This is a genomic window from Deinococcus sp. QL22 (genome assembly GCF_023370075.1).
In the GTDB taxonomy this organism is placed as follows: Bacteria; Deinococcota; Deinococci; order Deinococcales; family Deinococcaceae; genus Deinococcus.
The window spans coordinates 57,672-171,819 of the sequence record NZ_CP097149.1 but is presented as its reverse complement, the minus strand read 5'-3'; the positions used below and the strand labels follow the sequence as shown (position 1 = coordinate 171,819).

General features: G+C 63.1%; 104 protein-coding genes, 1 tRNA gene and 1 other RNA gene (1 of these 106 running past the window's edge). 44 read left to right on the top strand and 62 right to left on the bottom strand.

The features are described from left to right. The first annotated feature begins 44 nt into the window (after window positions 1–44). The 3 genes from M1R55_RS00805 (at window position 45) to M1R55_RS00795 (ending at window position 4,881) form a co-directional block, all read left to right on the top strand. Window positions 45–998 carry a hypothetical protein gene (locus M1R55_RS00805; RefSeq protein WP_249392862.1) on the top strand — a complete coding sequence of 318 codons (954 nt, stop codon included), beginning with the start codon at window positions 45–47 and terminating at the stop codon, window positions 996–998. 177 nt (window positions 999–1,175) lie between these two features. After that, window positions 1,176–2,684 (top strand): bifunctional UDP-sugar hydrolase/5'-nucleotidase, encoded by a 1,509-nt coding sequence (locus M1R55_RS00800; RefSeq protein ID WP_249392861.1) that lies wholly within the window; start codon window positions 1,176–1,178, stop codon window positions 2,682–2,684. A 709-nt stretch (window positions 2,685–3,393) separates the two neighbouring features. Further along, complete coding sequence (locus tag M1R55_RS00795) at window positions 3,394–4,881, top strand: penicillin-binding protein 2 (protein WP_249392860.1); 1,488 nt, start codon at window positions 3,394–3,396, stop codon at window positions 4,879–4,881. Between the two features lie 290 nt (window positions 4,882–5,171). Here the strand turns inward: M1R55_RS00795 and M1R55_RS00790 are convergent, their stop codons facing one another. Beyond that, window positions 5,172–8,252 carry a hypothetical protein gene (locus tag M1R55_RS00790; RefSeq protein ID WP_249392859.1) on the bottom strand — a complete coding sequence of 1,027 codons (3,081 nt, stop codon included), beginning with the start codon at window positions 8,250–8,252 and terminating at the stop codon, window positions 5,172–5,174. A gap of 384 nt (window positions 8,253–8,636) precedes the next feature. On the opposite strand from M1R55_RS00790, the gene M1R55_RS00785 reads away from it, so the two are divergent. Continuing rightward, on the top strand, window positions 8,637–8,807 hold the full coding sequence (locus M1R55_RS00785) for a hypothetical protein (protein ID WP_249392858.1): 171 nt from the start codon (window positions 8,637–8,639) through the stop codon (window positions 8,805–8,807). Window positions 8,808–8,884: 77 nt separating this feature from the next. On the opposite strand, the gene M1R55_RS00780 is transcribed toward M1R55_RS00785, so the two are convergent. Both M1R55_RS00780 and M1R55_RS00775 read right to left on the bottom strand, forming a co-directional pair. Further along, window positions 8,885–9,043: a hypothetical protein gene (locus tag M1R55_RS00780; protein WP_249392857.1), complete on the bottom strand. Its 159-nt coding sequence runs from the start codon at window positions 9,041–9,043 to the stop codon at window positions 8,885–8,887. A gap of 54 nt (window positions 9,044–9,097) precedes the next feature. Beyond that, on the bottom strand, window positions 9,098–9,550 hold the full coding sequence (locus M1R55_RS00775) for a hypothetical protein (protein WP_249392856.1): 453 nt from the start codon (window positions 9,548–9,550) through the stop codon (window positions 9,098–9,100). Between the two features lie 135 nt (window positions 9,551–9,685). Between M1R55_RS00775 and M1R55_RS00770 the strand changes: the two genes are divergently transcribed. Both M1R55_RS00770 and M1R55_RS00765 read left to right on the top strand, forming a co-directional pair. After that, the gene (locus M1R55_RS00770) at window positions 9,686–10,201 is read left to right on the top strand and encodes an ATP-binding protein (protein ID WP_249392855.1); all 516 of its coding nucleotides are present in this window, start codon (window positions 9,686–9,688) and stop codon (window positions 10,199–10,201) included. Between the two features lie 84 nt (window positions 10,202–10,285). Next, a complete protein-coding gene (locus M1R55_RS00765) occupies window positions 10,286–10,678 on the top strand; it encodes a response regulator (RefSeq protein ID WP_249392854.1) in 393 nt (130 codons plus the stop codon). Here the strand turns inward: M1R55_RS00765 and M1R55_RS00760 are convergent. Then, window positions 10,650–11,267: a phospholipase A2 gene (locus M1R55_RS00760; protein WP_249392853.1), complete on the bottom strand. Its 618-nt coding sequence runs from the start codon at window positions 11,265–11,267 to the stop codon at window positions 10,650–10,652. The genes M1R55_RS00765 and M1R55_RS00760 overlap by 29 nt on opposite strands. Window positions 11,268–11,461: 194 nt before the next feature. On the opposite strand from M1R55_RS00760, the gene M1R55_RS00755 reads away from it, so the two are divergent. Further along, entirely contained in the window at window positions 11,462–11,746 is a 285-nt protein-coding gene (locus tag M1R55_RS00755; RefSeq protein WP_249392852.1) for a hypothetical protein, read from the top strand. A 243-nt stretch (window positions 11,747–11,989) separates the two neighbouring features. On the opposite strand, the gene M1R55_RS00750 is transcribed toward M1R55_RS00755, so the two are convergent. Further along, entirely contained in the window at window positions 11,990–12,370 is a 381-nt protein-coding gene (locus M1R55_RS00750) for a hypothetical protein (RefSeq protein WP_249392851.1), read from the bottom strand. A 344-nt stretch (window positions 12,371–12,714) separates the two neighbouring features. Beyond that, complete coding sequence (locus M1R55_RS00745) at window positions 12,715–15,039, bottom strand: LuxR C-terminal-related transcriptional regulator (RefSeq protein WP_249392850.1); 2,325 nt, start codon at window positions 15,037–15,039, stop codon at window positions 12,715–12,717. 805 nt (window positions 15,040–15,844) lie between these two features. Between M1R55_RS00745 and M1R55_RS00740 the strand changes: the two genes are divergently transcribed. The 5 genes from M1R55_RS00740 to M1R55_RS00720 all read left to right on the top strand — a co-directional run bounded on the left by M1R55_RS00740 (window position 15,845) and on the right by M1R55_RS00720 (window position 21,355). After that, entirely contained in the window at window positions 15,845–16,831 is a 987-nt protein-coding gene (locus M1R55_RS00740) for a ScyD/ScyE family protein (protein WP_249392849.1), read from the top strand. Window positions 16,832–16,994: 163 nt separating this feature from the next. Continuing rightward, window positions 16,995–17,540, top strand: a complete 546-nt coding sequence (locus M1R55_RS00735; RefSeq protein WP_249392848.1) for a hypothetical protein — start codon at window positions 16,995–16,997, stop codon at window positions 17,538–17,540. Between the two features lie 288 nt (window positions 17,541–17,828). Further along, entirely contained in the window at window positions 17,829–18,077 is a 249-nt protein-coding gene (locus M1R55_RS00730) for a hypothetical protein (protein WP_249392847.1), read from the top strand. A 2-nt stretch (window positions 18,078–18,079) separates the two neighbouring features. Continuing rightward, on the top strand, window positions 18,080–18,223 hold the full coding sequence (locus M1R55_RS00725; protein WP_249392846.1) for a hypothetical protein: 144 nt from the start codon (window positions 18,080–18,082) through the stop codon (window positions 18,221–18,223). A 1,377-nt stretch (window positions 18,224–19,600) separates the two neighbouring features. Next, window positions 19,601–21,355, top strand: coding sequence for a glycoside hydrolase family 10 protein (locus M1R55_RS00720; protein WP_249392845.1), 1,755 nt, complete (start codon window positions 19,601–19,603; stop codon window positions 21,353–21,355). A 722-nt stretch (window positions 21,356–22,077) separates the two neighbouring features. Here M1R55_RS00720 and M1R55_RS00715 read toward each other — a convergent pair. Then, entirely contained in the window at window positions 22,078–22,581 is a 504-nt protein-coding gene (locus tag M1R55_RS00715) for a DUF1963 domain-containing protein (protein ID WP_249392844.1), read from the bottom strand. Between the two features lie 96 nt (window positions 22,582–22,677). After that, complete coding sequence (locus M1R55_RS00710) at window positions 22,678–23,871, bottom strand: esterase family protein (protein WP_249392843.1); 1,194 nt, start codon at window positions 23,869–23,871, stop codon at window positions 22,678–22,680. Between the two features lie 284 nt (window positions 23,872–24,155). Here M1R55_RS00710 and M1R55_RS00705 point away from each other — a divergent pair, with 284 nt between their 5' ends. Together M1R55_RS00705 and M1R55_RS00700 are read left to right on the top strand one after the other, a co-directional pair. Further along, window positions 24,156–25,406, top strand: a complete 1,251-nt coding sequence (locus M1R55_RS00705; protein WP_249392842.1) for a S41 family peptidase — start codon at window positions 24,156–24,158, stop codon at window positions 25,404–25,406. A gap of 86 nt (window positions 25,407–25,492) precedes the next feature. Continuing rightward, on the top strand, window positions 25,493–26,836 hold the full coding sequence (locus M1R55_RS00700) for a hypothetical protein (RefSeq protein WP_249392841.1): 1,344 nt from the start codon (window positions 25,493–25,495) through the stop codon (window positions 26,834–26,836). Window positions 26,837–26,970: 134 nt separating this feature from the next. Here the strand turns inward: M1R55_RS00700 and M1R55_RS00695 are convergent, their stop codons facing one another. Together M1R55_RS00695 and M1R55_RS00690 are read right to left on the bottom strand one after the other, a co-directional pair. Beyond that, entirely contained in the window at window positions 26,971–27,783 is an 813-nt protein-coding gene (locus M1R55_RS00695) for a hypothetical protein (RefSeq protein ID WP_249392840.1), read from the bottom strand. Between the two features lie 79 nt (window positions 27,784–27,862). Beyond that, entirely contained in the window at window positions 27,863–28,048 is a 186-nt protein-coding gene (locus tag M1R55_RS00690) for a hypothetical protein (RefSeq protein ID WP_249392839.1), read from the bottom strand. 228 nt (window positions 28,049–28,276) lie between these two features. Between M1R55_RS00690 and M1R55_RS00685 the strand changes: the two genes are divergently transcribed. Beyond that, a complete protein-coding gene (locus M1R55_RS00685; protein WP_249392838.1) occupies window positions 28,277–29,386 on the top strand; it encodes a DUF6624 domain-containing protein in 1,110 nt (369 codons plus the stop codon). A gap of 544 nt (window positions 29,387–29,930) precedes the next feature. Here M1R55_RS00685 and M1R55_RS00680 read toward each other — a convergent pair. Next, window positions 29,931–30,110: a hypothetical protein gene (locus M1R55_RS00680; RefSeq protein WP_249392837.1), complete on the bottom strand. Its 180-nt coding sequence runs from the start codon at window positions 30,108–30,110 to the stop codon at window positions 29,931–29,933. A 196-nt stretch (window positions 30,111–30,306) separates the two neighbouring features. After that, window positions 30,307–30,999, bottom strand: coding sequence for a metallophosphoesterase (locus M1R55_RS00675; protein ID WP_249392836.1), 693 nt, complete (start codon window positions 30,997–30,999; stop codon window positions 30,307–30,309). A gap of 586 nt (window positions 31,000–31,585) precedes the next feature. On the opposite strand from M1R55_RS00675, the gene M1R55_RS00670 reads away from it, so the two are divergent. The 8 genes from M1R55_RS00670 to M1R55_RS00635 all read left to right on the top strand — a co-directional run bounded on the left by M1R55_RS00670 (window position 31,586) and on the right by M1R55_RS00635 (window position 40,313). Then, complete coding sequence (locus M1R55_RS00670) at window positions 31,586–31,990, top strand: hypothetical protein (protein WP_249392835.1); 405 nt, start codon at window positions 31,586–31,588, stop codon at window positions 31,988–31,990. 138 nt (window positions 31,991–32,128) lie between these two features. Further along, window positions 32,129–32,353, top strand: coding sequence for a preprotein translocase subunit SecG (gene secG / locus M1R55_RS00665; RefSeq protein WP_249392834.1), 225 nt, complete (start codon window positions 32,129–32,131; stop codon window positions 32,351–32,353). A gap of 367 nt (window positions 32,354–32,720) precedes the next feature. Then, the gene (locus M1R55_RS00660) at window positions 32,721–34,478 is read left to right on the top strand and encodes an ABC transporter substrate-binding protein (protein WP_249392833.1); all 1,758 of its coding nucleotides are present in this window, start codon (window positions 32,721–32,723) and stop codon (window positions 34,476–34,478) included. 79 nt (window positions 34,479–34,557) lie between these two features. After that, entirely contained in the window at window positions 34,558–35,538 is a 981-nt protein-coding gene (locus M1R55_RS00655) for an ABC transporter permease (RefSeq protein WP_249392832.1), read from the top strand. A gap of 7 nt (window positions 35,539–35,545) precedes the next feature. After that, window positions 35,546–36,688, top strand: a complete 1,143-nt coding sequence (locus tag M1R55_RS00650; RefSeq protein ID WP_249392831.1) for an ABC transporter permease — start codon at window positions 35,546–35,548, stop codon at window positions 36,686–36,688. A 116-nt stretch (window positions 36,689–36,804) separates the two neighbouring features. Next, a complete protein-coding gene (locus tag M1R55_RS00645; RefSeq protein WP_249392830.1) occupies window positions 36,805–37,854 on the top strand; it encodes an ABC transporter ATP-binding protein in 1,050 nt (349 codons plus the stop codon). A gap of 44 nt (window positions 37,855–37,898) precedes the next feature. Next, on the top strand, window positions 37,899–38,882 hold the full coding sequence (locus tag M1R55_RS00640) for an ABC transporter ATP-binding protein (protein WP_157451230.1): 984 nt from the start codon (window positions 37,899–37,901) through the stop codon (window positions 38,880–38,882). Window positions 38,883–38,993: 111 nt separating this feature from the next. Beyond that, window positions 38,994–40,313, top strand: coding sequence for a hypothetical protein (locus M1R55_RS00635; protein ID WP_249392829.1), 1,320 nt, complete (start codon window positions 38,994–38,996; stop codon window positions 40,311–40,313). A 132-nt stretch (window positions 40,314–40,445) separates the two neighbouring features. On the opposite strand, the gene M1R55_RS00630 is transcribed toward M1R55_RS00635, so the two are convergent. Further along, window positions 40,446–40,916, bottom strand: a complete 471-nt coding sequence (locus tag M1R55_RS00630; protein ID WP_249392828.1) for a transposase — start codon at window positions 40,914–40,916, stop codon at window positions 40,446–40,448. Window positions 40,917–40,951: 35 nt separating this feature from the next. Then, window positions 40,952–41,473: a helix-turn-helix domain-containing protein gene (locus M1R55_RS00625; protein WP_249392827.1), complete on the bottom strand. Its 522-nt coding sequence runs from the start codon at window positions 41,471–41,473 to the stop codon at window positions 40,952–40,954. Window positions 41,474–41,658: 185 nt separating this feature from the next. Between M1R55_RS00625 and M1R55_RS00620 the strand changes: the two genes are divergently transcribed. Beyond that, complete coding sequence (locus tag M1R55_RS00620) at window positions 41,659–42,948, top strand: DUF4139 domain-containing protein (protein ID WP_249392826.1); 1,290 nt, start codon at window positions 41,659–41,661, stop codon at window positions 42,946–42,948. 139 nt (window positions 42,949–43,087) lie between these two features. Here the strand turns inward: M1R55_RS00620 and M1R55_RS00615 are convergent, their stop codons facing one another. From M1R55_RS00615 to ccsA, 11 genes are all read right to left on the bottom strand, one after another. After that, the gene (locus M1R55_RS00615) at window positions 43,088–43,765 is read right to left on the bottom strand and encodes a methylenetetrahydrofolate reductase (RefSeq protein WP_249394093.1); all 678 of its coding nucleotides are present in this window, start codon (window positions 43,763–43,765) and stop codon (window positions 43,088–43,090) included. 92 nt (window positions 43,766–43,857) lie between these two features. Beyond that, window positions 43,858–47,664 (bottom strand): methionine synthase, encoded by a 3,807-nt coding sequence (gene metH / locus M1R55_RS00610; RefSeq protein ID WP_249392825.1) that lies wholly within the window; start codon window positions 47,662–47,664, stop codon window positions 43,858–43,860. A gap of 330 nt (window positions 47,665–47,994) precedes the next feature. Then, window positions 47,995–48,477 carry a GNAT family N-acetyltransferase gene (locus M1R55_RS00605; protein ID WP_249392824.1) on the bottom strand — a complete coding sequence of 161 codons (483 nt, stop codon included), beginning with the start codon at window positions 48,475–48,477 and terminating at the stop codon, window positions 47,995–47,997. Then, window positions 48,474–49,070, bottom strand: a complete 597-nt coding sequence (locus M1R55_RS00600) for a ubiquinol-cytochrome c reductase iron-sulfur subunit (RefSeq protein ID WP_249392823.1) — start codon at window positions 49,068–49,070, stop codon at window positions 48,474–48,476. Before M1R55_RS00600 ends, M1R55_RS00605 begins: the two co-directional genes overlap by 4 nt. Next, on the bottom strand, window positions 49,067–50,113 hold the full coding sequence (locus M1R55_RS00595; protein WP_249392822.1) for a c-type cytochrome: 1,047 nt from the start codon (window positions 50,111–50,113) through the stop codon (window positions 49,067–49,069). The genes M1R55_RS00600 and M1R55_RS00595 overlap by 4 nt, the downstream gene beginning before the upstream one ends. Further along, window positions 50,110–50,652, bottom strand: a complete 543-nt coding sequence (locus M1R55_RS00590) for a cytochrome c-type biogenesis protein CcmH (protein ID WP_371827129.1) — start codon at window positions 50,650–50,652, stop codon at window positions 50,110–50,112. The genes M1R55_RS00595 and M1R55_RS00590 overlap by 4 nt, the downstream gene beginning before the upstream one ends. Further along, entirely contained in the window at window positions 50,649–51,221 is a 573-nt protein-coding gene (locus tag M1R55_RS00585) for a TlpA family protein disulfide reductase (protein WP_249392821.1), read from the bottom strand. Before M1R55_RS00585 ends, M1R55_RS00590 begins: the two co-directional genes overlap by 4 nt. Before the next feature lie 252 nt (window positions 51,222–51,473). Continuing rightward, complete coding sequence (locus M1R55_RS00580; protein ID WP_249392820.1) at window positions 51,474–53,471, bottom strand: heme lyase CcmF/NrfE family subunit; 1,998 nt, start codon at window positions 53,469–53,471, stop codon at window positions 51,474–51,476. A gap of 201 nt (window positions 53,472–53,672) precedes the next feature. Further along, window positions 53,673–54,149 (bottom strand): cytochrome c maturation protein CcmE, encoded by a 477-nt coding sequence (ccmE, locus tag M1R55_RS00575; protein WP_249392819.1) that lies wholly within the window; start codon window positions 54,147–54,149, stop codon window positions 53,673–53,675. Between the two features lie 2 nt (window positions 54,150–54,151). Continuing rightward, window positions 54,152–54,313 carry a hypothetical protein gene (locus tag M1R55_RS00570; protein ID WP_249392818.1) on the bottom strand — a complete coding sequence of 54 codons (162 nt, stop codon included), beginning with the start codon at window positions 54,311–54,313 and terminating at the stop codon, window positions 54,152–54,154. Then, complete coding sequence (ccsA, locus tag M1R55_RS00565; RefSeq protein ID WP_249394091.1) at window positions 54,306–55,046, bottom strand: cytochrome c biogenesis protein CcsA; 741 nt, start codon at window positions 55,044–55,046, stop codon at window positions 54,306–54,308. Before ccsA ends, M1R55_RS00570 begins: the two co-directional genes overlap by 8 nt. A gap of 346 nt (window positions 55,047–55,392) precedes the next feature. Between ccsA and M1R55_RS00560 the strand changes: the two genes are divergently transcribed. Then, entirely contained in the window at window positions 55,393–56,118 is a 726-nt protein-coding gene (locus M1R55_RS00560; protein WP_249392817.1) for a hypothetical protein, read from the top strand. Window positions 56,119–56,346: 228 nt separating this feature from the next. Then, on the top strand, window positions 56,347–57,477 hold the full coding sequence (locus tag M1R55_RS00555; protein WP_249392816.1) for a citrate/2-methylcitrate synthase: 1,131 nt from the start codon (window positions 56,347–56,349) through the stop codon (window positions 57,475–57,477). 117 nt (window positions 57,478–57,594) lie between these two features. On the opposite strand, the gene M1R55_RS00550 is transcribed toward M1R55_RS00555, so the two are convergent. The 4 genes from M1R55_RS00550 to M1R55_RS00535 all read right to left on the bottom strand — a co-directional run bounded on the left by M1R55_RS00550 (window position 57,595) and on the right by M1R55_RS00535 (window position 60,341). Continuing rightward, window positions 57,595–58,050, bottom strand: a complete 456-nt coding sequence (locus M1R55_RS00550) for a hypothetical protein (protein WP_249392815.1) — start codon at window positions 58,048–58,050, stop codon at window positions 57,595–57,597. Window positions 58,051–58,210: 160 nt separating this feature from the next. Next, on the bottom strand, window positions 58,211–59,203 hold the full coding sequence (locus M1R55_RS00545) for an MBL fold metallo-hydrolase (RefSeq protein ID WP_249392814.1): 993 nt from the start codon (window positions 59,201–59,203) through the stop codon (window positions 58,211–58,213). 34 nt (window positions 59,204–59,237) lie between these two features. Beyond that, complete coding sequence (locus M1R55_RS00540) at window positions 59,238–59,699, bottom strand: metallophosphoesterase family protein (protein WP_371827128.1); 462 nt, start codon at window positions 59,697–59,699, stop codon at window positions 59,238–59,240. 78 nt (window positions 59,700–59,777) lie between these two features. Then, window positions 59,778–60,341, bottom strand: a complete 564-nt coding sequence (locus tag M1R55_RS00535) for a hypothetical protein (RefSeq protein WP_249392813.1) — start codon at window positions 60,339–60,341, stop codon at window positions 59,778–59,780. A gap of 147 nt (window positions 60,342–60,488) precedes the next feature. On the opposite strand from M1R55_RS00535, the gene M1R55_RS00530 reads away from it, so the two are divergent. After that, complete coding sequence (locus M1R55_RS00530) at window positions 60,489–62,180, top strand: PQQ-binding-like beta-propeller repeat protein (protein ID WP_249392812.1); 1,692 nt, start codon at window positions 60,489–60,491, stop codon at window positions 62,178–62,180. 112 nt (window positions 62,181–62,292) lie between these two features. On the opposite strand, the gene M1R55_RS00525 is transcribed toward M1R55_RS00530, so the two are convergent. Next, a tRNA-Ala gene (locus tag M1R55_RS00525) sits at window positions 62,293–62,368 on the bottom strand. A 140-nt stretch (window positions 62,369–62,508) separates the two neighbouring features. Here M1R55_RS00525 and guaB point away from each other — a divergent pair. Both guaB and M1R55_RS00515 read left to right on the top strand, forming a co-directional pair. Next, a complete protein-coding gene (guaB, locus tag M1R55_RS00520; RefSeq protein ID WP_371827127.1) occupies window positions 62,509–64,035 on the top strand; it encodes an IMP dehydrogenase in 1,527 nt (508 codons plus the stop codon). Between the two features lie 79 nt (window positions 64,036–64,114). After that, window positions 64,115–64,774, top strand: coding sequence for a hemolysin III family protein (locus M1R55_RS00515; protein WP_249392811.1), 660 nt, complete (start codon window positions 64,115–64,117; stop codon window positions 64,772–64,774). Between the two features lie 120 nt (window positions 64,775–64,894). Here the strand turns inward: M1R55_RS00515 and M1R55_RS00510 are convergent, their stop codons facing one another. The 5 genes from M1R55_RS00510 to hslO all read right to left on the bottom strand — a co-directional run bounded on the left by M1R55_RS00510 (window position 64,895) and on the right by hslO (window position 69,697). Next, window positions 64,895–65,503 carry a site-2 protease family protein gene (locus M1R55_RS00510; protein WP_249392810.1) on the bottom strand — a complete coding sequence of 203 codons (609 nt, stop codon included), beginning with the start codon at window positions 65,501–65,503 and terminating at the stop codon, window positions 64,895–64,897. A gap of 66 nt (window positions 65,504–65,569) precedes the next feature. Beyond that, window positions 65,570–66,187, bottom strand: coding sequence for a hypothetical protein (locus M1R55_RS00505; protein WP_249392809.1), 618 nt, complete (start codon window positions 66,185–66,187; stop codon window positions 65,570–65,572). Next, window positions 66,184–67,329 carry a CCA tRNA nucleotidyltransferase gene (locus M1R55_RS00500; RefSeq protein ID WP_249392808.1) on the bottom strand — a complete coding sequence of 382 codons (1,146 nt, stop codon included), beginning with the start codon at window positions 67,327–67,329 and terminating at the stop codon, window positions 66,184–66,186. The genes M1R55_RS00505 and M1R55_RS00500 overlap by 4 nt, the downstream gene beginning before the upstream one ends. Window positions 67,330–67,337: 8 nt before the next feature. Continuing rightward, entirely contained in the window at window positions 67,338–68,618 is a 1,281-nt protein-coding gene (locus tag M1R55_RS00495) for a S1C family serine protease (RefSeq protein WP_249392807.1), read from the bottom strand. Between the two features lie 167 nt (window positions 68,619–68,785). Continuing rightward, a complete protein-coding gene (gene hslO, locus M1R55_RS00490; RefSeq protein ID WP_249392806.1) occupies window positions 68,786–69,697 on the bottom strand; it encodes an Hsp33 family molecular chaperone HslO in 912 nt (303 codons plus the stop codon). A gap of 312 nt (window positions 69,698–70,009) precedes the next feature. Here hslO and M1R55_RS00485 point away from each other — a divergent pair, with 312 nt between their 5' ends. Together M1R55_RS00485 and M1R55_RS00480 are read left to right on the top strand one after the other, a co-directional pair. Continuing rightward, entirely contained in the window at window positions 70,010–71,764 is a 1,755-nt protein-coding gene (locus tag M1R55_RS00485) for an ABC transporter substrate-binding protein (protein WP_249392805.1), read from the top strand. 389 nt (window positions 71,765–72,153) lie between these two features. After that, window positions 72,154–72,849: a response regulator transcription factor gene (locus M1R55_RS00480; RefSeq protein ID WP_136363922.1), complete on the top strand. Its 696-nt coding sequence runs from the start codon at window positions 72,154–72,156 to the stop codon at window positions 72,847–72,849. A gap of 68 nt (window positions 72,850–72,917) precedes the next feature. Here the strand turns inward: M1R55_RS00480 and M1R55_RS00475 are convergent, their stop codons facing one another. Continuing rightward, window positions 72,918–74,234 (bottom strand): lipid-A-disaccharide synthase-related protein, encoded by a 1,317-nt coding sequence (locus M1R55_RS00475; RefSeq protein WP_249392804.1) that lies wholly within the window; start codon window positions 74,232–74,234, stop codon window positions 72,918–72,920. Between the two features lie 71 nt (window positions 74,235–74,305). Between M1R55_RS00475 and M1R55_RS00470 the strand changes: the two genes are divergently transcribed. The 3 genes from M1R55_RS00470 to M1R55_RS00460 all read left to right on the top strand — a co-directional run bounded on the left by M1R55_RS00470 (window position 74,306) and on the right by M1R55_RS00460 (window position 76,072). Continuing rightward, entirely contained in the window at window positions 74,306–74,725 is a 420-nt protein-coding gene (locus M1R55_RS00470) for a hypothetical protein (protein WP_249392803.1), read from the top strand. A gap of 62 nt (window positions 74,726–74,787) precedes the next feature. Beyond that, complete coding sequence (locus M1R55_RS00465) at window positions 74,788–75,834, top strand: alpha/beta fold hydrolase (RefSeq protein WP_249392802.1); 1,047 nt, start codon at window positions 74,788–74,790, stop codon at window positions 75,832–75,834. 16 nt (window positions 75,835–75,850) lie between these two features. Beyond that, the gene (locus M1R55_RS00460; protein ID WP_249392801.1) at window positions 75,851–76,072 is read left to right on the top strand and encodes a hypothetical protein; all 222 of its coding nucleotides are present in this window, start codon (window positions 75,851–75,853) and stop codon (window positions 76,070–76,072) included. 240 nt (window positions 76,073–76,312) lie between these two features. Here M1R55_RS00460 and M1R55_RS31705 read toward each other — a convergent pair whose 3' ends face one another. The 4 genes from M1R55_RS31705 to hpt form a co-directional block, all read right to left on the bottom strand. Then, complete coding sequence (locus M1R55_RS31705; protein ID WP_256566004.1) at window positions 76,313–76,435, bottom strand: hypothetical protein; 123 nt, start codon at window positions 76,433–76,435, stop codon at window positions 76,313–76,315. A 384-nt stretch (window positions 76,436–76,819) separates the two neighbouring features. Beyond that, a complete protein-coding gene (gene leuS, locus M1R55_RS00455) occupies window positions 76,820–79,291 on the bottom strand; it encodes a leucine--tRNA ligase (protein ID WP_249392800.1) in 2,472 nt (823 codons plus the stop codon). Between the two features lie 229 nt (window positions 79,292–79,520). Then, a complete protein-coding gene (locus M1R55_RS00450) occupies window positions 79,521–79,982 on the bottom strand; it encodes a GNAT family N-acetyltransferase (protein WP_249392799.1) in 462 nt (153 codons plus the stop codon). A 21-nt stretch (window positions 79,983–80,003) separates the two neighbouring features. Next, window positions 80,004–80,531, bottom strand: a complete 528-nt coding sequence (gene hpt, locus M1R55_RS00445; protein ID WP_249392798.1) for a hypoxanthine phosphoribosyltransferase — start codon at window positions 80,529–80,531, stop codon at window positions 80,004–80,006. Between the two features lie 122 nt (window positions 80,532–80,653). Between hpt and trpC the strand changes: the two genes are divergently transcribed. After that, window positions 80,654–81,466 carry an indole-3-glycerol phosphate synthase TrpC gene (gene trpC, locus M1R55_RS00440; protein ID WP_249394088.1) on the top strand — a complete coding sequence of 271 codons (813 nt, stop codon included), beginning with the start codon at window positions 80,654–80,656 and terminating at the stop codon, window positions 81,464–81,466. Here trpC and M1R55_RS00435 read toward each other — a convergent pair. From M1R55_RS00435 to M1R55_RS00420, 4 genes are all read right to left on the bottom strand, one after another. Beyond that, entirely contained in the window at window positions 81,463–82,590 is a 1,128-nt protein-coding gene (locus M1R55_RS00435) for a hypothetical protein (RefSeq protein ID WP_249392797.1), read from the bottom strand. The two genes, trpC and M1R55_RS00435, sit on opposite strands and share 4 nt — an antisense overlap. Before the next feature lie 122 nt (window positions 82,591–82,712). Further along, the gene (locus M1R55_RS00430) at window positions 82,713–83,564 is read right to left on the bottom strand and encodes a carbohydrate ABC transporter permease (protein ID WP_249392796.1); all 852 of its coding nucleotides are present in this window, start codon (window positions 83,562–83,564) and stop codon (window positions 82,713–82,715) included. A gap of 14 nt (window positions 83,565–83,578) precedes the next feature. Further along, window positions 83,579–84,511, bottom strand: coding sequence for a carbohydrate ABC transporter permease (locus tag M1R55_RS00425; protein ID WP_249392795.1), 933 nt, complete (start codon window positions 84,509–84,511; stop codon window positions 83,579–83,581). 234 nt (window positions 84,512–84,745) lie between these two features. After that, on the bottom strand, window positions 84,746–86,005 hold the full coding sequence (locus M1R55_RS00420; RefSeq protein ID WP_249392794.1) for an ABC transporter substrate-binding protein: 1,260 nt from the start codon (window positions 86,003–86,005) through the stop codon (window positions 84,746–84,748). Between the two features lie 504 nt (window positions 86,006–86,509). On the opposite strand from M1R55_RS00420, the gene gatA reads away from it, so the two are divergent. After that, window positions 86,510–87,994, top strand: coding sequence for an Asp-tRNA(Asn)/Glu-tRNA(Gln) amidotransferase subunit GatA (gene gatA, locus M1R55_RS00415; protein WP_249392793.1), 1,485 nt, complete (start codon window positions 86,510–86,512; stop codon window positions 87,992–87,994). A 103-nt stretch (window positions 87,995–88,097) separates the two neighbouring features. On the opposite strand, the gene M1R55_RS00410 is transcribed toward gatA, so the two are convergent. Both M1R55_RS00410 and truB read right to left on the bottom strand, forming a co-directional pair. Continuing rightward, complete coding sequence (locus tag M1R55_RS00410; protein WP_249392792.1) at window positions 88,098–88,496, bottom strand: hypothetical protein; 399 nt, start codon at window positions 88,494–88,496, stop codon at window positions 88,098–88,100. Window position 88,497: 1 nt separating this feature from the next. Beyond that, entirely contained in the window at window positions 88,498–89,430 is a 933-nt protein-coding gene (truB, locus tag M1R55_RS00405) for a tRNA pseudouridine(55) synthase TruB (RefSeq protein ID WP_249392791.1), read from the bottom strand. A 248-nt stretch (window positions 89,431–89,678) separates the two neighbouring features. On the opposite strand from truB, the gene M1R55_RS00400 reads away from it, so the two are divergent. The 3 genes from M1R55_RS00400 to rnpB all read left to right on the top strand — a co-directional run bounded on the left by M1R55_RS00400 (window position 89,679) and on the right by rnpB (window position 91,357). Next, a complete protein-coding gene (locus tag M1R55_RS00400; RefSeq protein WP_249392790.1) occupies window positions 89,679–90,059 on the top strand; it encodes a hypothetical protein in 381 nt (126 codons plus the stop codon). Then, window positions 90,056–90,859: a pseudouridine synthase gene (locus M1R55_RS00395; RefSeq protein WP_249392789.1), complete on the top strand. Its 804-nt coding sequence runs from the start codon at window positions 90,056–90,058 to the stop codon at window positions 90,857–90,859. Before M1R55_RS00400 ends, M1R55_RS00395 begins: the two co-directional genes overlap by 4 nt. A 43-nt stretch (window positions 90,860–90,902) precedes the next feature. Next, window positions 90,903–91,357: RNase P RNA component class A (gene rnpB, locus M1R55_RS00390), an RNA gene on the top strand. 135 nt (window positions 91,358–91,492) lie between these two features. On the opposite strand, the gene M1R55_RS00385 is transcribed toward rnpB, so the two are convergent. The 6 genes from M1R55_RS00385 to mraZ form a co-directional block, all read right to left on the bottom strand. After that, a complete protein-coding gene (locus tag M1R55_RS00385) occupies window positions 91,493–93,007 on the bottom strand; it encodes an alpha-amylase family glycosyl hydrolase (RefSeq protein ID WP_249392788.1) in 1,515 nt (504 codons plus the stop codon). Window positions 93,008–93,123: 116 nt separating this feature from the next. Beyond that, window positions 93,124–93,792 (bottom strand): 3D domain-containing protein, encoded by a 669-nt coding sequence (locus tag M1R55_RS00380; RefSeq protein ID WP_249392787.1) that lies wholly within the window; start codon window positions 93,790–93,792, stop codon window positions 93,124–93,126. Between the two features lie 575 nt (window positions 93,793–94,367). Then, window positions 94,368–95,714 (bottom strand): penicillin-binding protein 2, encoded by a 1,347-nt coding sequence (locus M1R55_RS00375; protein WP_249392786.1) that lies wholly within the window; start codon window positions 95,712–95,714, stop codon window positions 94,368–94,370. After that, window positions 95,705–96,121 carry a hypothetical protein gene (locus tag M1R55_RS00370; RefSeq protein WP_249392785.1) on the bottom strand — a complete coding sequence of 139 codons (417 nt, stop codon included), beginning with the start codon at window positions 96,119–96,121 and terminating at the stop codon, window positions 95,705–95,707. The genes M1R55_RS00375 and M1R55_RS00370 overlap by 10 nt, the downstream gene beginning before the upstream one ends. After that, window positions 96,118–97,086 carry a 16S rRNA (cytosine(1402)-N(4))-methyltransferase RsmH gene (gene rsmH, locus M1R55_RS00365; protein ID WP_249392784.1) on the bottom strand — a complete coding sequence of 323 codons (969 nt, stop codon included), beginning with the start codon at window positions 97,084–97,086 and terminating at the stop codon, window positions 96,118–96,120. The genes M1R55_RS00370 and rsmH overlap by 4 nt, the downstream gene beginning before the upstream one ends. Before the next feature lie 54 nt (window positions 97,087–97,140). Next, on the bottom strand, window positions 97,141–97,569 hold the full coding sequence (gene mraZ / locus M1R55_RS00360) for a division/cell wall cluster transcriptional repressor MraZ (RefSeq protein WP_249392783.1): 429 nt from the start codon (window positions 97,567–97,569) through the stop codon (window positions 97,141–97,143). A 360-nt stretch (window positions 97,570–97,929) separates the two neighbouring features. Here mraZ and M1R55_RS00355 point away from each other — a divergent pair, with 360 nt between their 5' ends. Continuing rightward, window positions 97,930–98,238 carry a DUF423 domain-containing protein gene (locus M1R55_RS00355; RefSeq protein WP_371827126.1) on the top strand — a complete coding sequence of 103 codons (309 nt, stop codon included), beginning with the start codon at window positions 97,930–97,932 and terminating at the stop codon, window positions 98,236–98,238. A gap of 245 nt (window positions 98,239–98,483) precedes the next feature. On the opposite strand, the gene M1R55_RS00350 is transcribed toward M1R55_RS00355, so the two are convergent. From M1R55_RS00350 to M1R55_RS00320, 7 genes are all read right to left on the bottom strand, one after another. After that, a complete protein-coding gene (locus tag M1R55_RS00350; protein WP_249392782.1) occupies window positions 98,484–98,867 on the bottom strand; it encodes a hypothetical protein in 384 nt (127 codons plus the stop codon). Between the two features lie 135 nt (window positions 98,868–99,002). Continuing rightward, complete coding sequence (locus tag M1R55_RS00345) at window positions 99,003–102,335, bottom strand: chromosome segregation SMC family protein (protein ID WP_249392781.1); 3,333 nt, start codon at window positions 102,333–102,335, stop codon at window positions 99,003–99,005. Between the two features lie 116 nt (window positions 102,336–102,451). Next, entirely contained in the window at window positions 102,452–102,994 is a 543-nt protein-coding gene (locus M1R55_RS00340) for a GerMN domain-containing protein (RefSeq protein WP_249394244.1), read from the bottom strand. Between the two features lie 5 nt (window positions 102,995–102,999). Beyond that, on the bottom strand, window positions 103,000–104,391 hold the full coding sequence (locus tag M1R55_RS00335; RefSeq protein ID WP_249392780.1) for an N-acetylmuramoyl-L-alanine amidase: 1,392 nt from the start codon (window positions 104,389–104,391) through the stop codon (window positions 103,000–103,002). Further along, window positions 104,388–104,819: an SsrA-binding protein SmpB gene (gene smpB / locus M1R55_RS00330; protein ID WP_249392779.1), complete on the bottom strand. Its 432-nt coding sequence runs from the start codon at window positions 104,817–104,819 to the stop codon at window positions 104,388–104,390. The genes M1R55_RS00335 and smpB overlap by 4 nt, the downstream gene beginning before the upstream one ends. 204 nt (window positions 104,820–105,023) lie before the next feature. Next, window positions 105,024–105,752, bottom strand: coding sequence for an SDR family oxidoreductase (locus tag M1R55_RS00325; protein WP_249392778.1), 729 nt, complete (start codon window positions 105,750–105,752; stop codon window positions 105,024–105,026). Window positions 105,753–105,864: 112 nt separating this feature from the next. After that, window positions 105,865–106,335, bottom strand: coding sequence for a hypothetical protein (locus tag M1R55_RS00320; RefSeq protein ID WP_249392777.1), 471 nt, complete (start codon window positions 106,333–106,335; stop codon window positions 105,865–105,867). Between the two features lie 204 nt (window positions 106,336–106,539). Between M1R55_RS00320 and M1R55_RS00315 the strand changes: the two genes are divergently transcribed. Continuing rightward, window positions 106,540–107,250, top strand: coding sequence for a MazG family protein (locus M1R55_RS00315; protein ID WP_249392776.1), 711 nt, complete (start codon window positions 106,540–106,542; stop codon window positions 107,248–107,250). Further along, window positions 107,247–107,825: a CoA pyrophosphatase gene (locus tag M1R55_RS00310; protein ID WP_249392775.1), complete on the top strand. Its 579-nt coding sequence runs from the start codon at window positions 107,247–107,249 to the stop codon at window positions 107,823–107,825. The genes M1R55_RS00315 and M1R55_RS00310 overlap by 4 nt, the downstream gene beginning before the upstream one ends. A gap of 171 nt (window positions 107,826–107,996) precedes the next feature. Here the strand turns inward: M1R55_RS00310 and M1R55_RS00305 are convergent, their stop codons facing one another. Together M1R55_RS00305 and M1R55_RS00300 are read right to left on the bottom strand one after the other, a co-directional pair. Further along, a complete protein-coding gene (locus tag M1R55_RS00305; protein WP_249392774.1) occupies window positions 107,997–109,022 on the bottom strand; it encodes a DUF4384 domain-containing protein in 1,026 nt (341 codons plus the stop codon). Window positions 109,023–109,161: 139 nt separating this feature from the next. Continuing rightward, window positions 109,162–110,379 carry an ABC transporter permease gene (locus M1R55_RS00300; RefSeq protein WP_249392773.1) on the bottom strand — a complete coding sequence of 406 codons (1,218 nt, stop codon included), beginning with the start codon at window positions 110,377–110,379 and terminating at the stop codon, window positions 109,162–109,164. Between the two features lie 259 nt (window positions 110,380–110,638). Between M1R55_RS00300 and M1R55_RS00295 the strand changes: the two genes are divergently transcribed. Both M1R55_RS00295 and M1R55_RS00290 read left to right on the top strand, forming a co-directional pair. After that, entirely contained in the window at window positions 110,639–111,163 is a 525-nt protein-coding gene (locus M1R55_RS00295; RefSeq protein WP_249392772.1) for a hypothetical protein, read from the top strand. Window positions 111,164–111,208: 45 nt separating this feature from the next. Beyond that, window positions 111,209–111,679: an NUDIX hydrolase gene (locus M1R55_RS00290; protein ID WP_249392771.1), complete on the top strand. Its 471-nt coding sequence runs from the start codon at window positions 111,209–111,211 to the stop codon at window positions 111,677–111,679. A gap of 22 nt (window positions 111,680–111,701) precedes the next feature. Here the strand turns inward: M1R55_RS00290 and M1R55_RS00285 are convergent, their stop codons facing one another. Beyond that, window positions 111,702–114,148 carry the 3' portion of a phosphoenolpyruvate carboxylase gene (locus tag M1R55_RS00285; protein WP_249392770.1) on the bottom strand. The gene runs 79 nt beyond the window's last position, so the window shows 2,447 of its 2,526 coding nt (coding positions 80–2,526); the start codon falls outside the window, past its right edge; its stop codon occupies window positions 111,702–111,704.

Sequence of the window (114,148 nt, the reverse complement as noted above, 5' to 3'; positions counted from 1 at the left end):
AGTAGACGGGGGGCGTGTCTGTTGGCGGATCAAGGAGAGATGCGATGAAGAAGAACCGAGCTGCCCGCCGCGCCCTGAAGACCCCCCGCCAGTCCGTTGCCCCATCGGGTCAGCCCCGCCCACAGCCTGAGCTGAGCGCTGGCCGAACAGAGGATCACACCCTTGCCCTTGCCCTTCAAGGTGCGGCATTTGCCAGCACAATGACCGGCGGCCCGACGCTGCAGGCGTTGCAGAGCCTGCTGTGCTCTGGCCCTGAGGGCTCCCGCGACAACGCCAGGGTGGTGCTCGCCCTGGCTCAGCAGACCCTGCCCGGCACCTTTGATCTGCCGGGCCGCCTGCAGCGCGCGGCCCGTGAAGTGGAGTGCGCGGTGGCGCTGGCTCAACGGGCATCACCGAATGTCCTGGATTCCTGGGCGCTGGCCCTCGCCAAAAGAACGGTCGCGCGAGCGACGGCCCACCTGTTCAGTGACATTGACCTGCTGGTGCTGGCCCAGGGAGCGAAGCAGCCGGAGCCCGATCTGGTTCGGGTGCGTCAGGCGCTGCTGCTGCATGGCGACGTATTGCACGAGGTGAATGCCGCGACCCAGCGGGCCCTGGGTGAAGCACGACGGGCCTTCAGCCGCGTGGTCAGCAATGGGCCAGAGGGCACCTACGCGCTGCCGCACCCGGAAGTAGAGGAGCGGGATCGCCGCTTCTATCAGGTGCCTGACCTGAATCTGCGCCTGGGGCTCGTTCTGCTGGGGCAGCCTCAACCCATAAGCATGGATGAGGTTCACGATTGGTTCGTGCAGCATCGCCCTGGACTCCTGCACCACGGCATCAAGATGGCGTCGGCCATGGACGCCCTGGGGGAAGAGCCGATCACCTGTTGCTCCCGGGTGAACGACCTGCTGGCTGAGGCGCTTCGCACCGGCGGCGCCGTTCTGGTCTCCCGTTCGGTCCGGGTGCGGCGCAGCGCGGTCGCCGACCTGGCCGTGCGATTGGTTCAGCTCCGCTAGAGGGGAGCAGGGGCTTTACGCAGAGCGGCGTGACTGGCCCTCACCCTGACAGACCGGTCGGGGTGAGGGCCTGCCTGGACTCTGGCCTGAGGCTGGGGTTCAGTCGCGAAGGCGCTCGTCCTGGCCACAGGGCAAGTCTGCTCAGAACGTTCCAGTCTGTCAGATAGAATCGGCCGTGTGGCACGACTGACTTTTCTGCACAGCAACGACATTCATGGCCGTCTGGAAGGGCTGGCGCGGCTGACGACCCTGGCCCGCCGGGAACAGGCCCACGCGGAAGCCGAGGGGCGGACCGTCTTTCGCTGGGATGCTGGCGACGCCTTCGACCGCCGCTTCGAGGACTGTCGCCTGACCCGCGGCGAATCCCTGGCACCCGTCCTGACGGCGAGTGGCGTGACCCTACAGACCCTCGGCAACGACATTGGCCTCGGGTACGGGATGACGGCCGTGACCCGGATGGCCCGGCGGGCGGGGTACACCCTCCTCGCGGCCAATCTTCGCGACCAGGACGGCGCTGTGGTGGAGGGTCTTCGCGCCAGCGTGTTGCTAAACGGCCCGGATGGCCTGAGCATTGGTGTCTTCGGGCTGACCGATCCCTTCGGCGGTATCTACGGCGTGTACGGGCTGAACACGCCGGACGTGCATGACCTGGCGCGCCAGACAGTGACGGAACTTCGTGACGCGGGTGCTGGACTGGTGGTGCTGCTCTCTCACCTCGGTCTGGAGGCCGACCATGACCTGGCCGCGGCCGTCTCCGGCATCGATCTGATCATTGGCGGCCACTCGCATGACCTCCTGCCGGAAGGGGAGCGGGTGGGGAAGACACTCGTCGTCCAGGCCGGAGAGTTTGCGGAACATCTGGGCCGGGTGGATCTCGATGTGGGAGCAGCGGGAGCCATCCTCGCAGACCGGGTCACGGTTCTACCTGTTCCTGCCGATCTGGAACCAGATGCGGAGGTGATGGAGGCGCTGGCCGCCCTGGAGACCGAATTGCAGGGCATCCGAACGGAAGCCGTGGGGACGCTGGCGGCGTCCCTGCACCTGGATCACTGGGGAGAGTCGCCCATGGCCCATTTCGCCGCGCAGGTGCTCCGGGAGCGGGCCGGTGCGGAGGTGGGACTCATCAGCGGGGGGGCGCTGCACACGGGCCTCCAGGCCGGTGAGGTGCGCCGCGGCGCCGTCGCCAATGCCGTGCCGGCGACCATCAATCCCATGACCTCCCGGGTGACGGGCTGGCGACTCCGGATGGCCCTCGAACGTGGGCTCGATCCCGAGGTGGTGACGTACCTGCACCGCGGGCTGCGGGGTTCTCCCATCGGTGTTCCGGGACTGAGCGGCGTGCAGGTTACGGTCGACCCCGCAGGCAGGGTCGGAGAGCGGGTGCAGCGGGTCCAGGTGAACGGGGAGGCGCTAGATCTGGGGCGTGAGTACGTGGTCGCCCATACGGACCTGGAGCCGGCTCCATACGCCTTTTTGCACGGGGAAGGGGTGACCGAGATCGCCTCGGACTTCACAGTGCTGCTTGAGGACGTGGTTCGGCAGCACTTTCAGCACAGGACATCAGTGCACCCGGATCTGGAGCCGGTCTGGCTGGGCCTCAGGTCATTGCCTTTGCTGGGCACGCCGCAACTGGGGGGAGCTTCAGCTCTGGAGGGGAAGAACCTGCGGGGTCACGACCAGGTCTGAGCACACGATTCGTCGCGACAGTGCTGCTCTGAGTGTTGAGGGTGACCATGCGTCCAGAGCTCGGGTCTGCCAGAAGTTTGCGGTCGTCGATGGGCGTCTGGCCACTGTCACTTCCGGACAGGTGAGTCACCTTCGCCACCTCCGAACCGCGCGTCAGTCCGGCATTAACCCCCGGCACCCGAAGATGCCTCCACTCCACATCGACGCACTCGCCCAGGGGTTCATCCAGCAGGGCCCAAAGCAGCGCGAATGCCTGTTCCCGCCGCCGGCCGCCCTGGCCCGGTGGCAGCAGGGCTGGAACGGGGGCCAGGAGACCCGCCGTGGTGGCCGGGTCGAGGCTGACGTCCAGGCGCGCTCGACGGCGTCCCTCGAAGGTCAGCCTCAGTCTACCTGGCCGCCGGCCCCGCCGGAGTTCAAGGCTCTCCTGGTGTGCCTCCACCTCCAGCGAACGCTGAAGAAAAAGTCCCAGCTGGCGCTGGGGGGGTGGGCCCCTGGGTGAGGGGGCGCGGTCGCGGGTGGGCAGGGTGATCTGCCCCGTCCTTAAAGGGGGCTCAGTTGGCCTGCTGGAGCGTTGAACCGCGCTCAGGTGGAGGCGCCGCGGGAGGCCGCCCCCCGAGATGGAGCCTAGGCACGCTGCACGCCCTGCTCCCGACCCCCCTGAACCCCCGGTTCCGGGCGCGGAGAGCGGGGCGCGGTAGGCTGGGCCGATATGGAGATCAAGATCCACAAACGCACGCTGATAATGATGCTGTGCGGCCTGCTCGCCCTCGGCTGGCTGGTGATCGCCTACGCCGGCGTCATGAGCCCCCTCAACCCGCTTGAGGGGCGCCCTCCCGGCAACCGGCTGCCCCAGCCCAGCGGGCGCGGGCGCATCCTGGCCGCGGGCGGCGAGGTGCTGGCTCTGACCCGCACGCAGGGCGCCGGAACCTTCGCCATGACCGAGCAGCGGAGCTACCCTCACGGCCAGCTCGCCGGGCAGCTGCTCGGCATCATGGGCCAGTCCGAGGGCGTAGAAGGCCTGGAGCACGACTATGAGGCGTCGCTGGCGGCAGGCCAGGACTTGCAGCTGACCATCGACCTCGAGCTGCAGGCCGTCACCGAGGGCGAGCTGGCGCGCAAGGCGGCCGAGGAGAAGGCCGAGTACGCCGCAGCGATCGTCATGGAGACCCGAACCGGTCGGCTGCTGGCCGTGGCCAGCTGGCCGCCGTCGGATCCCGGCGACTGGAAGCAGACTTCCATCAGCGACCGGCGCAACCGGGCCTTCATCGACCGCTTCGAGCCGGGGTCGGTGATGAAGGCCATGACGGTCGCCGTCGCCCTTGACGACCGCGTGATCCAGCCGGGGCAGGTGCTCGATACCCCCATGAGCCGCTTCGTCGGCGCGCGCTGGGGCAGCACCATCCGCGACTCGGTCGCCCACGGCCCCAAGCTCACCATCCAGAACGTGCTGCGCTACTCGTCGAACATCGGGATCAGTCACATTGTCGAGCCGTACACCGACGAGACATTCCGCGCGCGCCTGGCGCAGTTCGGCGTCGGCGTGGCACCGGAGATCCCGGTGGTCACCGCCGGCAACGGCGTGCTGCGCCCCATCGAGCGCTGGGATACGCTGGTGCGCACCACCAACGGCTTCGGGCAGGGGATGTCCACCACCCTGCTGCAGATGGCGGTCGCCTACAACGTGCTCGGCAACGGCGGGGTCTACCTGCCGCCGCGCCTCTCGGCCGCCGACCCCGTGGGCCAGGGCCGGCGCGTCGTGCGGGCTGAGACCGCCAAGGCCGTGCGTGACATGTTGCGCATGACCATTGAGCTCGGCATCCCCCACCGCGCGCTGCTGTACGGGTACGACCTGGGCGGCAAGACCGGTACCGCCCAGGTCGCCACGGCCGGCGGCTACAGCAACGAACTCTTCGAGTCAACCTACGCCGGCTTCTATCCCAACTCCGACCCGGAGATCACGGTCGCGGTGATGGCCCACGGCGCCAAGGGTCAGTACCACGGCGCCGACCTCGCCGCGCCGGTCTACAAGAACATCGTCGCCAGCTACGTCTCGTCGCGCGCCATCCTGCCCGACGAGGCGCTGCTCGCCGAGCAGCGCCGCATCCAGCTCGACCGCAACCAGGGCAAGTACCGCGACGGCACGGTCGACTTCGTGCCGCCCCCGCCAGAGGAGGAGCCCGCCCTCGCCGCGCCCTGAGGCCTCGTTCTCAGCCAGCTCTGACCAATGGGTGGTTCCCCAGGCTTCAGCTCAGGTCTGGACATCTTGTACCCCATAGCCAAAGAGGGCGGTCATCAGGTCAGTAGGCACGAAGTCACCGGCCGCACTTCGCCAATGATCTGTTTCTCAGGATCTGTCAAAGTTCAATCGCGCGTCGCGTCCGGTCACGCGCTCACGCCGTTGCACCCGGGCGGGCGGTTCCGTCTGCTGCTCCGCGGCGAGGCGGGCGGCAGTCTCCAGGGGGCGCCGCCCTGTCAGGCGTGCCTGGGCTACACGTTCTGCTGGAGTTCCGTGGGGGCCGACCGCGCCGGTGCCACCACCAGCGCGGCCCCGGGATCGCCTTCTGATCCTTCTGCGCCCTCACTGGGTCCCGGGCGCGGCGCACGGACCGCCAGCAGCAGCAGGGCCAGGCCGGTGACCAGGATGGCCAGACCACTGGCGGCCCGCGGATTGCTGTACAAGCTGGCGTCGACCGTGACGGCTTTGACGCCGGCGGCGGCGCCGATGCCGACACCACAGTCCCACAGCGCCCGCGCGCCTCCGCGGCCCAGTCCGCCCCAGCGCCAGGCGCCCAGGGCCACCAGCACGCCCGTCGCCAGCGCGGCCAGGCTCCCCAGGGTGAGCAGCGGCGCGGTCATGAGTCCGCCCGGAACCCAGGCGGTCAGGCTCACGGTTGCGGTTGCCAGGCCAGCAGCGATGACCGGCGCGCGCAGAATGCGCAGCGGCATGCGCGGCAGTGAGCCCCGGCTGATGCGCGCTGTCCACAGGCGGCGGCCCGTGGGGGTATACAGCAGGCCCCAGATGCCCAGGGTGCTCCAGGTGGCCAGCGGCAGCCAGGACACAACGGTCTGGGTGTTGCCAGCGTCCATCAGCTGATCGGCGATCAGGCGCACAACGCCGCTGAAGGTCAGGATGCCGGCGGCGCTTAGCGAGAAGGCCGAAATGGTGGGTCCCCGGCGCAGGCCCATCCTGTGGGTGATCAGCGCCATGACGCTCAGCGCCACGGCCCCTGCTTCATCGCTCAGCGCGCCAGCGGACTGAACAGTGACCAACAGGCTCAGGGCCAGGACACTCCAGGACGCGCTCTGAACGAATGGGGCGAGCGCTTCTGGGGGCTGAATCTTGGCTGCGCCGTCTGCCAGGCTGTCCTGACCTGCTCCGGCCGTCTGGCGCGTGGCCAGTGGGGACGCTACGCTGCGGGAGGCCAGCAGGGCCAGCGCTGCGCCCGCGGCGCCCAGGAGCAGCAGACTCCATTGGGTGAGGTCCAGTCCGGGACCTGCCTTGAAAGCCGCTGTACTGGTCAGAGCGCTGCAGGCGATAGTGGCGAGAAACAGGCCGCCAATCAGGGGCTTCAGGGCCGCCAGGCGTGGTGTCCGCTGGACGGCCCAGAGGGCGGCGCCAGCGACCAGGCTGAGCAACGCTGCCTCCAGCAGTCCAGAGAGGGCCAGGAGGGCCATCGAGGCCCCCGTCACGTACGCGAGCGCGCTGGCTTCCTCCTTCCAGGCCCGCTGAGAGAGCCGCATGCCCAGGACCCAGAACCCGGCCAGAACCAGCAGAACCACCCCTTGCGGGGCTGCCGGGCCGCCGACGTAGGGAGAGACCAGAGCCGCCATGACGCTGACCGAGGCTAGAGCGATGCCGACCTGGGCCCAGCGGCGGTTGTGTGCGGCCAGACCCACGCTTGCCAGAGCGGCGCCCAGACCCGCGAAGCCCAGCAGCCGGGTGTTGGAGCCCAGCAGCGCCACCGCGGCCGCACTCAGAGCCGAAGTGGTTCCAGCTGTGGCGCCGCCGGCCAGAGAGCCGGCCAGGTAGGCCGCGTCCGCCTGGCCTTGCGCCGCGCTTTGGCGCTGCCTGATCCAGGCCCAGGCGGCCAGTGCGGCACCGACCAGGGCCAGAAGCAGCAGGGCCCCCGTGCTGCCCGGCGCGGCGCGCTGCAGGGCGGCGCCCAGAGTGGGTGCGGCAGTCAGGAACGGCGTGACCATACAGAGCGCGGCGGCTGTCCCCAGGGTGCGGTAAGGATGCGCGCCCATGGCCGCCAGCAGACTTGCTGCGGAAGTAGCTGTTGAGGGGGCAGGTGTGCTGGTTGCCTGACTCCGAGAAGGCAGCAGGTGAGCGCCGCGCAGCAGCGTCGCGGCCGTCCCGAGGGCCATCACCGTGCCGATCGCCCAGCCCCACGTTCCGCCGTGAGCGCTGACCAGGCTGCGTGCCGTGGTCTCGACGCTGCTCAGATCAGGCGCGTGCGAGAGGGCCGCCAGAAGGTGGCCCACGGGAATGGCCGCCGCCGCGAGAACCGTCAGCACCAGGCTGGCCTCGCGGGCCAGACCGGTCTCAGGGGAAAGCTTCTCTGGGGGGTGATCGGTGACGGTGGTGCTTGGGCCCCCCTGTTCCTCCCGCCCTGGAACCAGGCGCATGAGGTGCGGGATGGCCAGGGCCGGCATCAGGGCGGTCAGCCCCATGGCCAGGGCGCTCCACGGCCCCAGATCGTCGGTCAGCATCCAGGTCGAGATGGCCGCGCCCAGGGTCGCCAGCGCCGCGAGCAGGGGTTCGCCGGCGCGCACGCTGCGCCAGGCCATCGCGCCGGAGAGGGCCAGCAGACCCAGCAGCACCGTGGCCGCGCTGCCCTGGACGCCGGCGCCCTGCGGCAGGACCGGGCCCAGCACCTGGGACAGGGCACCGAGGCCCAGCGCGGCGGCGGCGTAGCCTAGGCCGCGCAGGGCGCCGGCCACCGGCTGCGGCACGCTGCGCGCGGTGATCCACAGCAGGGCCGCGAAGGCATAGACTGCGGCCAGCGCCGTCCATCCGGGCAGGCCCAGGGAGCGCAGGGTCCAGGCCAGTCCGGCAATGACCAGTCCGCCCCCGATGACGCTCATCCGCGCGCGGCTGTACTCGGGAGCGCTCAGGTTGATGGCAGGCCACCAGGCCGGGGGTGCGTGCGTCCGGGCCGGCGCTGCTGGCTGGTGTTGCTTTGCGGCCCCTGTGGGCTGGGGGAGTGTGGCTGCTGACGCACCGGCCTGCTTCACTGGTGTTCCAGTGAACTGCGGAAGTGGTGGGGCCAGCTTTGGTAGGGTTGGGGCGGGTGTTGCCAGCACGTCCGGCACCGTGAAGTGAGGTTGGGTGGGCGGCCTGGAGGCAGGCGCAGCCGCAGGGGAAACCGCCTGCAGGGATGCGGCCGGGAAAGACGGCGCGCCATCGGTTCTGGGCTTCTGGGCTGCGAGGACACCTGCCTCCAGGCGCCGTAAGGCTTCGTCAAGCTGCTTGGCTGCGCGTTCGGACTGCTTCTCAATCCTGTTCACCCGCGTCAGCAGCATGACCAGCAAGCCCACGATCACGAGCTCGAACAGTAAGGTCATGCGAGCAGCATAGAAGGTTGGGCTGGCACGCATGCCTGCAGCCCCGCCCTTCTGTGCAAGGGTGCGTTCAGACCGGGAGCGGCGGCGCAGTGCAGCGTGCGGAACCAGGGTTGAGGGGCCACGGCAGCGGTGACAGGGTCAGAGCCAGCCGGTCGCCCCAGCGCTTTTGGCCAGTGCAGGCCTGTGTGGCGGCGCTGGACCTCGAAATCCCTGTTCACACAAATCCTGTGGGACGGGGTGATTCTGCCTTCCCCGGGCGGGCGAGACTGATCCTATGAACCTGCTGGCCTCATGCCCCGGCTGATCGTGGGGCGAGGTCCCGTGTCCATCCCTGCACTGCCCCAGCTGAGCTGCATGCTCTGGCGGCATCCAGGCGCCTGGCCCATGATCGAGGCTGACCTGATCGCCGGCGAGTCCATCTGCGGCGCACTTGAGTCGGCCTGCATCACCGCACGCAAGGTGATCGGCGGGCGTCAACGCCCCCTGCCAGTACCCCTGTCGGAGAACTGGGAGGACGAACGCCATAGCGTTCGCCATCTCGCACACCTGCTCTGATACGCCGTTCCCGGGGCCGTCACTCCTGGGCCTGCAGCGGTGTTGCCTTCGCCGCATCCGGTAGACGACCGCGTGCATCAGCAGCGCGACGTCTCCGGGCTCAGTGCCTGCACCACCGTGGTCACCTGCTCGGGGGTCAGAGCGCCGACGAACGCTGCACCCTGCTGCGAGGTCAGTGGAGTGCCGTTCACGTGTAGAGCGATGTTGATCTGGATGCCACGGGTGATTCCTCCCAAAAAGCACAAGCCCCCGCCGACGAGGAACGGGGGCGCTGCGGGGGAGAGGACTCCCTAGGAATGACTGCCCTCTCCATCTGGCACCGAAGGCGGAACCGAGACGTGGGGATGGAAGGTTCCCGGGATCTGCGCAGCACAGATGGACAGGTACGTTCGAGCGGCTCTGGCGTCGACCGGGCCGATCGGCAAGGTCAGCAGGGTATGTGGCCGGACACCGCCCTCTGGGTTGATCTCGGGGTCGTCGCTCCCCATGGTGACATAGTCCCAGCGGAGAGAACTGTCGGAGTCAGAGCTGTGTCCCGCATCCCACACGGGGACGCCATACTGCTGGAGTTCTCCTGGTGGAACAGGAACTGCCACCGCCTGCGGGCTCATCACGTCCCAGAGCTCGAGATACCACTTCGTCTTCAGCCCGGATTCGTAGTGCACGATGGAGCCGAGGTAGGTGGTGACCTTGAGCCGCATGGAAGTGACCTCAGTGGGCGTCGGGAGCGGATGTTCCGTCATGGCGCATGATGCCACGCCTGCTTCACCCGGCGCAGAGCGGTTCCTTCAGGGTTGCCTGTGCGGGCGCAGATCCCCACTGTGTTCTCCTGAGACGGCAGGAGAACTGCTTCTCCAGGTGCTCGACGGCGTCGTCAGTTGATTGATGACCTGCTGGTGTTCTCCCGGCTGAATGCTCAGCCTGAGCCGCTGCGGCCGCTGTCCACAGAAGGGCCGTTGAATGAGGCGCTCCACCACCTGAGCGCGGCCATTGAAGCCGCCGGCGCCAGAGTCACCGTCGGTGGGTGCCCAATGGTGCTGGGCGACGCGCGTGAGCTGACGCAGCTGTTCCAGAACCTGATCGGGAACGCCGTGGAGTTCCGCCGGCCGGACCGCGTGCCGGAGATTCAGGTGGACGCCCAGGAGGAGGGGGCCGTCTGGCACTTCCAGGTGCGGGACAACGGCATCGGCATCTCCCCGGAGTACCAGGAGCAGGTGTTCGGGATGTTCCAGCGACTGCACACCCGCGACCAGTACGAGGGCACCGGGCTGGGACTGTCCATCGTCCGGAAGATCGTGCAGCGGCACGGCGGTGAGGTGTGGCTGGACTCCACTGCGGAGGTCGGCACGGCCGTGCACTTCACGCTTCTCAAGGCGGAGTCGCGCGGTGCTTGAGGTGCTGCTGGTCGAGGATTTCGAGGGGGACGTGCTGCTCGTACAGGAGGCCGTCGCGGATATAGAGCGGATATAGAGGTGTGCTTGCATGTCGTTCGGGATGGCGTGGACGCCCTCTCGTTCCTGAAGCGCGAGGGAAGCTTCGTCAACAGTTCGCCGCCCGACCTGGTGTTGATGGACGCGAACATGCCCCGTCAGAATGCCGTGGAGGTGCTTCAGGAGATTCGCCGCGACCCGGCGCTGAAGGCCTTGAACGTGGTGGTGTTCAGCAGTTCCGCGGTCCCGCAAGACGCCGAACTGAACCTCGCCGCAGGGGCCGATGCTTATGTGACCAAGCCTGTGGCCTTCGGCGCGTTCGTGCAGACGGTTCAGCACATCCTGCGCGACTGGGCCGGGTGGGTGCCCGAGGGGCCCTGCAAAAGTCCAGCCCCCTCGGCCGATCCTCGCCTCACGGGTAGTGGGCGGGAACGGCAGTGAGCGCCACTTTGCCCACCTTGCGCGCCTGGACATAGGCCGCGACTGCCGCGAGGTCACAGGCGTGCTGGTTGACGTTCAGGGCACTGTCGGTCAGGCATTGGAAGCGCAGATCCAGCAGCAGCCGCAGATCAATGGCCCGGCGCATCGCCTCATCCCGGCCCTGCCGGTACTGCGCCACGTTGCGGTACGAGAAATCGTGGTGACGACAGGCCTGGGCGTCAAAGGCCTTCTTGTAGGCCGCCGCCACCGGGAAGGAGCAGCCGTCGCTCGTCCAGTCTGGGCCGCGGTAGCTCTTGTAGACGTCCCGTTCGTAGGCTTCGTCGGTCATCAGCAGGGCGGTGTACATCGTCAGGTCGGCATGCGGCCACTTGGGTTTGTTGTCTGGGCCCTTGAGCACGGCATCTGCCACCTTGGAGATGGCCCGGTCGGCCTCCAACCACAGGGCCTCGGTCTGCTCCTTGTTCAGGGCTTTGAGCTGGGCGGGTGTCAGGCGTTCCAGTGCGTCCAGAGTGACGGTGGGGGCCGCCAGGGGGGACCCAGTCAAGGCGAGCGCAGTCAACAGGGGAGCCTTGAATACGGTGGGTCTCATGAGCTGGACCTCCACGGCTGGGTCGAGCCGGATTCGGATTGAGCGTGGTGCGGCGTGTGTGGACACTGGGAGGGATCACCCTGATGCCGGCACGTCTGGGCGAGGGCGTCCAGCAGGCCGAGCTGGCGCAACAGACCGAGAGGGAGAACCCGGTCCACCAGTGCTCCGCCGCGTGCGTCAACCAGACGAAAAAAATGCCTCTCTTCCCCCTCGGCCCGGCGTTCGGTGGCGGGCTGCCCCTACGGCGGGCCGAGATGTGTGCTTGCCGCGCTCAGGCGCAGGGCCACACGGGTTCACTCCGTCACGGTGTCTTCCGCTTGCAGCTGGAGAGCAGGACAGGCAGTCCGGATGTGGCCCAGCTGGGCGGGGCAGGCAGGCCCCAGGGGCAGCGCGTACTCAAGGGAGTCCGGCCTGATGAGCTGGTCGGCCCAGCCTTCTTTGAAGACCTGAAGCAAGGGGCGCTGAAGGGTGGTGATTGATGGACTGGACGTCATCACCTCCTGGGAGCTGCCGACCCCGATTTGGAGCGGTGGCGTGACTAAACCACCTGGACACGGGTCAACGAGGCGGAGACCGGGACTCCCGGCAGTTGATCCGTCAAGGCAGGTCGAGCCGATTGAACCGCACAGGCTGTGATGGGGATGGCGACGATGGTCAAGACGTCTCCTTTTAGACAGATCTCCGCTTCCAAGGAGTCCGGCTCACGTTACAGCGCACGCCTGTCACGGCGTGGCAATCAGTTCATTCCAGCGCATCAGGCCCGCGAATTCACCTGCCGTGAACGTATTGTCCGAGGCCTGCCAGCCGGCGAACGCCACAATGGTCGTGTGGTGCTCCGGGTGGTACCAGCGCGCGACCTTGGTGGTGCCATCCACCACTTGGGTGCGCATGGCGCTGTAGCCCGCTTCCTTCAACAGGCTGTCCAGCGTCTTCATCCGCTCCTGGCAACCCGCGAGCATCAGCCCGGTGCCGGACATGGCACTGAGTTGAGGGCTGAGCGAGGCGGGCGCATTGGTCTGTTGGGCCAGAACACTGACGGTTCCCAGCAAGGCCACGGTGAGGAGCGCAAGTGACTGCCGACGAACGGTGCGGAGTGTGAGCATGAGACTTCCTCCAGGGCAGGCCTGACCTGCCGTCGCGCCTCCTCGTCCGAAACTGGACGACGTGAAGCGCGCAGGGAGAGGGGTGAACGACACGCGAGACGGTGCGGGTGCGCGGTGATCTGCGTCTGGCCGCGGGTCAGCGCTGGGCTGATGCCTCTAGAGTGCGCGTTAGCGTAAAAAAGCGCATCGCCAGAAGTGCGAATAGGGCAAGCGAACCACCCTGACAAGACTACGTACGCCCCGGGTTCGGACGCGGGCAGCTGGGGCAGAACAGGAAGCTTTCAAGGCTGGCCAACCCAGGCTTTCCTTGCTCCACTCCTCAGGTTACCCACGGAACTTCAGCATCACCTCCGACCCGAGCTGTCCTCTCGTCCCTGCGACCCCTCCGCCGATTCATGCTCGATGGCCCAGCGGGTCAGTTCCACGCGGTTGTGCAGCCCCAGCTTGCCCAGCAGATTCCCAACGTGCTTGCTGGCGGTCCCCGGACTGATCCCCAGTAACCGCGCAATCCGGCGGTCCGGATGCCCTTGCGCCACCAGGGCCAGCACCTCCTGTTCACGGGGGGTCAGCTCAGAGTGCGTGGACGGTGAGAGCAGCACCTGGGCCAGTCGCTCAGCGAGCTCCATAATTTCCGGCAGTTGCAGATGGGTTCCAGTCGTCCACGCTTGTTGGTAAGCCTCTTGGCCCAGAGCTTCACGGGCGAGGGCCATATCCTGCCGCAGACGGCGATCCGGCACGCTCTGCGAGAGCTGCCACACCGGATCGTTGACGAAGGCGGTGAACTGCACCAGGGCCGTCCAGTCGCGCCGTTCTGCCGCGATCAGGGTCAGCCCCCAGCGCACGGTGCTTTCTGCACTTCCCCTCAAGCCGTGTTGGACAGCGTCGTGCAGGCAGGACAGCAGCAAGGCGCAGCCCTCCGCCTGCCGGTTGACATACAGCAGCAGGTGACCAATCACAGTCCTGGACTCATGCTCAAACACCTGGTTGCTCGCCTCCTGGAAATATCGGTAGGCCAGCTGAGCGTACTTCAGCGCCTCTGCGTGGCGGCCTAGCTCCAGCAAATCGAGGGACGCCCCCAGGTGGGCATTGGCCCGGAGCATCCGCTGCATGCGGGTCGGAGGTCCGGTGCCCACCCGTTCCTGAAGCTCCTGGAGCACCCGCTGTCCGATGTCCCAGGCCAGTTCCCCCCGGCCCGCGTCGCGGGCCACGCCTGCCAAATTGAGCTTGGCCCAGGCCATCCCTTCCACGTCATCCAGCTCACGGCACAGCGACAGAATCTCCTGCAGGCGCGTCTCCCGGGCCTCCACCTGACCCGTCCAGTTCATGGTATCCGCGCTCACTTCCAGGGCCCGGACCAGCGTGATCCGGTCCTCGGGTGCGGGCAGGGCCAGCACTTGATCGACCAGCGGCGCCTCCTGGACGGTCAGCCCAAAAGGCATCCACAGCCCACGAATAGCGCCGAGGTAGCGGTAAGCCAGATCGGATCGGCGCTGATCGATCGTCCAGACCAGGCCGGCCCGGATGTTGGGGTAATGCGGCAGATAAGCTTCCCGTCTGTCGATGCTGTCCATCTGCCAGCTGCGCTGATGATCCTCCAGCATGTTCAGGAAGTGTTGTGCATGCCGCTCCCGCCAGCGTGAGACCTGCGCGTGGCCTTCCAGTTGTTCCAGCGCCAGTTCCTTGAGCGGCTGCAGCATCTTCCAGAGGGTCTCAGGCGTGTCCAAGCGGCGCAGGAAACTCTGCTTCAGCAGCGATTCGGCCCGGTCGAGCACGTCCGGCTCTCCCCAGACGGCGGCCAGTGCCTGCGGGCTGAAAGGCCCCTCGAAGACCGCGCAGCACTCGAAGACCGCTCGGTCTGTGTCGTCTAGCAAGTCGTAGCTCCACTGCACGGCGGCCCGGAGGGAGCGCAGGCGTTCCGGACGATCCCGGAAGTCGGCTTTCAGCACCTCCAGGGGGCGTGCCAGCCGGGTGAGCAGGTCGCCCAGCGCGTAGCTGCGCATCCGCACGGCTGCGAGTTCCAGGGCCAGCGGAACCCCTTCCAACAGTTCGCACAGCCGCACGACCAGCCACGTGTTCTCATCGTTCAGCGCGAACGCGGGCGTTAGGGCCTGGACGCGCGCCACGAACAGCTGCACGGCGGCGCTGGACGCGGCGCCCTGGACACTGTGGGGCAGCGCGAGGGGCTCGACGGGGTACTCGACCTCATCATGCAGCTGGAGGATGGCCCGGCTGGTGACCACCAGGTGGAGCAGCGGCGCCCTGGCCAGCAGATCAGCCAACTCGGCTGCAGCGGGGAGGAGCTGCTCAAAGTTGTCGAGCAGCAGCAGGGTGCGCTGCCGGGCCGCAAACTCTTGGAGGCGCTGCGCGGCTGTTCCGGTGACGCCGCTTTCCGGCAGGGCGGCAGCGATGTGGCCCAGCACCCGCTCGGGGTCGCGCAGGGCACTGAGGTCGATGAACTGGACGTGGTCGAACAGGGCCGGCTTGGTCTGGTCCTGCAGTGCGTGGGATAGGTGAAGCATCAGGGCGGTCTTGCCGATGCCGCCGGGCCCGCGCAGGGTGAGGAGCCGCACGCCACGGTGCAGCAGGGCCAGCAAGTGACGGAGGTCGGGCTCGCGGCCATAGAGCGGGGCGAGCGCGGCCGTGGGCGGCAACCCCGGCAGGCGATCCATACACCAGTCTAAACCCAGGCCGCCGGGGAGTGAATCAAGACGATTCGTTATCTCAGGCTCTCCAGGTGCCCCGGGGCGGGGAGCGTCCCCTCCAGCATGCGCCCCGGACTCACCTCCCCGTAGACTGCCTGCAACTGCTCAAGCACGGTCTCGATGCGCGTGCAGGAGGCGCCCAGCACCTCAGGCAGTGAGAGCTCCGGCATGACATCTCAATCTAGCCCTGTTGAGGCCCCGTGCTGGTCATGGGGCAGGTGGACGGACGCTGCAGGTGCACCTGAGGCCCACGCCAAAGCCCCGGCGCCTGCGCACGCTAGGGGCGATTCAGCTCCATCCCGCCGGGGACCCATCACGCTCAGGCCGTGGTGCGAGGCGCCGTGAGCAGAGCGTCGAGGGTTCCACGCCAGGATCAGCGCGGCGGCGCTGTGCCACCCTCGGGCCGGATTACCTAATTCTACTACCACAGCCCTCTACCTAATTCTGATGATGTGCCGCAGGGGATCCTGAACGTAATGTGAGGCATTGGTCAATTCAGGGCTCAGCTGAACGCCAAGTTCCAAGATTCGTGCGCCCACCGTCCACTTCTCTGCCCTCGTTCCCGTGCAAGGAGGTCGGCCATAAGCCCAGATTCTCAACGCCGCGTAGAACCAGCTCCACCGCTCCCACCAGGAAGCAGCCACCGACCCCAGCCTTCGCCAGGACACAGCGCTCCGTCACCACCAGGGCATGCCTGCACCTACAAGGCGCGGATTCCTGACACCTTTGCTGCAGCCAAGACCTCTGTGCCCTGCGCACCGGGAGGGACACCATGCGAACAGCCCTGCTGACCGCCGTCACCCTCACCACCCTGCTTCTCGCGGCCTGCACTCAGGCCCCACCTCTGGCGGCCCCCACCGGGCCCGAGCGTCTGGTCACCGGCCTGCAAAATGCCCAGGGCAGCACCGTCGGTCCCGATGGTGCTCTCTACGTCACCGAACCTGCCGCCGGCCGGGTCGTGCGGATCGATCCCAAGACCGGCGCGGTCACCACCTTCGCCAGCGGTCTTCCCCTCCCGGTTATTGGCCTCGGCGGGGCGGTGGATGTCATCTTCCTGGACGGCACGGCGTACGTCCTGATGGGCCTGGTCGCCTCGGACGTGGGCGGCACCCACAAGGTGGGTCTCTACCGGATGGATAGCCCCACCACCTTCACTGTCGTCGCCGACTTGGGCGCGTTCACGCTGGCGAACCCACCGGACACCGAGTTCTTCGTGCCGACCGGCGTTCCGTATGCCCTAGAACTCCTCGGTGGGGCGTTCCTGGTCAGCGACGGGCACCACAACCGGGTGTACAGGGTCACCCGGGAAGGCCAGGTGTCGGTGTTCCGGGTCTTCGGCAATACTGTCCCGACCGGGATGGATGTGATGGGCAACACCGTGTACATGGCCGAGCCTGGAGCTATCCCGCACGAGCCACAGGTAGGCCGGGCCGTCTCCTTCGGAGCAGATTCTGCCCCGTCCACTGTGGTAGCCGCGGGGGCCCGGATGCTGCTGGATGTGGAGTTCGGCCAGGGCGGTACGCTGTTCGGACTCTCTCAGGGCGTCTGGAATGGGGTGGAAGTCGGCTCGCCTGCGCACCCGGAGACCGGCTCGCTAATGCGGGCCAAGGAGGACGGCACCTTCACGGCCATCGCTTTTCCGCTGGACCGCCCGACCTCCCTGGAGATCATCGGCAACACCGCGTACATCACCACCCTTGATGGAGAGGTCTGGACGGTCGGCAACATCGCCAATCCGCTCTCCAGCAGCGTGAAGTAACGCTGCACGCCCCCAGGTGGGCCAGTTCACGGCCGCGACTGGCTCACCTGAAGAGCTTCTGGAAGATCGGGGGGAGCCCTGCGCACGCGGCGAACCACATCACATGCTCGACGTCACCTGCTTCAACGGATGGCCTGCCACGCAGGTTCAGAGGAGATTCCCGATGAACACCCGCACCCTTGCTGCCGCCGTCACTCTGAGCGCCCTCACCGCCTGTGGAAGCACCCAGCTTGCGGATCAGCCCGTGCTGACCACCCAGAGCGTCCGTACCACCAGCCCCAACAACGTCCAGATCTCGGGGCGCGCGGTCTACGACGTGAGCGGGAGCATTTGCCCGGCCCCTCCCAGCGGCTATGCCGACTTCGTGAGCTACCCGGGGCTCGTGCTGAGCGGCAGCTTGCAAGGCTGCTGGTACACGAAGGTCGACTCCTCCAAGACGACACCGAGTGGCGTCTACCTGGAAACCGGCAGGGAGGTCTTCGTCGGCAGCCTGAATGGCGGACCGATCGGCGTGTTCGCGACGACCTACAAATTCGAGTCCAAGTTCTCCGGGAGCACGGAAATCTTTGGACGTTGCCAGCATCCCCTGGTGGCGGGCAGCGGAACCGGCGGTTTCGCGGGGGCCACCGGGCGCCTCGACTACAAGGACATCGTGGCTGACCCAAGCAACGTCTACTACATCTATAGGGGTCACATCAGTCTTCGGTGACATCGGCGGGCTCGCGGCCGCCCTGGCCGTCATCGGTGCTGCACGCACGCTGTAGCGCGGCACGAATTCGGGTCAGCGAGCAACTTCGTCATGAACGCCCACGGGACCGTGAGGGTTGGACGCAACAACCTCGAGACCAACGCTGACCGCTATCGGCGGCGCTGAGGCGCCGGGAGGGAGCCATCAGAGGAGGTCTGTATAAAGGGAAGCATCACTGCCGCCCTCACCGCCCGTGGACGCCCCGAGCTTGCGGCTCAGCCCCCTCGGCCGACCCTGGAGACTCAGGGGGTGACTGCCCGCACCACCATTTCCAGGACGCAGCCATTCAACTTAGGGAGCCCCTGCACCGGAGAACTCATCACCGGAACCACCACCGTCACCGGAGAGCGGTGGATCGTCACGGACGCCAGCGGGGGAACCCACGTTCACGAGAGACTCCTCTTTACCGGCACGTACCTGGGCGAAGCAGGCACGGTGTTCACCGACCGGCTGCGCGCCCGCATCGTCATCAACAGAACGGGGGCTCAGGCGCCGTGAACGTGACCGACCTCGGCACGGGCCATCTCACGGGAAGTGACGGCACCAAAATCCTGGACCGGGGCCGCTTTGCGTTGGTCATTGATGCCAACGGAGAGGTCAGGGTAGAGCGCGGCAGCGGCGGCGCCAGCTGTCAGAGAGGGTGAGGGGGCAACCACAGCCCGGCCCGCTGCACCGCCTTGACGGGGTGTGAATCCGACGCCAGGTGAGAGACATCAAGGCGGCCCAAGGGGTCGCCTTCTTCGTTGTCTGACGCTCCTGGCACAGCTCACAGGCGTGGGGGCGCCGAGAGCGCGGTGCAGCTCCGGCGTCGATGACCGGCTGGAGGTGCTGGGCGACCACCGGGCTTTGCAGAGGGTGGTCAAGCGGCTGCTGGGCAACGCTCTGAAGTTCGCCTGGACGCTTTCCGCTGGGTCTTCCTTGAGAACGCTGCGGCCATAGCGGGCTGGCCTGAAGGCTCTCGGGCAGCGTGCCAAAGATTGAACCTGACATCGTGGCCAGGCACGCGCGATGAAGGCAGAGTTGACACAGGGGGGGTCTGAGCCGGCACGCACGGTTCCTGAAGAGCAAGCAAGAGCGCGACGCTTGAGCGGGCCAATCTTGCTGTATCAGCACCTTCTCGGGCCAACGCGTGAGCATGTGGATGACCTGATTGTTGCAGCAGGGGTGCGTGGTGCGCAGAAGCTCAAGCCGGACGCGCTGCACTGCTGCCTGCTGCTCGTGCGGTCATCGGTGTGGAGAGCCAGTTGCACGGTGGAGACCGGGAGCGCCAACACGAGTGCAGCGAGTGGGCGTCCTGTGGGCTCGGGACAGCGCTTCAGGAACAGACCCTCTTGAGGGATGGCTTTCAGCCGCCTGCTCCATCAACACGGACTCTTCCAACTTGGCAGGCGCCCGTGACTTGGGGTGGCCCGGCGGCGTACCGGCGGACAGGCATCAGGGTGAAGAGGATTCGTCTCACTGGAGGTTCGGTGGCTGCTGCTCATGGGTTCATTGACCGTGGCGGCTGGGGAGGGTCTTCCGGGTGGCGTCGTCGCGGGCAGCGTTGCCACAGGCAAGGTGAGCGCAGGCAGCACGGGGGTGAAGCGGGTGGCCTGGGCGCTGCTGGGTCTGTGCCAGATGCACGGCCTTTCCAACAGGTGGCTCATTCTTGAGGGCTCAGTCATGACTCCCACCGGAAGCGAGCTGCCCCTGAGCGTCCAGACGCGTCCGGTCCCGCGTTGTGGCGTGCAGGCACCGTCTCCCGTTCACGAGTGGCAGGTCAACGTGCCGACCACGGAGACAGGCCAGTCCTCCTTCTGCAGGTGATGTCTCTGGGCTGGGACAGGCGGGAAGGAATGACCAGAACGGGCTATGACGTGCGGCGAAGCGGTGGGCCCCGGGCAGGCACAGGCGGCGCCGCTTGTGACAGGATGCCAGAGCCTATGCGCCGCCCTTCTGTTGCTCTGCTCGCGATCACGCTGTCTCTGACCCTGGTGGCGTGTCCAAGGTCTCCCGACCGCCAGGCCGTCGATCCACAATCCATGACCGAAAGCCCTGTCGACGCTGCGCTGAAGGTGGACGCCCCCCGGGAACCCGTTCAGAGGGCCGAGCAGACGCTCGAGACGCCACCAGAGGAACAGCCCACCCGGGTTCAGGTGTCTGAGCGGGCTCAGCCTGCAGCTCCGCTTGCCGAGGCGGCCAGGGAATCCCAGAATCAACCTGTCCTGACACCTGAGGCTAGCCCGGCCCAGCAGCCCACCCAGCCTGAACCTACGCCTCCCCCTCCGCGTGCGCAGGCGGCGGCTGCGCCTCCAGTCGAGCCCCGTCTTGAAGGGAAGCCTGACGTGCAGCAGGCGCCTGAACCTGAGATTCGCGTGACGCCTGCGCCTGTCCCGCCCCAGCCTCGTCCAGCGCCGCCCCAGGCGCCTGAACCCAGGCCCGTCAGTAAGCCGGTGCCCCGCCCGCAGCTGGAGATCAAGTCTGCGCCGGTCAGGCCCCTGGAGGCCAAGCCGGCCGTGGAACCCAAGACTTTGAAGCCGGCCGAAGCGGCACCTGCTGTTGCGCTCAAGCCGGCTCAGCCTGCGGCCATCCAGGAAGAGCCCCAGCCGGCTTCTCTTCCCAAGCCTGAACCCAGGCCTGAGCCTCCACCCGTTGTGGGGCCGCTTCAGTCGGATCCTGCCCTGCGGGGCCTGTGGGTGGACGCCTTTGGCCCCGGCTTCAAGACGCCTGGAGAAGTCGACCGCCTGATTCAGGACGCCCGGGCGATGAACATCAACACGCTGTTCGTGCAGGCCGTCAAGCGGGGAGACTGTTACTGCGACAACAGCCTGTTCCCCCGCACCGAAGATCCGGCGGTGCCGGCCGGCTTTGATCCGCTGGCGGATGTGCTGGCCAAAGCGGGCGCCCAGGGGATCCGGGTGCATGCCTGGGTGATTCCCACCGCCGTGGCCAACCGCGCGGTTCGCTATCCGGTGACCCATCCGCAGCACGTCGTGAACGCTCATGGTGAAGGCACCGAGCAGGACTGGTTGACGCGCAACGCTGCCGGGGCGGTGTGGGCCGGCAATGACCAGCAGCTTGATCTGGGCAACCCTGAGGCGCGTGCTTACGTGGTCGAGGGCGTCCGCAGCCTGACCGCGGCCTACGGCGTGGACGGAGTGCAGCTGGACCGGGTGCGTTACCCTGATCCCTCGGGCGCGGTACAGGACTGGGGCTACAACGCTGGCGCGGTCGCGGCCTACCAGGCGGAGACCGGGACCGCCGAGATGCCGGCGCCTGCGGACGCCCGCTGGATCACCTGGCGCCGGGAGCGTGTGAACGCTCTGGTCTCGGAAGTGGCTCAGGCGGTGCGGGGCGCGCGTGCCGGCGCGGTCATGAGTGTGGCGGCGATCACCTACGGTGCGGGTCCCGGGAGCCGCGACGCATTTACCCGGACGCGTACCTATTCGGAGGTGCTGCAGGACTGGCCGTCGTGGCTGGCCAGCGGTCAGGTCGACCTGGTCGTGATGATGAATTACAAGCGCGAGGCGCGTGCTGATCAGGCCCGTGATTTTGACACCTGGAACCGCTTTGCCGCTTCAGTGAAAGGGAGGGGTCAGGTGGCCGCGGGGACGGCGCTCTACCTGAACACCGCGGCGGAGAATCTGGCGCAGGCCAGGCGCGTGGTGGAGCTGGGGATGGACGGCTGGGTGGGGTACTCCTACCGCACGCCGGAACTGGGGGTCGAGGAGGGGCGCAAAGCTGGGGATCAGGCCTTCCGCGAGCTCAGCAGCCTCCTGGTGGGGGAGAAGCCGTAAAGGGTTCGCTGGAGGCAAGGCAACGTGGGAGAGCCAGATGGCTCCCCCACGTTGCCTTGCCGTTGGGTGCGGGTGACGCCTTGATCTTGTAGCTGAGGTTGAGCGAGCTGCGAGCGACGCCTTGAGTGAAGGGGGGTTAAAGCGGCGCTGCTGGCCAGGCTTCCCAGCGCAATCAGCACCACAGCGCCGATCATCAGAACCTTGTTCATTGGGTGCCTCTCAGGGGAGCGGGAGCGGCGGCTCTCACCGCCTGAGCGTGCCGCATGATGTCGAACGCGGGAGCGTCAGGACAGCTGTCGGGAGCGGAGATCTCGCTCTTGACTCACCCGTGGACGTCGCGGAACTCCCCCCGACCCAACTCATCTGGGTCATTCTTGCGCTCCAGCTGGGGAACCCAGATGGGTGACTTCGAGGTCGAGCAGAACCGTCAGAGGACAGGCCAGCCTAGGCGTTAGAGGCGCCCTGGGAACAGGCAACTGCGCTCAACCGTATCTTCGCCGCCATGCTCTTGGGGCTTGGAGGGAGTCTTCAGGAACAGGCGACCTTGCCGCCTGGAGGCACCTGCCTGTTCGCTCACTGCTGCTGCCCCACGGGCTGCGTTGGGTGCGTGGGCCTGGATCATGGGGCAGCCCGGCCAGCCTCCCTGCTGCCCGGTGCGGGGGGATCATTGCGGTCATCACCGAGCATTGAACCGTGCGGTCTGGAACGCGGTGCCCTGAAGGTCAAGGGGCAACTCCCAGGCGAAGAGCACCTGGTCTGGTGGTTGCGATGATCCATGACGCCAACTGGCTTTGCGCATCATCACGGCGCTGCAGACTTGGGCCTCTCGTTGGTGACCAAGTCCGGTGATAGGTCAGCTCCATGGACCTGGAGAAGAAATCCCAGAACACCGAGAGCAGTCCCTCTGTGGGCAGGCACTCGCTGGTGCGTTCTGGTTCCAGGCAGGCCAGCTGGATCTGGTAGAGGAACCGCAGGGGCATACCCTGAGGATCCGTTGGCCAGGGCCATTCAGGGAGCACGTGTGGATGACCACCGAATTTGCTTTCACCCAGGGCGAAGCTGTGCTCATCAGCGCGCTCCAGGGTCACTTCATACGCGGTATCAAGGCCCTGACGGATCAGCCGTTCTGCGTTGGTGTCACGAGGTAGACCCGCTTGCTGGAACACGGTACGGATCTCGTGGTGAACTTCGGCAAGTGTTCGGGGATCTCGGCTGATCAGTGTCATGAACTCCTCGGAAGAGGTGGGTCACGAAGAAGGCAAGAGGGACGGGAATTCCGAAAGAACCAGGATATCAGGACACCCTGTCAAGTCTCAGACCGCTCAGCGCCCCAGGATGAAGGCGACACCCGCCGGGAAAACTTCTGCCCACACCAACGCGTCGTGACCGCCCACCCGCACGTCGAGGCGCGTGGGATTCCCCGCGGTCCGGGTCATGACCGCATAGGTGCGCGCCGCCGCAAGAAAGGATGGCTCCAGGGTACCGCCCTCGACGAAGACGCGCGCTGCGGGATGCGGCGCGTTCTGCAGCCCCGCGTTGCTGGGGCTCATGGCCAGCACGCCGCGGAACACGTCCGGATGACGCGCGGCCATGCTGATCGCCCAGCTGCCCCCGTTGGAAAATCCGCTCACCACCCGATCCTGTGGCCTGGCCGAGAGGCCATACGCCCGTTCCACATGCGGCAGAACAGTGGTTAAGACGAATTGCTCGTGCGCAGCGAAGCGCTGCTCACCACCCTCCCACGCTTCGAGGTATTCCTGAGCGCGCTGGTCTACTGGAGGCCCGCCCGTGGCGGTGAGCGCTGCTTGGGACCTGGCACTGTCGATGCCGACCAGGACGACCCGGGGCGCTGCGCCACTCAGCATTGCGGGCTCCAGGGTCTGTGCCAGCCCCACCACGGCCTGTCCATCACCCAGATAGACGGCGGGAAGACGTTCAGCCTGGGTCCAGTTCGGCGGGGTATAGACGATGATCTCGCGTGAACCGATCAGGCTGCCTGAATCAAGGACCAACCGGTCGACCTTCCCGGCGAGCAGTCGGGTGCGGGCCACAGGTGCGGGTGCCTGGGGACCTCGCCAGGTGGTCTCCTGAGCCAGCGAGGCGCTGCTGTCGGTCAGCACGCCCATAGAAATCACGGCGCGGGTGAGGTCATTGACCTTCACAGTCACGGCCCAGACCTCAGTTCCGGGAAGAGGGGAGAGCGGGAGTTGCAGACCACAGCACAGCGTGACAGCGCGGGTGCCGATAGGGGGGTGGTACAGAATGGCGAGGCGGTTGTGGCCGGGCACCACCTGGAGCTGCCCGGGACTGGGCAAGGTGGTGCCCGGGGGAAGAGCGACCCGCAGACGGCAGCCATCGGTCAGGTAGGGGGCCGAATCACAGTCGACCGGCCAGGGGGTCACGGCGGAGAAGTCCGGCAGCAAGGGACGCGGTCCGCCTGCTCCACCCGCTGTGGCCGGGGAAAGCAGCGTCAGGGTCATCAGAACGGCGCTGAGGCCAGCGGAGGGAAAGCGCATCGCTGAGAGCATAGGACACCCGGGCCTGAAGCGTTGCTTCAAGCCGACGGAGTTCGGCTGGTGCTCCGCGGTCCACTGGTGCGTTGGATCTCAGGCCCGAACGCCAGGTTGAACGGAGTCGATTGGCTCCCTCACCGGGGGACACCTGAACTCGCCTGCCGATCTTTCGTTCAGGGACCATCCTGCACTGCCCAGCCTGGGACGGACCGAACAGGGCCAGCAGCGGCTGAAGCTGCATGATGTGCCGCAACCACATGGCCTGTGAACGCATAAGCTCAGGACACATGCGCCTTCGTCCCCTTTACCTCCTGGCCGCGTTCCTGCTGCTGGCTGCCAGCCAGGGCACCGCCGGCGGTGTCTCCGCACCTCGCGCTATTGATGCCTACGCCGTGTTCGACGCTGCCGCACACATCCTCAAGACCACCTACGCTGGCCCCCGCATGCTGGAAGTTGGTGCTCTCGTGGATCGCCAGCGCCAGGCTCTGGTCGTGGCGTGTTCCACAGCCGTCGTCTGCCCCGAGAAGCGAGGCCGCTCCGTGGTAGATGCCGTGATCAAGAACCTGGGCGACGGGCATTCGGGCGCCCATTGGAATGTTGCTGTGACCGCTGTTCAGGAGCCCGCAGATCGCCGCCTGACCGGACTGCGACTCTTCCCGCTGCTGCCCGGGGAGTTGCACGTAACGCACGTGCGCTCCAACAGCGCTGCCGAACGTGCGGGCATCCAGGCAGGTGACGCCCTTCTCGGCTTTGCTGGCCAGTCGGGTATGCAGACCCATGATCAGCTCCACACTCAGCTCCTCGCGCACGAGGAGCGCGGCGAGCCGTTCGAAGTTCGCCTCCGCAGCGCCGGACAGATCAAGACCGTGACGCTCCAAGGTGAGCTGAGCCCCGCTGTAACACTCCCTAGCCTGCGTTGGGCCGGCAAGGTCGCGGTCATCAGCCTGCCCTCTTTGCGGACCAGCACCGGCCTGGCGTTCGTGAGCCTGGTCAGCTTGGCAGGATCGCAGGGCGCTCAGGGGCTCGTGGTGGACTTGCGCTGGAATCCCGGCGGCTTCATGAGCGAGGCCTTGATCGCTTCTCAAGTGCTGGCAGGAGAGCAGGTCAGCCTGAAAACGGTGGACCGGTTCGGGACGGTGAGCTTCGACTGGAGGGTCTGGAAATCCCAGCAAGCCGTTTTCATCAGGGACATCGGCCTGGAGACCTGGAACAAGCCGGTCATAGTGCTGACCTCGGCTCAGACGGCGTCCGCTGGGGAGATGTTGGCCTACTGGGCGCAACGTTCCGGCGCGCAGGTGATGGGTGAGGCGACCATGGGTCTACTGAATACCGGGGTGGCGTGGACGGCCCTGCCTGGGGGCTCGACCCTGCAGGTCAGTGATAAGCGGATCACCCTGGACGGCCGCACCTGGCTGCCGGAGCGGGTCGAGCCGGATCAGGTGGTTGTCAACACACCGGGAGACTGGCGGGCCGGGAAGGACCGGGTCATGGAGCGGGCGGTGGCCTCCATTGCCCAGATGAACCTGGCCGTGCGTTAGGAATGACTGGTGCAACTGGCGGAGATGTGGGCGTAAGCCAGAACGGCTATAGGAACGTTCTCCCGGAATGTCTATGCTCCCAGAACGTGCGAAGCGGTGACCCCACCCTCTCTTTTCCTCTGCCTTCCTTCCTGGGGAGTCACGCTTCTGTCAGCGAGGCCCGTGAGGCCCTCAGGCGCTCCATTTCCCCGGACTGGCATGTGTGGTTCTGGGACGGCCACTCCCCACACTTCCAGGCTTACCGGGCAATCGAGCGGCGAGGCTGCCTCTACCACGCCACGGTAGACGTCCAGTTGCTGGGTCAGGCGGGTGGCCTCTGGACCGCTGAAGCTGGATCCCTGTACGAGCAACTGATGTACAGGCCAGCACCACCTCTGAGCGGGATTCGTCCTGAAGTCCTGAGGCTTGAGCAGCTTCTGACTTCGGGCCAGGGTTCCCACGCGCTCCTGCCCGTCCTCGGAGCGATCGAAGGGCCCCTCTCCGATGAAGAGGCCGCCTTTCTGGCTGTACGGCTGCCGGATGCCGCAGAGGACAGCGACCTTGCCCCTGTGGCCCAGGCGTTGATGGAAGCCATTCAGACGGCCGTGTCGTGGGCCGGGGTGGTTCTCGCGGACGTTCCGAACCATTCGAACAGCTGGATTCAGGGGTTGAAAGCGGCGGCCAGGCGTGCGCTGGGTCTGGACGGGAGCTGGCTTCGTGAGCGCCACCTGCCACAGGATTTTCCGGCGGCCCTGTGGCCCGAAGCGCGGCCGAAATGCACACCAGAAGAGGCAGCCGCGCTGGGGTGGCGCTTTGCTGGCGTGCACCACGCCTTGCTGTACGACCAGGGACCCAATGGGTGGTACGAGCGGTGGGAAAGCCTGGCCCACCCGAACGAGTCGGCCACCGTGCTGCTGGAGCAGGACACGCCGCGGCCCTGGCACTGGCAGGAACAGGACCTGGGCCTCGCCCCGTTCATGGAGGGGACCTGCGACGCCATTTTCCTGGTGCAGGATCCGGCCTTCTCAGACGGCGAACAGGATGAAGAGCAGGCCGGCCTGACCCACCTGGCGGACTTGTACGGGTGGAAAGGGGTCTTCGACGCGGTGATGTCTGTGCTGCGGGACGACGGGTGTGCGGAGAACTGGGCGACGGCAGCGGCGACACTCTGGCGCCTGCAGGACCGCTGGCCGGAGCGCCGCACCGGAAGTGACGACGTGTGGATCGGACACCTGTACCACGCGGTAGACCGTGCCCCAGCACTTGGCGTGAACCTGGAGGGAAGCGACTTCGAGAACCTGGCGTGGGGGATTACCGCCAAGCTCCGCGGCTTGCCCGACCTGTCGGAGTATGAGCCGCGGGAAGATCCACGGGTTCGGGCCGTGATGGAGGCTATCGCTCGCCAGGAACGTGAGGACGCTGAACGTCCTGGTCGGGAGCCGGCTCCCTGACGCCTGAAGGTTCACGTCTCTCCGGCGGCTCCTGATCTCATCACATTCTCGCGCTCCGGCGCCGGGTCAGGACGTTGATCGATTCATACGTCGACCCTCTGTCTTCGCTGCCGCGCACAGTGGAGCGTCTTGGCCTACTTGACGCGGAGGAACTGAACGTCCATGGGTTCGGGCTGAACCGGAATGGTCTGTCCGACAGGAGGCGCCTGATAAGCGTCTAGGGCCGGGAAATAGAACGCTCCGTACCGGCGGAGCGTCTGAGCTGTATACCATGGGGTACGCCCCTTCTCAACGTTCAGCAGCATCTGGAATCCCCCGCGGACCTGTCCGCCCTCGGGCCACACCTGACGATCTTCCTGGAAATGCAGCGAACTGACTCGCGCAGCCGAGGGGGTGAATTCGGCCATCAATAACGAGGAAGACCTCTGTGCATGCGACCCACACTGCATCACGAAGGCCAGTTCACGACGTCCGTTGAGATCCACGTCCCTGAGGGAATACACCTGCCGGATGCCACACATCGAGAAGTTCGAGGTCGGCTTCAGGGACCAGACCTCGCGCCCCGCTCCTTCTCCAAAGACCACGAGATACTGCATGCCTTCACGCTTGCCCAGATCCACGAGCGTCAGCTGCTCCGGGCGGGGGCTGCGCCACGGCGCGACCAGCGTGAACTGCACGTCACGCAGCTCCAGGGAGCTGAAGTGATCATGCTGTTGATCGTTCGTCAGGCCGTACCGCACGCTCATGCGCCGCGCGCCCTGATCCCAGGTGTGCAACCAGGTGATGAGGCGTCCGGCCCCGGCGCGTTCCGCTGGAGTCAAGTGGTGCAGTGGTGAGGCTGGACGCGGGTCATGCAGCACCATCGGCGCCGCCACAATCGATGACAGGGCGCTGGACAGCACCTGACCGAGGGTGCAAGCAACCGTCATCAGCCGGGGGGAAGCCATGCAGCATGGTACCTGTCCGCTGTCAGCAGCGCTTCCTCACGACGGCAATAGGTGAAAGCACCTTCTGCATGAGCGCGGCTCATTGGGAGGACCTGTTCCGGATGTCGGCGACGAACACTTGCATCAGCAGCGCGACGTCTCCGGTGTTCAGTGCTTGCACCGCCGCGGTCACCTGCTGAGAGGTCAGTGGAGTGCCGTTCGTGTGCGGGACAATCTTGATCTCGATATGCAAAGCGGGCCGCGAGCGATCAGGGGTGGTTATCACTGGTGGCTCCCCTCGTAGTCTGGCGGTGACGTGGGGAGGGTCGCGGTCGAGGAGCCCTGTTCACCCTGTCTACCTCCAGGCACTCGACCAGCCAGCACGTGAAATACTGCGCCCTACATGCGAGCCCTGTTCCTCTGCGCGCTCCTCGCCCCCTTGAGTTCAGCGGCGGCACAAAGCTCAGCGCCTCCCCTCCCTGACACCGCCCAGTGCTCTCTCCTGGTCGCCCCTGTGGCGCGGCCCCTGCCGCCGGCCCTGACGACCGCCGTCGACGCCACCCTCCGGGCTTACCGGACTCAGGGAGACCGCTTTTCCAAGCTCAGTGCGGGCGTCAGCGACCGCGTCTATCTGAGCGGCCTGAGAAGTGAAGTCAATACTTACGCAGCCCGGCTCCTGAGGCAGTACGGCTGGCCCGAACACCCAGGCATCCAGGCCTCGCTGGCCCTGCTGATCAGTGACCCGACATGGCAATGGTGCGCCGGGCAGGCGGCCCTGAGGGCCGCGGCCACCGCAGACACACGCCAGCAGGCGGCCCGCCTGATCGACCAGGGACTCCTCGGGCTCCAGGCCCCCTACCAGCGCTACGGAACGGTCTATACCGTCGCCGTCCGCACCGTCCGGGTGACCCAGATCGAGAGCGAATCCATCGTGAACGCCCGGCGCGCGGCCATCGGTCTGCCGCCTCTCGCCGAGAGCATCGGGCGCCTTCAGGCCACCCTGCCGCCCAGACCTCAGCCCAGTGGCCTCACACGCCCAGTGCTTCTTCGGCCGGTCTGTCAGGAGTTCACCTCGGCCGCTGCGCTCAACGCGCCCCTGAGCGCGGCCTCGATCACCCTCCTGGAGCACGAGGCGCACCGCCTTATGGAGCAGGATCAGGCTGCTCGACTGGGCCGGCCGGATGCCAGGAAAGGCATGGGTGAGGCCGACGCCGAGTCCATCGCCTGGCTGCAGCGGGTTCTGAACGAGTCCGGGTGGCCGAGCACGAACCGTACGGGCAGCCCCGAACTTGCGAACAACGTCTGGCTGCTCACCCAGCACGCCGACCGGAAGCCCTCGCTTCAGGCGTGTGTACTGGATCTGCTCGGTCAGCAGCGGAGCACCCTGCCCGAAGCGCGCCACTTCGCGTACCTGACCGACCGGGTGCTGACCGGAGCCGGTCAGCTTCAGGTGTACGGCACGCAGGCCAATTACGACGAGGTCAACAAGAGACTCGAGCCCAAGCCATTGGTGGATCCGGCGCGGGTCAATGAGCGCCGCGCACGGATGGGATTGGAGAGTCTGGAGGCGTACCTGGAAGGATTCAAGGAATTCATCCGGCAGGCGGCGCCTCCGCGCCCCTAAGGCCCTGGCGCACGACAGGGAGAGGATGAGCGCATCCAATTCAACTCAGACTACGTGATCAAGAGCCGCCTTGTTCACCGCTCCTACATCCACTCAGGCCGGAGAGGATGTGCTTCCTGGGACGCGTGCTTCCTGGTCGGCCGAGGTTGACCTGATGCCTGCAGGCGCAGAAGGGAAGCCGGGAAGCCGGGTCGGCAGCTGTTCCCAGAGAAGTGAGCTTCATACAGAACTGTAGAAGTTGCCCAATCGTACCTCCATGCGTTCTGGATGACGTTCAGTGCTCTGGCTGACGACTGGGTCATGGCGTGATTGTGCTCGGAGGAGGGCCGGGGCGACGAGGTGGCTCAGAGGCTGGCAATGCGGGCGGGGGGAGCTCAGACAGAAGCATCTCCAGGTCAAGGTCAGCGAGCTCTCCGCCGCACGCCTTGAGCAGGTCTTTGAGCTGTGCCAGCTGATTGGCGTCAACCAGCACCGTATGGACACCGCTGTAGAGGCGCGCACTGAAGCCCTGGATCTGGTAGGAGGTTCGGCTGCGCTTGTAGCCCTAAGCAGCGGACCTGACCTTGCGGCCATCTGGCGTGAGGTAGGTGCCCGGCTGCTTGCCGGGCTGGAGGGGGTGCACGTCGGTCATTCTGTAGCTCCGCTCGCCGTGCTGACCGCTCACGTAGTCAAGGACGGTAACCACGCTCAGGTCGAGGGCGGGCTGGACTGTTGGGGTGAGCATGTCGGTTCTCCTGGAGGCAGAGATGGTGGGGCCTGGATGCCCCGAGCGTGAGGGGCGGGGCCTCGGGCCGAGTATCAGATGGGAGCGTCAAGACGCCCTGTCGTGGCCGAGGTCTGCGTCGTTGTCGTCACCAGAGCTGAGCGCCCTCAGCAGTAGCGTTGTCACTCCCCAGGAGTACGGCCTGCTGGGGTTCACCTTATTGACCTGTGATGAGATACTCCGCTTCATCGTGGGGTTCAGGCCCAAAGGTGCGTACCCACTCGCTGGCGGCCTGCCAGTTGTACGTCACCCGGCGGAAGCTTGCCCCCCAGCGTCCTTGCTGCTCCTCAAGCAGCACCCACCGTGCCCGGGGGTCTCCATCAATCTGATTTCCAACGGCGCCAACATTAACGATCAGGGTGTCATCGAGCATGGTCAGCCCTTCGCGGTGGGTGTGGCCACACAGCACGACCTGGGCCTGCAACGGTTGAATCAGTTCGCGCAGGTCTTGAGCCGATCGGGCCAGGTATGGACCGTGCTGCCAGGACCACAACACATGGCCCGCAGGATTTCCGGGCGCGCCATGACAGAGATAGACCCGGCCACCGGCAACCGTGGCGGCCTGGGGAAGACCCATCAGATGTTCAAGAGCACCTGGGGACAGTTGAGCGCGAAGCCAGTGGTGGAGAACGTTGTCCATGTGGAGGTCTGGCTCGGCACTGCCCAGCACTTCAACAGCATCCAGACCCCGCTGTAAATCGTAGGCACGCTTTGGGTCCGCCTGTCCCGTGACCTGATCGCCAAGATTGAGGATCAGATCTGGTGATGCTGCTTGAAGGTCGCTCAGCACAGCTTCCAGAGCGAACGCATTGCCATGCACATCGCTGATTACGGCGATTCGGAGCGACATGTGGAGAGTCTACCGAGTGTCTTGATTCCCAGGGGCCGCGTATCAGGTCTGGGAGAACCCCCCAAGAGTCCTGTCGGGTCTTGAAGCCTGAACAGCGTGGTGGTCAAGGTGAGCCAACCCGAGGAGTTGAGGGCTCACTTGTCCTGTCACGAAGCCGTGTGCCGGAAGGCTTTGGATCGGTTGTGTGGGCTCTGTACCGTGCGTGGGAGAGTAGGGGCGCAGGATTGACGCGTGGGGCCTTTGGACTGGGTCTGAGGGGTGGGCAGTGTTCTCCCAGCGTGCACCTATATTAAGGTGCAGTTCATCACAGTGCGTGATTTCAGCCGCGGCAGGCGCTGTCGGAGGGTGGCTGTTGGCTTGGTGGTGATCGGGTGCCGTTGGTGATGTCTGTGGGTTGGGATGTGGTACATTTTGTGTGTAGTGCGGCTTCGCTGGATGTTCCCTTCTCACGTTGATCTCAAAATCGAACGGGAAACCGTGGGGGTTCGAGTCCCCCCTTCGGCACCAAGATGGCTGCAATGGCCCCCGCTTAACGTGGGGGTTTTTGCTTTTGCTTAGAATCTTCGTTGCCCCTGCTAAGGAGACTATGTTCAGAGAGAATAGATTGAAACTGCCCGTGCTGTTGCTGCCGCTTCTGGCGCTTTTTTCAATTCTGTCGGCGGCCACCGCCGTCCCTTGGCGAGACGCCCTGAAGCCCTACGAAGTCCGTGAGCACACCCTGTGCAGCGCCCTCAAAAAATACGGCGGCGGCGGTCAAGCATATCTGCCCTACCGAATCACCAAAACACCGTTTTATCTGGTCAAGCCGACCGTCGACAGCTCCTTTACTCTGGACGGATTCAGGCCTATAGGCGATACGTCGGATAAGGGGCAGGGGTTTTACAGCAACGAGCAAGGCAAAGAAGGCAAAACGACCCACATCATCCATTTCGACACCGTAGACCGCTATACCACCGATATTTGCATCATCGAACTGCCGCAGCCCAAATAAGCGCTCAAGTGATCCACGTAAGTCAAGGAAGTAGGGCCAAGTTGTTCCGTCAGAATCGGCGCAGACTTGCTGGTGTAAACTGAGGCTATACAGCAGCGGCGCAAGGTTGCCTGCGCCCCTACTCCTCCGAGGTAAATCATGATCCTGACTCTATTCATCGTTCTGTTCGCCCTCGTCTGTGTGAGCCTCGTCTTTTTCGTGCTGCTGCAAGTGCCCAAGCAGGCCGGACTCTCGGCCAGTATGGCAACCGGCGGTTCTCTGCTCGGTGGGCGCGGTGTAGAAGGCGGCCTGGTACGGATTACCAGCATTTTAGGCGGCTTTTTCATGCTGCTGGCCCTGCTGATCAGCTTCGTTTCGCGCTGAGTCAGACCAGACCGGCTTAAAGCCGAAAGAATCTAGCCAAGAGATGTCGTCGGCCTGCCTTCCTTTAGGGGAATCGGCAGGCCGCTGTCTGTTGCCCCGCGTGTATTAAGATGCATGTCTAAAAATAATGTGAATTTTGTGAGCGCAATTCTATGCGTTTGAAAATTCATACTCGCTACAGCCTAACAATTGTTTGGCCTGACGCTGAGCAGACCGACGAATGTCAGTCATCCGTAACCTAGATGCTTGACCTGCACTAAGCCTATTCATATATTGACGGCGCTGGAACAAATAGATCAACGCGAAATGCGCCCTTGGCAGATGCCAAAGGCCCCGTTCACGTTTCCAGAATTTCCGGAGGCACCCCATGAAAAAATTCCTGTTTGCTGCTCTTGCTTTAGCTGCTACCTCCGCTTCTGCGGCCCCATTTGTGTACCCGGCGGCGTGGACTGCCGAGCAGAACACCGCCAATAAGCGCGGCGGCGAACTGCGCCTCAGCATCCTGTCTGATTTCAAAGGCATTAACCCATTCACCTCGGTAGAAGCCGACAGCATCCCCGGTACGATGGACAATGGCACAGGCCTGTTTACCCAAGACCCCCGCAACGATGAATTCTTGCCCTACATGGCCGATGCCAAGCCTGTGGTCAGCAACGGCGGCAAGCGGTTCGTGGTCAAAATCCGTCAGGGTATGAAGTTTAGTGACGGTCAGGCTATTACTGCTGACGACTGGATCACTACCTGGAAAATTCATATCGACGACAAAGTAGGCAGCAATACCTACGACTCGTTCTTCTTGAACGGTAAGCCAATAAGTATTAAGAAGCTCGACAACTATACCTTGCAATTTGACTTTCCGCAGGTCAGTTCAGGCGCTTATGTTACGATGTCTTATACCCCTTGGCCTGACCACGTGTTCGGTAAGGCCTACCGTGATGGTGGCGCGGACGCCGTGAAAAAACTTTGGACGCTGGGCACGCCAGCCAGCCAGATCGTGTCGCCCGGAATGTGGGTGCTGGAAAGTTTCCGTGCTGGAGAGCGCAGCGTATTTGCTAAGAACCCGAATTGGGGTGACTGGAACAAAGATAGCCGGGGCAATGCCTTGCCTTATCTTGACAAGCTCTCCTACCGCGTTACAGGTGATGCAAACGCTACACTCGCGGCCTTCCTGGCTGGACAGATTGATATTGCTCCCATGCGGAACGCCGACGACTTGGCCCAGACCAAGCGTGCTATTGACGCAGGCAACCTGAAAGCTACCTTGCTGCCCAACGTCAGCCCGCAGGCCCAGAGCTCTTGGATCACCTTTAACTGGAACAAAGCCAGCAATCCCACCTTGCAAAAATTGTTCCGTGACGTGCGCTTCCGCCGCGCCATGAGCCATATTGCCAACCGCAAAGCGATGGTTGACTTGGCACTGGGCGGTTTGGGCGTTGAAACTTACTTCAGCGTCTACCCCATCTTTACCCAGCAAATCGCTGCTGGAGCAAGTGCGCCCAAGTACAGCTATAACCTCGCCCAGGCCAGCAAATTGCTTGCCCAGATCGGCTACACCAAGAAGAACGCGCAGGGCTTCCTCGTCGATAAGGCTGGGAAAGTGCTGGAATTCAACCTCAGCACGAACGCGGGCAACACCACCCGTGAGCAACTGGGCCGTATCTTTGCCGATGAAGCCAAGAAGGTCGGCGTCAAGGTCAACTTTACGCCCATCGACTTCAACAACCTCGTAGGCCAACTGACTGCCAAAGGTGAAGACCGGCCTTTCGATGCCATCTTGCTGGGTCTGAGCGGCGGCGACAACATTTGGTCATTCGGCGGCAACGTTACGCCCTGCGGTGCCAACCTGCACAGTTACAATAACCCCACCAACGGCAAGTGCCTGACCGCGCAGGAAAGCCTGATGACCAAGCTCTACTACCAGGGCGACGCCGAACTTGACGATGCCAAGCGCCGCGCCATCGGTGGGCAACTCATGAAGGCCGAAGGCGAACTGCAGCCTGTGATTTACCTCGTCGGCGGCAACTACCACGTGGCCTACAACGAGCGCATTGGCGGCGAGTACCCACGCGCCCTGATGAACGCGTACTACCTCCAGCGTGATCCGGCTCTGACCTTCATCAAGTAACCTCCCGCTCGCACGCATTCGGGGGGTGGCTCGCGCAAGCGAGCTGCCCCCCAATCGCGTGAACCATTCAGGAGCCAACATGATTCCATTTCTCCTGCGGCGGTTGGTTCAGTCCATCCCGACGCTCCTTCTCGCCAGCATCCTTATCTTCTTCGTGATTCAGCTGGCCCCCGGCGACTTCCTCACGCCCGCCAAGCTCAATCCCAACATCAGCGATGAGCAACTGGTGGCCCTAGAGCGCAACTTTGGCCTGGATCGTCCCGCCTGGCAGCAATACCTGTTCTGGATGGGCAATATGTTTCAGGGCGACTTTGGCCTGTCGTTTCAATATCAGCAACCTGTCCTCAATATCATCTGGCCGCGCATTCTCAACTCGCTGTACCTGGCCCTGATGAGCCTGATTCTGTTCTACTCCATCGCCATTCCGCTCGGCGTGTACGGCGCAGTACGCCAGAATTCCCCTGGCGACAATGCCGTCAACGTCGTGTTGTATTTCCTGCTGGGCTTCCCCAGCTTCTTTCTGGCCCTGATCGTCATCTACTTCATTTTGCAAGTCCGCAATGCCACTGGCCTCGATATTCCTATTGGCGGCATGACCAGCAACAACTTTGAAGAACTCTCTCCATTGGGGCAGATGATCGATATTTTGAAACATCTGATCATTCCGGCACTCGTCCTGGCAATCTCTGATGCGGCGGGCCTGACCCGTGTGATCCGGGGTCAGATGTTGGAAGTGATGCGCTCGGACTACGTGCGGACGGCGCGGGCCAAAGGCGTCAGCGAGCGCACGGCCATCTGGAAGCACACCTTCCGCAATGCTATTTTGCCCATCGTGGCGGGCATCGGCGGGTTGTTGCCAGCGCTCATCAGCGGCGTGGGTTTTCTGGAAGTGGTGTTTGCCTATCCGGGCATCACGCCCATGCTGCTTACGGCCATCGGCACGCAAGACCTGTACCTGATCGCCGGGTTTACCGTCATCACCACCGTCTTGCTGATCGTCGGCAACGTCATCAGCGATATTTTGCTGGCCGTCGTCGATCCCCGCGTCAAGGTCGCGTGAGGCTGCTATGACCACCACTGCTCCACAGCGTTCCATCAAGTCGGCCCAGCCCCGCAGCCAGTCTCAATTTGGGGTGGCCTGGTCGCAGTTTCGCAAGAATCGGCTCGCCAAAATCGGCGGCTTCATGCTGATCTTGCTGTATACGCTGGCCCTCTTTGCGCCCTTTATTGCGCCCGATGGCCTGTCCAGCTATTCCACCTCCAACATCACGCGCTTTCACCCGCCCACGCCCATTCAGTTCCGCGACCCCCAAACGGGCGGCCTGACCCGGCCATTCGTGTACCAGTACGGCCAACAGCTGAACATGGATACCTTCGTGAACGAGTACAAGCCCACCACCACGCGCTGCCCTGTTTATTTTGGCGTGCGCGGCGACGAATACCGCGTGCTGGGCCTGTTCCCCGGCAACCTGCACCTGTTCGGTACCGGCACCGAGAACCCTAACTGCAAGGTGTACCTGTTCGGCGGCGAGGCACTGGGCCGCGACCTGTTTACCCGCACCATCTACGCCTCGCAAATCTCGCTGACCATCGGCGTCGGCGCGGTGTTGATTTCCACGGTCATCGGCCTGCTCATGGGTGCGATGGCGGCCTTTTTCGGCGGCATCGCGGATACCCTGATCATGCGCCTCGTAGAAGTGTTGGCGGCCATTCCCAGTCTGTTCCTGCTCATTTTGCTGCGCTCGGTCTTTCCGCAGGACATCAACCCGATTTTTGCGCTGTATATGATCCTGGGCCTCTTGGCTTTCATCGGTTGGGGGGGGTTGGCGCGGGTGGTGCGCGGTCAGATGCTCAGCGTGCGCGAGCAGGATTTCGTGTCTGCGGCGCAGGCGCTCGGCGCGGGCAATGGCCGGATCATGTGGCGGCACATGCTGCCCACCATGACCACCTACATCATCGTCACGCTCAGCCTGTCTATTCCCGGTTACATCCTGCTGGAATCGGGCCTCAGCTTCCTCGGCATCGGCGCAGTAGAGCCGTATGTGTCGTGGGGCGGCCTGCTCAGTCAGGCGCAGGAGGGCGGCTTTGCCAGCATTACCCAGCGGCCCTGGGTGCTCATTCCGGGCTTTTTCATCGTGTTTACCGTCATGTGCTACCAACTCCTAGGCGACGGCCTGCGAGACGCCTTCGATCCCCGCAAGCGGCAGTAGGTTCAATTCCGTATGCGAAATCTTCCTTTTCGGCAGGGTTGGCCCTCGAAAATCATCGCTGCCATGCTTGACCCGGCATTGGGTTGTATGATGCACTTCATGTTTCAGGAGAAGAAATGACCCACCAGGGTGAAGTTCTGCTGGCCGTCAACGGCCTCAAGACGTACTTCAACACCGACGACGGCGTCGTCAAAAGTGTTGACGGCGTGACGTTCCACATCAACAAAGGCGAAACCCTCGCGGTGGTGGGCGAATCCGGCTCGGGCAAAAGCGTGACCAGCCTCAGCGTGATGCGCCTGATTCCCATGCCTCCCGGCAAAATCGTGGAAGGCGAGGTGTTGTTTACCGGCAAAGACGGCAAGCAAAAAAACCTCGTGACGCTGCCCGAAGCAGAAATGCGCAAAATTCGCGGCAACGACATTTCCATGATTTTTCAGGAACCCATGACCAGCCTGAACCCCGTGTACACGGTGGGCGACCAGATTGCCGAGGCGGTGATGCTGCACCAGAACAAGAACAAAAAAGACGCCATGGTGGTCGCCACCGACATGCTGCGCTTCGTGGGCATTCCGGCCCCCGAAAAGCGCGTCAACGAGTACCCGCACCAGTTGTCGGGCGGCATGCGTCAGCGCGTGATGATCGCCATGGCCCTGTCCTGCAAACCCGCGCTCCTGATTGCCGACGAGCCGACCACCGCGCTTGACGTGACCATTCAGGCCCAGATTCTGGACTTGATGCGCAAGCTGCAATCCGAAGTAGGCATGAGCATTCTGTTCATCACCCACAACCTCGGCGTGGTGGCCGAAATGGCCGACCGCGTGGTGGTCATGTACGGCGGGCGCGTGGTCGAAGAAGGCGACGTAATCGAGATCTTCAAGGCTCCGCGCCATCCGTACACGATGGGCCTGCTCAACTCTATTCCGCGTCCCGGCGAATACGTGCATGTGCCCGGCCAGCCGAAAGGCCGCCTGGAAGCCATTCCCGGCAACGTGCCTAACCCGCTGAACTTGCCGGTGGGCTGCGCCTTCGAGCCGCGCTGCAAGTTTGCCGTGCCGGACTGTAGCAAAGCCGTGCCGGCCCTAGAAGACACCGGAGGCGGCCACATGGCCCGCTGCATTCGCTGGCGCGAGTTCGATCAGGCGCAGCAGCACGAGGTGAGCGCATGACTTCCCCCACGTCTGTCCAGTCGGCCAGTGGCAGCCGCCGCAACATGCCCACCACCGGCGATACGCTGCTGGAAGTCAACAACCTAGAGAAGTACTTTCCCATTCGCGGCGGCCTGCTGTCCCGCGTGGTGGGCAACGTCAAGGCCGTCAACGACATCTCCTTCAAGATCGGACGCGGTGAAGTGGTGGGCTTGGTGGGCGAGTCGGGGTCGGGTAAAACCACCGCTGGCCGCGCTATTCTGCGCCTCATAGAGCCAACTGGCGGGCAAGTGCTGTTCAACGGCACCGACGTGACCAAGCTCAGCAAGGGCCAGATGCGCGATTACCGCCGCGAAATGCAGATCATTTTTCAGGATCCGTTTGCGTCGCTGAACCCGCGGATGACCGTGTCGGACATCATCGGTGAGGCCATGCAGATTCACAACCTGCACCCCGGCAAGGCCCGCGTAGACCGCATCGCGGAACTGCTGCAAAAAGTGGGCCTGCGCCCGGAGCATATGCGCCGCTATCCTCACGAGTTTTCCGGCGGTCAGCGTCAGCGCATCGGGATTGCGCGTGCGCTGGCCGTAGACCCAGCCTTTATCGTGGCCGACGAACCCGTATCGGCGCTGGACGTGTCCATTCAGGCGCAAGTCGTGAACCTGCTGCAAGACCTTCAGGAAGAACTGGGCCTCACAGTGCTGTTTATCGCGCACGATTTGGCTGTCGTGGAGTACATCTGCGACCGCATCATCGTGATGTACCTGGGCCGCATCATGGAAATCGCGCCCAGCCGCGAACTGAACAACAACCCCAAGCACCCCTATACCGAAGCCCTGCTGTCGGCTGCGCCCGTGCCTGATCCGACCATCAAGCGCCAGCGAATCATCTTGGAAGGCGACATTCCCAGCCCGATCAATCCGCCGAGTGGTTGCGTGTTCCGAACCCGCTGCCGTTACGCGATTGCCGAGTGCGCTAACGTGATTCCTGAACTGCGCGAAGTGGCCCCGAATCATTTCAAAGCCTGTATCCGCGACGATATTCTGTAAGTCTGCGTGGTCTGACTGCCGCCTCTTCGGGGGCGGTTTTTTCTGTTTTTGCCCAGCCCTGCACGGCTCATATCTTTGTTCCCAGTCAGGTCGATCGTGGCATGGTAGAGCGTGCGACTTTCAAAGACCTTCCGGCCAACGCAATTGAAACTGGGCTTTGTTACTCTGGTTATTGCTCTGGCCTCAGCAGCGCAGGCAACCACCTTGCGGCTGTATCCCAGCTTTGCCGAGGTGCAGGAACCCGTGAGCGCGGCCAGCACCAGCCTCAATGTCTCCCTCTCGCCAGCGGTGTGGGCAGGCATCATTCCGGGTACGTTCAACTTGCGCGGCCTGGCCTTCAGCAGCGTAGTGCAGGGCCAAGACTCCGCGTGGTTGACGCGCTGGGAAGGCAAAACCTTGACGCTCAGAACGGGGGAGAAGGCTGAACCCGTCACGCTGATTCGGGCCGCCGATCTGACTGTAAAAGACGGGGCCGGAGACTACCGCCGGGTTACGCTGGCGCAACTGAGCTTTCCTGAATTGCCGCCGCTGAATGCCGAAGCCGCCACGCCGACCCTGACTTTCGCCTTGCCGCAAGCGGGTGCGGGAACGCTGTCGTATCTGACCCGCGCCCTCAGTTGGTCGCCGCGCTACACGCTGAATATCGTTGGAACTGGGGCGGCAGCAAAAGCCGAATTGAGTGCGCTGGCCGACATTCGCAACGGCACTGATGGGGCAGTTCAGGCTCCGGCGGCTGAACTGTTTGCCGGAGATGTGCGGTTGTCGGTGCCGTTTGATATGAACGGTGTCGTGGGGAGAGCCGGTACGCTGACTAGGGGAGGAGGTACAGCAGATGCTTCTTTCCAGAACATCGTTTCTCAGGGGCAATTGGGTGGCCTCTACCGCTTTGCACTGACCCGGCCGCTTGCTTTGCCCGCCAAAAGCACAGTGACGCTGCCATTTCTGAAACCCGCTCTGACCCTGTTTCAGCCCTTCTCCCGCCTGAACACGGGGTTTCAGCCCACCGACAGCGAAGGCACGTTACAACGCGCCTATCGCCTGAAGGTCGGCGGACGCCTGCCTACTGGCGTGGTCAGCGTTCTGGAAGAAGACCGCCTGACGGGGCAGGCCAATATCAGCGAAATGGCGAAGGACACGGAATTTGTACTGGAATTGGGTGCGGATCCGGACGTGCGCTACAGCCGCAGCGTGGTTCTTCAGACCGTGCAGCGCGGCCTCCTGGGTGGGGGCAGCCGCACCTACCGCGTCACCTACACCCTGCGAAACGAGCAGGCCCAGCCCAGGCGGGCCGAAGTGCGTGAGGAAGTGTACGGCGCTCAGGTGGTGCTGGACGGCAAAACCGCAACGGGTTCGGCCACCGCCGTCCTTGTGTTCGACTTGCCTGCCGGGGGGAGCCTTTCCAAGTCGTATACCGTGGAATTGCCGCAGTAGGGGCAAGATGTTGTGGATGGTGAGTGAAAAAGGCGTGTTGCCCGCAGAATCTAGGCTTTCGGCAGACAAACAACCTCAACATCCAGTCCTAGGTGCCTGTTCACGTCACTTTAAGTACGCCGCATTTAACATCTAGATAAATCTTGCCCCAAGAATCTTCAACCCAGTCACGAGTGCGGCCCGAAGTTCAGTCACGGCGTTGTAACAACGACGCGGCATCAAGATGCCCTTCAGCTTCCGCCACACCTCCTCAATGAGGTTTAAAAAGGGCGCATAGGGTGGAAGGTATCGAAGGAACAGCCCCTGCTGTTCCCAAGACGCGCGTTGTTCCCTGAGTTTCGCGCCCTTGTGAAAGGGCGCATTGTCCAGGACGACGACCGTGAGCTGATCTGGGTCACAGCCGGAGGCCAAGGTGTTCAAATACGCGATGACCTGATCCCCGTTGCAGCTGCCTTCCAGTTCGCGAACTTCGAGCTGTTCTTCGCAGGCGTGCATGCTGTAGGTGCCGATGAGGTTGATCCGTCCCGACGATCCCCACCGAGTGGGGATCTCAAACTGTTGCCCGGAACCCCGCTTAAACCACGTCGCTCCCACCGATAACATCAGAGAAAGTCCGGTCTGATCGAGATATTTCAGGGTCAGCTTGCCGTCCAGTGCCCCCTTTTTAGGGTTTCCAAAGAAGCCTGATGCGGGGCAATGAGTTCAGGATCGAGCGTCTGAGCCGGTGAATACCGGGCGCGTTTCCAGCTATACCCCAGGCGTTGCAGGTGATTGGCCAATGCACGAGGTCGAATCCCCACCCCAAACTGCTGTGCGAGAGCCTCGCACAGCAGTGGAGCGTTCCAGAAGCGCTGCTCCTGCAGTTTCTCGTGGAGAAACTGCTCCATCTCGGGGGTCACTTTCGAAGGCTGTCCCGGTGGACACTCGTCGCTCAATCCTGGAATGCCGCGCTCTTCGAAACGGGTGAAGTCGTGGTGGATGGCCTGATGGTTCCGGCCAAAGTGCGCGGAGAGTTGGGGAATGCTCCAGCCCTGTCGATGCAGCCGGAGAATGCTGGCCCGCAGACGAACCTTCGGGTGGGTAGATGGACTGGTCTCCAGTTCTCGAAGCAGCGCATCAGCGGCTTCAGAAATGTCAATGCGGCGGGCAGGACGGGCCATGCTTAAGTCTACATGCTAAATGCGTTGTACTTAACTTGACTTCTGGCTGCACTGGGGGTAAGCCAACACGTAGATACTGATTTTTCGTGTGCTGGCTGCACTTCAAGACGTATCCCACATGAACCTGTCGCCCGTCTGACTGCCCCTCTCACATCTCATATTCGGGGCGGCGTAAGGATAAGCCCATGAAACCCAATTTACCCTACAGTCTGATGATGGCACTGGCTCTTCTCTCTGGCTCGGCTTCCGCCGCCGATCTCCGCATTTACCCCAGCTTCTCGGAAGTCCGCGAAACCGTGAAGGCTACTGGAACCACCCTCGGCGTGAATTTGCCACAGGAAGCGTGGAACAGCGTGATTCCCGGCTCGCTGGACTTGGACGGCGTGGCGTTTTCCAGCGCCGTGCAAAAGCAGGAGGCCAACTGGCTGACAAGCCTGGAAGGCAAACCCGTGTTTCTGCGCACAGGCGACAAGATAGAAACCGTGACCCTGATCCGCGCCCGCGACCTGCTGATCAAGGACGCGCAGGGCCGCTACCGCAACGTGCCTTACAGCGATCTCAGCTTCACCGACTTGCCCCCGCTGAACCCGCAGTCGCCCACGCAAACGCTGACCTACACGGTGCCCAGCGGCGCAACCGGAACGCTGAGCTACCTCACGCGGGCCGTCACCTGGTCGCCGCGCTTTACCCTGAAAGCCAGCAGTGCTGGGGCGCAACTCTCGGCATTGGCCGATATCCGCAACGGCACCGAGTTGCCTTACAACGTTCAGAACACTGAACTGTACGCCGGAGACGTGGAAGTGCAGGACGGCCAACCGATGCCAGCGCCGATGATGCGGGCTGCTGAAGTCTCGGCCACTTCAGCCGATTTTGCCGCCCCCAAAATCAACACGGTAGGCGAATTGCGCGGCCTGACCCGCTACGACCTGTCGGCCCCATTTACCCTGCCTGCCAGCAGCATGGTCACCCTGCCGTTCCTGACCCCCAAGTTGACCTCCTTCGAGCGCTTCGTGGGCCTGACGTTCTTCTTCAACACCCAGCCCAACAAGGGCACCATGAACCGTTTCTACCGTTTCAAGGCCGATGAACGCCTGCCCAGCGGCAGCCTGACTGTGCGCGAGGATGGCCGCATCGTGGGTCAGACCACCATCCCTGAAACGGGCAAGGGCGCAGACGTGGAATTTAGCCTCGGCAACGATCCAGACGTGCGCTACACCCGCAGCGTGGAAACGCAGAACCAGCAAAAAGACAGCAAAGGCAACGTGACCCGCACCACCTACCGCGTGACCTACGCCTTCGAGAGCAGTAAAGACCGCGTCATCCGTGCCGAGGTGACTGAACGCGCCGGGGGCCGCCGAATCATTATCGACAGCGCCCCAGCCGTGCAAAATCAGGGCGTGGCGAACCTGCGGGTAGATGTTCCTGCGAATGGCAAGGCCAGCAAGAGCTTTGTGCTCGTCATAGATAATTCTTGAGAGAAGGTGGATCGTAGCAAAAGAGAAATGCTTGATCATTTTTCCCACGCGCTGATCTAGAACCAAACAAAAAAGGCCGTCCTTTGCGACTGGCCCTTTTTGCTGTTTCCACAACCCACACCCTACGTCCCACAACCCTTTAAACTATTCCCTCCAGATATTCCCGTGCATCGGCCTTGACGGGCATAAAATACACGTGCTGGGCGCGTTCGCGGGCAAATTGCAGGGCAGCGGCGGCAAAAGTACGGTTCCAGTCCAGCGTGGCCTCGAAGCTGCGGGGGAACACGGCGTGGTTTCTGGCCCGCCAGTAGTTCAGGGTGTGCTCAGTGGTCACGGTGGTCGCGCCCCACCACACGTCCGCGCCTTCTGGCATCAGGTCGGCATAGGCGTCCATCAGGCGCAGGTCGAAAAAAGGCTGGGTAAAAAAGCCCACCGCGCCCGCGTCCAGCTTGCGCTCCAGGTAGTCGCGCTCGCGGGCAAAGCTCTGGCGGTAGGGGTCAAGGCCCGCGTACACCCGCACGTCCGGCAACTCGCGCCGAAAGCGGCGAATCACGTCCACAGCGTCCACGTCGTACACTTTGGCACTCATATCGGCGGGCGCGTCGCCGGTAATAATCAGCACTTCAGTGATACCGTGCGCGGCCAGTGTGTCCAGCATGGGCAACGGCTCAAGCGGGTTGATGTCCACCGCCCGAATATGCGGAATGGCCCGGTGGTGGGGCCGCGCCATTGCACAGCCCATCCACGAACGGGTGGAAAACCGGGGAAAATCGGGAATATTGATGGTGTCGATTCCCGGCAGGTGTGTGCGCACCATCTCCAATTCTGCCCGCAAGCCAGAGCGGGAACGGGGAACAAGTTCGATGGAGACGCGGGTTTGGGGTGCAGCTTGGGGCACAGAACTTTGGCTCACTGTGCGCCGCCTGCTGCTGGAATCGGTCTAAGGGTCGAAGGGTCTGAGGGACTAAGCACCGCCGCCGCCTTGTCTTCCGCCGTTCTTAGACTCTTAGACCCTTGACCCTTAGACGCCGTGCCCGCCGGATCATACGCCAAAATCGGCCCCAGCCAACGCTCGGCTTCCTCTACGGGCCAGCCTTTGCGCTGGGCATAGTCCTCAATCTGGTCACGTCCAATCCGGCCCACCGCAAAGTAGCGGGCGTCAGGATGTCCGAAATAAACGCCTGACACGGCAGCGGCGGGCCACATCGCGCAGGATTCCGTGAGTGTCAGGCCCACTTCTTCGGCGTTCAGGAGGGCAAACAGGGTACGTTTTTCGGTGTGGTCGGGCTGGGCGGGGTAGCCGGGGGCGGGGCGAATGCCGTTGTAGCGCTCGCGGATCAGATCCATGTTATCGAGTGCCTCGTCTGCCGCGTAGCCCCAGTACTCCATTCGCACGTCCCGGTGCAGTTTTTCGGCAAAGGCTTCGGCCAGGCGGTCTGCCAGAGCCTTCACCAGAATGGAATTGTAGTCGTCGTGCGCGGCCTCGAACGCCTTCGCCAATTCCCCGGCTCCGTGAATGGCAACGGCAAAGGCTCCGATGTGGTCGCCGTGCGGGGCAATGTAGTCGGCTAGAGCTGTGTTGGGCGTGGTCTGGTCGCGTTGCTGGCGCAGGGTGTGAAGCCGGGTCAGGTGGGCCAGGGGGGTTCGCCCAGCCGCCACCTCATGCGTGTGATGATCCAGAGAATCTGCGTGCTGCTCGGCTTCGATCAGAATATCGTCGCCGTCGCGTTCGGCAGGCCACAGCCCGATCACGCCCCGTGCTGTCAGCAGGCCTTCGTCTACCACGCGGCGCAGCAACGCCTGAGCATCGGCAAACAGGGAGCGGGCTTCCGTGCCGCGCAGGGGGTCGGTCAGGATGTTGGGGTAGATGCCCTTCATCTCCCAGGCGATAAAAAAGGGCGTCCAGTCGATGTAATCCAGCAGGCCGCTGATGGGCTGCTCGATGATCTGGCGTCCGGGTTGACGCGGCGCGGACGCCAGAATAGGGGAGAGCCGGGGCGCACGTTCGCGGGCCGTGTCTATAGGGATCAGGCGCACCTGACGGTCTCCGTGCCGCTCGCGCAGGGCGTCGTATTCGGCCCGGATGCGGTCTTGCACGGCCACCGGGTCGGCCAGCAGGTCGGCGGTCACGGTCACGGCGCGGCTGGCGTCCAGCACATGCACCACTGGCCCGCCGTAAGCGGGGTCGATTTTCACGGCGGTATGCGCACGGCTGGTGGTGGCTCCGCCGATCAGCAGCGGCTGAGTCATGCCCCGGCGCGTCATCTCGCGGGCCACCGTGACCATTTCGTCCAGGCTGGGCGTAATAAGTCCGCTGAGGCCGATCACATCAACCCCCAGCCGCACGGCCTCGTCCAGCACGCGCTCGGTGGGCACCATCACACCCAGATCGGTGACCTGATAGCCGTTGCAGGCCAGCACCACGCCCACAATATTCTTGCCGATATCGTGTACATCGCCCTTTACGGTGGCCAGCAGCACCTTGCCCTTGCCCCCCGCCTCCTGCTTCTCGGCTTCCATGTAGGGCGTCAGGTGGGCCACCGCCCGCTTCATCACGCGGGCCGATTTGACCACCTGCGGCAAGAACATTTTCCCGGCCCCGAACAGGTCGCCCACCACGTTCATGCCGTCCATCAGTGGCCCCTCGATCACGGCCAGCGGCGAACCCAGCAGTTGGTAGGCTTCCTCGGCGTCGTCCACCACGTAATCGGTGATGCCCGAAATCAGCGCGTGCGTCAGGCGTTCGGTCACGGGCAGTTCCCGCCACGCACTCACCGCCGTTGCCTCGCGCTTGATGTCCTTGTAGCTCTCGGCCAACGTCAGCAGGCGGTCTGTGGCGTCCGGACGGCGGGCCAGAATCACGTCCTCCACGGCCTCGCGCAACTCCGGTTCTATGTCGGCGTACACGGCCAGCATCCCCGCATTCACGATGCCCATGTCCAGCCCCGCACCAATCGCGTGGTACAGGAAGACGGCGTGCATGGCCTCGCGCACATGGTTGTTGCCCCGGAAGCTGAACGATACGTTGGAAATCCCGCCCGACACCAGCGCCCCCGGCAGGTTGGCCTTGATCCAGCGCGTGCCCTCGATAAAGTCCAGCGCGTAGCGGTCATGCTCCTCGATTCCGGTGGCGACCGTCAGCACGTTGGGGTCAAAAATAATGTCCTGCGGCGGAAATCCGGCCTGTTCGGTCAGCAATTTGTAGGCGCGAGAAGTGATCTCTATTCGGCGTTCCAGATTGTCGGCCTGTCCCTGCTCGTCGAAGGCCATGACCACCGCCGCCGCCCCGTAGCGCCGCAGCAACCGGGCGCGTTCCAAAAATGTTTCTTCGCCGTCCTTCAGGCTGATGGAATTCACGACGGGCTTGCCCTGCACGCGCTTCAGGCCCGCTTCCAGAATGTCCCATTTGCTGGAATCGAGCATCAGCGGCACACGGGAAATATCGGGTTCTCCGGCCAGCAGATTCAGAAACTTGACCATCGCGGCTTCGCCGTCCAACATGCCCTCGTCAAAGTTCACGTCCACGATCTGTGCGCCGTTGGTCACCTGCTGCCGCGCAATTTTCAGGCCCGCGTCGTAGTCTCCGGCCAAAATTGCTTTAGAAAAGCGGGGGCTGCCCGTGACATTGGTTCGCTCGCCCACGTTCACGAAATTGATTTCGGGCGTGATGGTCAGTGCTTCCAGCCCGCTGAGGCGCAGGAAAGGCGGCAGCCTCGGCGCAGTACGGGGCGCAATTCCGGCCACGGCGTCGGCAATGGCGCGGATATGTTCGGGCGTGGTGCCGCAGCAGCCACCCACGATGTTCACCAAGCCGTCACGGGCGAACTCGGCCAGCACATTGGCGGTGTGTTCGGGGGTTTCGTCGTACTCACCGAAGGCATTGGGCAGGCCCGCGTTGGGATGCACGCTGACGAGGGTTTCGGTGCTGGCGGCAATGGCCCGCAGGTGGGGGCGCAGCAGGTCGGCTCCCAGCGCACAGTTCAGACCCAAACTGAACAGGTTGGCGTGCGCCGTGCTGATGGCAAAGGCTTCGGGCGTCTGCCCACTCAGCGTGCGGCCCGACGCGTCGGTAATCGTGCCCGACAGCATCACGGGCAGGCGGCGGCCCACGCGCTCAAATACGGTTTCGCAGGCAAACAGCGCGGCTTTGGCGTTCAGCGTGTCAAACACGGTTTCAATCAGCAGCAGGTCGGCCCCGCCCACCATCAGGCCCTCTATGGCGTCGCCGTAAGCCTCGGCCAAACTGTCAAACGTCACGTTGCGGAATTCGGGGCGCTCCACATCCGGCGACAGGGTGGCGGTGCGGTTGGTCGGCCCCACCGCTCCAGCCACCCAGCGCGGGCGTCCATCCAGAGCCTCGAATTCGTCGGCCACCTCGCGGGCCAGGCGTGCGCCCGCCTCGTTCATGGCGCGGGCCAGGCGCTCGGTGCCGTAATCGGCCTGACTGATGGTGCTGGAATTGAAAGTATTGGTGGAGGCAATATCCGCGCCTGCCTCAAAATAGGCGCGGTGCACGCCCCGGATGATGTCGGGCCGGGTCAGTTGCAGCAGATCGAAATTGCCCCGGTACATCCGCAACGGGTCGGCGTCGGGCAGCCGGAAATCGGCCTCCGTGAGGTTGGCCCGCTGAAGCATGGTTCCCCACGCGCCGTCCAGGATCAAAATTCTTTGCTGCGCCTCTGTAAGTAGCGCCTGTGTGCGTTTGCTGCTTTGCATCCTCATCACCTCTGCACATCTCATGCGGGTCAGCTGTGTGTGGGCTGCCCGCGTCTACAACGTATGCGCCCTGCTCCAGCGCCGCCTGTGGGCCATCTGCTCGCCGCCGCGCCATCGTCGGCACCGTTGCGGCAAAGCCTCTTCTGTTGGGGCACCGAATGCCGTGATGAAGGCCGGTTGCCGCGCCATCACGGGGCAGAAAAAACCCTCCGGCGCTCTGTGGGATGGCCGTGCGGGAGGCACGACGCCCAGCAGTTTAGCGCGGCGGGGGCCAGGCAAAAGGGTGTCGGTCAGACAGGTTCAGGGGGAGCCCGGTTGTACCGATTCCCTTCACACGCCCAGGCTGTACAGAACCACATGGTAAGCGCCAACTTGCCGCTCCCCCACGTTCTGAAATCCGAATTGCTCGTACAGCGTCCGCAACTTGGCGCGGTCTGAAGCGGTATCCAGGCGGAGGAAAGGCACCCCCACTCGGCGCGTTTCTGCGACGGCTTCGGCCAACAGCAACCGCGCCAATCCGCCCCCCTGCGCAGCGGGATGCACGGCCAATTTGTGCAAATACAGGGCCGTACCGGGCGCGTCGTCAGGCCAGAACAATTCATCTTTGTCCAGCAGGACGTAGGTTCCTACCGCCTGACCATCCTGCCATGCCACGCGCCAGCCAGAATCGGGGTAATGCCGGACCAACCGTTCGGGGGTCAGTCTTTGCGGCGGCCACAGCGGTTGCCCGCGCTCAGCCAGGGCAGCGGCAGAGGCCATCAAGATTTCGGAGGCGGTTTGCACGTCGCCGCTGGTGATGGTCAGAGCGTTCATTCGCCCAATTTTGGCGCAGATTCTATTCCAGTGGCGTACAGGTCGTTGCCGCGCACTTCTAAGCGCACGCGGGGGAGCGGGCCGTTCGCTTTGCCAAACACGGCTTCTCCCGCCTGCAAAGGATCGAACACGCTGTAATGGCAGCGGCAGCCGAGTTGGGGGTGTTTCGCTTCAGGTGGCGGGCGGTAATTGAAGGCGAAGGCCAGCACTTCCGGGTCTCGCACCAGATTCACGGTGCAGCCCAAGTGGGTGCAAATGCGCGAATAGGCGGCGTAGTGTTGCTCGTCAGATGGCCCGCCGACACTCAGCCCTCCCTCGACACTGTGTGGCACGCGCAGCACGGTACAGGGGCGCCTGTCGTAAGTGAAGTTCACTTCGGCCCACTCCTGCTCCAATTCGGCCAGGATTGCCACCCGCTGCGGCGGGCCTGCCACGAATTGGGGTACGCCCGCCTCTCGCTTGCCCAGCAGCACGCGGGAACCGTACCAGCCCATATAGCCGAACGCGCCCACGGTTCCGGCCACGGGCAGTACCCACCACCGCTCCAGCAGGGCGCGGCGGGACAAAATGCGGCGGCCTTTCAGTCGGCTCACTCGCCCTCTTTTTGCCACTTTTCCATCAGGTTCAGCAGGCCGTTCAGTTCCGCTTCCGTCAGGTCAGGGTAGGCGGGCATGGCTCCGCGCCCCTGCACCGTCACCAGTTTCAGGGCTTCCCGCGTGAGGTTGGAGGCCCGCAGGCTGGGGCCGATGCCGCCGCCGCCCACCGCGCCGTGACAACTGGCGCAACTGGCCGCGTACACGCGCAGGGCCGGATCGCTCTCGTTCTGGCGGGCGCGAATGGCCGTAATCAGTTCGTCGGCGTCGCGGCCTTTGGGGTCGAGGGTGCGGTAGCTTTCCAGCGCCGTCAATGCCGCTTTGTCTTCTCCGTACCGCGCCAGCGCAAAGCCCAGGAGCAACTGAGATTCGGCCTCTCTGGGAGCCAACTGCGCCGCCGTGCGAATCAGGAGCGTGGCGCGTTCGGCGTCGGCGTCACTCACTTTTTGCCCGGTCTGGTCGCCGCGAGTCAGGAGCAAAATCCCCAGTCGCCGCAGGGCCTCGGGTTGGCGGGCGTCTTTCCTCAAGGCGTTCCCGTAGGCCGTCACTGCCTGATCGTATTGCGCGGAATCGAAGGCAGCTTTGCCCCACGCCACGTAATCGGCATTCTCTCCGGTGCGTTCGGCAGTGCGGCGCAGATCAGGCAGCTTCAGCACGGCCTGCACGTTCTCGGCTTCATCGCCGTTCAGTGCGGCCAGTTGCCAGCGCGGAACAAAGGTCAAGGCTCCGGCCACCGTGAGGAGCGCCACCGCGCCCACGCCGATGAGAGCCAGCTTGCCTGTGCGCTTGGGATTGCCCTGCACAGCGGGCGGCAGGGCGTCCAGCCCGCGCAGGGTCAGGGCGGCGCGGCGTTCCAGGTCAGGCCGTTTGGGGTCGTCTTCGTGCAACTCGGCCAATTCTGCATACAGCCTGTCCCGTTCTGCCAGCAAGCGGTTGCGCTCCAGGGCGTCGGGGTCGTCTGGGGTGGCCTGCCGCAACGGGGCCAGCACTAGCAGCAACGCCGCGCCCACGATCAGGGCCAGCAGCATCACACTCAGGATCATGATTTGCCCTCGTTTTGGTCTGTCCTGTTTTGATCTGGACTGCTCCGGCCTGTATCGCGCCGAACCTGTGCCAGAAAGGAATCAAAAGGTTCATCGGCGCTCTGCTCGGCCTGTGCAGCCGGAGCCACCGCACCCTGCCTCCGCCGCAGGAACAGCCACAGCACCGCGCCGCCGCCGCCCAGCGCTGCCAATGGTGCGCCCCACAGCAGCAAATTGGTGCCTTCTTTGGGCGGATCAAGCAACACAAAATCTCCGTACCGTGCCGAAAAGTAGGCGTACACGTCCCGCGCCGAACGCCCGGCCGCCACCTGTTCACGCACATCGCGCAGCATTTCGCGGCTGATGTCGTTGGTGCTTTCGGTGATGGGTACACCTGTGCAAATGGGGCAGCGTAAATTGGTGGCAATTTGCCGCGCCTGAGCTTCTTGCTGAGGCGTGAGTGGCGCGGCGGCGTAGGCAGCAGCACCCAGCGTAAAAGCCAGTGTCACTGCGAGCGCCCTTCCTGCATCCCGCAACCTCTGTCCCGCAGCCCGCGTCAAATTCCCTCCACCCCAATTTTTTCCAGTCCCACATTCAGCCGCTCGCGGGTCAGGCCGCCTCTGTCCATGTGCTGCACCACGCCCGCCGTATCGATGAACACCGTTTCGGGAATCCCGCTGACACCGTAATTGATGCCCGTTTTGATGCCGGGGTCTTGCAGATTGGGATAGGCCAGCGCGTACTCGCGGATAAAATCGCGGGCGCTTTTTTCGCTGGTTTCCTGAAACAGCACCCCGATTACCGCGAGGCCCGTGCCTGCCGTCTGGCGTGTACTGAGTTCCCGGAACAGCGGCGCTTCCTCGCGGCATGGAGCGCACCAAGAGGCCCAGAAATTCAGCACCACAGGCCGCCCCTTCAGAGAAGCGAGGCTGAGGCTGGAGCCGTCCAGCGTATCTAAAGTGAAGGTGGGCGCGGGTTTGCCCACCAGCGGGCCGCCGTCGGTGGCGTTGCGGGCAGGGCTGAGTAGGGCCACGCCCAACACGCCCACCAGCGAAGCCGCCAGCAGGGGCGGAACGAAGCGCCGCCAGGCGGGAGGGGTTGCGGATTTGGATGGAGGAGTGTGGGTCATTGGGTTCTCTTTGTTCTGCTCCCTCTCCCTTGGCTTGCAGAGCTCCGAAGGAGAGGGGGGAGGGCCGGGGACTCGTAGAGCTACGGAGTAGAAGGGGTGAGTGAGCGCCAGCGATTGCCGTTCCAAACAGGGTCTAAGGGTCTAAAAGTGACTCGTGAAACTTGGCGTTTGCTGATGCTGCACGGCTTTGGCTGTTGCCCTCGCCGTTCTTGGACCCTTAGACAATCTTTTCGCGCTGACCACTAACAATTCCTAATCCGTCGCGGGGACCAACCCTGCCGGCACGCGCCGCGCCTGCACCTGTCGGGGAGACACCAGCGTCAGGCCTGCGCCGAGGCATACGATCAGGGTTCCCCACCAGATCCACGACACCAGCGGGCTCTCTATCAGGCGCACGCTGACCCATTTGCCTGCCGGGTCTATGCTGGTCAGTACCAGGTAAGTATCGGTGATGGCCCCGTAGCGCACGGCGGGGGCGGGAAACAGCGTGCCCGGGACCTGACGGAAGGTATTCAGGCGGGCCTCGAAGGGGCGGCCATCGATCAGCACGCGGGCGATGGCGCTCGCTCCGTAGGGTTTTTGTTCTTCACGCAAGGACACCAGTTGCAATTGCTCGTGCAGGAGGGCCTTGGGGGCCGCGCCTGTATTGAGGGTGGCCTGAGCGTCGCCCCGGTACGCGCCACTGAAGGCCAGTCCCAGCGCCATGACCACTAGTCCGATATGTGCGGTGTAAGCCCCGTAACGGCGGGGTTGCTCGCGTACCAGAGCGGGGAAACCGCCGACTTGCCGGGCCTCGCGGCGTTGTTTCAGGGCGCGGCCCGTAAGAAGCGCCAGCCCCAGCAGGTTGTAGGCCGACAGCGCAATGGTTGCCAGTACACCCGCGCCGCGTATACCCAGCACGAAAGCCAAGGCTGCCGCGCCCACGCCCACGATCAGGAGGGGCCGCAGCGCCCGCCAGAAGGTCTGTCCATCGGCCCGGCGCCAGGGCAGCAGCGGCCCCACGCCCATCATCAGCATCAGGCCGAGGCCCAAAGGAATAGCGAATGCGTTGTAGAAGGCTGGCCCCACGCTGGCGTCCCGGCGGCCCTGCACCGCCTCTACCAATGTAGGGAACAGCGTGCCCACCAGCACCATCACGGCAAAGACCACGAACAGCCAGTTACCCGCCAGGAAGGCTCCCTCGCGGCTGAGGGCGGAAGGCGGGTCTCCATCGTCGCGCAGTTGAGGGGCACGCCACGCGGCCAGCCCGATTCCGGCAATCAGCAGGAAGGCCAGGAAGCCGAGGAACACTGGCCCCACCGGGCCGCCCGCGAAGGCGTGAACGCTCTGCACGATGCCGCTGCGGTTCAGGAACGTGCCCAGCACCGTACTCGCGTAGGCCAGCACGATCAGCCACACGTTCCAGGAGCGCATCAGCCCGCGCCGCTCCTGAATCTGAACGCTGTGCAGGAAGGCGGTGGTGAGCAGCCAGGGAATGAAGCTGGCATTTTCGACCGGATCCCAGGCCCAGTAACCGCCCCAGCCCAGCGTTTCGTAGCTCCACCAGCCGCCCGCCACAATCGCAGCAGTCAGGAAGACCCACGCCACCAGCGTCCAGCGCCGCGTCACCGTGACCCAGTGATCGCTGAGGCGGCCCGTGACGAGTGCGGCCACCGCGTAGGCAAACGGCACGCTCAGGCCCACGAAGCCCAGGTACAGCAAGACCGGATGCACGGCCATCATCCAGTGGTTTTGCAGCGCCGGATTGGGGCCGCGCCCATCGGCCAGCAATGAGGACACAGGCGTAAATGGAGAGGCCACCGACGCGCACACGCCCACAAAAAACAGCAGGCTGGCAAACATGGCCGCCAGTGCCCAGGGCCGCAAAGAATCGCGCCGCAAGGTCAGACTCAGGATAAAGGTGAAGCCTGCCAGCATCCACGCCCACAGCAGTACGCTGCCTTCCAACGCCCCCCACAAACTGGTTACTTTGACCCAGGTCGGAGAAGACCGCATAGAGTGTTCGGCCACATAGCGCACCGAGAAGTCATCGCGCAAGAGGGCCGTGAGCAGCACCATAATGGCCAATGACACCAGCGCGAACACGGCCCAGGTAGACCGCCGCGCCGCTTCGGTGGCCCGCGCATCGGCCCGGATACCGCCCAGTACCGCCAGCCACGTGCCCGCCAGCGTAAAGGCGAGTGCGGCCAGCAGCGCCAGTTGGCCCAGTGCCCCCAGCGCACTCGATTGAAAGGAGATCAAATTCAGCATCGGCAGTTGGCCCTCACGGTTGGGTTCTTATTCGGATTCCAATTCAAAACCCCATATTTGGGCTTTGAATCCGAGTAGAGCGACTAGGAAAAAATACGAGCTACGCGATATGGAAGAGTGGCTTGCTCATGCGAGTCCGTTCACGACGATGGAGCGCAAGCGGTGCAGTCCCAGTTGTGGCGGAATGGAACGGAGTCCGTATTATTCGGAGCGTTGCAGGAGGTCTTTAAGTTCGGCTTGCGTTTTGGGAACGTTGTATTCCTCGCTGTGCTTGACGACCAATTCACGCGCCTCGAAGGTGTTTCCGGTGAACTGGCCGCGCACCACCACGCCCTGATTTTCCTTGAACAGGTCGCTGACCGCGCCGGTGTAGGTCACGGGAAAGCTGGCCCCGCCGTCGCTGACATTGAATTTCAGATCCAGCGTTTGGGGGTTGTACTGCACGGCCTTCACCAGCCCGCCGATGCGGATCGGGCGGCCTTCCAGTTCGGCGCGTTGCTGCAAGTACTCGCTGGGCGTCACAAAATATTCCAGGCTTTTGCCCAGATTCCCAAAGGCGATAAAAGCCGTGAGGCCCACCAGTGCGGTTACGCCCAGCACCACAGGCAACGGGCTGCGCTTGCGGCGGCGGGCAGGCGGCAGCGGTGACGAGGGCGGGGGAGAGGAAGGCAGGCTCATGGTCAGCGCCTCTGGCCTGCGTTGCGGCTGGGTACGGCCTCGGCACTCAGCTCCGGCTCGTCTGTGCTGGCCCGCAACCGCAGCCACAGCCAGCCCAGATACGCGCCCAGCAGCACCAGCGTCACCACATACACCACGATCACGTACACCGAATACTTATCCATGTTGGGCGCTCCGTCCGGCAGCTTGCGTCGTCAGGCCGCTCACGTCACCTTGTAGATCGTTCATCAGTTCGCGTTCCTCGCGGGCTTCGTCGCGGGCCGCCAGAATCCCACGCACCCGCAGCAGGTAAAGGTACAGCAGCGTAAAAGCGACCGTAGCCACCAGCAAAACCCAGCCATACACCGGAGCCGCGTCAAAGCGCACCTTGCCCAGCAGCTTCAGCGTTTGTGTCTGGTGTACGCCGCGCCACCATTCCACCGCCATGTAGTTAATCGGGATGTAGAGCGTGCCCACGATGCCCACCACTGCCGACACGCGGGCGCGGCGTTCGGGGTCGTCGATCATGGCGCGAATGAGCAGATAACCGCCGTACACGACCAGACTCAGGGCGGTGGTGGTCAGGCGGGCGTCCCAGACCCAGTAGGTGCCCCACGTCGGCTTGGCCCACAGCATCCCGCCCACGATGGTCGCCACCGTAAACAGCACGCCCAGTTCTCCGCTTGCCATCGCCAGCCTGTCCCAGCGGCGCTGCCGAGTCATGAGGTACAGCAGCCCAAACAGGCCCGTGCCGCCGTAAGCGAGGTAGCTGACCCAGGCGGTGGGCACATGCACGAACATCAGGCGCACCAGCGAGCCCTGATTCACATCCAGCGGAGAAGCCAGGCCGAGGCCGAGGGCCACCAGCAGCAGCAGCAGCGTGACGGCCCCCAGCGGAGTTGTTATGCGGTCTTTCATCTTCATTCTGCCCCCATTCTGACCCGCGCCTGTGTGCATTACCGTGATGCCTGACCGGGCGGGCGACGTGTGCGGTGTGGCTTGCCAGCCGGTGTGTTTGCTCCTGCTACAGCATGCCGCCTGCGCCCCCTCAAACCAAGTGCGAGTGTCCCCCAGTGGGAACGGCTCTCACAGTTCGTGCCAGAAGGGAAATAAATAGCCTTCTGTGCAGTAAACTAAGCGCAGTGGTCGTGAAGAATTTTACGTTCTCCTGTCCGTCAGAACGACCAGACTTTTGCTGATTTCCAGTGACCGTCTGCGCATTCAATCCAGGCTCAACTTAAGTGTCATTTAACAAGGAATGCCTATGCCCAGCAACCGTTCTCCCTTTGCCCTGACCGCCGCTGCCCTGTTCTCCGCCGCCCTTTTGATGAATGCCTGTGCGCCTGCCCAGAGCAGCGGCCCCCTTCCTGACCGCGCCACCTTTGCGCCTGCCCCCGGTGAAATCTTTAAGGGTATAGACGACGTGGGCGATATGGGCCTGTGGATGATCACCAAAGACCTGAAAAACGCGACGTGGCTGGGTGAAAAGTACAAGGGCCGTACCCTGCGCGAACCCGTGAACGTGATCTTGATCGACAAATTTGCTGCCACACCCGAAGCAGCCACTGCCCGGATGCTGGACAGCATGAACAAGGCAGGCTACGGCCCCAAAAACGGCCACAGCACCGGATATTCTGGTTACCTGAATGGCCGCCTGTATGCCCAGTATCCTCAGGGCGACGGCGAAGCCTTCAGCGACGGTAACTGGTGGCAGAGCAACAATCACGGGCGCATGTTCGGCCCCGTCAAGACCAGTGGCGGCTACGTGTTCATCGGCGCGGTCAGTGGCGAAGACTTCCGCCTGTTTCCGAATCCGGGCCATCCCTTCAACAACTTCATGATCGCCCGCGAAGACTTTGCCGACAAACTGACCGCCAACACCGTCTTCAAGAAGAAGGGCTACATAGACTTCAAGGGCAAGATCGACACCGCCACCGAAACGACGGCGGATCATGACGGATGCGCGGTGATTCTGGTGGCCCGCGAGTAAGGTGGGTCAAGAGGCGAAGGGTCTAAGAACAGATTCCGATTTAAGCACTTGCCTTTCCTTAAACCCTTAGACAAGCATCTACAACTTCCACCGCCAACAAACAGGGCCAGTCCACCCCGGATTGGCCCCATTCTTTTGCTTCGTGTTGTCACCACAGCAGGAACGCTCAGGCTTTCTGACGGGCTTCTGAACCGCCCCTGCCCTGACCGGTGGTATGTTAGGCGCAACATGACAGATATCGCCAAGGGGCTGGAAGGCGTCCTCTTCACCGAGAGCAAGCTGACCTTTATCAACGGAACCGAGGGCATCCTCACCCATTTGGGCATTCCCATTCAGGAGTGGGCCGAAAACAGTACCTTCGAGGAACTGAGTTTTGCCTTGCTCCACGCCCGCTTGCCCAACGCGGCAGAGCTGGCGAAGTTTGACGCCGACTTGCGGGCCAACCGCGCCCTGCCCGAAAAACTGGTCGAAGAAATCGCCACTTTTCCCAAGCACGCCCACCCGATGCAGACGCTCCGCACGGCGGTCAGCTACCTCGCGCTGTTTGACCCGCAGGCCGAGGACACTACGCCGGAAGGCCGCTACGCCATCAGCTTGCGCCTGATTGCCCAGATGTCCACCATCATCGCCGCCAGCGCCCGCACCCGCGAGGGTCAGCCCATCGTCGCGCCGCGCATGGATCTGACGCACGCCGCCAACTTCCTTTACATGCTGACGGGCAAAGAGCCGACGCCCGAACAGGCCCGCTTGTTCGACATCGCGCTCGTGCTGCACGCTGATCACGGCATGAACGCCAGCACCTTTACGGCCATCGCCACGTCCTCTACCCTCAGCGATACCTACTCCTGCATCGTGTCGGCCATCGGCGCGCTGAAGGGGCCACTGCACGGCGGGGCCAACGAAGCCGTGATGGATATGCTGGACGAAGTGGGCACGCCCGACAAGGCCGCCGCCTACATCAATGGCAAGCTTGACCGCAAAGAGAAGATCATGGGCGTGGGCCACCGCGTCTACAAGTACTTCGATCCCCGTTCCCGCGTGCTGCGCGACTACGCCGAGCATGTGGCGAACAAAGAAGGCAAAAGCACCTACTACCAGATTCTCGAAACCATCGAGAAAACGGTCGTGGAGCGCATCGGGTCGAAGGGCATCTACCCCAACGTCGATTTTTACAGCGGCACCGTGTACAGCGATCTCGGCATCCGCAAGGAATACTTCACGCCCATTTTTGCGCTGGCCCGGATCAGCGGTTGGTGCGCCAGCGTGAACGAGTACACCAAAGACAACCGTTTGCTGCGCCCAGATGCGGTCTACACGGGCGCGACGGACGCGCATTACGTGAAACTGCAAGACCGGTAAGGACTGTCTAAGGGTTGAGGGTCTAAGCAGGGCAATACGACATAGAGCGGGGCCAGAGATTTTAAGTCTCTGGCCCGCTTCCCTCTGTTGCCACTTCCTACAAGCTACTTCCTGCTGTCAGGCGTTCATGCCCTTGCCCCCATGCAGTGTCCGTTCCACCACTTGCGTCACCTCGGCCTCAAAGCGGCGCAGGTGCTCGTTCAGGCGGTCTAGTTCGGCTTCCCCCAAGTCGGGCAGCCACAGCACGGCGCGGCCCAATACGGCAAAAGCCACCACCGGCGCGTCTACTGGCGAGTCTTCGTCGTCATCTTCAACGGGGTCCAGAATCAGCGCCCCATAATCCAGCCCCTGGTTCATCAGGTTCATGCCGATCAAAATGTCGGGCAGGCTTTCTTCTTCTATAAACAAGTCGAGGTCGAGGTGAAGCCGCACCAACACGCCGCCCCGGTGGTCGGTTTCGGTAAACAGCGCCACGCGGCTTTCTCCGTACTGTACCAGTGCGCCGTCTTCCATCGTCTCCACGGCCAGTCCAGTTGCCGTCAACGCGCTCACGATGCGCCCCAGTTCCGTCATGCGCGGAGTATAGAGCCGGAAAGGTCAGCCTTCTGAGGTTTGGGCGGGATTCGGGGGACGGGGGGAGAGAGCGCAGAGGCTTGCTCTCCCTCAGATCTTTAGACGAAGCCCCAGAGACGCCCTGCCCACTCACCCCAAACCACTTCCCACTAACGGTTTGTCACCCGTGATATACCCACCCCTCATCCTGCCAGGTGCGGGCCAGTTGCCCCAGCAGGCGCAGATGCTCGGCGTGGGCCAGCGTTTCTGCCAGTGCAAAACGGCGGCCACTGGTGTTCAGGTCGCGGTTAAACATTGCCAATGACAGGCCGTAGGCGGTACGGGGCTCAGCGGTGGCCTCGGCGCGAATAAAATCCAGCCGCTCGTGGTGGTGGGCGCGGAGTTGGCGGGCGCGGGCCTGCACGCCGTCCATCACCGGGCCGTGATGCCCCACCACGGCCAGCCGGGGATTCAGAGCCTCCAGCTTGCCCAGCGTTTGCAGGTAGTCGCCCAGCGGGTCGGGCCGCGTGTAGGCATACAGGCCGATGTTGGGGCTGATGCGCGGCAAAATGGCGTCTCCAGCGATCAGAATGGAATCGGTTTCGTTCCAGAGTCCCAGGTGCCCGTCGGCGTGTCCGGGCAGCCACAGCACTTCCCACTCCTGGCCCGCCAAGGTCACGTGCTGGCCTTCACGGAGGGGTTGCACACGGGCGGCAGGCTGAACGCGGGTGCGGCTCCGGCGACTGTCGGCCTCCAGCGTCGCCAGCAGTTCCGGCGGCAGGCCATGATCCTGCATATGCTTGATGTGCCCCGGTAGCCAGTCTTCCCACATGTGCCAGTACCGCTCGCCGCGCCCGATTTCCACGTCCAGCATGAACACGCCCGCCCCGCTGCGTTCCTCTACAACCCCCGCCAGGCCGTAATGGTCGGGGTGATGGTGCGTGATGATGACGCGCTCTATGTCCGGCCAGTGCAGCCCTAGTTCGCTCAGGCCGTCTTCTATGGCCTGCCGCGCTTCGGGCGTGTCCAGTGCCGTATCGATCATGGTAATGGGGCTCTGGCCGCCGCCTGTATCGATCAGCACCGTGACCGTCTTCATGGGATAGGGAATTGGCACCTGCAAGGCGTGCAAGGTGCCGATGATGGGGGTCAGCATGGGCGTGGCGGCAGTCATGGGGCGAGCGTAGCACCCGGCCCCGCCAGCGTCCCTAAACCTCCAGCGTGACAGGCTCTGCCGTGATCTGGCCGCCTCTGATGTGCAGCCACGCACAGGCCACCGGCAGCCGGAAGCGGCGCGGCCCCACCGACCCCGGATTTAGGTACAGCACGCCGCCCCGCTGCTCCAGCTTGGGCTGGTGCGTATGCCCGCTGATAACCACTTGTACGCCCGCCACTTCCGGCACAAGGTCAAACCCATTCAGGTCGTGCAAGAGGTAAACCCACACGCCGCCCAGTTCCAGCAGCAGAGTCTCGGGCAGCGCATTCAGCGGCGCAGCGCGGTCTACGTTGCCGCGTATGGCGTGTACTTCTCCCGGCGTGGCTTCCTGTAAAGCGGCCAGAATCTCTGGCTTCCCCACATCGCCCGCGTGCAGTACGACATCAGCCTGCTGTGCCAAGGCCAGCAGGCCGTGCGTATCCGAGACGACAAGTACATTCAGGCCAGCTCTCACATTTGTTCCCCCCGTATCTAAAGAAAAACTAAAAGCCGCGCTGCCCGGTGTGGGAGCGCGGCCTTCAGGAAAGTTGTCTCAGTTCAAGCGTTTCATGATGCTTTGCAGGCTGGCGCTGTCTTTCCAAGCCATACCCTTCTCGACGTAGGCACGTGCCCCGTCGTTGTCACCGCGCTGGAGGGCCAAGAAGGCAAGCTTGGCGGCGCTCAGCGAGGCGTAATCTTTCTCGGTTTCGTTCAGTTCGCCCAGTTTATCCCAAGCGTTGTAGGCGTTGATCCACCACTGGGTCTTGGTGTACAGCTGAGCCAGGTACGCGTTGTAGTCGCGGTTAGTGGCTTCGGTGGTGGCGGCCACGTAGGCGGAGTCCACAGCGGCCTTCCAGAGCGTGCGGTCGTAGAAGGATACGGGGTAGGCCACATCGGCCTGCACGGCATACTCCTGCGCCTTGCCGAACGCTTCGCTGGCGCTCATAGGAGCCATCGTGGGCGCGTCAGTCGTGGTCGTCTGGGTGGTGGTTTCCGTCGTGGTGCTGGTGTCGGTGGTCGTTTCCGTGGTGGTGGGGGTTTCCGTAGGAGTGGTGGTGTCCTGCGCTCCGGCAAGGCCAGCGAGCGCGAACGCGGTCAGCATGAGAATCTTCTTCATAACGAAACGCATCTTAAGGGCTACCCTAGCGGGCGTCCACCTCTTCCCGCCCAACCCGCCTTACCGTAAAGGCAATGTAAAGGAGCTTACCTTCAGATGAGAAATCTTCACTCAAAATTCACAACCCTGATGTTGACCAGCGGGTTAGTGTTCTTGACCCCAGGCCCGTCGGCCCAAACCACTGTGCCCCGCGTCACTCCTGCCCCCGCCACCTCCGCCGTGACTGCCCCCACCGCCGCGCCGCAAGTGGCCTGGTTCAAGGAACTGCGCGTGCTGTCGGGCGTCGCTGTCTCTGACACGGGCGATCTGGTCTTCGTTGGTTCCGATGCCCGAATTCACCGCACCGACGCACGCGGCGTAGAGAAATGGAACTATGCCACAGGCGACATAGGCCGCGCTCATCCCATCATTACCCCCCAGGGCAATGTCATCGCCGCGTCTTACGATGATTATTTGTACTCACTGGACACCGCCGGAAAACTGCTGTGGCGAGTCCGGCTGGACGGCGACCTGTTTGCCAGCCCCGCCCTGCGCCCCGATGGCAGCGTCATTGCGACGACGGCGGGCGGCAGCGTGTACGCCGTCAGCCCTGCCGGAAAGATTCTGTGGTCGCTCAAAATTGCCGCGCCCATTTTTAGCAGTCCGGCCATCGCGCCCGATGGCACCATCTACTTTGGCGGCCAGGACAACCGGATGCACGCCCTAACCCCTGATGGCAAGCTGAAGTGGGCTTTTGCCGCCGGGTCGTTGGTGTTTAGCAGCCCCGCTGTAGACGCGCAGGGCAACGTGTATTTCGGTTCCAGCGACCGCCGAATCTATGCAGTGGGGCCAGACGGAAAGGTGCGCTGGTCTAAGCCGACGGGCCTGTTCGTGAATGCCAGCCCGATTGTGACCAGCAGCAGTCTCGTGGTAGTTGGCAGCTACGACGGGAGCCTGTACGCCATCAATACCACCGGCGAAACCGAGTGGACATACAAGGCAGGCTCACCCATCGCCGCGCCCGCTGCCGAACTGAGTGATGGCACCATTGTCGTGGGAGACCTTGGCGGCACGCTGCACGCGGTGGGCAAGGCCGGGCAAGCCATCTGGACGCTGAAGACGGGCAAAAAAATGGACACGGGCGTGGCCGTCAGCGATCAGGGCATGTTGTATTTCGTGACCGAAGGCGGTGGCCTGAGCGCCCTTGCCAAGCAGCGCCCGCTGGCCGACGGCGCGTGGACGACCTTTCGCGGCTTGCCGACGGGCTGGGGTCGCGTCCTGACGCCAGCCGAAGCCCAGGCCCGCACGCAAGCCCGCCGCGCCGCTGCAACTGCAGTGTTGGCGACGTTGCCACCGGCGCCCAAACCACCGACCCCTACTCCGGTCACGCCGCCCCGTCCTACTCCGCCCACCACCCCCACGACGCCGACGACTCCAGCCACCCCGAAGCCCCCCGTTGTTGTTCCTCCGCCTGCGCCAGTGCTGACGCCCACGCAACTGGCCGGGGCAGCTGCTACAGGCGCACGCCTAGAGGCCGGGTTGGTGTACTTGCCTCTCACGCCCGCAGCCGGAGCCTTGGGCCTGACGGTGCGGGTGCTGACGCCGCGCACAGCCACGCTGGCCGCCAACGCCACCGACGTGGGCCAAGTCGTGCCTGTGCGGATGCTGAATAAGGTAGCCTATGTGCCGCTGTCGGCGCTGGCCAAGCTGCCCGGAACCCAAGTTGCGCTAACGCAAGCGCCCACGCCCGCTGTCACCTTTACCCGCCTGGGGCGCGTGACCGCCTTCCCGCTGAATCTGCCAAAAGTCACGCCGATCAAGCCTTTGCCGGAATATCCAGACGTGATCGTGCGGAAGTAGAGGGGCTGAGGGTTTAAGGAAGGGTAACCGCGTTGCTCACCCCTCTGCGCCCAAAATTTATCCAACAACAAAAAGCCCGCCTGTGATGGCGGGCTTTCTCTTTGATTCTCTCTGGTGGAGTCGAGGGGGATCGAACCCCTGACCTCGTCATTGCGAACGACGCGCTCTCCCAGCTGAGCTACGACCCCATAGTGCAGGCGACGGAAAATCTAGCATGAGGCTGTGGGGCGTGCAAGCTGCGCCGGACGGAGGCGAACGCACGCTTGCTGGCCCACTGGTGTGGACACCGTCACCGCACGCACGGGCACAGCGGAGTAAACTCCGGGCCATGAGTGCGCCAACGACGACCGCGACTGTCCCCAACTTGCCGGAAGAAATGCCGGAAAACGGGTCAGACCGATTTAATTACAAATTTGGACAAGAAGGCATCACCTTCGACGATGTGTTGTTGCAGCCCCGGCATTCTACCGTATTGCCGCACGAGGTCAACGTAGAGGCCCAATTGACCCGCCGCGTGCGCCTGAATATCCCGTTCGTGTCGGCGGCGATGGATACGGTGACCGAATTGGCGATGGCCGTGGCAATGGCCCGTGAAGGCGGCATCGGCGTGATCCACAAGAACATGACCATCGACGCGCAGGCCGAAATGGTTCGCAAGGTCAAACGCAGTGAAAGCGGCATGATCGTCGATCCCATCACGCTGCCGCCGCATGCCACTGTGGGCGACGCTGACCGCCTGATGGGCGAGTACCGCATCAGCGGCGTGCCGATTACCGACCCCAACGGCCTGCTGCTGGGCATCATCACCAACCGCGACATGCGTTTTATAGATGACCTGACCACGCCGATTGCCGACGTGATGACCCGCGAAAACCTGATCACGGTGCCGGTGGGAACCACGCTCGAGCAGGCGCACGAGATGTTCAAGCGCAACCGCATCGAGAAACTACTGGTGACCGATGAAGGCGGCATGTTGCGCGGCCTGATCACCGTCAAAGACCTGACCAAGCGCGTGAAGTACCCCCGCGCCGCCAAAGACCACTTGGGCCGCCTGCGCGTGGCCGCCGCTATTGGCGTCTCGGCCGACCTGATGGACAGGGCCGCCGCGCTGGTGCAGTCGGGCGTAGATGTGCTGGTGCTGGACAGTGCCCACGGCCACAGCCAGGGCATTCTGAACGCCCTGAGCCGCGTTAAAGAGCAGTTTGACGTGGACGTGATCGCGGGCAATATTGCCACCAGAGCCGGAGCCAAAGACCTGATCTTGGCCGGAGCAGACGCGATCAAAGTGGGCATCGGGCCGGGTTCGATCTGCACCACCCGGATCGTCACAGGCGTGGGCGTACCGCAGATCACCGCCATTTTTGAGGCCAGCAGTGTGGCCCTAGAAGCCGGAATCCCGGTGATCGCAGACGGCGGCATCAAACAGACGGGCGACGTGCCCAAAGCCATCGCCGCCGGAGCGAGCATTGTGATGATGGGCAGCATGTTGGCCGGAACCGACGAATCTCCGGGCGAAACAGTGCTGCGCGATGGCCGCCGCTACAAGAGCTACCGGGGCATGGGGTCGTTGGGCGCAATGGATCAGGGCAGCAGTGACCGCTATTTCCAGTCGGGCAGCCGCAAATTCGTTCCCGAGGGCATCGAGGGCATCGTGGCCTACCGGGGTACGGCCAGCGAGGTCATCTATCAGTTTGTGGGCGGCCTGAGAAGCAGCATGGGTTACTGCGGCGCACCCGATTTGCAGGCCATGCGCGACCATGCCCAATTTGTCCGCATTACCGGGGCAAGCCTCATCGAAAGCCACCCGCACGGCGTGACCATTACGCGGGAAGCGCCCAATTACGGCGGCAGGTAAGCTCTACAAGTGAGAAATCCCCTTTGTACCGTGTACCAGTGCCCACACGCTTTACCCCACCACCCCTTACCCTAGAGCCATGATCCGACTGTCTGCCCCCCGCGAGCCTGTGAACGCCATTACCCACTGGGCGGGGGCGGCGGCGGCCCTGATTGTGCTGGGGCCGTTGCTGTGGTGGGCGCACTCGCGCGGGCTGAGCCTGTGGCCTTTCGTGGTGTTTGGCGTCAGCACGGTGGCGCTGTACGCGGCGTCGGCTAGCTACCATTCCTTCCGCGCAGGCGAGCGTGGGCTGCTGTGGCTCCGCAAGCTTGATCACGCCGGAATCTTTTTGCTGATCGCTGGAAGCTATACCCCAGTCGCCTACTACGGGCTAGAAGGTGTGTGGCGCGAGGCCGTGCTGTGGGTCATCTGGGGCATTGCCATTGCCGGAATCACCCTGAAGCTTGTGACCATGCGCCTGCCCCGCTGGATCAGCACCCTGCTGTATGCAGGCATGGGCTGGACAGCGTTGGCCCTGATGCCGCAACTGGTACGTAACCTGCCCTCCGCCGCAATTTTCTGGCTGGCCGCAGGGGGCGTGCTGTATTCGGTGGGCGCAGTCGTGTACGGCACCAAACGCTGGCTGCCCGGCCCACGTGGGCGCATGTTCCCCAAGCACTGGGGCTTCCACGAGGTCTGGCATTTGTTTGTGTTGGGCGGCACAGCGGCACACGTAGCGATGATGTTCAGCCTGAGCTGAGGCCTATCGAGTTCAACAATTTGCATCCCCAGTTAAGCGCCGCCCCTGGTAACACATGGGGGCGGCGCTTGTTGCTAGAGCCTTAAGCATAGTTGTGCTGTTCAGCGTAAGCGCTTATGCCTAACCCACGATACCCAGCACCCAGCTTTGTACGGTGCGAATGATTCCGCTGATAGGCTCGCGGGCCAGAAAGATGAAACCCATCACCAACAAGAAGCTGAACGGCATGGCTTCAAATTGCGCGAGGCTGCGGCCCAGCGACGGCACCAGTGCGCCCAAAATGCGGCTGCCGTCCAGCAGGGGAATAGGAATCAGGTTGAAGACGGCCAAGACGACATTGATACCAAGTACAGTCAGCAAGACCTGAAAAGTCAAGTCGTTTTGGGGCAGTACCCGCAACAAGACAGCAGCTACGAAGGCAATGATCAGGTTGCTGATCGGGCCTGCTGCCGATACCCAAAGCGTGCCCCAGCGTCCCAGATTGGCTGGATTAATGGGCACAGGCTTGGCAAATCCGAAGCCTGCAACCAAGAGCAGCAGCGTGCCCAAGGGGTCGAGGTGCTTGCCCGGATTCAGCGTGACCCGCCCAAATCGGCGCGGCGTGGGGTCTCCCAATCTGTCGGCCACATAGGCATGGGCAAATTCGTGAATAGTCAGAGAGAGAACGAGGGCCACAGCGATAATGACGAACGCGGTGGGATTGGAGGTCAGCAGACTGAGAAGGCCCATAGATTCAGCATTCTACGGGGAAGGCGCACGGCGAACAGGGTTCATTCTCGCTAGCCTTAAGGCCTGTCATGGCAGCAGCGTAATAGTGCTTTGCAGGCCTGCCCACAGCGGCGAGGTGGCCCATTGCAACGTTCCCGTCAGAAACAGGGCCGTCCAGGCCAGTGCGGGCAGTAGCGTGCCGCGTACCAACCGTGGCAACTTGGAAAGACGGGCCGTGTGAGCCAGCATCCGGCCCATATCCAGCCCCGGCAATGGCAACAGATTAAACAGCGTGTGCAGGCACAGGCTGTAAGCGGCGCGGCCCAGTCCGGTGCCGATCAAGTCGGCAGTAGCGGGCAGGAGTTGTTGCTGGGCACGCTGGAGCGTCAGTAGCAGCAGGGCACAGGCAATCAGCGTCAGGGGGCCAATGAGCAGCACAGCGGCGGCATTCGGCCCGCGCAAGGCCAGCGGGGTGGGCCGGGGCAGGGCCACCCCGATCAGCAGGTGCAGCGCCAGCCGCCAGAGGTCTAGGTGAACGGCAGGCTCAGGCCAACCGAAGCCCGCCTGCACGCCGCTGCTGTCGCCCCAATGGGCCGCGAGTCGGGCCTGCGCCACGCCCTTCAGGATCATGCCTGCCAGCAGCGCGGCCACCTGCACCAGCAGCAGCAACGGTTCGGTGGTCAGCAGGGTCAGTGGGCCGATCATGAAGGGGGTCGGCTGTTCACATTTCGGCTGTCCAGATACTGTCTCAGTGCGGCCCTCTCACCTTCTGCCGACTGCACTTGGCCCGCAGCCCGCAACCCGGCAAGGTAGGTCAGCGCCGCGCCGATTTCTTTGCCTGCCGGAACTCCCAGCGCCACCACGTCGCGTCCAGTGAGTGGTGTGTAAGCGTCGGGGCGCAGCAAGTGACGCAGGATTCGTTCGGGGCTGCCTTCCGGAAACGGCGTGTCGGAGAGGGCGCGGGCCAGCAATGCGGCGGGTTTCTCGCCCAGATTCAGGCGGGCGGCGAGGTCGTCTGGATTCGGCGCGGGGTGCAGCAGGGCAGCGGCGTAGGTCTGGAAAGGCTGGCTCAGGTTCACGCCCCCATCTTGTAGGGTGTCCAACGCGTCCAGCAGCGGCAAACTGGGGGGCGGCAGGAGTTGGCCCGCCCCCCAAGTTTCCAACTTTCGGGCGGCGCGTCCGGGACGAGGTTCGGCCAGCAGCAACCGCAGTTCGGCCCACAGGCGCGGGGTCTGTTCAGCCATCTTCAGCGCGTCGGGCACTTGTGTCAGCAGATTCGGGTGGGCCGCCAAGTCCAGCCGCGCTGCCAGCCTTGCCGCCCGTATCAATCGGCTGGCATCCTCGTGAAAAGAGCCGGAATGCAGAGGCCTCAGCACTCGCCCCCGCACATCTGAGAGGCCGCCGACCTCGTCCAGCAGGCTTACGGTTCCATTTGGCTCCAGCACCAAGGCCAGCGCATTCAGTCCAAAATCGCGCCGCTGAAGATCGTCGGACAGGGTTCCGGGTTCAGGTACAGGATTGCCACCCACCACCGGGTACGTTTCGCGCCGGGTACGGATCAGGTCTACGGTTCGGTCATCTGGAAGGGTCACGGTGGCGTTGCCAAACGCCGGGTGAAAGGTGAAGGGTAAGCCTGTTGCCAGGGCGAGTGCCTGAATATCTGCGCCCTCTATTGCCAAATCCAGATCAGGTGAGGTGCTGGAGGGAATGCCCAGCAAGCCGTCCCGCACCGCGCCGCCCACCAATGCCACCCGCGCCCCCGCCGGAGCCAGCGCAGTCAGTTCGTTCAGCCACTCGCGGTCAGGGGCAGGCAGGCTATTCCAGACGGCCTTCGCCTCTACTTCCATACCCTTACTCACTGAAAAGCGGCGGCGTCCAGCGTCACCTTAACCTCACGGGTCTTGCCCGCATTCACCACCTTCAGCGTTACCGAGTCGCCCTGTTTCTTGTCTATCAGCGCGGCTTGCAGGTCTTCCAGCGCGTCTACGGGCAGGCCTTCCGCTGCCACGATCACGTCTCCGCCCAGCTGAATCGCGCCGCCCCGGAAAGCCTGAGTCTCGGTGCCGCCGCGCAGCCCGGCCAGATAAGCAGGCGTGCCCGGTGCGACCTCGCCCACCACCAGCCCCGATTCAGGCAGATTCAGCGTGCTTTTGCCCTCGCTGGAGAGCATACTCAGGCCCACCGCCACATTGCGTGCGCCGCCCGCCGTGCGCTGCTGCACCACCAGACCGGGCGTGACTCCAGTCAGTTTGGGTGCAAGCACCACGCCGCCGCCCGCTGCCTGAAGGCGGGGCAACAGGTTTTTGGCCGCGTTGATGGGAATGGCAAAGCCCACGCCCGCACTCTGAGACGCGCCGCTGGCCCCGCTGGGAGAATAGATCTGGGTATTGATGCCGATCACGCGCCCAGTGCTGTCCAGCAGAGGCCCGCCGCTGTTGCCGGGATTGATGGCCGCGTCGGTCTGGATGGCCTTTTGCGTAATGCCCTCGCCGCTGCCGCCGCTGGAGAAGCCAATCGGAATCTGGCGGGCGGTGCTGCTGACGATGCCCTCTGTGACGCTAAAATCCAGCCCGAACGGTGCACCCATCGCCACTGCTTTTTGGCCCACCTGCAACGTATCCGAGTTGCCCAGCGGAATCGGCCTGATCAGGCTGGCATCCAACCCTTCCGGGCGAATCAGGGCCAGATCGTATTGCGGGGCCAGCCCGATGACCCGCGCCAGCACAGTATCGGTGCGCCCCATCACCCGAATCCGGATTCTGTCGGCGGCTCCCGCGCCCGCCTCTCCCGCCACCACGTGGTAATTGGTCAGAATATCGCCCTGAGCGTTCACAAAAAAGCCGCTGCCGACGCCCCGCTGCACCTGCGTTTCCTCTGTGCCGCCGCCAAACATCCACCCAAAAGGATCGCTGCTGGCAATGTCCTGCTCGGTGCTGATGTAGACCAGTCCCGGCTCGAAGCGCCGCACGATGTCGATGGTATTCAGTTCGTTCTGCAACTTGGCGGCGGCTTCATTGGGCGCAGTGACCGCAGGAGGCGCACTTGCACCACCGACAGGCACCTGATCTTTGAGCAAGGTTGCGCCCAGGCCAAGTCCGGCGAATACCAATGCAATTCCAATTAAACGGGCCTTCATAGGGGGAATTGTAGGGGCGCGTTGGGAGCATGTGGGTTGCGTGGTATGGGAAGTGGGCTAAGGCCGACTTACAGGAGCGTGCCGCCCCGACGCTCGGGCTGAGAACCCAAGCGTTGGGACGGCACTGCTTCTATCTTTCGCTCTTGTCTTTTCCCTGCAACGTGGCTTTAAGCTTTGGCCCGCCCTGCCCCCGCTTCTAGCGCCGCAATTTCGTCGGGGCTGATCTGGTAATGCTCGCCGCACCAGTGGCACACGATTTCCTGACCGCCCGCGTCCATCATTTCCTGACGCTCCTCGGCAGTAAAGAATTTCAGGCTGTCGCTGGCCTTCTCGCGCGAGCAGCGGCACTGAAAGCGGGCCGATTGCGCTTCGGCGGCCAGCAGCAATTCCAGCCCTTCGGCGGCGCGGTGCATGGCTTCCATCAGGCTGCCCCGGCGCAGGTTGTCGGTGATCTGGCCCATAGCGCGGATATTGGCTTCCAGCTTGCCCAGCGTTTCATCGGTCACGCCCGGCATGGCCTGCACCAGCAGCCCGCCCGCGTGGGCCACCCGCCCACCTTCCTCGTACACGCCCAGCAGCACGGCGTTGGGAATCTGCTCCGAGACGCCCAGATACATGCTCACGTCTTCGGCAATTTCGCCGCTCACGAGGTCGACGCTGCCCGTATACGGCTCGCCGTTGTCCAGCAGGCGGGTCACGGCCAATTCACCCTTTGCGCCCACGATGCCGCTCACGTCCAGCTTGCCGTCGCTTTCACGCAGAGGCAAATCGGCGTCGGGCTGGCGCACATAGCCGCGCACGCTGCCGTCGGTGCTGCCTTCGGCCACGATCCAGCCCACCGGGCCGCCGCCCTCCAGGCGCAGGGTCACGCGACTGTCGGTCTTTTTGCCCAGCACCACCGCCAGCAGTGCAGAGGCCGCCAGCGTGCGTCCTAGCGCCGCCGTCGCTGTTTTGCTGAGGTCGTGGCGCACGCGGGCGTCTTCTACGATTTTGGTCGCTTCTATGCCCACAAAGCGCAGCGTGCCGCCCGCCGCCGTACCGCGCAACACATAGGAGTCAGAGGTTTGGCTGGATGTCATCAGGGAATCTTACATGAAGGCACTCAAGGCTGATGTGGGACGCCTTGCATTCGGTCAGGGTTGAAGTCGGGCGCTCAATAAAGACCAAATTCAATCGGCCTGAGTCAGCGTCAAGCAGTTGCCAGAGCGTCTTCTTGACTCTTTTTACATCCGGTCTAACGTGCTGGTGGGTCTGCCCAACCTTGTCTGATGAGGGCAGGTAAGAGTCTTGATCTTCCTCCCAACGCGCCCTCATCTACCCTCTCTAATCTGCCGATCTGGTGCTGTGCCCTCCCGTTTTTGGGGACAGCCACGTTCCGCTCAAGGAGAACCATGAACCCATCTCGCTCCCCCAAAAAAGTCCTCAGCGCCCTCGCGCTTGCTACCCTCGCCCTCACCCTGGCCGCCTGCAACAACCAGAGCAACAACGGCGCGGCCAGTACCCTCGTGGTGCAGGAATCCGCTGATATTCCCACGCTCGACCCCGGCACGACCTACGACACGGGCAGCGGTCAGGTCGTAGAAAACCTGTATGAGACGCTGCTGACCTACAAAGGCAACAGCCTGAGCGAGCTGGAGCCGCTGCTGGCCACCGAGTGGACGGAAGGCAACGAGGGCCGCGAGTACCGCTTCACCCTGCGAGAAGGCGTGAAATTCCACGCTGGCAACGACTTTAAGTGTGCCGACGCCGAATACACCTTCCGCCGCAACCTGGTCACCAATACCGCCGACAGCGGCAACTGGTTCCTGTCGGAAAGCCTGCTAGGTACGGGCGCCAACGCCAACGACGACAGCTCTATCACCTGGCAGCGCATCACCGACGCGGTCAAGTGCGACGGCGAAACGCTGGTGTTTACTTTGCCGAAAGCCGATCCTGCCTTCCTGTCCAAGCTGGCCTACACGGGCCAGAGCATCGTAGACAGCGCCCATGCCAAGGAAATTGGCGAGTGGGACGGCACCGAGGCCACTTGGAAGGCCGCAGTGGGCAAAGACCTGACGGGCAGTCCGCTTGCCCAGGATCCCAGCGGCACGGGCGCTTATCGTCTGCGAGAAAAGACCGCAAATGCGCTGACGGCTGCCGCTTTCGAGGAGTACTGGGGCGACAAGGCCAGCATCAAAAACGTGGTGATTCAGAAGGTGCCGGAGCAGGCGGCCCGCCTTCAGGCCTTCGAACGGGGCGACGCCGACCTGATCGAAACGGGTGGACGGCCCATCATCGAAAAGCAGTTGACGGGCAAAGAAGGCATTGCCATCTTGGACAACCTGCCCGATACGGGCGCGTTCGGCATCTCCATGAACCAGAATATGAAGGACGCCACCCGCATCGGCAGTGGCAAGCTGGACGGCAAAGGCATTCCTGCCGACTTTTTTAGCGACATAGACGTGCGCCGGGGTTTTGTGGCAGCCTTCAACGTGCCGCAGTTTATCGAGGAAGTGCAGGGCGGTAAGGGTGAGGCCCGCAACTTCCTCTTGCCCGACACTTTCCCCGGCTACGACAAGGGTCTGGAAGCACCCAAATTTGATCTGGAGGCCGCCCGCGCCGCCTTCCAGCGGGCATGGAACGGCCAGGTGTGGGAAAACGGCTTTACTCTGACTGCTACCTACCGCGCCGGAAGCGCGAGCGCCCAGACAGGCATGGAACTGATGAAGAAGAACATCGAGTCCCTGAATCCAAAATTCAAGATCAATATCAATGCCAAGGAGTGGTCTGAAATCATCAGCGACGGTGCGGCAGGCAAAGAACTGATGATCATTACGGGATGGGCACCCGATTACGCTGACCCTGACAACTTCGTGCATACCTTTTATAGCAGCGAAGGCTATTACCAGCCCCGCCTGAACTTTAAGGACGCGCAGCTTGATACCTGGATCAACGAGGCCCGCACGATCACCGACGCCGAACGCCGCAACACGCTGTACGCCGACATTGCTCGCCGCGCCGCCGATCAGGCGTATTACGTGCTTCTGCCCAGCAACCCCGGCATTCTGGCCTACCGCGACACCGTCAAGGGCATCAGCGCCGAAGCCTTTAATCCGATGGTCGCGTTCCGCACGGGCACGCTCTGGAAGGCGCTGAGCAAAGGCTGAAGCATTCGCTCTGAATTATTGGGCTGCCGTTCCTCTCCTGGGGCGGCAGTTTTTGTTGTGTGGGAGGACATCTAAGGGTCTAGGGTCGAAGTAGGGCAATCGTTGTGGCTCACTCCCCTCACCCTGCTGTTTCACAGCGCCCCTCTCTGCTCCGCAACTCTACGAGTCCCGCAAGGGCGAGGGCCAAAATCAAGAGCTGAAATCTGGGGCTTTTAACTCATCACCCTTGGGAGGAGGTTGCGAGGGGGTAAATGAGCGCCAGCGATTGCCCCTCTACCCCCAAATTCATCCATATTCTCTAGGCCCCTGCATTCATGGCTCGGGGCGCACAGTTCAGAACCCAGAGCTTCTGGCCCATCTTCCCCCACCGCGCCGCGTATTCTGCGCCTATGCTTGATGCAGACCCCCGCGAACCCGACACCGAGACGCCCCGCGCCATCACATTGCTGCTGGTCGACGATCATCCGGTGGTGCGGAAGGGCACACGCGAACTGCTGGAAACCGAAGCCGATCTGCGCGTGGTGGGCGAGGCCGACAGCGGCGAAGACGCCATCGTGAAGGCCCGCGCCCTGCGCCCAGACGTGATTTTGATGGACGTATCCATGCCCGGCATGAACGGCATCGAGGCCACCCGCGCCATCAAGGCCTTTTTGCCCGGTGTGGGCGTGCTGGTGCTGACCAGCTACGATGACGACGCCTACGTGTTTGCCCTGTTGGAAGCGGGCGCGGCGGGCTACCTGCTAAAAAATGCCAGCGAGGACGACCTGTTGGGCGCGGTGCGGGCGGTGGCGGCAGGCGAGAGCGCCCTGCATCCCAGCGTGGCCCGCAAGGTGCTGGAACGGTTCAGCGCCCAGACCACGCCCACGCCGCCCGAAGACGCCCTGAGTCCCCGTGAACTGGAGGTACTGCTGGTGGCCGCCACGGGCCGCACCAACAAAGAAATTGCCCGTGATCTGGACATCAGCCCGCGCACGGTGCAGGTTCACCTCGCCAACATTTTTTCTAAACTGGGCGTCGGCAGCCGCACCGAAGCGGTGTTGTTCGGCATCAAGCGGGGCTGGATCGATCCGAAGCAGATTGGGTAAGAAACTGTCAGGGGTGAGTGAGAAGGGCGGGGCGCTTCGGAATGGTGAAGGTGGATCGTGGGCTGTCTCTAGCCTCCACGCTTCATGCTCTGCATTCCCGCCGCCCGCCGCACTTCCTCGGCAATCATTCCCAGCGCCCCGGCTGGCCCGATTCGCGTCAGACCTGCCAGTGCAGCGCGGGCGCGGCGGGGGCCGTCTTGCATCAGGGCACGCACTTCGGCGGCGAGGGCGTCTGGGTTGGCGTCCACCACACTCAGCGCCTCGCCCAGCAAGCGTCCCTGCCTGCGGGCAAAACCTGCGGTGAACTGAGGGCCAGCCGTTGCGAAGGCCACCACCGGTTTGCCCAGTCCGGCCAGTTGTTCGTTGGCAGTGCCTGCCGTGCCAATCGCCACATCTGCGGCGTGCGCAATCGCTCCGAACGCGCCGCGCAGTAAGGGCACGCGCACGCCTTCGCCTCTGGCGTAAGCTTGCAATTCATTTTCGATCTGCAGTGTCCAGCCAGCGGGTAGGGTCACGGCGCCCCAGTCGTGCGGCCAGGCCACCAGCGCGGCCAGTTCGGGCAGGCGGGCGGCGGTCAGCAGCATGGGCGGGAGGCTCTGACGGTGATCCTGGCGCGAGCCGGGAACCAGGGCCAGCACAGGTCTGTTTTCCTTGTGTTCGTCTTGTGTCCACTGGCTCAGGTCGCGTTCGGGAGCCCCCAGCACATCCATTGCAAAACTGCCTGCCCAGCGTGCCGCCACGCCCCGCGCCGCGTAGTAGTCGGCTGTAGCTGCGTCCCGCACAAACACTGCCCGCGCCCTTGCGGCCAGCCTCAGCTCGTAGGGCATCGGCAAATTGGCCCCCAGCGCGTTCAGTTCCTGTATGGCCCCCCGCACACCCAAACCTTCCAGATACTGGGCGCTCAGCAGCGGCTGCACATGAATCAGCGGGATTCCGGCCCGCCGAGCCGCCAGTGTACCCACCATCAGGGCGTAGGCGTCGCCCACCACCACCACCACGCCCGCGCTGCGTGCCCCCTGCACAGCGTCTTGCCACTGCCCCACCGACTCTTGCACCAAGCCCGCCGCCACATCTGCCCGCAAGTTTCCCAGGCTGCCAAACGGAAAGCCGCCGCTGGGGAGTCTCAGCACCCGGCCTACTCGCACGGCTTCCGGCACGGCCCCGTAAGCTTTGCCCTCTCCCACCAACGGCGAGTAGCGCACAGGCAAGTGCAGCAACCTGGCCAGCCGCGCTCCGATCAGGTCTTCTGCTGTGCCGTTGGAAATCAGCAGGGCGGGGACAGCGTTCCAAACAGCTCTGTGGGCAGAGCCAGGAGCGGGGGAGAGGGGCAGGCCAGCAAGGGTCACGCCGCGCAGAATACTCGCCCCGGCTGAGCCTCCCTTCATTCGGGCGTGCAGGGTGTTGGGTGTACCGGCCAAACATGGTAGGAATACAGCCAGAGATATGAGTGACTCCTATGAACGACTTTGACGCCCTGCAGGCTGCCATTCGCCGCCATGCCGAGGCGCGGCAGGCCGAACAGCGGGCGTGCGAGGCCTTTATCAATGCGCTGTATCACGCCCTACGAACGGCCAGCGGGCCGGGGCTGCCGCTCAATAACGTCACGCTGGACTTTACATCCGACCCTGCCAACCGCCTGCGTCCGGCCCCGCCGGGGGGGTGGGTGGCCGCGTGGCTGCGCCTCGGCCTGTGTGAAGTGCTGGTGCGGGTGCGGCGCATAGAGGGCATGTTTCAGGGCGAATACGGCGCGGGGGGCAGGTTCCGGCTGGAACGCATTTCGGAAGACGATCTGATTGCGCTGGCCCGCCAAGTGCTGCGTGATGTGGCCGCCACCTATGCCAGCGACAGTTCGGGGAATCCGAGCCAACCCAATTGATGGGCGAGTATTAGCAACTTAAATTACATTCGCTCCGACTTCCTTGAACAGACCATAGGGTCATGACATCTGGCATGAGAATTCTGACCGCCGCGCTCCTGTTGAATTTCGGCACGGCGGCGCTTGCCCAGAGCAGTCCCCTTGCCGCTCCCAGCACGGTCTCTGCCAACGAAACAGTCCCGCAGCTTCAATATCAGACGACAGTCACGGTAAGTGCGGGCGCTCTAAGCGTCCCTACGGTCAGCACAGTGCGGCCTGCGTTAGGGGGGCAACGCTTCAGCTTCGAGCTTCCCGGCTTTGGCCCGGTCAACGTCTACGCCGACACACGCGGCGTGGGGCGGCCCCTGCTCCTGACCCATTCGGTCAATGCCGCTGCCAGCGCCTACGAGATGAAACCCGTCTGGGACGCCTACGCGGGCACGCGCCCGGTGTACGCCCTGGAGTGGCCCGGCTTCGGCAGCAGCGCCCGCCCCGACCTCCCCTACACCCGCGACCTGATGACCCGCGCCCTGCTGCTGTTGGTGGCCCGCATCGGCACGGATGTGGACGTGGTTTCGATGAGCCTCGGCAGCGAGTTTGCCGCCCGCGCCGCCCTGCAAGACGCCCGTATTCGCACGCTGGCCCTGCTGAGTCCCAGCGGATTCGGCACGCCACGCGGCAACACCCAGCAGGCCAATGCCGACGACGGCGGCCAACGCTTGTACGGCACGCTGAATACCTTCGGGACGCCGCTGTACGCCATTTTGCGAACCCGCCCCGTCATCGAACTGTTCCTGAATCCGTCGTTTCGCGGGCCGGTCAACGTGGGCCTGATCGAGTACGCTGTAGACACCAGCCGTCAGCCCGGAGCCAAATACGCGCCCCTGTATTTTATCAGCGGCCAACTGTTTACGCCCGATGCCTACACGGATTTATACAGCAAACTCAGCATTCCTGTGGTCGTCATGTCCGACCAGGACGCCTTCGTGAACTTTGCCCGTCTGCCCGAATTCGCGACCCTGCCAGGCAAAAGTGCGGTCAGGATTGCCGACACCGATGGCCTGCCCCACTGGGAAAAAATGCTGGATGTGAAAGTCACGCTAGACGCTTTTTGGCGGGCGAATCCCTGAATACCGGGGCCGTTTTATGCGACTCTGGGCTATGTCGGTTGCCGCACTCGGCTATTACCGCGACGACGTGTGCGTGCTGCTCTACCTGCGCTTTGCCGAAGAAGACATAGACCTGAGCGACGTGCTGGCGCTGGAGAAGGCGGGCCTGCTGGTCGGCGGCAGCATGTTCGAAATCAGCGACGTTGGGAGGCTGATTCTCGCTGCTTGGGATGCCAAGCCATTGCCTCAAGCACCTTGAAGTTTGATTTGAATGCTGAAAAACCCCCGGATTGGGGGGCTTGAGCCACACTATGTGGGCCTGATTTCGTGCTCTAACATTTATGTCAAACAGCGGGGATTATAAAACTTATCCAAGTACGTCGCCTAAACGTTGCGCGTTTCCAAGGGATCACCGACGCCGCTCCCTTCCCAGTGCAAGTACTTTCTTCGGTACTCGCTTCGCTCGGCCAATCACTAGATTAACTTTGCCGTGCTTAACTCAAACAGTCTCGGCGTCGAATTCTTCGCGGCTAATTCGGCTGCTCATGGCCGTGCAAGCCAGCAATATGCCGAAGACGGGTACGACGATCACGGCGTAAAGAATGGCAAGTACGTTAGACATAAACACTCCTGACACAAAGCACAACGAGAAAGAGGCTGAATGGAGAGAGGACTGGGTCTCCTAGGTACTTCACGGGAGACCTTGCGGGTAAATCGCCCTCTGTAACCTGAACTGCTGTCAGCATAGATATGAAGGACTGACAAAGGTCTTACGGTTGATGACCTAATGAAAGGCGCCGGGTCATCCATACGACTTAGGCAAAGGCTCGACAACTTCGGCTGGAATGAGATCTGGAGTGTGTCATGGCTCAACGACGTCCAGATGAGCTGACCAGGCGCTACCTAGATTCTGTCCAATGAAAAAACCCATTCAACAGCCTGAACTGGAGAATGGGAATGAGCCTGCCTTGAGAAAAGGACTTAATTGTCTACTTTGTCACTTCGTTTATTTCACCACGATATTGATGATTCGGCCCGGCACATACACTTCTTTGACCACAGTTTTTCCTTCCGTGTATTTCTGCACATCCGGCAAGGCCTGGGCAGCGGCCATCGCCTCGGCCTGCGTCGCCGTCTTGGAAATGGTGACCTCTCCGCGTACCTTCCCGCTGACCTGCACGCCTAAAGTCACGGTATCGCGGGTGGCGGCGGCTTCATCCACTTGCGGCCAAGTCTGGGTATGAATGCTGCCTGCATTGCCACGCGCGTGCCCCATTCTTTGTTGATACAGCTCTTCGGCCACATGGGGCACGACGGGGGCCAGCATCAGGTTCAGGATGTCCAGCGCCTCTGCGTAGGCAGGCGTGCCGCGTACCGGGCTGCGTTTGGCATCGGCCAGCGCGTCGGTCAGGATGTTCAGGGTCGCAAAAATGGTGTTGAAGTTCAGGCGCTCGAAGTCGTCGGTGACGCGCTTCAGGGCCGAGTGGGTGGCATAGCGCAGCTCGGCCTCGGTCATGGCTTTGGCTGGCCCACTGACCTCTTCATCAAAGTACAGGCGCCAGACCCGCGACAGCCAACGCGCTGGCCCCTGAATGCCAGTGGGATCCCACGGCCCGCCGTCTTCCCACGGAGCAATAGACAGCAGGTAGGCCCGCACGGTGTCGGCCCCGTACTCGCGCACCAGGTCGTCCGGGTCGACCACATTGCCCCGGCTCTTGCTCATCTTGTCGCCGTCCGGCCCCAGGATCATGCCCTGATTTCGCAACCACTTGAAGGGTTCGTTCTGCTCGGTCAGGCCCATATCGCGCATGGCTTTTGTCCAGAACCGGCTGTATAGCAGGTGCAAAATGGCGTGTTCGATGCCGCCCGTGTACAGGTCGACGGGCAGTTTGTTCGCTTCTGCCGGGTCAAACGGGTGAATGTCGTCACGGGGCGACAGGAAGCGGTACATATACCAGCTGGAATCCACAAAGGTATCCATCGTGTCGGTGTCGCGTTCGGCGGGGCCGCCACACACCGGGCAGGTGGTCTGCACCCACTCAAGGTTCAGCTTCAGCGGGCTCTGTCCAGTGGGCGTAAATTCCACGTCGTCGGGCAGTTTCACGGGCAACTGGTCAGCGGGTACGGGCTGAGCGCCGTGTTCCTCGCAGTACACGATGGGAATGGGCGTGCCCCAGTAGCGTTGGCGCGACACCAGCCAGTCGCGCAGGCGGAAGGTGGTTTTGGCTTTGGCGATGCCGTGCTCGTCCAGCTTGGCAATGATCTGGGCAATGCTGGCCTTGCCGCCGCGCAGGCCGTCAAACTCGCCGCTGTTCACGATCAGGCCTTCGCCGTTGTAGCTGGCATCCGGGTTCTCGCCCATGCCCTCGCCGCCTTCGGGCCGAATGACTTCCCGGATTTCCAGCCCAAATTTGTGGGCAAAGGCAAAGTCGCGCTCGTCGTGCGCGGGCACGGCCATGATGGAACCCGTGCCATACGTGACCAGCACGTAGTCGGCCACCCAGATCGGCACCTGATGGCCGCTGATGGGGTGCGTGGCGTAGCTTCCGGTAAAGACGCCTGTTTTCTCGCCGCTGTCCTGCTGGCGCTCCACGTCGGTTTTGCGCCCGGCGGCTTCCAAGTAGGCCCGCACCGTATCGGCCTGCTCGGGCGTGGTCAGTGCGGCCACTTTGCTGTGTTCGGGGGCCAGCACCAGAAAGGTCGCGCCCATCAGGGTATCGGGACGGGTCGTGAATACGGTTTCGGGGCCAGCAGGCGTATCGAAGATAATTTCTGCGCCCACGCTTTTGCCGATCCAGTTGGTCTGCATCAGGCGCACGCGCTCGGGCATATCGGTGTTGGCAAAGTCCAGTAATTCATCGGCGTAATCGGTAATTTTCAGGTACCACTGGCTCAGCTTACGGCGCTCTACTGCCGTGCCGCAGCGGTCACAGTGGCCGCCCACGACTTGTTCGTTTGCCAGTACGGTCTGGTCTTTGGGGCACCAATTGACCAGCCCGTCTTTTTTGTATGCCAGCCCACGCCGGAAGAATTCGGTGAAAAACCACTGGTTCCAGCGGTAATATTCCGGGTCACAGGTGGCAAAACTGCGGCTCCAGTCGATCATGGTGCCCATCCGCCCAAACTGCCCGATCATGTAGGCGATGTTTTCCCGCGTCCACTTGGCCGGGTTCACGTTGTTCTTGATGGCAGCGTTTTCGGCGGGCAGACCAAAGGCGTCAAAGCCCATCGGAAACAGCACGTTGTAGCCGCGCATCCGCATCCAGCGGGCGCGGGCATCGGGCGCGACGTTGGCGTACCAGTGCCCGATGTGCAAATTTCCGCTGGGGTACGGGAACATGGTCAGCGCGTAATATTTTATTTTGCTGGCATCTTCACGGAAGGTGTACAGGCCGTCGGCGGCCCACTGCTCCTGCCATTTGCCTTCTATGGCGTGCGGGTTATACCGCTCGGCGCGGGGTTCTTTAATGTCGGTCATGGGTAGGTTCTCCTGATGGGATGAGATGGACTATCCGCCACTACTGCGGGCAAAGAAAAGCCCCGGCCAACAACAGACCGGGGACACGCGCACAAGCCTCAGCTAGTCGCGCCGTCCCCGGCAGGTAAGTGCAGAGCGGATCATGGGGAATAGTGTAGCGGAATTGGTGGGGGCGGGGTTGGGGGTAAAGGGGACTGGTGAAACTTCGCCTTGGCTTTTGCCCTTCCCATCACCCACTCCTCACGTCCATTCTCTTAACCATCACCACCTCATCCATACCCGCTCCGTAGCCATCTGGCGTGCGCCTGACTTCTTGAAAGCCGTGGCGGGCGAAGAAGGGGGCGCTGTATTGGCTGGTGTCTATCCAACATTCCGTTGATCCTATGTCGTGCAGCGCGGAAAGGCGATGGCGTAGCAGCAGGGAACCTAGGCCAGAGCGGTGCAAGTCGCGCCGCACCATGCCCCACGCCAGCCCCGCCGGACGCTCTGGCCTGCCGGGGTCTTGCCACACGCCGCCGCAAGCCACCAATTCCCCGGCTTGTTCCACCACCCAGTACGCGCCGGGATTCAGCAAATACGCCTCGAAGTCCACCCGCTCGAAAGGCAGGAAGAGATCGGGCATGTTGGACTCAAAGAGCGCCAAGCAGGTGGCGGTGTCGGCGGGAGTAAAAGGGCGAATCGTGGGCGTCATATCGCTGCACCTACCCGGTGGTTAGTCCTGACTGGTAATAAACGGCAGATTCCTGTCGTACTGGCTGCGGTCTAGGCCGTATCCGTACACGAAGGCGTCGGGAATGGTGAAGCCCAGATATTCCACGGGCACTTCCACTTTGCGTCGGCTGGGTTTGCTCAGGAGGGCAGCCACCTTCAGACTGGCGGGGCCACGCCCCTGCAGGTAGTGCAGCAGGTAACTCATGGTAATGCCGGTGTCCACGATGTCTTCCACCAGAATCACGTCGCGGTCGCTGATCGGAAACTGCAAATCCTTGACCAGTTTGACTTCGCCGCTGCTCTGTTTTTCGTTGCCGTAGCTGCTGGCCTGCAAAAAATCGATGGTGCAGGGTACGCCAAGCGCCCGCACGAGGTCGGTATGAAACATGAATGCACCGTTGAGGACACAGATCAGGTGGGGGTCGCGTCCGGCGTAATCCTCCCGAATGCGCTGGGCAAGTTCGTGAATGCGGGCCTGAAGTTGATCCTGTGTGATTTGCACGGGGCCGTTGCCGGGGGCGAGGCTCATATGCCTCATAACCTAACACGGCGGGTGCTGACAGAGCGCTGAAAGGGCGCAACTCTGACTAGGACAGCCGCCGGATTTGCCCGGCCCCGGCTCCTATACTTCCGTATATGGTACTTCCGGCTATGGTGCAAGGCAGCGTAGATACGTCCAGAGAAAGCGTGAAGCTGGATTTCAGCGGGGTTCCGGGCGTGCTGGGGCGCATCGTGGCCGAACGGGTGGCCGACTATGCGGGCGCAGAGGCCAGCTTGGGCGCGGCCCGCCCCCGCCATCGCCGCTTTGAAACTGCACTCCGGGCTGATGGATTGTCACTGATTGCCGAGGTCAAACGCGCCAGTCCCAGTCAGGGAGCCATTGCCCCGCTTGACCCGGCAGAGGCAGCGTTGGCCTACCAAGCGGGCGGCGCGGCGGCCATCAGCGTCCTTACAGAGCCGCGCCACTTTGACGGCAACCCAGAAGCTCTGCATGCCGTTGTTGCTGCCATTGCGCTGCCTGTTCTCCGCAAAGATTTCGTGGTACATCCGGCCATGCTGCGCGAGGCCGCCGATTGGGGCGCGTCTGCCGCCCTGCTGATGGTCAGCGTGTTGGGGGGAGCGGTAGGCGAGTATTTGCAGATGGCGCACCACCTGGGGCTAGATGCCCTGGTCGAAGTCCACGATGAACGCGAGCTGGACATTGCCATGGGGGCCGGAGCCGAAATCATCGGCGTAAACAACCGTGACCTGACCACGCTGCACATCGATCTGGCCGTCAGCCCGCGCCTGATTGCCTGCGCCCGCGCCGCAGGATTCACGGGCCTGCTGGTGGCCGAAAGTGGCTACCGCACCCCGGCAGATTTAGTTGTGGTGCGCGGACTGGCCGATGCCGTGTTGGTGGGCAGCAGCCTCGCCGGAAGCGGAGACTTGGCCCAGGCGACGCGGGACTTGCTGAGCGTTTAGTTTGATCTCGCAAACAACCGCTGCTCGTACAGACAGGCTTTGAAGAAGGCATTCCAGGCATAGGGCCACGTCTGCCCGCTGCTGGCAAGGGCGGGGTTGTTGTGCCACGCGGGGCCGAGAAAATTGGCCCAGGCGTCGGTCAGGTAGGCCTGCGTCAAGGGACTGAGCGGGTCGGCGTAGGGGTCAGGTCTGATGGGCAGGCTCGCCAGCAGATAGCCCCGCAAGCGCGATGCACTCAGCAAAAAATGATCGTGGGGGGAGTTGAGGGCGGCTCTGGACTGCGCTTCGTCGGTAGGATAGGGGCCGTTCAGCGTCACGTTCAGCGAGCGCAACCTCTCGGATTGCCCAACCGCATCTTCCCAGCCCATCTGGGTCAGGCCCACCGTGCGCGACAGGCGGCCTGTGGCTCCGCTGCTACCGTAGGCTTCGGTGGCCCGCAGCGCCACAGTGTCGGTAAAGGTTCGAAGCCACCCCGACAGGCCGAGGCCGCTGCGTGCGCCTGCCTGCTCGTTGTCCAGAATGGCCGCCAGACCACCGGGCGTCAGGTGCAGGGCATTGGTTGCCCGCACGATGTTGGCGCGGTTGGCCCGCACGATTCGCGGCGCGATGGGCACCGGAGCTTGCCGTGCCAGTACCCGGTCACCGGGGCGGGTGCCCTCGGCCCAGTCCAAAAACGCCAGCCACCCCTGCACATTGTTCAGCGCTGCTTCGGGGCTGCCAAACACGCTACGGCGACTCAGGGCCGGATTCTGGTTGCGAATCTCGGTGTCTAGCAGGCGCATCACGGCGTTGGCCCGCGCACGGCCGAGAGTTCGGGAAGCTTGCAAATAGGTCTGGTAATGCAATTCGCTCAGCCTCAGGCGGCGGCGCTCGCTCACGCGCACATCGGTCAATGCCTGCTGAAAGCTGAGGGTGGTGAGAGCGTACTTCTGCACCACTTCTGGCGAGAGTGTGCCTACCCGCGCCGGGGGCAGGGGGGCCGCTTGCTGTGCTGGGCCGCCCAAGAAGTGCTGAGCATAAAAGGCCACTGTGGGACTGAACGCCAACAACACCAGAGCCAGCACCGCCGACACCCAGCGCCCCACATGCAGGCGCGGCACGGGGGGAACAGGCGGGGCGGTCATAGAGTCAGCCTAGCGGGAATGGGGGTGGGGGTAGGTACAGTTCTGAGCTGAACGGACGAAGCCACAAAAAAGCCGCCCCGAATTGGAAGCGGCTGCAAGAAAAGTAAGTTTGGAAAGGAGGTTTAGCCTTTGACGGCTCCGGCGGTGAGACCCGAAACGATATTGCGTTGGAACACGAGCACCAGAATAATCAGCGGCACAGTAACCACGATGCTGGCGGCCATGATCTGGCCCCAGGGCTGGTCGAACTGCGTGGCCCCGGAGTAGTTGGCGATGACCACAGGCACGGTGCGGCGAGTGCCCATGAACGTCAGCGCGAACAGGTATTCATTCCAGGCGTTGATGAACGCCAGCAGACCTGTGGTCACCAGGGCGGGCATCATGACCGGAAACAGCACCGAGAACAGTGTGCGGAGCGGTGAAGCGCCGTCTACGAGCGCAGCCTCTTCCAGTTCGCCGGGAATATCGCGCACAAAGCTGGTCAGCACCCACACCGTGAAGGGAATGGTGAAAATCAGGTAGCTGAAGACGAGGGCGATGGGGTTGTTGTACATATCGAAGGTGCGAATCAGGGTAAACAGCCCGCCGAGTACAGCAATTTGCGGAAAAACGCTGACCGCCAGAATGATGTACATGATCATAGACTTGCCCTTGAACCGGAAGCGGCCCAGAGCATAAGCGGCAAACGATCCGAACAAGAGACTGATGGCAACTGCGCCCACTGCGACAAGCAAGCTATAGCCGAGGCCGTTGATAAAGTTTTCGTTGGCAAAGACGTCGCGGTAGTTGTTGAGGGTAGAAGGCGCGGTGACGAATTGGAGCGGCTGCAAGAACAAGTCGCCAGATCTCCGGAAGCTTGTCAGGACGGCCCACAAGAAGGGCACCATCAGGTAGATGGTAATGACCGCGACCAAAATATAAAAACCGGTGCGCTGAAGGTAATACAGGGCGGGATTCTTGCGTTTCAGATTCATGATGATCAGCCCCCTTAATCGAACTTGACGCGGAAAGCCGTGACATACAGCACGACGATCACCATGATGATGAGGAAAATCGCCACAGAAACAGCGCTGCCCATCCCGAGGAGCGAGTTATCGATCAGTTGCAACCGGGCGTAACCGGTCATGGAGGTGGTGCCCGCATTCACCGGCCCCAACATCACGTACATCACATCGAACACGCGCAGGGCGTCGAGGCTACGGAACACCAACGCTACCAGTAGCGCAGGCCGCAACAAGGGTAGGGTCATGCGCCAAAACTGCGTCCACTTGGTCGCGCCGTCCATGTCGGCGGCTTCGTACATATCGGTGGGCAGGCTTTGCAGGCCAGCCAGAATCAGCAGGGCCATAAACGAAGTGGTCTTCCACACGTCCACCGCGATCAGCGCCCAAATTGCGCTGTCGGTATTGGCCAGCAGTGCTTGCCCGCCCAACAATCCGCGCCCGATCAGGCCAAAGGAATCGTTGTACATGTAGCCCCACATCTGGGCACTGACCACCGTAGGAATGGCCCACGGCACCAGCATGGCGGTTCTTAGGAAGGCGCGGCCCGGAAAAGCCGTGTTCACGACGAGGGCGATAATCATGCCAAAAACGGTCTCTAGGAAGACGGAAACCACCGTAAACAACATGGTGTTCTTGACCGCTTCCCACCATTTGGGGTCTTGCAAAAAGCCCAGTTGCACGCCTTCGGCAGTGGTGAACCAGAAATTACCGATGCCCAAAAAGGTGCGCTCATCTGGCGTGGTTAGGCTGGCCTCGAACAGCGAAAAGAAAATGGTGCGGTACAGCGGGTAGCCAGCCACAAGTGCAATGGCAATCAGCGTAGGAAGCAGCAGCCACAGGGCTTGTTGGGCGCGGGCCGCCTCGATGCCCCGGCGTCTGATGGGTGCGTCAAGTTTGGGTGTGGCATTGGTGGTCATGAAAGTCCCCCTGTTCCGCCCGGTGGGGCAGGATGGTGGCCGCAGTGGGTGCCGTGCGGCGGCGGTGCGAAGAATGGCGAAACTTGATCAGAGGCTGGAAAACTTACAGTGCATCTTCGCCCAATCCCGTGTCATGAGAAGTATTCGACAAAAATAAAGCTTTGATCTAAAAAAGGAGGACGCCCGGTGTGTGGACGTCCTCCCGGCACGCTCAGGAGAGAGCGTGGTTAAGGATTACCAGCCACGTCCCTTGATGCGGGCGAGGTCGGTGGAGAGTTTGGCAACGGCGGCCGTGCCCTTGCTCTTGCCGTTCAGTACGTCGCTGACGGCGGTGCTGAAGGCCTGCGACACTTGGTTGTACTTGCCTTTGGTGGGGCCGGAAGGACGGGCGACGGCACTGGTGAACACGCTGAGGAGGCTGCCGAAGAAGGGGTTTGCCTTCAGGACTGCAGGGTCTTTGTAGAGCGTCTGGATGGTGGGGTTGTAGGCACCTTCGACGGCGCGAATCTTCTGCTCGTCGGGGCCGGCGAGGTAGCGCACCAACGAAATCGCGGCGGCCTGGTTCTTGGAGTAGGTGCTGACGCCGAGCTGCCAGCCGCCGAGCGTGGCTGCGTTGCGTGCGCCGCCACTGGGCAGAGGGGCGACGCCGATCTTGCCCTTGACCTTGGAGTCGTCGCCTTGGCCGAGTGCCCAGGCGTAGGGCCAGTTGCGCATAAACGCGGCGTTGCCCGACTGGAAAATACCGCGTGCTTCTTCTTCGCCGTAGGTGGTGACGCCTGCGGGCGAGATGTTCTTGACCCAGCTGGCAGCGGCGTCGAGCGCAGCAGCAGCCTTGGCGTTGTTGATGGTGATGTTGCCCTTGTCGTCGACGATGGTGCCGCCGCCGAAGGAAACGACCCATTCCAGCGCGTCGCAGGTCAGGCCTTCATAGTTCTTGCCCTGCCACACGAAGCCTGCAAAGGACTTGTTGGCCTTCTGCTCGCCGGTCTGAATTTTCTTGGCCATCGTGGCCAGCTCAGCCCAAGTCTTGGGGGCAGTCTTGTAGCCGTATTTGGTCAGCAGGTCGGTGCGGTAGTACAACAGGCCAGCGTCGGTGAACCAGGGCAGGGCCACCAGTTTGCCGTTCACGGTGTTGGCCGCAACGATGCCTTTAAAGTGAGCGTTGACTTCGGCGGCGGGCACCTTGGTCTTCAGGTCAACGAAATGCTGAGACAGCAGGCCGGGCCAAACGACATCGAGCTGATACACGTCGATGTCGCTGCTTTTGGCGGCCAACTGCTGCTGGTACAGGCCGAGGCGGTCATTGGTGAGGTTGGGGCTTTCGAAGATTTTGACGGAGTTGCCCGTCTTTTTGGCCCAACGATCCGCGCCTGCTTTACACAGTTCGAGTTCCTGACCAACAGCGCCGCAGGCCAAGGTGACCGTGACCGCTGCGGCCTGAGAGTTCGCTGCGATGGCAGCAGTAAGACCGATGATGGCGATTGCTTTCTTCATGCATCCCCCTTGGTGGTTTTAAACTGCACCGGTGTGCAGCCCCGCCCCTTTTCGGAAGCGGTTCCACGAAAGTCTAAAAGTTGGTACGTGAAGGCTACACTGTGAAATCGGGCGTGTCAATGTTGTCTTAACAATTGGGGGGTTGAAAACAATCTCTATGAAGCTCGGCCACCTCTGACACGGCAGTCAGCAGACTCTACTGCAAACACATCGCTGTCTCAGATGTAACCGCTTACAACTAAAATGCCCGCCTCTTGAATCTTCTTAGCCGCCTTACAAAGCGGCCAAACGAGTTTACGAAACTAAAATTTCAGAAGCTTCCAGAAGGCTGCTCAGATGGGGCGCATACAGTTGAAACTGCTGTACGATGGGTAAATCGGGATGCTGCGGTGAAAGCGCTACTTTCGGGTGGGTAGGGGCCAGCGGTACGGGCGCAGAGGTGTCGGCAGGGCACTTATCTGGCCTTCCGCTCTCTTCCCGCACCTGCGCCGTTACACTGACGTGATGTCTGTTCCCGCGACCCCTTCTGTTACAAACACGCCCCAGCCTTCTGCCACCGACGTGGCGCGTGCCGTGTTGGCGCAGGAAACCACACCGCAAGCCCTGTTGTCCGAATCGTTGGCCCGAATCGAGGCAGCCCAGCACCTGAATGCTCTGATCAGCCTGAATGCGGGGGCCGAAGCACAGGCAGAGGCGGTGCACGCGCGGATACAGGCGGGCGAAGCTTTGCCTCTGGCGGGCGTGCCCATCATCGTGAAGGACAACATCAACGTGCGCGGCACCCGCACCACCTGTGGTAGCCGGATTTTGGCGAACTACACTAGTCCTTACGACGCCACCGTTGCCCGCCGCCTAGTGCAAGCGGGCGCGGTCATCGTGGGCAAGGCCAACATGGACGAGTTCGCGATGGGCAGTTCCACTGAATCCAGTGCCAGTGGCCCGACTCTGAATCCTTGGGATACGGCCCGCGTACCGGGCGGCAGCAGCGGCGGCAGCGCGGTGGCAGTGGCCGCCCACCTTACGCCCATCAGTTTGGGCAGCGATACAGGCGGCAGCGTGCGCCAACCCGCCGCATTCACAGGGGTCTATGGCCTGAAGCCCACCTACGGGCGCGTCAGCCGCTTTGGACTCGTGGCCTACGCCAGCAGCCTCGACCAGATCGGGCCGTTTGCCCGCAGCGCCGCCGACCTTGCCCTGATCATGAACGTGATCGCCGGACATGACCCACAGGACGCCACCAGCCTGCACGCGCCCCCGCAGTTTGCTGCCGGAACCCCCGACGACCTGCGCGGCCTGCGTGTGGGCGTCATCCGCGAGAGTTTGGAAGGCAATACGGCAGGCGTGGAGAGCACGCTGAGTGCCACGTTGGACGCCCTACGCGGGGCCGGGGCCAGCGTGCAGGAAGTCAGCGTCGCCAGCGTGCGGCACGCCATCGCCGCCTATTACCTGATCGCCATGCCGGAAGCCAGCAGCAACCTCGCCCGTTACGACGGCATGACCTACGGGAGCCGCGATACGCCCGGCGCAGATGTGAACACCAGCATGACCCTGACCCGCGAACACGGTTTTGGGCGGGAAGTGCAGCGCCGCATTCTGATCGGCACCTACGCCCTCAGCAGCGGCTACTACGACGCTTATTACTCCAAAGCCATGAAGGTACGTGGTCTGATCGCGCAGGATTTTGCCCGCGCCTTTGCCGACTTTGATGTGCTGGTCACGCCCACCAGCCCCTTCCCGGCCTTCCGGCACGGCGAGAAATCCAGCGATCCACTTGCCATGTACGCCGCCGATGTGGATACGGTCGCCATCAACTTGGCTGGACTGCCCGCCCTGAGCGTGCCCGCCGGGTTTGAAACTGTAGACGGCGTGCGCCTGCCCGTGGGCATTCAGTTCATCGCCCCCGCCCTGAAAGATGAATTGCTGCTGACGCTGGCCGGGGGGTTGGAGGGCGTGGGAGCCGTGCAGATGGAAGGGCCAGCGGGGTATTGAGGGGTTTTTGCACCCGGAAGAGGCGTAGCGATTCTCTTAAAATCTCAGCAGTGAGACGGATTCCATAACTATTAAAACAAGAGTCTTAAGTAAGTAGTTAACATTAGACGTTAACTACAGCAAAACGAATATTATCTCCTCTAAAATAAAGCTGATAATATTTAATATCTTCCAATTCCAGAACTTCAACGCCACTGTGACATAGAACAAGATATTGATCTCTTTCTGTGCCAAAAACGGCAACTCCATCAGATATAACCCGATTGGAAGTATTTTTGGGAAAGTTGATATTCATCTCATTTACATTGCTAATACTGAAATGCAGCCTACACCAACGATGGGTAATAGATTCTGGAAGGAGACGGCATTCTAGTATAAGTGACACGTGTGGATTTTCACTTCCGTCTTCGTAAGAAACATTTATTTGCATAAGAAGAGAATCACAACATCCGAAGAATGGTTGTAATTGCTCTCTAAAGTTTGTGTAATTGAGTTGTGTCATGTCATGCCCACGCCCGCACCACCTTCAACTCTGCCCCGTCTCCATCCACCACTGCCACCAATTCCCCATTCAGCGTGACCACTTGACGCCCCTGTGCCGTGTGCTGGGGGCGCTTGCCCTGGCGCAGTTCGCGGGCTAGGCGTTCGTCGGCCTCCAGGCGTGGAAAATCGAGGGCGTCCAGATCGGGGATGCTTTTTGCTTCTGCCAAGTGTTCCAAGTCGGCGGCGGCAGACAGGTCATAGCGGCCCACACGGGTGCGCACCAGTCCCGACAGGTGGGCAGGCGCGCCCAGCGCCGCGCCCACATCCCGCGCTAACGAGCGAAGGTAAGTGCCGCTGCCCACGCGGGCACGCAGCAGCAGGGTGGGAAACTCGCCCAACGGAGTCGGGAAGGGAAATGTTTTGCCCTGTGCGTCAGGAGCCCATCCCTGCGAAATAGGGGAGAAGCTGTGTGGCGCGGCCTCCATACTCTCGTAAATGCCCAGCAGTTCCAGCGAATGAATGACCACGTTCCGGGCAGGCAAGTCCAGAGTGCCCCCGGCCCGCGCCACCGCGTAGGCCCGCACGCCGCCCACCTGAATCGCGCTGTATTGCGGCGGAACCTGTGCCAGCGGCCCCACGAAGTCGGTCAGGATTGCCCGCACGCCGTCTTCGGTCAGGGGCGGCACATCGGCGGTGTCGTCAATCGGGCCTTCTGCGTCCAGCGTGCGCGTGCCTGCGCCGAGGCTGACCCACGCCAGATAGTCCTTGCTGTCGGCGTCCATAAACTGCACGACTTTGGTGCTGTCGTTCACGCACAGTACCAGCACGCCCGTTGCCAGCGGGTCAAGCGTTCCTGTATGGCCCACCCGTTTGGTGGCCAGCGCCCGCCGTGCCCGGCCCACCACGTCATGAGAAGTCAGGTTCAGCGGCTTGTCTACGGCAATCACGGGCATATGGGCCAGAGGCTATCAGGCCGGGGACAATTCGAAACATCTCGGCACGGAGGCTGTGAGGCCGTCCGCTTTGCTCAGGGAGACAGCATCTTGAATGCATTCTTAAATTCCTGCCTGTGCACAGAGCATAGATTCCTCGCCCACCACGCTTTTCCCCTATTCCACAACCTCCGGCCCACTTCCCAAGCGCCCCCCTTCTGTGCCCTACTGCGCTCCTTTGCCGCGCCGCCTCCCGTACACTGCCCGGTGTGTTGCGTGCTTCTTTCTGGTTGACGGCTGTGGTGTTTTTGCCCCTCGGCCTCCTGCTTTACTTTCTTCCGGCGACGCTAGCAGGCGCGGTGGGCGTGTCGCCGTTGTGGTTGGCCCGCGTGTGCGGCGGCATTTTGGCCGTGTGGGGCGTATTCCTGATAGCGTCGGGATCCACTTCCGGCCAGCCCAATGCCATAGCAGTGGGCGGCCTCGTGGGTGCAAACCTGCTCAGCGCCGCCACCCTTATTCCAGCGGTCATCCGGCAGGGAGAAACCATGCCCCCCGGCCTCCGCGCCATTTTGCTGGGCAGCGCGGGCGTGCTGATCCTGCTGGCCGTCACTGCCCTTCTTTCCTTTCCTTCCCGCAGGAGTCGCCTATGAATTCAAATGAGAACAATGCTGGCGGGAGCAACTCCGGCACCAACGCCGAACGCCTGCAAAAGCGTTTGGCGCGTGCTGGCGTAGCTTCCCGCCGCGCCGCTGAAGAACTGATTACAGCTGGCAGGGTCACCGTGAACGGCGAGGTCGCCACGCTGGGCCGCACCGTGACCCCTGTAGATGAAGTGCGCGTAGACGGCAGTTTGGTGGAAACCGCCACCACTGAACGCGTCACCTTTATTCTGCACAAACCGTCCGGGTACGTCACCACGGCCCACGATGAATTGGGGCGGCACACCGTGATGGAAGCCATGCCCAACGTTCCCGGCCTGCACCCGGTGGGGCGGCTGGATATGGACAGCGAGGGTCTGCTGCTCCTCACCACCGATGGCGATCTGACCCTCACGTTGACCCACCCGCGTTACGGCCACGAAAAAGCCTACCGCGCCTGGACAGACGGCGAATATCCGCCCACCCAGGAGGAGCTTGACGGCCTGATCGAAGGAGTGCTGCTCGAAGACGGGGTTGCCAAAGCCATAGACGCTACCCCGGCCCGCGTGGGCGCGTTTGTGACCATCGGTGACGGGCGCAAAAGGCAGGTACGCCGCATGTTGGACGCCATCGGCCACCCAGTCGTCCGCCTGATGCGCTACCGAATCGGCGGCCTGTGGCTGGGCGACCTCGAACCCGGCGAATACCGCGAACTCAGTGAGCGCGAACTGTACAACCTTCAGAACCCAGACCGCGTGCCGCCCCATGTGCGCGAGCGGGACGAACGCGAAACGATGGGGCGTTGGGGGTAAGGTTGGGCGCACCGCGCCTGCCCTTCCTGCTACACTCGGCCACGCGGGGGAATGCGCGGTCGCGCCCTGACCTTAAGAGGGAAACTTCTTGGGGAAGGGGTGAGGAAAGTCCGGGCACCGCAGGGCAGGATGCCAGCTAACGGCTGGTCGGCGAGCAGAGCGCCTGCATGAGCGCCCAGAGCGTGCAGGAAGCGGCGAAGCTGAAGGACAGTGCCACAGAAACCAGACCGCCAATATTCTGCCGAAAAGGCTAAGGTCAGGGCGAAGACCGAATATTGGTCAGGGTGAAACGGTGCGGTAAGAGCGCACCAGATTCTGCGGAGACGCAGGGTGCTGGTAAACCCCATCCGGTGCAAGACCCGACAGTACGCGAGGAGCGGCCCGTTCCATTGACCGTCAGGATGGTCGCACGAGGCGTCTGGCAACAGCCGTCCCAGAGAGATGACCGCTAAGTCCGCAAGGGCGACACAGAACCCGGCTTACAGTTCCCCCGCACCACTTCCGCCACCTCAGATGTTTGGGGTGGCGGAAAGGATTTTGTGCAGTTGATTGATGAAAGAAGAGCGATCCGTCAAGGCCTTCCACGTCCAGTCGTAGCGCTTCCAGCGGATACCGACTCCACGCTTCGGCTCCTCACTTCAGCGCAAACGCTGCTGCATCCCGCCCCGGCAGGCTCAGATGTAAAAAGCCGCCGCTGACACTCACTTTGGCATCCTGTCCTGCGAAGAGACTGCGTGTGGCTGCCAAGTTCCCGACCGTCAACCCAAGCGCCGAAAGACGAATGGAATAGGACTGGCGGGCTTTGCCGTTGTGCCATGCGGCCAGCACCGGCTCGCCGTTCAGTTCGCGGGTAAACAGCAGCAAATCACTTTCCAGTTTGGGCGGCAAGGGCAACAACTTTTGCGCCCCCCGGCTCAGTGACGGATTGGCCTTGCGTGCAGCGATGGCGGCGCGGGCCACCTCGTAGACGCTGCGTTCAGCAGGTGTCCAGTCGGCCTCAAAGCGCATATCGCGGCGGTTGTCGGGGTCGGTGCCGCCGCGCATGGCGATCTCGGTGCCCTGCCAGATCACGGGCACGCCGCGCAGAGTCATCAGCGCACGCAGGCCGTATTTGGTGCGGGCCTGCCCATCGTCTTCAAAGAGGGTGCCGTTGGCAAAGCGCGGCACGTCATGATTATCCAGAAACAGCGCCACTTCGCCGGGACGCTGGAGTTCTTCGGCCCGCGCCACCACGCCCGCCACCCGGTCAAGCCCCTGACCACTCATAATGGCGTCGCGCATGGCGGCCTGAAGGCTGAACAGGAACAGGCTGTCGAATCCGGCCCGCTGCCACTCGGACACCGTGCCTGTATCGGCGTCGTACCATTCGCCCAATGTCCAGGTTCCGGCGGCGCGGTCACGGGCCAGCAGCGCATTCAGAAAGGGCCGCTCCACGTGCTTGATCGCGTCGTATCGGAAGGCGTCCACTCCCCGCTTCCGCCAGAAATCAGCAGCGTCGAACAGAACTTTTTGAACCTCTGGACTGGACTGCTTCAGGTCGGGCAGACCCGCCAACGCGCAGTCCACGTCTTTGTTGGTTGTGGCGGCGCACTCCGCTTCCCCGTTAAACCACGCGGGCTGCTGCTTGACCACGTCTGCCGCGTACCCGTAATGGTTGATGACCTGATCGAGGATCACGCGCATTCCGGCCTTCTGGGTGCCACTGATCAGGGTGTCGAAATCGCCCAGGGTGCCGAAATGGGGGTCTACATCCTGAAAGTTGGCGGGCCAGTAGCCGTGATAGGCCGCCGTCTCGAAGGAATTGCTGGCCTGCTGGCGATAAATCGGCGTCATCCACAGTGCCGTTGCGCCCAGATTTTGAATGTACGGCAGTTTGGCCGTCAGTCCGGGCAGGTCGCCGCCATGCCACGCACGCGGATTGGCGCGGTCTACGCCAGCGTTGTTGGCTGTATTGCCATCGGCAAAGCGGTCAGGCATGACCTGATAGACGATCTGCCCTTCAAAACTGGACGGAGCCGCAGCAGTTTGGGCACTGGCAGCGGAACCCAGCAACGCCGACAGCAAAAGTGTTTGCCGGACAACGTGAGATGACAGACCCGCGACAGGTCGCCATTCTGAACCCTGCTTGTCTAAACACTGCTTGAGCATAGGCTATGGTACCGCCTGCGCTGGAAAGCCAGAACGTTAGTCCTCCAGTCATCAATGAACAGCCAACAAAATGACCTGCCCCAATCAGGACAGGCCAAATGAAATAGTGTTGAAGGTTAGCGAACAGCAGTGATTCGCAGGGTGCGTGCGCCGAACTGAATGGCTTCGCTGCGGGTGCCCATCCATATGTCGAGGCTGTTGGTCTTGCGGGCGGCCATCGTGTCTTCGACAACGAAAACCCGGCCCCGCAGCATGTTGTTGTAACGCCCGCTCATGTCTTCGAGCATGATTTTGCTGCCGTAAGGAAAGGAGCGCAGCAGGTCGCGGCTGAGGGCGACCACGCCGGGGCGGGTGCGGGTGCCGGTGGCGGTGATAAACGGCGTGCTGTCGGTCTGGCCCGCGAGGCTGTTGTAGGCGGTAGCCCGCACGATAGCGGTGCGGCCTGTGCGAACGGGGGCAGCCTGAGCAAGGGGCGCAGAAACGGCGCGGACAGGGGCGACAGCGCGTGCAACAGGCGTAGCAGGGCGGGCCGGGGTAGCGCGGGTCACCTGAGCCACAGCAGCGGCCCGGTTCTGAGCAGCCGTTGGTTGGGCAGCAGTGGGGGCCGCAGCCGGACGAGGAGCAACTGCCTGAGCCGGAGCAGTCGCAGCTGGAGCCACGACAGTCAGCACATCTTTGACGGCGTCGGCGGCCAACTCGGGCGCAGGCAGGGCGGGCACGGCGGCAGCTACGCCAAGGGTCAACAGGGCAAAAGTGTGGATGAAACGATTAAGCATTTTAAGCATGGATTCTCCTGCGGGCGGGCACGGGGCGCGTCCGTGGTGGTTCTCGGCTTTTGGGACAGTCAGAGTGAGGGGTGTTGTTGCTACTGATGTTCTGGCTCTCGTTTGGCAAGGAATCGCCAGAGAGGCAGTCCCGTCAAACAAGCTCTGAGCAGATTGGCCACACCACAGTGCGGGCCAACCCGCTCTTTTCATGTATGAGCCTAATGGGATGGAATGGCAGCCTTATGAGATTATGGGTTTTATAAGCTCATATTTATGGAAAAAATCTTGTGATATTTTTGACAGACTGATGTGTTAAGACCGATAGACACGCATATATAATTATGAGATATATTCTAATCTACTCATTTAGTTTCTCATGATGAAGTTGGATGAGGGTGCGCCCGAATCCCTATTTGGGTGTGAGAAGCTCGACATTTAGGTCAGAGTGCCTCTTATACCCCCTATTTAGGTGTAAATAAACTGTTCCGGCATGAGGTACGGAGTGACCCAACGTTCAGGTCACTCCGCTCTCTCACAGTTCACATATTTTATATTTGATGGGCCAGCCGAGTGCTGACTTGCTTACTCTTGCTTTATTGTTCCGGCTTCTTTTCGGGCACAGTGGGAGCCGCTGCCCACTCGGAGAGCGTGCCAGCCGCCAATTCGCGATAGATCGGCGCAGCCAACTGTGAGCCGTGATGGTCAATTTTTGCCCCGTGAACCACAACGGCCACCGTGACGCGGGGAGCGTCGGCAGGAAAGAATCCCGCAAATACACTGTCGTAGACACTGTTGGAGTACTTCCCGTCTACGACGACTTGAGCCGTACCCGTTTTGCCTCCCAGCGCATATCCCTTGATGCCCGCTGCATGGAAGATGCCGTCCTCGATCACGGCTTGTAGCAGGCCACGCATGGTCTTGGCGGTTTCCGGGCGCAGCACTTCACGCCGCTCGCCCGCGCCAGAGCCTTCGACCAATCGGGGCGACACGTACAGTCCATCGTTCGCCAGCACATTGAAGGCGGCGGCCAGTTGCAGGGTCGTGCTGCTCATACCCTGCCCGAAGGCGTTGGTGGCCCGCACCAGATCATCCCAGTTGCGCAGGGGTTGCAGGCGGCCTGTGGCCGTGGACACCACCGGAATAGACACATCCTGCCCAAAGCCGTACTGTCCCAAATAGTTGCGTAAATCGGCTGCTGGAAAATGCTCGACGATGTGGCTCATCCCTACGTTGCTGCTGTAGCGCAACACCTGTTTGGTGGTCAGCTGGGTAGGATGGTCTACCGCGTCACCGATGGTGCTGCCCCAGCGTCCGCCCACATAGCGGCGCATAGGCGTGTCATAAACAGTGCCGGGGGTGGTGTGGCCTTCGTTCAGCGCGGCCCCCACCACCAGGCCCTTAATGGTCGAACCCGGCTCGAAGACATCCAGAAACGGGCGGTTGCGGCGGGCATCGGGGCTAAAGGTGCGCCAATCGTTGGGGTTGAAGGCGGGGTAACTTGCCGCTGCCAGTACCCGGCCCGTGCGGGTTTCTATGACCACCACGGAACCGTATTCGGCCTGATGCTTCTTGACGCCTTTTGCCAGCGCGGCCTCGGCATTGGCCTGCGTGCGGGGATCAAGCGTGAGCTTCAGGGTTTCTCCGGCTTCCAGGGAACGGTTGTAGGCGGCTTCCAGGCCCTCCAGCCCTTCCGTGCTGCCCATCATGCCCACGACTTGCCCGGCTAGCGTTCCCTGCGGATACACCCGTTTGCCGCCCACGCTGCGGGCCAGCACCGACCCATCGGCAGCCACGATTGCCCCGCGAGACTGCACCACCGTGCGCCGGATGCCCTGTGGCAGCCCCCATTCCAGTTGGGCATAAGCCCACACCAACAGGGTGAACATGGCGAGCGCGAGCACCTGCATCACACGGGAGCGGTTGTGAATCTTTACTTCCACTGTGTTCTCACCTCCAAACGGGGCTGTAGGGCGGGGGCCGGACTGACGCTCGTATTACCGCTGGAATCGGGCGGCGATGAGGGCAGGTCGGCGGGTAAGGGCAGGAGGGGGATATCGGCGGAGACTTTGGGTTCTGCCTCTGCAAAGCGGCGCATGCCCTGTGTAAAGGCCCACTCGCGGATGCGTTGGGGCGTGGTCAACGCCTGCACCCGAATTTCCAGGTCGTCGCGCAGGGTCAGGAGTTCGGCCTCACGCTCTGCGGCGGCCCGGAGTTGCACCCTCACATCCTGAGTGGCGTAGCGCACGCCGACCAGCACCAGCGCCAGCAGCACATAAATCAGTACGTAGCGCATGGCGCGGCCCCGCCAGGTGGCGGCACTGGTGTCCATCGTCAGGCGGGCGATCACGCTTCACCTACAAAACTGGCCTTTTTCTCGGCGGCCCGGAGTTTGGCGCTGCGGGCACGCGGATTGCTGGCCTGCTCCGCTTCGTCGGCAACCACGGGGCGCTTGGTCAGGGGCGTCAGGCTGTGGTCGCCCAGCACAAACCGCTTCACGATCCGGTCTTCCAGCGAATGAAAGCTGATGACGGCCAACCGTCCGCCGGGAGCCAGCAACCCGGACGCCGCACTCAGGCCGTCGCGCAGGGCACCGAGTTCATCGTTGACGTGAATCCGCAACGCCTGAAAGGTTCGCCGCGCCGGATGAATGCCTTTGCTGAAGCCCGGATAGGCCCGCTTGATAATTTCGGCCAAACGCACGGTGCTTTCTATCGGAGCCTGCTCGCGGGCGTACACGATGCCGCGTGCGATCCGGCGCGACAACCGGTCTTCTCCGTATTCGTAGATGATCGAGGCCAATTCCGCCTCCTCGTAGCCGTTCACCACATCGTAGGCACTTTCCCCTGACTGGCTCATCCGCATGTCCAGCGGAGCGTCGGTGTGGTAGGAAAAGCCGCGCCCGCCATCGTCGAGTTGAAAGGAACTGACGCCGATATCCAGCAGCACGCCGTCTACCTGCGTGACGCCCGCATCTGCCAGCAGCGCCGCCATATCGCGGTAATTGCCTTCCAGCACGGTCAGGCCCGGCAGTCCAGCCTCTCTGGCCCGCTGGAGGGCAAAAGGGTCTTGGTCTATGCCGTACACCGCCGCGCCTGCCTCCAGCAGCAGCCGGGTGTGACCCGCGCCGCCCAGCGTGCCGTCTATGTACACCTTGCCGGGCGCAGGAGAAAGGGCTGCCACCACTTCAGCAGCCAGCACAGGCACATGCGAGAACACGCCTTCTAGGTCGTCTTGAAAGTCTTCAGGTTGGGAGAGGGCGGATTCGGTGGGGGCAGATTCGGGAAGCTCAGGGATCAGGTCAGGTTCAGTCATGGGGTACGTCAGGGGGGTTAGAACTCAAATCAAGCAGTGTCAAATCGAGCATTTTCACGCCACAAAGTTGGCGAGCAATTCGGGGTTGGGGGGATTGTCCTGCACGGCAATGATGGCGGCTTCCCAGCGGGCCGGATTCCAGAGTTCCAGTCTGCCGGGTGCGCCTGCCACGATCACGTCGTTTTCCAGGGCGGCAAAAGACCGCAGCGTTTGAGGCACGGACACGCGGCTTTGATTGTCCAGCCGGGCTTTGTTCGCGCCAGAGTAAAAAAAGCGCACGAACGAACGCGATCCGGCGTCGGTGAGGGGTAAGTTTTCCAGTTGTTCTTCGACACGCCGCCAACTCGCCAGCGGAAACACGTACAGGCAGCCTTCCATGCCGCGCGTCAGGATCATGCCGTCCTCAACGAAATCGCGGAACGTGGGCGGCAACACCACACGGCCTTTATCGTCGATTGTGTACGGATATTCTCCAAACGGCACGCAGACTCCTTCCTACACGGCTTCCCGGAGCTTGGGGCAACGGGGCCAAAACAGCGGATGAATGGTTGTGTGGGCAGTAAACAGGGGCAAACAGGGTGCGCTGAGGTCTTTTCCCACTCGCCGCCCTATCGAGCCTTGGCAAATAGAGGCCACAAAGCAACCAGAAACGTGCATGGAGTGCAATTTCAGGCTGATGCCGGGAGTGTAACAGGCATCTCCATGAATTTCCACAGATTCCCACCATTTCCCCCATTTTCCCACCCAAGCCCCCCCACTTTCCCACTCTGGCCCGAAAATGGGACACGCTGCCAGACTTTTTCCCGCTACTTTGGAACCATGTCAGCCCCACGCTCTCCACGTATGGACACTCCCACTGTCGGTTCTTCGCGCATAGACGCACTCTTGACTGGTTTGCTGCTGGCCGCACTGGGCGTGGCCCTCGGCGCGTTCGGCGCACACGCACTCAAGGCACGTTTAGACTCGGCCATGCTCGCCAACTTCGAAACAGGTGTGCGTTACCAGATGTACGCGGCCCTGGCCCTGATCGCGCTGGGGTCGCAGTCAGGTGACATTCAGTTGCGGCTCCGGCGTGCGCCCGCGCTGCTGCTGGCCGGAGCCGTTATCTTTAGTGGCACTGTGTACGTGCTGGCACTGACCGGACAGCGTTAGCTGGGGGCTATAACCCCGATTGGCGGAGCGTTGCTGATCGCGGGGTTTGTGGTGGCGGCCCTAGAAGCGGGGAGAGGCCCAGCGTAACTGCCGAGTGCTGGGTGGGAAAAGCGTGGCTGCTTTCTCTGACTGCCGCCGAGCTTGAATCCGGCGTGGGGATGGAGAGTAGAACTGACGCCCACAAGGACGCCAGTTCCAGTTTTCTAAATAAATTGCGCCGAAAGGCTCAGACCTGTTTCCTGCCGTTACGCCCGTAAAGCAGGCGGGTCGGGCAGCAAGTACGTGGCTTGGGGCTTCCAACGGCCCTGCGCCCTGTTACGCGGTATTGGTTGCTCGCCCTTGCCAAAATGAACCATCCGAAATCTCCAACGTTTGAAATGCAGTTCGCCCGCTTCGGCGTAGACCAGTTGCACATCCACATTCGCGGCGGCTGGGTCGGTGTCGGCGGCGGCCAGTACCACAAAGGTCTGCAAGGTTCGCACGCGGTAGGTCTGGCGCACCTGGCCCACCGGTTGTTTTTTCAGCGGCGTGCCCTGCTTGGGCAGCAGGCGCGACATTTCGTTGTACGCCCCGGCCTGCCAGAGCGTCAGGAATTCGGTGACGGCTTGCTGGGGGGTATGGGTCTTCATGACGCAGCATGGCACATGGCCGGGGCCGCCGCCCTACTGCAAGTGGCTTAATCCAATTGGGGGTGGGCCAATTGGGGTGGGTGCAGTCAGCCACATGACTTTGAAGCCGCCTCCTTGTTGCCTACAGCCAACATTTCAGCCCGCCCGTGCGTCCTCCGTCTGCTTGATGCTGAGTACCCGGCTCGCGCCACTCGCGTCGGTGGTCACGCCCCAGAGCGCCTGCGCCACTTCCATTGTTGCCTTCTGGTGGGTCACCAACAAAAACTGTGCGCCCCGTTCGGCAAACAGCTTCAGAAAGGCGGTGAAGCGGCGGATATTGGCCTCGTCCAGTGGCGCGTCTACCTCGTCCAGCACGGCCAAAGGCAGGCCCCCCATGTGGCCTTCTCCGCCTGCATGGTTCAGCGCGAACAGAAATCCCAGCCCCGCCATCGTGCGTTCTCCGGCGCTCAGCAGGGTCATGGAGCGGGTGCGCTTGCCCTTCGGCTGCACGGCCAAACGCAGGCCCACCAAGCGCCCGGCCTCGTTGCGTTCGGGTTCCAGTTCGCCTATACCGCCCAGCAACTCGGTGGAATACTCGCGGAAGGCGGTGTTTACACGGTCAAAAGCAGCTCGGGTGGCCGCGTTTTCCAGTTCTTCCAGTTCCGAGAGGTGGGCACGCAGTTCAGCGCTGGCAGTTTCGGCGTCGTGTAGTTCGGCCCGCAGGCGTTCCAGTTCCGCCGATTCGTCGGCATGGTCGGCCTCGGCGCGGGCGTTAATTGGCCCCAATCCGGTCAGTTCGGCGCGGGCGCGGGCCAGTTCTGCCGTCCACTCGCGGGGCGTGCCGGGGGGCGAGCAGCCATCGGGCAGGGGTTCGAGGCTGCCCTCGCGCCGCGCCATCAGTACACGCAGGTCGTCCAGACGGGTTCGCACCCGGTTCTGCTCGGCAATCAGGTTGGCATAGGCCAGGGCGGCAGCTTCACGGGCGGCCTCGGCGCGGGCCAATTCGCACTCATCCAGCGTGCCCAGCGCGGCTTCGCGGCGGCCCACCTCGGCAGCGGCGGCCAGCAGGTGCCCTTCCTGGGTGCGGGCGGCCTCGGCATTGGCGTGCAGGCGGGCGGCGAGGTCGGCAGCGCGGGAGGTGGCCGCGTGGTAGGCCCGCCAAGCGGCGTCCAGTTCGCGGGCCAGGGCGAGGGCTTCCAGAGCCTCGCGTTCGGCGGCCCGGCCCGTTTCGGCAGCATGCCGGGCGGCGTGTAGGTCGGCTTCCAGCGCGTTGGGGTCGGTGGTGGGAATCGGTGGGGGAGAGGTCGGCAGGCCCAGTGGCGGCGCTAAGCGGCCCATCAGTCGGTCTCGGTGGGTGGTCAGGCTGCGGATTTGCGCGTCCGACTCCGTCACGCGGCGTTCGGTTGCCCTTTCTTCCTGCACGGCGGCTTCACGGGCCTGCTGCAATTCGGCGTGCGGCGCGGCGCTGGCCTCCAGTCCGGTCTTGACCCGCCCCAGTTCGGCCTCCAGCTTGCCTCCCACCCGGTCGGCGTCCTCCAACTCTGCGTCCAGCTCCTGAAACCGTCTCTGATCGGTCAGCACGCCCGTGCCCGTATCGCGCAGGCGGCCCCCCGTAATCGCCCCGCCGGGTTCCACCACCTCGCCCTCCAACGTGACCAGGCGGGGGCGACTTTGGTGCGTGCGGGCAATTCTGTTGGCGTCACGCAGGGTGTCCACGATCAGGGTATCGGCCAGAATTGCCTCACCCACCAGTGGCGGATCGGTGGGGCACAGGTCGGCCAAGTTGCCCCGCACGCCCGCTTCCCGCAGCAGGGCGGCGTCCCGGCGCGGGCGGGCACGGATCAGATCCAGCGGCAAAAAGGTGGCCCGGCCCCCACTGCGCTTCAGTTCCTCGATGATCTCGCGGGCATCTTCGCCCCGGTTCACCACGATCTGCTCCAGCCGCCGCCCCAGCGCCGCGCCCAACGCCACCTCATATTCGGCGGGCACAGTCAGCAGGTCGGCCACCGATCCCACGATGCCGGGATGATCGAGCCGCAGGGCATTGCGTGCGCCCTCGCCGTAGCGGGCGTAGCTGTTCAGCGTGTGCTCCAGCCGCTCGCGCTCACGGCGCAGGGGCGCGACGCTGGCCTTCACGCGCCCCAGTTCGGCCTCCAGATGGCGGGCATGGTTCTGGGCTTCGGCCCGTGTTGCGGCCAACTGGGAAAAAGCAGTTTCGGCGTGCTGGCGGGCAAACGTCGCGGTGCTGAGGCGTTCTGATGCCGCTGCCAACGCTTCCTGTGCGGTTTCCAGATTCCCCTCGGCCCGTTCCAATTCGGCCCGCAAGGTTCCGGCACTCGCATCGGCGCGGGCGGCAGTTTCGGCGGCCTGAGCAGCGGCGGCGCGGGCGCGGGTCAGGTCGGTATCCAGTGTGCGGGCGCGGCGTTCGGCGGCTTCGGCCTCGGCGCGGGCGGTGGCGGCAACGGCGGTCAGGGCGGCCAGATCGGGGGCAGTTTCGGCGGGCGGGGTGCTGGGCAGGCTGGCGCGTTCGGCGGTCAGTCCATCGGCCTCGGTTTGAAGGTGGGCGCGGTAGCGTTCGGCCTGCGTGTGGGCGTCGCGGGCGGCCCGTAGTGCGTCCAGCGCCCCGGCAAAAGCGTCCCGGCAGGCGCGGGCGGCCTGGGCGGCTTCGCGGGCCGTTTCTACCCTTGCGGCGGCAGTTTGCACTTCGGCGGCCAGGGCAGTACTGCGGGCCTCGGCAACGGCGGCATCGGTGCTGGCCGCCGCGATTTCGCGCCGCAGGGCGTCTTGCCGCTCACGCCTCACGGCGTCTTCCAGCGTCAGCAGGCGCAGGCTCAGGGCGCGGTGGGTGCGGGCCTCCTCGGCGGCGCGGCTCAGGCGGTTCAGGGCAGTTTCGCGCTCGTTCAGCAGCAGGCGCAGGCGCTCCAGGTGCGTGTCGGCCTCGCGCAGTCGGCCTTCCGTTTCCTGCCGCGCCGTCACGGCCCGCGACAGGCCCGCCGCTTCCTGCACGTAGCCCAGCAGCGTCCGGCCCTCGGCCTGCACCACCCCGCTCACCTCGCCCTGCCCGATCACCGCGAGGCCCCCCGGCCCCAGGCCCGTGCCCCGCAATGCGGCCTGAATGTCGCGGGCACGCACGGGTCGGCCCTGCAAATCCTGCTCGCCCGTCCCGTCGCGGTACACCCGGCGCAGCAGGTTCACTCGGCCCTCGGGCGTGTGCAGTTCCAGCCCCACTTCGGCCAGTCCCAGTGGAGCCTTGCCGCCGCTGCCGTGAAAAATCAGTTCGCTGCCCCGCCCCGCCCGCAGTTCCCGCGCCCTCGCTCCGTGGGTGGCCCAGCGAATCGCCTCTACCACGTTGCTTTTGCCACTGCCATTTGGCCCGATGACCGCCGAGACTCCCGGCCCAAACTCCAGCCGTGTGCGGTCTGCAAACGACTTGAACCCTTGCAAGGTGATGGCCTGCAAGATGTGCGGTGGGGTGGGGGATCGGGTCATCGGTGAGGGTGGTGGGAGGCGCGTGGGATGGGGGGTTTGGGGCGTCAGGCTAAGGGTGGAAGGACGGTTAAGGACAAGCCTTGTGCCTATCAGAACTTAAGCCCCACAGCCAATTCTTACTGATCCGCGCAGTCCTGCCGCGTGAACGCCTCACGCAGATCGAGGTGGCCCAGCGTGTCCACGTCCTGACCATTCACCAAAAAGGTCACGTCCTCGCCCCGTGTCTCCAGCAGAGTGCGGGTCATGGTGCAGAGCAAAATGCGTTCGCCGCTGCTGCCGTACTTCAGGTTTTGGTAGGCGCTGGGCAGGTCTACGAAATAATGAGCGCCGCGAATATAGACGCGGGGAGCCGCCGTGCCTTTGGGAACCACAGCCAGGTTGCCTGCCGCGCTCGGCCCGCTGGCCCACACGTTCAGCGCCGCCTGCGCCAGTGCGCCGGGATTTTCCTGCGTGACGATGACGGTGCGGGTCTCGGCCTTCATGTTCTGCACCTGCGCGTCGCTGTAGTACACCTTGACTTTCACGTCGCGCTGCTGGGCCAATTGCAATTTCGGCGCGTCGGGCTTGGCGGGCGGCTTCTGTACCGTTTGGTAGGCCATATAAGCCGCCGCCAGCAGCAGCAACGTCACCACATTGAACAGAGAAAACAGACGTTTGATGGCGTTCACTGGGCCGCTCCCTGTGTTGAAGCTGCCGCGCCCAACTGACTGGCATTGTTGGCCCGGGCCGTCAGGTAGGTTGCCACGCTGCGGGCAAGCGCCACACCCATCGCCTGCAAGCGGGCTTCGGTGCCCAGGTTGGCACGGTCGGCGGCGTTGCCTGTCCAGCCGAGTTCCAGCAGCAGGGCGGCCTGCGGAGCCTCACCCAGCGTCAGCATGCGCGACACGCTGTCTTGTTTGGCAGTGACGCCGCCGCCGCGCAGTTCGCCGCGCAGGAGTTCGCTGAGCCGTCGGCTGCCGCCCGAACCGCCCACGACCAGCGTTCCATACGGCGGCGTGGTTCCGGCCCGCAAGGTATTCACGATTTGGGTGCTGGCCCGCCCCGTCTGCTCGTATACGGTCACGCCGCCGCGCCCTGTACCGGGAAAACGTCCCAGATCGAGGGCCAGAAACACGTCGCTCTGGCGGGCCAGCGTCAGCTTTTCATTCAGGCCAAGGGCGCTGCCAGCTTCACGCGTCAACTTCACTTGCCAGCCTGCCTTTGCCAGCAATTCGGCGGCGCGGCGGGCCACATCCAGCGTCACGTCGCGGCCCAGGCCGTCTACACGGGCGGGGTCGAGCACGATCAGGGGCCGCGAAATCCGGTCAAGCAGGGCCACCGTATTCCGGGGAATACCCGGCCCGGCGTCGATAACGACCCTTGCCCCGCCGGGCCTGACCACGCGGTACACGCGGTAGCCGCTGCCGGAGGGCAAGGGAAAACTCAGCACCAGATTGTTGCCCTGAGCTTTGACTTCGGCGTTGGGGATGAACGCGCCCCGTGTGGTGTAGCGCCTCGCCTCTCCTTTTAGTCCACTCAGCGTGATTTGCACGGTGGTGCCGCGCAGTTCGTCCTTAAAGGCCACGTCGCGCGTCAGGTCAAGCACCAGGCGGTCTGAATCCTTCCCGGCGCGGCTGCTGACCCCCTGCAAATTGGGAGCGGCTACCCGGAAGTTGCCGAGTTCGTAACTGGCCCCCAGTCCCCTTGCCAGCGTGTCCAGCGGCAGATACAGGTTTCCGTTGACCAGGGTTGCCGTGCGCCCCGTGACCCGTTCGGTGTCCAGTTGTACGGTATTGAAGGCGGTGGTGGCCCGCTGGTTGTCCTCGTCTATAGGCAGCAGCAACGTATGGCCGTAGCCTTCCACCCGCACGATGCTGCCGTCCTGTTCGATGTTCAGCAGGCGGCTCAGCACTTCGCGGCTGGCATATTCGGCGCCGTACAGCCCGATGCTCTGTACCTGTGCTCCAGCCAGATTCAGCCGCGTGAGGGCCACCTGCGCCCCTGCGATGCCTGCACAAAGGAGAGCCGCCGACAGCAACAAGGGCCGCCAACGCTTCGGGACAATAGAAGGGCTCACAGGCTCCGCAGTTCCCGGCGCACTGTCTTTTCGGCCTCGGCGCGCCGCTTGTCGTGCAGCTGTTTGCCGCGTGCCAGCGCCAGTTCGACCTTAAAGACCCGGCCTTTGGCGTACAGGCGCGTCGGTACCAGCGTCAGGCCTTTTTGCTCCAGCTGCTTTTTGAGTTTCATGATTTCCTGGCGGTGCAGCAGCAGGCGGCGGGTACGGCGGGGTTCGTGGTTGTTGTAGGTCGCCTGCGTGTATACCGGAATGTACAGCCCTTCCAGTTCTACATTTCCAAGGGTCAGGCGAGCAAAGGCGTCGCGGAAATCTACTCCGCCCGCCCTGATGCTTTTGACCTCGCTTCCGGTCAGACTGATGCCCGCCTCGAAGCGCTCCAGCAACTCGTATTCGTAATGAGCGCGGCGATTCGTGTACACGCCGGGCATTCTAGCAGGGCCAACATGAATTCCGGTGGGGTAGGCGGTGAGGGGTCGCTGGGGAGTGGAAAAGACGGAGTGGCTGCGCAATCTGCGCTTTTATTCCCAGGCTGAGGGGATTTTATCTGATCGAAGCAAAGACGGAATTTGAACAAAAAGCCCGCTCTGTGCCGGGCCAATCGGTTCCGGTGCAGAGCGGGTAAAGTGGGAGGCTTACTTCTTGGGCGGACGGCTGGGGCGCACTTCGACTTTGCTGGGCAGCGTGCGCACGGGCATGTTCAGCAGGTCAACCGTGAGCTGTGCAATGTCTTCGGGCTGGATTTTCCAGGCGTCTTTCTGGTCGTCGGGGGTATGGCCTGCAAAATGCGTGGCGACGCTGCCGGGCATGATCTGCGTCACCTTGATGCCGTGTTCGCGCAAATCCAGCGTCAGCACTTCCGACAGCCCGTTCAGGCCGAATTTGCTGGCATTGTAGGCTCCACCGCCTGCGAAGGGGTTTTTGCCTGCCAGGCTGGACAGCGTAAATATGTAGCCGCCGCGCACCTTCAGGGCCGGAATTCCTGCCTTGATAGTATAGAACGCGCCGCTGAGATTGGTGTCGATCACGTCCTGCCACTCTTCGATGCTCAGGTCGGCAATGTTGCCAAAGTGGCCTACGCCTGCATTCACGAACAGCACGTCCAGGCCGCCAAACGCCGCCACATGCGCCTCTATTTCACGCACGAGGGCGGCGGGGTCTTTGACGTCACACACCACGCCACGTGCGCCAGAGCCGACAGTGGCGGCGGCAGCTTCCACTTCATCGGCCTTGCGGCTGGTCAGGGTGACGCCGTAGCCTTGCGCGGCCAAAGCGTGCGCCACCGCCAGACCAATGCCTTTGCTGGCTCCTGTAATGAAGGCGCTCTTTTGAAAATTGGATTGAGGACTGGGGGTTTGGGTCATGTCGGAACGCTAACACGCTGGGCGTGGGAGTCTGAACAATTGACCTAAAGCAGTGTTAAAGAGGTTGGCAGCACTAGAGATAGTGTCCTACGTATGGCCATTAATTCACCGCTCAGGGCAACTGCTTAGCAACTGTGTCGTACATGTAGTTCACGAATTCCGAGCGTTTTTGCAACAAGATACTAATGCCAAAATCTTCGCGTGCCGACATTTTTTGGCCGTTCGGCAGTTCGAAGTCTAGGCGCCCGCCGAGTTTGGCCCAGGGCACGAGGCTCCGGGGAGCAATAAAGGTGGGCGTGACGCGAATTGCGCCGGGGGTGGCCGCGTCGGTGGCGATCTTGGCGGCGGGGTAGCGGCGGCTGATTGCGCCTGCCGAGTCGCGTTTCATGGCTTCTAAAATGCTCTTGCGCTGGTCGGCTCCCACCAGGTTGATGTTGCCTTCTACGCGGGGTTCCAGGATCACGTAGGTGGCCGATGACAGTCCGGTATTGCTCCAGGTCGGGGCGGAAACGGGCGTCACTGCACTGGCCGTTCCCAACGTCAGGGCGGCCAGGAGGGTGCGGGACAAAATCGGGGTCTTCATGCCCTCACTTCATCACAGCTTGTCTGACTCACTGTGAACTGGGCGTGAGGGTGGGGGCCGGGCGCATCAGGCTCGGGCGAAAAAAAGGGGTCAACCTGCCAGAAAGTTGCGTTTGATACAGCTCAAAGCAGCAGTCACCAACAGACGCCTGATTCATATTTTTCCTCACCTTTGCCGCTGGCGTTGGGCGGGCTAAACTAGGCCATGCAGGAATTGCTGGACATCATGCGCCGCTTGCGTGCCCCGGACGGCTGCCCGTGGGATAGGGAACAGACCCACGAAACGCTGCGGCCCTACTTGCTGGAAGAAGCTGCCGAGGCCGCCGACGCTGTGGCTTCCGGCAACCGCCTGGAGCTGGCGGGCGAGTTGGGCGACGTGCTGCTGCAAGTGGCCTTCCACTCGGTCATTGCCGAAGAAGAAGGCACCTTTGCTTACGGCGACGTGGAGCGCAGCATCGTAGACAAGTTGGTGCGCCGTCATCCGCATGTTTTTGGCGACGTGACGGCAGACACGAGTGCAGAAGTGGTGACCAACTGGCAGGCCATCAAAACCGCCGAACAGGGGGGCAAACCCCGCAGTGCCGCCGAACGGGTGCCCGCCGCATTGGGCGCACTGGCCCGTGAAACGCAGGCGCAGAAGTTGGCCGGACGCCCCAGGCCCGCTGACGGCGCTGGACGCGTGGAGGCAGTGTCGGCCATTCAAACTGCGCCCCCTACCGAGGCAGGCGTGGCCGAAGCGTTGGCCGCAGTGGTGGCGTGGGCGCGTGGACTGGGAATTGACCCGGAAATGGCCCTGCGTACCCGCACACACGCAGCGTTGGCGGCGCTGCCTGACCCTATACCTGACAACACTGCGCCTAACAACACTGCGCCTAACAACACTGTGCGTGACAACGCCGTACCTGACACGGCGTGACCCGACCCGATCCGCTGGATGCGTTGCAGCACGACCCCTGGGCGGTGTGGTTGGGGGGCCGCAGCCGGCAACCGCTGGAGTTGCCACAGTACCGCCGCGCGGCCGTGCTGGTGGCCCTGACCCGCGAACCCGACCCCCGTGTGCTGCTCACGGTGCGCTCTGCCGAATTGCCCACCCATAAGGGCCAGATCGCTTTTCCGGGCGGCAGTCTCGAACCCGGCGAAACGCCTATTCAGGCCGCCCTGCGAGAAGCCGACGAGGAAGTGGGCCTGGCCGCCCATCTGCCAGAAGTCCTGGGTGAACTCGACGACGTGTTTACGCCTGTCGGCTTTCACGTGACGCCCGTGCTGGCCCGCGTTCCGGCACTGCTTGACCTGACGCCGACTGCTGAAGTGGCCCAGATTCTCTTGCCGACAGTGGCCGAACTCCGTGCCCTGACCGTATCGCGCGAAATTCGCACTCTGCCAGACGGAACCCCTGTGACCCTCTACCGCTATCCCTGGCAGGGCCACGACATCTGGGGTATGACGGCCCGGATTTTGCACGATTTGCTGACGCAGGGGCCGAAGCCTTGAGTGCCTGGGCGGCAGCCGGACGGAGAAGAGGCGTCTAAGGGGCTTTGTCTAAGGGTCAGGGATCGAAGGGTCTGAGAACAGGTTCCAGGTCACACGAAAGCGGTTTCCCTCGCCCACACCACAAAAAAGCCCCCCACCCGAAGGCAAGGAGCTTTTTGTGTACCGCTGGATTTAGCGGGTAGGGTTGATGGTGATCTGGCCGTTTTGCTGCACGTTGTAGGTGTTGATGAAGGTGTTGTAACCGGGGGCGATCACGACGATTTCACGTCCACCACGGGCCACGCTCACGTTCAAGCCGCCGTTCTGGATGGTGCCTGCCTGACGGCCATCCACGAAGACCAGCGCGCCGTTGACATTGCTGCGGATGGCGATGGTGAACTGGTTGACGGGCGTGGGGGCGGGGGCGATGACCTGAGCAAACTCGACGTTCAGGTTGGTGGTGCTGCCTGCACGGATAGCGACGGTGGTGGTGTAGTCGCGGAAGCCGGGGGCCTGTACACGCACAGGGTAGCTGCCGGGGCGCAGGTTGCTGAAGGTGGTGTTGCCCGTGCCGAGGTTCTGTCCGTTCAGGATCACGGTGCTGCCCGACACGTTGGTGCCCACGAACAGGCTGCCGGTCTGGATGGGCGTCTGGCCGATGACGTTGAAGAACGCGGTGTCGCTGACCCAGCTGTTCTGGGGCAAGGGGTTGACCACGATGCTGAGCGCCTGTGCCAAACGGTCTTGACCCTTAGCGGCTACCGTTGCGAACTGGTCTTGCTGGGTCTTGAAGGAGCTGATCTGGTTCAGGTCGAGGGGGGTCAGGCTGGCGAGTGCCAGAACCTTGTTCAGACCGATGGGGCCGTCAACGCTGAAGGTGAAGTTGTCGCCAGCAGCGGGGAAAACGCGGGTGGTGTTGGCCTTGACCAACGCTTCGTTACCCGAAATGCGGTTGGGCAGAATCTGGGTTACGTCGCCGCTGGAATCGATGTTGAAGAGGTACACGTAAGCGTCACGGTTGACGCTGGTGCTGATGCGGATCGCTTCGTTCACACGGTAGTTGGGGCTGGCGTTGCCGCTCTGATCCTTGTCTACGCGCACGCTGACGCTGAGGTCAGGCTGCGTGGGGTTCACGATAATGCTCTGTGCGCTGATCTTGGGGGCGGCGGCGGCAATACTCAGCAGCAACGCGGCGGGAATCATCAACAGTTTTTTCATGGGTGGTACCTCCGAGAAGCAGATTAGTGGCCCCCGGTTGACGCCCCATGAGCAACCCCGACCTTAACGTTAATAGTGCTTCAGGCCACCGTCAGGAAGATAACTGGAGCCTGACGCACAGGTCACTTTTGATAGATTTTCAGCGAATAATCCGCGCTGGTTCGACGTTTGCGGCTCGCCGCGCCGGAATCAGGGCCGCCAGCATCGTGGTGCCCAGACCTACCGCATTCACCCACAGCAGGTCGGTCAGGCGCACTTCTACAGGCAACGCCGTTATAAAATACAGGTCGCCTGGCAGCTGAAAAGGCCGCACCGTAAAGTAAGCGCTGATAGCGAGGCCCAGCAGGTTCCCCAGCACCAGACCGCTAAATCCCAGTACCAGACCTTCCAGGACAAATACGCGGGTAATCAGTTTTCGCGTGGCTCCGATGGCCCGCAGAATGGCAATTTCCTGCGTTTTCTCGAACACCGCCAGTGTCAGGACATTGGCAATCCCAAAGGCTGCGACGATCACGATCAGAAACACCACGAAGGCGATGACCCGTTTTTGCAGCGCCAATTGGTCGAGTAGCGTGCCATACAGGTTTTGCCAGGGCAGCGCCGAGTAGGGCAGCGTGCGCGTGATAGCCGAACCGACAGCGGGCGCGGTGGCCGGGTCGCGCAGCCGAAGCTGATAGCCCGTGATATTGGGGGTTTGTTGCAGGGCTTGCAGCGTGCCCAGATTGGTAAAGGCGTAGGCACTGTCGATCAGATAATTACCTGTGCTAAACACGCCTTTTACCCTCAGGATGGCGCGGCGCTGGGTGCTGTTCAGCAACCTAACTTCATCGCCCGCAAAGGCCCCCACGCTGCGGGCCAACGACGCGCCCAGCATCACCTCTCCGTCTTTCAGGCCCGCCAACAGTTCACCCTCCTCCGGTTGAAGTTGAAGCACCTGCGCCGCCGACGCCTGCACGCCAAACAGGGTGGCAAAATCCACGCCTGCGCTGCGGCCTCCGCTGGCCGGGCGGGTCAGCAGGCCTTTATCAGCCAGAAAGGGGGTTACTGCCGTCACTTCCTTGTTGGCGGCTATCGTTTTTTCCAGTGCCGGATCACGCGTTTGGGGCGTAAACGACGTGATGCTGAGGTGGGGACTGGCCCGCAACGTCGCATCTATCAGCGAGCGCGTGAAGCCGTTGGTCAGACTCAGGGCCGCAATCAGTACCATCACGCCCACCGCGATCCCCAGAATAGTCAGCACATTTTGGGTGCGCCGCCGTGACAGGTGCGCCCGCGCCAGCGTCCACGCCAGATCGGGCACGCGGGCGCGGGTGGTCGGGGCAGGGGAGATGGTGGGTGTCTGATCGGCAGCGGGCATGAAGCTAGAGCTTATAGGGAATTGCGATGATTCGCGAGAATCTTCCGGGCGGACTGGTAAAGCTGCGCAGCAGAGCGAGTGGCAAACAGTACGTGGTGGCGGCAATGGACGACCCTATCGGTGCTGTTACGGATGTTCGGGAATCAGAGCAAGTCCGTAGTACACGGGGCAGATTGGGAAGGGTTATCCCTGACCGTGAGGTTGCTGCCGGATATGCAGCCACACAATGTAACCTTTGCACGTAAGATCAAAGTCAGTTATGCGACTTAACAGACTGTTCTTGCTGGCGCCCTTCCTCACCGCTTGCGGCCTGATCTCCCTGCCAGAACAGACCGGGAATGATTTTCATGTCATCAATGAACTTGGCCCTCTCCAGGCGTCTCAAGTCGCTTACCTGAACTCAAATCAACTGGAATATCTCAATATTCCCAAGCTCTCTTACCGGGACGTGACTTTCGAGGCCGCAGCCACTTATCGGGGCGGATCAACACAGTTGCGCGTGCAGTTATTTGCACTTAACCGCAGTTCTAACTGCCCTTTTGTAGAGGCGAAGCAGGAGGGCTACGGGGGGGCGTACCTGTGTGACGGGACAGGCGGCGGTCAATACCTGACAGAACTGCTGCTCAGCCCAGATAAGCCAGTGCCCGTTGTCTTAAAGAACCCCATTCTGGATCAGGCTGTGCGGGAAGGAACGCTGTATCTGGGAGCCAGAATCTTGGAAGGGCAACTTAATATTGGCGAACGGATCGAGTTCACCCATATCCGTTTCCGGGGCCGCTTGTAAATAAACCCACGCGATTCCTCTGGCGGTGGATGACTCTGGCTGACTGTGACTACTGACGCCGTGCAGGACTACATTCCTTATCTCCGCCGCATGGTCGGCACCAGTCCCGTGAATCTGATGGGAGCTGTCGGCATCATTCTGAATGACGGTGGAGACGTGCTTTTGCAACGTTTGGCGGGGCGTGATGTCTGGGGCCTTCCCGGTGGCCTGTGCGAGCTGGGTGAGCCGCCGCAGCAAACAATGACGCGGGAAGTCCGTGAAGAAACGGGCCTAGATGTATTGGAATCTCAACTGCTTGAATTGCTGGTCACGCCCCATCGTCAGTTGCCCAACGGAGACGAGGCCTATTTTTATACGGCGGTGTACCACGTGACCCACTGGCAGGGCACACCCGTTCCAGACAGCGTGGAAGGAATCGAACTCGCGTTTTTCGGTGTCGAAGGCTTGCCTGCACTGCGCGGCCAGCCTGCCCATTGGACAGCAAATTGGTTGCTGGCCCGCTCCGGCACAAGGTGAGAGCGGGCCAGCAGTGAACCCCTTACCCCGTATTCCTCACTCCTGCCGCCACCCCTTGCAAACTCAGCAGCAGGGGGCGTTCGTATTCGTCCAGACCGTCTTCGGTGGTGCGGGCGCGGCGAAGCAACTCGACCTGAATCCGGTGAATCGGGTCGATGTACGGATTCCGCAGAGCGATGCTTTCGCGCAGGCGGGGTTCGTTGCCCAGCAGTTCCGCGGCGATCACGCTCTGCACGGCTTCCACGGCGTCGCGGTAACTGTATTTTAGGTGTTCGGCCAGGCGGGCGCTGCCTTCTGCCGTACCATCACCACTGTCCAGCAGGGTCAGATACTCACTGAAAATCAGCGGGTCACTCTTGGCAAGGCTCATCTGGCTGTTGTCCAGCACGGTGCGGAAGAACGGCCAGTCGGCGTACATGGCGCGGGCCTGCTCCAGCCCGATTTCCTTAATGCCTTCGGTGAGGCCGTACCAACCGGGCAAATTGGCGCGGTTCTGTGTCCAACTCATGACCCACGGAATAGCCCGCAAGTTGCCCAGTGTGGGCGCACCGGGGCGGCGCACAGGGCGGGACGCGATGTTGAGGCGCGAGATTTCGTGGATGGGCGTAACCCGCTCGAAGAAGGGTATGAAATCCGGGTCGTCTACCAATGTGCGGTAAGCGCGGGCACTCACGCGGGCGGCGCGGTCTAGGGCGTCCATCCACCCGGCGGGCGGGTCTAGCGCGGGGCGGGCGGCGGCCAGCATCAGGCCATACAACGCCTGCTCCAGATTGCGGTGGGCCAACACGGGGTGGCTGTATTTGTCGGCCAATGCTTCGCCCTGCTCAGTGATGCGGATTCCGGCGTCGATGGTTCCAGCGGGCTGGCCCAGAATGGCCCGGCTGGCAGGCCCGCCCCCACGCCCGATGCTCGTGCCGCGCCCGTGAAAGAAGCGCCAATGCACGCCCGCCCGCCTGCACACGTCACTGATCTTGCGCTGCGCTTCGTGCAAAGCCCAGTTGGCCGCCAAAAACCCAGCATCCTTGTTGGAATCGCTGTAGCCCAGCATAATTTCCTGCACGCTGTCGCCCAGCACGGCGCGGTATTCGGGCAGGCTCAGCAGTTCCCAGACCACCTGCGGGGCGCGTTCCAGGTCGGCCAACGTTTCAAACAGCGGCACGGGCAAAATGCCGAATCCCACCTCGCGGGCCAGCAGCAGCGGCTCCAGCACGTCCGACACGCTTTCTGACATGCTGATCACGTAATGCCCGAAGGCGCGGGGGCCGGCCAATCGGGTCGCCGCCTGCACCTCCCGGATGGGGCCGATGGCGGTTTCCAGCGATTCGGTCAGGGCCTCACCTGCAGGCCAGAGCGGGCGGCGAGAGCGCAGTTCGCGGGTCAGCAGTTCCAGCTTGGCGTGTTCGGGCAGGGCCAGATAGTCGGCCTCCACGCCCGCCGCCTTCAACAGTTCGGCCACCGCCGCACCCGTCTGGGCGCTGTGTTCGCGCACATCCAGGCTCACCAGATGTTGCCCGAACACGCGTGCCACCGTCAGCAGAGGCGTCAGCAATTGGTCGGCGCTGCGCTGCTGGCCCTCGGCGTGCAGGCGCTCGCGCAGGGCTTCCAGGCGCGGCAGTAACTCTACGGGCAAGCCGTCTCGCACGGAGTTGTGCAGGTCGCGCAGTTCCTCGCGGTAGCTCCCCGCCGCTTCCTGCTCGGCTCCTTCACCCGCTCCCTCCTGACTCAGATCGGCATAGGCCTGCTTGATTGCGCCCAGCAGTACTTCCCGCGCCCGTTCCCGGTGCACTTCCAGCGCCTCACGGGTGGCCTGCGGCGTCACAAACGGGTTGCCGTCGCGGTCTCCACCCATCCAGGAACTGAAACTCAGGGGCACATGCGCCGCCGTATCGCGCCCGTACACCGTGCGGAAGGCCCGCTGAAGGTCGCGCTGGAGGGCGGGCAGTGCCTGTGCAATAGAGGTGACGTAATTCAGGCCGCCTTTGACCTCATCCAGCACGGTGGGTTTCAGGCGGCGCAGTTCGGGGGTCGTCCACATGGCTTCCACGTGGGCGGCTACGCGCTCCACCGCCGATTCGTCCTGACTGTGCAGGTCAGGAATGGCGCGGGCCACCTCCACCAGATGGCTGCGGATGGTTCGGCGGCGCATCTCGGTGGGGTGGGCCGTAAAAGTGAGGCCAAGGTCTAGGCGGGCCAGCAACGCCTCGGCGTCGTCGGCGCTCACGCCCTGCGCCTTCAGCTCCACCAGCGCGCCCTCTATGCTCTGCGGGCGCGTACCCTGCGATCCCGACAGCACCCGTACCCGCTCGTATTCCTCGGCCAGATTGACCAGCTGGAAGTACCACGTGAAGGCCCGCGTCAGGTTGCCCGCATCGGCCTCGTTCAGCCCACCAATCAACGCCCGCAGTTCGGAGTCGTCGCCGCCGCCGCGTACCTCGCGCACCAACGCCCGCGTGCGTTCCACCAGATCAA

Bases quoted from the DNA above. Each gene is read 5' to 3' on its own strand.
- M1R55_RS00785 (WP_249392858.1), top strand. From the start codon at position 8,637: ATGATCGAGGCTGACCTGATCGCCGGCGAGTCCATCTGCGGCGCACTT.
- ccsA (WP_249394091.1), bottom strand. From the start codon at position 55,046: ATGAAAGACCGCATAACAACTCCGCTGGGGGCCGTCACGCTGCTGCTG.
- smpB (WP_249392779.1), bottom strand. From the start codon at position 104,819: ATGCCCGGCGTGTACACGAATCGCCGCGCTCATTACGAATACGAGTTG.
- M1R55_RS00755 (WP_249392852.1), top strand. From the start codon at position 11,462: ATGCCTCTCTTCCCCCTCGGCCCGGCGTTCGGTGGCGGGCTGCCCCTA.
- M1R55_RS00315 (WP_249392776.1), top strand. From the start codon at position 106,540: ATGCAGGAATTGCTGGACATCATGCGCCGCTTGCGTGCCCCGGACGGC.
- M1R55_RS00515 (WP_249392811.1), top strand. From the start codon at position 64,115: ATGATCCGACTGTCTGCCCCCCGCGAGCCTGTGAACGCCATTACCCAC.
- M1R55_RS00305 (WP_249392774.1), bottom strand. From the start codon at position 109,022: ATGAAAAAACTGTTGATGATTCCCGCCGCGTTGCTGCTGAGTATTGCC.
- M1R55_RS00535 (WP_249392813.1), bottom strand. From the start codon at position 60,341: ATGAAGAAGATTCTCATGCTGACCGCGTTCGCGCTCGCTGGCCTTGCC.
- M1R55_RS00760 (WP_249392853.1), bottom strand. From the start codon at position 11,267: ATGAGACCCACCGTATTCAAGGCTCCCCTGTTGACTGCGCTCGCCTTG.
- trpC (WP_249394088.1), top strand. From the start codon at position 80,654: ATGGTGCAAGGCAGCGTAGATACGTCCAGAGAAAGCGTGAAGCTGGAT.
- M1R55_RS00410 (WP_249392792.1), bottom strand. From the start codon at position 88,496: ATGACACAACTCAATTACACAAACTTTAGAGAGCAATTACAACCATTC.
- M1R55_RS00560 (WP_249392817.1), top strand. From the start codon at position 55,393: ATGCCCAGCAACCGTTCTCCCTTTGCCCTGACCGCCGCTGCCCTGTTC.
- metH (WP_249392825.1), bottom strand. From the start codon at position 47,664: ATGCAAAGCAGCAAACGCACACAGGCGCTACTTACAGAGGCGCAGCAA.
- gatA (WP_249392793.1), top strand. From the start codon at position 86,510: ATGTCTGTTCCCGCGACCCCTTCTGTTACAAACACGCCCCAGCCTTCT.
- M1R55_RS00750 (WP_249392851.1), bottom strand. From the start codon at position 12,370: ATGCTCACACTCCGCACCGTTCGTCGGCAGTCACTTGCGCTCCTCACC.
- leuS (WP_249392800.1), bottom strand. From the start codon at position 79,291: ATGACCGACATTAAAGAACCCCGCGCCGAGCGGTATAACCCGCACGCC.
- guaB (WP_371827127.1), top strand. From the start codon at position 62,509: ATGAGTGCGCCAACGACGACCGCGACTGTCCCCAACTTGCCGGAAGAA.
- M1R55_RS00350 (WP_249392782.1), bottom strand. From the start codon at position 98,867: ATGAAGACCCATACCCCCCAGCAAGCCGTCACCGAATTCCTGACGCTC.
- M1R55_RS00745 (WP_249392850.1), bottom strand. From the start codon at position 15,039: ATGGATCGCCTGCCGGGGTTGCCGCCCACGGCCGCGCTCGCCCCGCTC.
- M1R55_RS00475 (WP_249392804.1), bottom strand. From the start codon at position 74,234: ATGAAGGGAGGCTCAGCCGGGGCGAGTATTCTGCGCGGCGTGACCCTT.
- hpt (WP_249392798.1), bottom strand. From the start codon at position 80,531: ATGAGCCTCGCCCCCGGCAACGGCCCCGTGCAAATCACACAGGATCAA.
- M1R55_RS00385 (WP_249392788.1), bottom strand. From the start codon at position 93,007: ATGCTCAAGCAGTGTTTAGACAAGCAGGGTTCAGAATGGCGACCTGTC.
- M1R55_RS00510 (WP_249392810.1), bottom strand. From the start codon at position 65,503: ATGGGCCTTCTCAGTCTGCTGACCTCCAATCCCACCGCGTTCGTCATT.
- M1R55_RS00320 (WP_249392777.1), bottom strand. From the start codon at position 106,335: ATGAAGACCCCGATTTTGTCCCGCACCCTCCTGGCCGCCCTGACGTTG.
- M1R55_RS00495 (WP_249392807.1), bottom strand. From the start codon at position 68,618: ATGAAGGCCCGTTTAATTGGAATTGCATTGGTATTCGCCGGACTTGGC.
- M1R55_RS00615 (WP_249394093.1), bottom strand. From the start codon at position 43,765: ATGGTGCGCACACACCTGCCGGGAATCGACACCATCAATATTCCCGAT.
- M1R55_RS00570 (WP_249392818.1), bottom strand. From the start codon at position 54,313: ATGGATAAGTATTCGGTGTACGTGATCGTGGTGTATGTGGTGACGCTG.
- M1R55_RS00595 (WP_249392822.1), bottom strand. From the start codon at position 50,113: ATGATCCTGAGTGTGATGCTGCTGGCCCTGATCGTGGGCGCGGCGTTG.
- rsmH (WP_249392784.1), bottom strand. From the start codon at position 97,086: ATGACTGAACCTGACCTGATCCCTGAGCTTCCCGAATCTGCCCCCACC.
- M1R55_RS00705 (WP_249392842.1), top strand. From the start codon at position 24,156: ATGCGCCTTCGTCCCCTTTACCTCCTGGCCGCGTTCCTGCTGCTGGCT.
- M1R55_RS00380 (WP_249392787.1), bottom strand. From the start codon at position 93,792: ATGCTTAAAATGCTTAATCGTTTCATCCACACTTTTGCCCTGTTGACC.
- M1R55_RS00660 (WP_249392833.1), top strand. From the start codon at position 32,721: ATGAAAAAATTCCTGTTTGCTGCTCTTGCTTTAGCTGCTACCTCCGCT.
- M1R55_RS00580 (WP_249392820.1), bottom strand. From the start codon at position 53,471: ATGCTGAATTTGATCTCCTTTCAATCGAGTGCGCTGGGGGCACTGGGC.
- M1R55_RS00625 (WP_249392827.1), bottom strand. From the start codon at position 41,473: ATGGCCCGTCCTGCCCGCCGCATTGACATTTCTGAAGCCGCTGATGCG.
- M1R55_RS00640 (WP_157451230.1), top strand. From the start codon at position 37,899: ATGCCCACCACCGGCGATACGCTGCTGGAAGTCAACAACCTAGAGAAG.
- M1R55_RS00715 (WP_249392844.1), bottom strand. From the start codon at position 22,581: ATGACACTGATCAGCCGAGATCCCCGAACACTTGCCGAAGTTCACCAC.
- M1R55_RS00775 (WP_249392856.1), bottom strand. From the start codon at position 9,550: ATGACGGAACATCCGCTCCCGACGCCCACTGAGGTCACTTCCATGCGG.
- secG (WP_249392834.1), top strand. From the start codon at position 32,129: ATGATCCTGACTCTATTCATCGTTCTGTTCGCCCTCGTCTGTGTGAGC.
- M1R55_RS00470 (WP_249392803.1), top strand. From the start codon at position 74,306: ATGAACGACTTTGACGCCCTGCAGGCTGCCATTCGCCGCCATGCCGAG.
- M1R55_RS00645 (WP_249392830.1), top strand. From the start codon at position 36,805: ATGACCCACCAGGGTGAAGTTCTGCTGGCCGTCAACGGCCTCAAGACG.
- M1R55_RS00710 (WP_249392843.1), bottom strand. From the start codon at position 23,871: ATGCGCTTTCCCTCCGCTGGCCTCAGCGCCGTTCTGATGACCCTGACG.
- truB (WP_249392791.1), bottom strand. From the start codon at position 89,430: ATGCCCGTGATTGCCGTAGACAAGCCGCTGAACCTGACTTCTCATGAC.
- M1R55_RS00735 (WP_249392848.1), top strand. From the start codon at position 16,995: ATGAACACCCGCACCCTTGCTGCCGCCGTCACTCTGAGCGCCCTCACC.
- M1R55_RS00675 (WP_249392836.1), bottom strand. From the start codon at position 30,999: ATGTCGCTCCGAATCGCCGTAATCAGCGATGTGCATGGCAATGCGTTC.
- M1R55_RS00740 (WP_249392849.1), top strand. From the start codon at position 15,845: ATGCGAACAGCCCTGCTGACCGCCGTCACCCTCACCACCCTGCTTCTC.
- M1R55_RS00790 (WP_249392859.1), bottom strand. From the start codon at position 8,252: ATGACCTTACTGTTCGAGCTCGTGATCGTGGGCTTGCTGGTCATGCTG.
- M1R55_RS00480 (WP_136363922.1), top strand. From the start codon at position 72,154: ATGCTTGATGCAGACCCCCGCGAACCCGACACCGAGACGCCCCGCGCC.
- M1R55_RS00505 (WP_249392809.1), bottom strand. From the start codon at position 66,187: ATGATCGGCCCACTGACCCTGCTGACCACCGAACCGTTGCTGCTGCTG.
- M1R55_RS00655 (WP_249392832.1), top strand. From the start codon at position 34,558: ATGATTCCATTTCTCCTGCGGCGGTTGGTTCAGTCCATCCCGACGCTC.
- M1R55_RS00435 (WP_249392797.1), bottom strand. From the start codon at position 82,590: ATGACCGCCCCGCCTGTTCCCCCCGTGCCGCGCCTGCATGTGGGGCGC.
- M1R55_RS00325 (WP_249392778.1), bottom strand. From the start codon at position 105,752: ATGACCCAAACCCCCAGTCCTCAATCCAATTTTCAAAAGAGCGCCTTC.
- M1R55_RS00450 (WP_249392799.1), bottom strand. From the start codon at position 79,982: ATGACGCCCACGATTCGCCCTTTTACTCCCGCCGACACCGCCACCTGC.
- M1R55_RS00670 (WP_249392835.1), top strand. From the start codon at position 31,586: ATGTTCAGAGAGAATAGATTGAAACTGCCCGTGCTGTTGCTGCCGCTT.
- M1R55_RS00795 (WP_249392860.1), top strand. From the start codon at position 3,394: ATGGAGATCAAGATCCACAAACGCACGCTGATAATGATGCTGTGCGGC.
- M1R55_RS00430 (WP_249392796.1), bottom strand. From the start codon at position 83,564: ATGAATCTGAAACGCAAGAATCCCGCCCTGTATTACCTTCAGCGCACC.
- M1R55_RS00545 (WP_249392814.1), bottom strand. From the start codon at position 59,203: ATGACTGCCGCCACGCCCATGCTGACCCCCATCATCGGCACCTTGCAC.
- M1R55_RS00500 (WP_249392808.1), bottom strand. From the start codon at position 67,329: ATGGAAGTAGAGGCGAAGGCCGTCTGGAATAGCCTGCCTGCCCCTGAC.
- M1R55_RS00805 (WP_249392862.1), top strand. From the start codon at position 45: ATGAAGAAGAACCGAGCTGCCCGCCGCGCCCTGAAGACCCCCCGCCAG.
- M1R55_RS00395 (WP_249392789.1), top strand. From the start codon at position 90,056: ATGAATTCAAATGAGAACAATGCTGGCGGGAGCAACTCCGGCACCAAC.
- M1R55_RS00555 (WP_249392816.1), top strand. From the start codon at position 56,347: ATGACAGATATCGCCAAGGGGCTGGAAGGCGTCCTCTTCACCGAGAGC.
- ccmE (WP_249392819.1), bottom strand. From the start codon at position 54,149: ATGAGCCTGCCTTCCTCTCCCCCGCCCTCGTCACCGCTGCCGCCTGCC.
- M1R55_RS00585 (WP_249392821.1), bottom strand. From the start codon at position 51,221: ATGACCCACACTCCTCCATCCAAATCCGCAACCCCTCCCGCCTGGCGG.
- M1R55_RS00425 (WP_249392795.1), bottom strand. From the start codon at position 84,511: ATGACCACCAATGCCACACCCAAACTTGACGCACCCATCAGACGCCGG.
- M1R55_RS00620 (WP_249392826.1), top strand. From the start codon at position 41,659: ATGAAACCCAATTTACCCTACAGTCTGATGATGGCACTGGCTCTTCTC.
- M1R55_RS00630 (WP_249392828.1), bottom strand. From the start codon at position 40,916: ATGTTATCGGTGGGAGCGACGTGGTTTAAGCGGGGTTCCGGGCAACAG.
- M1R55_RS00550 (WP_249392815.1), bottom strand. From the start codon at position 58,050: ATGACGGAACTGGGGCGCATCGTGAGCGCGTTGACGGCAACTGGACTG.
- M1R55_RS00485 (WP_249392805.1), top strand. From the start codon at position 70,010: ATGAACCCATCTCGCTCCCCCAAAAAAGTCCTCAGCGCCCTCGCGCTT.
- M1R55_RS00345 (WP_249392781.1), bottom strand. From the start codon at position 102,335: ATGACCCGATCCCCCACCCCACCGCACATCTTGCAGGCCATCACCTTG.
- M1R55_RS00295 (WP_249392772.1), top strand. From the start codon at position 110,639: ATGCGACTTAACAGACTGTTCTTGCTGGCGCCCTTCCTCACCGCTTGC.
- M1R55_RS00420 (WP_249392794.1), bottom strand. From the start codon at position 86,005: ATGAAGAAAGCAATCGCCATCATCGGTCTTACTGCTGCCATCGCAGCG.
- M1R55_RS00680 (WP_249392837.1), bottom strand. From the start codon at position 30,110: ATGCTCACCCCAACAGTCCAGCCCGCCCTCGACCTGAGCGTGGTTACC.
- hslO (WP_249392806.1), bottom strand. From the start codon at position 69,697: ATGACATCCAGCCAAACCTCTGACTCCTATGTGTTGCGCGGTACGGCG.
- M1R55_RS00465 (WP_249392802.1), top strand. From the start codon at position 74,788: ATGACATCTGGCATGAGAATTCTGACCGCCGCGCTCCTGTTGAATTTC.
- M1R55_RS00695 (WP_249392840.1), bottom strand. From the start codon at position 27,783: ATGGCTTCCCCCCGGCTGATGACGGTTGCTTGCACCCTCGGTCAGGTG.
- M1R55_RS00605 (WP_249392824.1), bottom strand. From the start codon at position 48,477: ATGAACGCTCTGACCATCACCAGCGGCGACGTGCAAACCGCCTCCGAA.
- M1R55_RS00720 (WP_249392845.1), top strand. From the start codon at position 19,601: ATGACCGAAAGCCCTGTCGACGCTGCGCTGAAGGTGGACGCCCCCCGG.
- M1R55_RS00355 (WP_371827126.1), top strand. From the start codon at position 97,930: ATGGACACTCCCACTGTCGGTTCTTCGCGCATAGACGCACTCTTGACT.
- M1R55_RS00650 (WP_249392831.1), top strand. From the start codon at position 35,546: ATGACCACCACTGCTCCACAGCGTTCCATCAAGTCGGCCCAGCCCCGC.
- M1R55_RS31705 (WP_256566004.1), bottom strand. From the start codon at position 76,435: ATGTCTAACGTACTTGCCATTCTTTACGCCGTGATCGTCGTACCCGTC.
- M1R55_RS00300 (WP_249392773.1), bottom strand. From the start codon at position 110,379: ATGCCCGCTGCCGATCAGACACCCACCATCTCCCCTGCCCCGACCACC.
- M1R55_RS00460 (WP_249392801.1), top strand. From the start codon at position 75,851: ATGCGACTCTGGGCTATGTCGGTTGCCGCACTCGGCTATTACCGCGAC.